This window comes from bacterium, from assembly GCA_030646995.1.
GTDB lineage: Bacteria > Patescibacteriota > Minisyncoccia > UBA6257 > WO2-44-18 > JAUSKF01.
In genome coordinates, this window is the sequence record JAUSKF010000006.1 from 57,672 (window position 1) to 168,866 (window position 111,195).

128 protein-coding genes, 6 tRNA genes and 1 rRNA gene (2 of these 135 running past the window's edge) are annotated in these 111,195 nt (G+C 46.6%); 114 read left to right on the plus strand and 21 right to left on the minus strand.

Features of this window, described 5'->3' with window-relative positions; genetic code table 11:
* The 27 genes from Q7S83_03600 to Q7S83_03730 form a co-directional block, all read left to right on the plus strand.
* On the plus strand, positions 1-525 hold the 3' portion of the coding sequence (locus Q7S83_03600; GenBank protein ID MDO8467194.1) for a glycosyltransferase family 2 protein. The gene continues 426 nt to the left of window position 1, outside the view; the window shows 525 of its 951 coding nt (coding positions 427-951); its start codon lies beyond the left edge, outside the window; the stop codon is at positions 523-525.
* Positions 525-2,303: a thiamine pyrophosphate-binding protein gene (locus Q7S83_03605; GenBank protein ID MDO8467195.1), complete on the plus strand. Its 1,779-nt coding sequence runs from the start codon at positions 525-527 to the stop codon at positions 2,301-2,303. The genes Q7S83_03600 and Q7S83_03605 overlap by 1 nt, the downstream gene beginning before the upstream one ends.
* Positions 2,303-3,469 (plus strand): pyridoxal phosphate-dependent aminotransferase, encoded by a 1,167-nt coding sequence (locus Q7S83_03610; protein ID MDO8467196.1) that lies wholly within the window; start codon positions 2,303-2,305, stop codon positions 3,467-3,469. Before Q7S83_03605 ends, Q7S83_03610 begins: the two co-directional genes overlap by 1 nt.
* A 1-nt stretch (position 3,470) precedes the next feature.
* Positions 3,471-4,775: a lipopolysaccharide biosynthesis protein RfbH gene (rfbH, locus tag Q7S83_03615; protein ID MDO8467197.1), complete on the plus strand. Its 1,305-nt coding sequence runs from the start codon at positions 3,471-3,473 to the stop codon at positions 4,773-4,775.
* Positions 4,775-6,124 carry a CDP-glycerol glycerophosphotransferase family protein gene (locus Q7S83_03620; GenBank protein ID MDO8467198.1) on the plus strand — a complete coding sequence of 450 codons (1,350 nt, stop codon included), beginning with the start codon at positions 4,775-4,777 and terminating at the stop codon, positions 6,122-6,124. Before rfbH ends, Q7S83_03620 begins: the two co-directional genes overlap by 1 nt.
* An 18-nt stretch (positions 6,125-6,142) precedes the next feature.
* Positions 6,143-6,619, plus strand: a complete 477-nt coding sequence (locus Q7S83_03625; protein MDO8467199.1) for a GNAT family N-acetyltransferase — start codon at positions 6,143-6,145, stop codon at positions 6,617-6,619.
* A 47-nt stretch (positions 6,620-6,666) separates the two neighbouring features.
* Complete coding sequence (locus tag Q7S83_03630; GenBank protein ID MDO8467200.1) at positions 6,667-6,891, plus strand: hypothetical protein; 225 nt, start codon at positions 6,667-6,669, stop codon at positions 6,889-6,891.
* Between the two features lie 4 nt (positions 6,892-6,895).
* Entirely contained in the window at positions 6,896-7,243 is a 348-nt protein-coding gene (gene acpS / locus Q7S83_03635; GenBank protein ID MDO8467201.1) for a holo-ACP synthase, read from the plus strand.
* A complete protein-coding gene (locus Q7S83_03640; GenBank protein ID MDO8467202.1) occupies positions 7,231-8,709 on the plus strand; it encodes an amino acid adenylation domain-containing protein in 1,479 nt (492 codons plus the stop codon). The genes acpS and Q7S83_03640 overlap by 13 nt, the downstream gene beginning before the upstream one ends.
* Positions 8,693-8,914 carry a phosphopantetheine-binding protein gene (locus Q7S83_03645; protein MDO8467203.1) on the plus strand — a complete coding sequence of 74 codons (222 nt, stop codon included), beginning with the start codon at positions 8,693-8,695 and terminating at the stop codon, positions 8,912-8,914. Before Q7S83_03640 ends, Q7S83_03645 begins: the two co-directional genes overlap by 17 nt.
* A 42-nt stretch (positions 8,915-8,956) precedes the next feature.
* Positions 8,957-9,964, plus strand: a complete 1,008-nt coding sequence (gmd, locus tag Q7S83_03650; protein MDO8467204.1) for a GDP-mannose 4,6-dehydratase — start codon at positions 8,957-8,959, stop codon at positions 9,962-9,964.
* Positions 9,940-11,142, plus strand: a complete 1,203-nt coding sequence (locus Q7S83_03655) for a DegT/DnrJ/EryC1/StrS family aminotransferase (GenBank protein MDO8467205.1) — start codon at positions 9,940-9,942, stop codon at positions 11,140-11,142. Before gmd ends, Q7S83_03655 begins: the two co-directional genes overlap by 25 nt.
* Positions 11,133-12,068, plus strand: a complete 936-nt coding sequence (locus Q7S83_03660; GenBank protein MDO8467206.1) for a GDP-L-fucose synthase — start codon at positions 11,133-11,135, stop codon at positions 12,066-12,068. Before Q7S83_03655 ends, Q7S83_03660 begins: the two co-directional genes overlap by 10 nt.
* Complete coding sequence (locus Q7S83_03665) at positions 12,068-14,581, plus strand: glycosyltransferase (GenBank protein ID MDO8467207.1); 2,514 nt, start codon at positions 12,068-12,070, stop codon at positions 14,579-14,581. Before Q7S83_03660 ends, Q7S83_03665 begins: the two co-directional genes overlap by 1 nt.
* A gap of 42 nt (positions 14,582-14,623) precedes the next feature.
* Complete coding sequence (locus Q7S83_03670) at positions 14,624-15,061, plus strand: NUDIX domain-containing protein (GenBank protein MDO8467208.1); 438 nt, start codon at positions 14,624-14,626, stop codon at positions 15,059-15,061.
* Positions 15,036-15,605: a hypothetical protein gene (locus tag Q7S83_03675; GenBank protein MDO8467209.1), complete on the plus strand. Its 570-nt coding sequence runs from the start codon at positions 15,036-15,038 to the stop codon at positions 15,603-15,605. The genes Q7S83_03670 and Q7S83_03675 overlap by 26 nt, the downstream gene beginning before the upstream one ends.
* Before the next feature lie 46 nt (positions 15,606-15,651).
* Positions 15,652-16,827 (plus strand): UDP-N-acetylglucosamine 2-epimerase, encoded by a 1,176-nt coding sequence (neuC, locus tag Q7S83_03680; protein MDO8467210.1) that lies wholly within the window; start codon positions 15,652-15,654, stop codon positions 16,825-16,827.
* Positions 16,814-17,545 (plus strand): acylneuraminate cytidylyltransferase family protein, encoded by a 732-nt coding sequence (locus Q7S83_03685; GenBank protein MDO8467211.1) that lies wholly within the window; start codon positions 16,814-16,816, stop codon positions 17,543-17,545. Before neuC ends, Q7S83_03685 begins: the two co-directional genes overlap by 14 nt.
* Positions 17,546-17,550: 5 nt before the next feature.
* Positions 17,551-18,486 carry an NAD(P)-dependent oxidoreductase gene (locus Q7S83_03690; GenBank protein MDO8467212.1) on the plus strand — a complete coding sequence of 312 codons (936 nt, stop codon included), beginning with the start codon at positions 17,551-17,553 and terminating at the stop codon, positions 18,484-18,486.
* Between the two features lie 14 nt (positions 18,487-18,500).
* On the plus strand, positions 18,501-19,388 hold the full coding sequence (locus Q7S83_03695; GenBank protein MDO8467213.1) for a DMT family transporter: 888 nt from the start codon (positions 18,501-18,503) through the stop codon (positions 19,386-19,388).
* Positions 19,388-20,515, plus strand: a complete 1,128-nt coding sequence (locus tag Q7S83_03700) for an N-acetylneuraminate synthase family protein (GenBank protein ID MDO8467214.1) — start codon at positions 19,388-19,390, stop codon at positions 20,513-20,515. The genes Q7S83_03695 and Q7S83_03700 overlap by 1 nt, the downstream gene beginning before the upstream one ends.
* Positions 20,516-20,647: 132 nt before the next feature.
* The gene (locus Q7S83_03705; GenBank protein MDO8467215.1) at positions 20,648-21,697 is read left to right on the plus strand and encodes a hypothetical protein; all 1,050 of its coding nucleotides are present in this window, start codon (positions 20,648-20,650) and stop codon (positions 21,695-21,697) included.
* Positions 21,698-21,755: 58 nt separating this feature from the next.
* Entirely contained in the window at positions 21,756-22,673 is a 918-nt protein-coding gene (locus Q7S83_03710) for a hypothetical protein (GenBank protein MDO8467216.1), read from the plus strand.
* Positions 22,673-24,859: an O-antigen ligase family protein gene (locus tag Q7S83_03715; GenBank protein ID MDO8467217.1), complete on the plus strand. Its 2,187-nt coding sequence runs from the start codon at positions 22,673-22,675 to the stop codon at positions 24,857-24,859. Before Q7S83_03710 ends, Q7S83_03715 begins: the two co-directional genes overlap by 1 nt.
* A gap of 88 nt (positions 24,860-24,947) precedes the next feature.
* Complete coding sequence (locus Q7S83_03720; GenBank protein MDO8467218.1) at positions 24,948-25,631, plus strand: hypothetical protein; 684 nt, start codon at positions 24,948-24,950, stop codon at positions 25,629-25,631.
* A gap of 26 nt (positions 25,632-25,657) precedes the next feature.
* A complete protein-coding gene (locus Q7S83_03725; GenBank protein MDO8467219.1) occupies positions 25,658-26,782 on the plus strand; it encodes a peptidoglycan-binding domain-containing protein in 1,125 nt (374 codons plus the stop codon).
* A gap of 59 nt (positions 26,783-26,841) precedes the next feature.
* Positions 26,842-27,543 carry a nucleotidyltransferase family protein gene (locus Q7S83_03730; protein ID MDO8467220.1) on the plus strand — a complete coding sequence of 234 codons (702 nt, stop codon included), beginning with the start codon at positions 26,842-26,844 and terminating at the stop codon, positions 27,541-27,543.
* A gap of 2 nt (positions 27,544-27,545) precedes the next feature.
* Here Q7S83_03730 and Q7S83_03735 read toward each other — a convergent pair whose 3' ends face one another.
* Positions 27,546-28,865 (minus strand): flippase, encoded by a 1,320-nt coding sequence (locus Q7S83_03735; GenBank protein ID MDO8467221.1) that lies wholly within the window; start codon positions 28,863-28,865, stop codon positions 27,546-27,548.
* Between the two features lie 54 nt (positions 28,866-28,919).
* Positions 28,920-30,254, minus strand: coding sequence for an exopolysaccharide biosynthesis polyprenyl glycosylphosphotransferase (locus Q7S83_03740; protein MDO8467222.1), 1,335 nt, complete (start codon positions 30,252-30,254; stop codon positions 28,920-28,922).
* A 21-nt stretch (positions 30,255-30,275) separates the two neighbouring features.
* Between Q7S83_03740 and Q7S83_03745 the strand changes: the two genes are divergently transcribed.
* From Q7S83_03745 to Q7S83_03790, 10 genes are all read left to right on the plus strand, one after another.
* The gene (locus Q7S83_03745; protein MDO8467223.1) at positions 30,276-30,971 is read left to right on the plus strand and encodes a DsbA family protein; all 696 of its coding nucleotides are present in this window, start codon (positions 30,276-30,278) and stop codon (positions 30,969-30,971) included.
* Between the two features lie 56 nt (positions 30,972-31,027).
* Complete coding sequence (locus tag Q7S83_03750) at positions 31,028-32,566, plus strand: HD domain-containing protein (protein ID MDO8467224.1); 1,539 nt, start codon at positions 31,028-31,030, stop codon at positions 32,564-32,566.
* 4 nt (positions 32,567-32,570) lie between these two features.
* Positions 32,571-32,641, plus strand: a tRNA-Pro gene (locus Q7S83_03755).
* A 304-nt stretch (positions 32,642-32,945) separates the two neighbouring features.
* Positions 32,946-34,112: an NAD(P)-dependent oxidoreductase gene (locus Q7S83_03760; GenBank protein MDO8467225.1), complete on the plus strand. Its 1,167-nt coding sequence runs from the start codon at positions 32,946-32,948 to the stop codon at positions 34,110-34,112.
* Between the two features lie 80 nt (positions 34,113-34,192).
* A complete protein-coding gene (locus Q7S83_03765) occupies positions 34,193-34,366 on the plus strand; it encodes an SPW repeat protein (GenBank protein ID MDO8467226.1) in 174 nt (57 codons plus the stop codon).
* Between the two features lie 2 nt (positions 34,367-34,368).
* Positions 34,369-34,596, plus strand: coding sequence for a glutaredoxin family protein (locus Q7S83_03770; GenBank protein ID MDO8467227.1), 228 nt, complete (start codon positions 34,369-34,371; stop codon positions 34,594-34,596).
* A 1-nt stretch (position 34,597) separates the two neighbouring features.
* Complete coding sequence (locus tag Q7S83_03775; protein MDO8467228.1) at positions 34,598-35,536, plus strand: FAD-dependent oxidoreductase; 939 nt, start codon at positions 34,598-34,600, stop codon at positions 35,534-35,536.
* Positions 35,537-35,645: 109 nt separating this feature from the next.
* A complete protein-coding gene (locus Q7S83_03780; GenBank protein ID MDO8467229.1) occupies positions 35,646-35,798 on the plus strand; it encodes a hypothetical protein in 153 nt (50 codons plus the stop codon).
* Between the two features lie 62 nt (positions 35,799-35,860).
* On the plus strand, positions 35,861-36,310 hold the full coding sequence (locus tag Q7S83_03785) for a plastocyanin/azurin family copper-binding protein (GenBank protein ID MDO8467230.1): 450 nt from the start codon (positions 35,861-35,863) through the stop codon (positions 36,308-36,310).
* 47 nt (positions 36,311-36,357) lie between these two features.
* Positions 36,358-37,278 carry a lamin tail domain-containing protein gene (locus Q7S83_03790; protein ID MDO8467231.1) on the plus strand — a complete coding sequence of 307 codons (921 nt, stop codon included), beginning with the start codon at positions 36,358-36,360 and terminating at the stop codon, positions 37,276-37,278.
* Here Q7S83_03790 and Q7S83_03795 read toward each other — a convergent pair.
* Complete coding sequence (locus Q7S83_03795) at positions 37,275-37,664, minus strand: hypothetical protein (protein MDO8467232.1); 390 nt, start codon at positions 37,662-37,664, stop codon at positions 37,275-37,277. The genes Q7S83_03790 and Q7S83_03795 overlap by 4 nt on opposite strands.
* 62 nt (positions 37,665-37,726) lie before the next feature.
* Here Q7S83_03795 and Q7S83_03800 point away from each other — a divergent pair, with 62 nt between their 5' ends.
* Positions 37,727-38,359 (plus strand): peptidylprolyl isomerase, encoded by a 633-nt coding sequence (locus Q7S83_03800; GenBank protein MDO8467233.1) that lies wholly within the window; start codon positions 37,727-37,729, stop codon positions 38,357-38,359.
* 43 nt (positions 38,360-38,402) lie between these two features.
* On the opposite strand, the gene Q7S83_03805 is transcribed toward Q7S83_03800, so the two are convergent.
* Together Q7S83_03805 and Q7S83_03810 are read right to left on the minus strand one after the other, a co-directional pair.
* Positions 38,403-39,011, minus strand: coding sequence for a hypothetical protein (locus tag Q7S83_03805; GenBank protein ID MDO8467234.1), 609 nt, complete (start codon positions 39,009-39,011; stop codon positions 38,403-38,405).
* Positions 39,008-39,634, minus strand: coding sequence for an HAD family hydrolase (locus tag Q7S83_03810; GenBank protein MDO8467235.1), 627 nt, complete (start codon positions 39,632-39,634; stop codon positions 39,008-39,010). The genes Q7S83_03805 and Q7S83_03810 overlap by 4 nt, the downstream gene beginning before the upstream one ends.
* A 56-nt stretch (positions 39,635-39,690) precedes the next feature.
* Between Q7S83_03810 and Q7S83_03815 the strand changes: the two genes are divergently transcribed.
* The 9 genes from Q7S83_03815 (at position 39,691) to Q7S83_03855 (ending at position 44,843) form a co-directional block, all read left to right on the plus strand.
* Complete coding sequence (locus tag Q7S83_03815) at positions 39,691-40,173, plus strand: TrmH family RNA methyltransferase (protein ID MDO8467236.1); 483 nt, start codon at positions 39,691-39,693, stop codon at positions 40,171-40,173.
* Complete coding sequence (locus Q7S83_03820) at positions 40,166-40,624, plus strand: DUF192 domain-containing protein (protein MDO8467237.1); 459 nt, start codon at positions 40,166-40,168, stop codon at positions 40,622-40,624. The genes Q7S83_03815 and Q7S83_03820 overlap by 8 nt, the downstream gene beginning before the upstream one ends.
* Before the next feature lie 29 nt (positions 40,625-40,653).
* Positions 40,654-41,040, plus strand: a complete 387-nt coding sequence (locus tag Q7S83_03825) for a DUF296 domain-containing protein (GenBank protein MDO8467238.1) — start codon at positions 40,654-40,656, stop codon at positions 41,038-41,040.
* A gap of 45 nt (positions 41,041-41,085) precedes the next feature.
* The gene (locus Q7S83_03830) at positions 41,086-42,150 is read left to right on the plus strand and encodes a type I glyceraldehyde-3-phosphate dehydrogenase (GenBank protein MDO8467239.1); all 1,065 of its coding nucleotides are present in this window, start codon (positions 41,086-41,088) and stop codon (positions 42,148-42,150) included.
* A gap of 2 nt (positions 42,151-42,152) precedes the next feature.
* Positions 42,153-42,590: an RpiB/LacA/LacB family sugar-phosphate isomerase gene (locus Q7S83_03835; protein ID MDO8467240.1), complete on the plus strand. Its 438-nt coding sequence runs from the start codon at positions 42,153-42,155 to the stop codon at positions 42,588-42,590.
* A 50-nt stretch (positions 42,591-42,640) separates the two neighbouring features.
* Positions 42,641-43,102: an NUDIX hydrolase gene (locus tag Q7S83_03840; GenBank protein MDO8467241.1), complete on the plus strand. Its 462-nt coding sequence runs from the start codon at positions 42,641-42,643 to the stop codon at positions 43,100-43,102.
* A 113-nt stretch (positions 43,103-43,215) separates the two neighbouring features.
* Positions 43,216-43,662, plus strand: a complete 447-nt coding sequence (locus Q7S83_03845; GenBank protein ID MDO8467242.1) for an RpiB/LacA/LacB family sugar-phosphate isomerase — start codon at positions 43,216-43,218, stop codon at positions 43,660-43,662.
* 139 nt (positions 43,663-43,801) lie between these two features.
* The gene (locus tag Q7S83_03850) at positions 43,802-44,428 is read left to right on the plus strand and encodes a hypothetical protein (GenBank protein ID MDO8467243.1); all 627 of its coding nucleotides are present in this window, start codon (positions 43,802-43,804) and stop codon (positions 44,426-44,428) included.
* 235 nt (positions 44,429-44,663) lie between these two features.
* Positions 44,664-44,843, plus strand: a complete 180-nt coding sequence (locus Q7S83_03855; protein ID MDO8467244.1) for a hypothetical protein — start codon at positions 44,664-44,666, stop codon at positions 44,841-44,843.
* A 5-nt stretch (positions 44,844-44,848) separates the two neighbouring features.
* Here Q7S83_03855 and Q7S83_03860 read toward each other — a convergent pair whose 3' ends face one another.
* The gene (locus Q7S83_03860) at positions 44,849-45,190 is read right to left on the minus strand and encodes a four helix bundle protein (protein ID MDO8467245.1); all 342 of its coding nucleotides are present in this window, start codon (positions 45,188-45,190) and stop codon (positions 44,849-44,851) included.
* Positions 45,191-45,341: 151 nt separating this feature from the next.
* Here Q7S83_03860 and Q7S83_03865 point away from each other — a divergent pair, with 151 nt between their 5' ends.
* From Q7S83_03865 to Q7S83_03915, 11 genes are all read left to right on the plus strand, one after another.
* A complete protein-coding gene (locus Q7S83_03865; protein MDO8467246.1) occupies positions 45,342-46,196 on the plus strand; it encodes a reverse transcriptase/maturase family protein in 855 nt (284 codons plus the stop codon).
* Positions 46,197-46,286: 90 nt separating this feature from the next.
* The gene (locus Q7S83_03870) at positions 46,287-46,940 is read left to right on the plus strand and encodes a hypothetical protein (protein ID MDO8467247.1); all 654 of its coding nucleotides are present in this window, start codon (positions 46,287-46,289) and stop codon (positions 46,938-46,940) included.
* Positions 46,941-46,971: 31 nt separating this feature from the next.
* Positions 46,972-47,835: a transketolase gene (locus tag Q7S83_03875; protein MDO8467248.1), complete on the plus strand. Its 864-nt coding sequence runs from the start codon at positions 46,972-46,974 to the stop codon at positions 47,833-47,835.
* 24 nt (positions 47,836-47,859) lie between these two features.
* Positions 47,860-48,126, plus strand: a complete 267-nt coding sequence (locus tag Q7S83_03880) for a hypothetical protein (GenBank protein ID MDO8467249.1) — start codon at positions 47,860-47,862, stop codon at positions 48,124-48,126.
* A gap of 1 nt (position 48,127) precedes the next feature.
* Entirely contained in the window at positions 48,128-48,373 is a 246-nt protein-coding gene (locus Q7S83_03885) for a GIY-YIG nuclease family protein (GenBank protein MDO8467250.1), read from the plus strand.
* Between the two features lie 54 nt (positions 48,374-48,427).
* Positions 48,428-49,429 (plus strand): transketolase C-terminal domain-containing protein, encoded by a 1,002-nt coding sequence (locus tag Q7S83_03890; protein ID MDO8467251.1) that lies wholly within the window; start codon positions 48,428-48,430, stop codon positions 49,427-49,429.
* Between the two features lie 59 nt (positions 49,430-49,488).
* Positions 49,489-50,508 (plus strand): carbohydrate kinase family protein, encoded by a 1,020-nt coding sequence (locus Q7S83_03895; protein ID MDO8467252.1) that lies wholly within the window; start codon positions 49,489-49,491, stop codon positions 50,506-50,508.
* Positions 50,508-51,377, plus strand: coding sequence for a class II fructose-bisphosphate aldolase (locus tag Q7S83_03900; GenBank protein ID MDO8467253.1), 870 nt, complete (start codon positions 50,508-50,510; stop codon positions 51,375-51,377). Before Q7S83_03895 ends, Q7S83_03900 begins: the two co-directional genes overlap by 1 nt.
* Positions 51,378-51,416: 39 nt before the next feature.
* On the plus strand, positions 51,417-52,124 hold the full coding sequence (locus Q7S83_03905; protein MDO8467254.1) for a 50S ribosomal protein L25: 708 nt from the start codon (positions 51,417-51,419) through the stop codon (positions 52,122-52,124).
* 102 nt (positions 52,125-52,226) lie between these two features.
* Positions 52,227-53,537, plus strand: a complete 1,311-nt coding sequence (locus Q7S83_03910) for a lytic murein transglycosylase (protein ID MDO8467255.1) — start codon at positions 52,227-52,229, stop codon at positions 53,535-53,537.
* Between the two features lie 95 nt (positions 53,538-53,632).
* Positions 53,633-53,812 (plus strand): hypothetical protein, encoded by a 180-nt coding sequence (locus Q7S83_03915; GenBank protein ID MDO8467256.1) that lies wholly within the window; start codon positions 53,633-53,635, stop codon positions 53,810-53,812.
* A 152-nt stretch (positions 53,813-53,964) separates the two neighbouring features.
* Here the strand turns inward: Q7S83_03915 and Q7S83_03920 are convergent, their stop codons facing one another.
* Positions 53,965-54,699: a PCRF domain-containing protein gene (locus Q7S83_03920; GenBank protein ID MDO8467257.1), complete on the minus strand. Its 735-nt coding sequence runs from the start codon at positions 54,697-54,699 to the stop codon at positions 53,965-53,967.
* Between the two features lie 117 nt (positions 54,700-54,816).
* Here Q7S83_03920 and Q7S83_03925 point away from each other — a divergent pair, with 117 nt between their 5' ends.
* Complete coding sequence (locus Q7S83_03925; protein MDO8467258.1) at positions 54,817-55,662, plus strand: cytochrome c; 846 nt, start codon at positions 54,817-54,819, stop codon at positions 55,660-55,662.
* Positions 55,659-57,026, plus strand: coding sequence for a cbb3-type cytochrome c oxidase subunit I (locus tag Q7S83_03930; protein MDO8467259.1), 1,368 nt, complete (start codon positions 55,659-55,661; stop codon positions 57,024-57,026). The genes Q7S83_03925 and Q7S83_03930 overlap by 4 nt, the downstream gene beginning before the upstream one ends.
* A 28-nt stretch (positions 57,027-57,054) precedes the next feature.
* Here Q7S83_03930 and rpmE read toward each other — a convergent pair whose 3' ends face one another.
* Positions 57,055-57,318, minus strand: coding sequence for a 50S ribosomal protein L31 (gene rpmE, locus Q7S83_03935; protein ID MDO8467260.1), 264 nt, complete (start codon positions 57,316-57,318; stop codon positions 57,055-57,057).
* Positions 57,319-57,406: 88 nt separating this feature from the next.
* On the opposite strand from rpmE, the gene Q7S83_03940 reads away from it, so the two are divergent.
* The 8 genes from Q7S83_03940 to Q7S83_03975 all read left to right on the plus strand — a co-directional run bounded on the left by Q7S83_03940 (position 57,407) and on the right by Q7S83_03975 (position 70,056).
* On the plus strand, positions 57,407-57,994 hold the full coding sequence (locus tag Q7S83_03940; GenBank protein ID MDO8467261.1) for a hypothetical protein: 588 nt from the start codon (positions 57,407-57,409) through the stop codon (positions 57,992-57,994).
* Positions 57,995-58,693: 699 nt separating this feature from the next.
* Positions 58,694-60,122 (plus strand): 16S ribosomal RNA (locus Q7S83_03945).
* A gap of 315 nt (positions 60,123-60,437) precedes the next feature.
* Entirely contained in the window at positions 60,438-60,866 is a 429-nt protein-coding gene (locus tag Q7S83_03950; GenBank protein ID MDO8467262.1) for an LAGLIDADG family homing endonuclease, read from the plus strand.
* A 608-nt stretch (positions 60,867-61,474) separates the two neighbouring features.
* Positions 61,475-61,987 carry an NUDIX hydrolase gene (locus Q7S83_03955; protein MDO8467263.1) on the plus strand — a complete coding sequence of 171 codons (513 nt, stop codon included), beginning with the start codon at positions 61,475-61,477 and terminating at the stop codon, positions 61,985-61,987.
* Between the two features lie 138 nt (positions 61,988-62,125).
* Positions 62,126-62,920: a type II secretion system protein gene (locus Q7S83_03960; protein ID MDO8467264.1), complete on the plus strand. Its 795-nt coding sequence runs from the start codon at positions 62,126-62,128 to the stop codon at positions 62,918-62,920.
* Positions 62,898-63,443 carry a hypothetical protein gene (locus Q7S83_03965; protein ID MDO8467265.1) on the plus strand — a complete coding sequence of 182 codons (546 nt, stop codon included), beginning with the start codon at positions 62,898-62,900 and terminating at the stop codon, positions 63,441-63,443. The genes Q7S83_03960 and Q7S83_03965 overlap by 23 nt, the downstream gene beginning before the upstream one ends.
* 81 nt (positions 63,444-63,524) lie before the next feature.
* On the plus strand, positions 63,525-65,240 hold the full coding sequence (locus Q7S83_03970) for a GspE/PulE family protein (protein ID MDO8467266.1): 1,716 nt from the start codon (positions 63,525-63,527) through the stop codon (positions 65,238-65,240).
* 325 nt (positions 65,241-65,565) lie between these two features.
* The gene (locus Q7S83_03975) at positions 65,566-70,056 is read left to right on the plus strand and encodes a hypothetical protein (GenBank protein MDO8467267.1); all 4,491 of its coding nucleotides are present in this window, start codon (positions 65,566-65,568) and stop codon (positions 70,054-70,056) included.
* Positions 70,057-70,102: 46 nt separating this feature from the next.
* On the opposite strand, the gene Q7S83_03980 is transcribed toward Q7S83_03975, so the two are convergent.
* The gene (locus tag Q7S83_03980; GenBank protein ID MDO8467268.1) at positions 70,103-70,549 is read right to left on the minus strand and encodes a Trp family transcriptional regulator; all 447 of its coding nucleotides are present in this window, start codon (positions 70,547-70,549) and stop codon (positions 70,103-70,105) included.
* Positions 70,550-70,735: 186 nt separating this feature from the next.
* Here Q7S83_03980 and Q7S83_03985 point away from each other — a divergent pair, with 186 nt between their 5' ends.
* From Q7S83_03985 to Q7S83_04020, 8 genes are all read left to right on the plus strand, one after another.
* Positions 70,736-71,944: a type II secretion system F family protein gene (locus Q7S83_03985; GenBank protein ID MDO8467269.1), complete on the plus strand. Its 1,209-nt coding sequence runs from the start codon at positions 70,736-70,738 to the stop codon at positions 71,942-71,944.
* Entirely contained in the window at positions 71,944-72,396 is a 453-nt protein-coding gene (locus tag Q7S83_03990) for a type II secretion system protein (GenBank protein ID MDO8467270.1), read from the plus strand. The genes Q7S83_03985 and Q7S83_03990 overlap by 1 nt, the downstream gene beginning before the upstream one ends.
* Positions 72,368-73,069 carry a prepilin-type N-terminal cleavage/methylation domain-containing protein gene (locus Q7S83_03995; protein MDO8467271.1) on the plus strand — a complete coding sequence of 234 codons (702 nt, stop codon included), beginning with the start codon at positions 72,368-72,370 and terminating at the stop codon, positions 73,067-73,069. The genes Q7S83_03990 and Q7S83_03995 overlap by 29 nt, the downstream gene beginning before the upstream one ends.
* Positions 73,070-73,086: 17 nt before the next feature.
* The gene (locus Q7S83_04000) at positions 73,087-74,154 is read left to right on the plus strand and encodes a hypothetical protein (protein MDO8467272.1); all 1,068 of its coding nucleotides are present in this window, start codon (positions 73,087-73,089) and stop codon (positions 74,152-74,154) included.
* 27 nt (positions 74,155-74,181) lie between these two features.
* Complete coding sequence (locus Q7S83_04005) at positions 74,182-74,631, plus strand: hypothetical protein (protein MDO8467273.1); 450 nt, start codon at positions 74,182-74,184, stop codon at positions 74,629-74,631.
* Positions 74,628-76,133 (plus strand): hypothetical protein, encoded by a 1,506-nt coding sequence (locus tag Q7S83_04010; GenBank protein MDO8467274.1) that lies wholly within the window; start codon positions 74,628-74,630, stop codon positions 76,131-76,133. The genes Q7S83_04005 and Q7S83_04010 overlap by 4 nt, the downstream gene beginning before the upstream one ends.
* A 40-nt stretch (positions 76,134-76,173) precedes the next feature.
* Positions 76,174-76,383: a type II toxin-antitoxin system HicB family antitoxin gene (locus tag Q7S83_04015; protein MDO8467275.1), complete on the plus strand. Its 210-nt coding sequence runs from the start codon at positions 76,174-76,176 to the stop codon at positions 76,381-76,383.
* 192 nt (positions 76,384-76,575) lie between these two features.
* Positions 76,576-76,914 carry a hypothetical protein gene (locus Q7S83_04020; protein ID MDO8467276.1) on the plus strand — a complete coding sequence of 113 codons (339 nt, stop codon included), beginning with the start codon at positions 76,576-76,578 and terminating at the stop codon, positions 76,912-76,914.
* A gap of 54 nt (positions 76,915-76,968) precedes the next feature.
* Here Q7S83_04020 and pth read toward each other — a convergent pair whose 3' ends face one another.
* On the minus strand, positions 76,969-77,457 hold the full coding sequence (pth, locus tag Q7S83_04025) for an aminoacyl-tRNA hydrolase (GenBank protein ID MDO8467277.1): 489 nt from the start codon (positions 77,455-77,457) through the stop codon (positions 76,969-76,971).
* A 58-nt stretch (positions 77,458-77,515) separates the two neighbouring features.
* Here pth and lepB point away from each other — a divergent pair, with 58 nt between their 5' ends.
* From lepB to ftsZ, 8 genes are read left to right on the plus strand one after another with little or no spacing between them, the layout of a single operon-like run.
* Complete coding sequence (gene lepB, locus Q7S83_04030; GenBank protein MDO8467278.1) at positions 77,516-78,028, plus strand: signal peptidase I; 513 nt, start codon at positions 77,516-77,518, stop codon at positions 78,026-78,028.
* A gap of 17 nt (positions 78,029-78,045) precedes the next feature.
* Complete coding sequence (gene hisS, locus Q7S83_04035; GenBank protein MDO8467279.1) at positions 78,046-79,335, plus strand: histidine--tRNA ligase; 1,290 nt, start codon at positions 78,046-78,048, stop codon at positions 79,333-79,335.
* Positions 79,335-79,697: a histidine triad nucleotide-binding protein gene (locus Q7S83_04040; protein MDO8467280.1), complete on the plus strand. Its 363-nt coding sequence runs from the start codon at positions 79,335-79,337 to the stop codon at positions 79,695-79,697. Before hisS ends, Q7S83_04040 begins: the two co-directional genes overlap by 1 nt.
* Positions 79,698-79,725: 28 nt before the next feature.
* Positions 79,726-79,944 (plus strand): 30S ribosomal protein S21, encoded by a 219-nt coding sequence (locus Q7S83_04045; GenBank protein ID MDO8467281.1) that lies wholly within the window; start codon positions 79,726-79,728, stop codon positions 79,942-79,944.
* Positions 79,935-80,387: a GatB/YqeY domain-containing protein gene (locus tag Q7S83_04050; GenBank protein MDO8467282.1), complete on the plus strand. Its 453-nt coding sequence runs from the start codon at positions 79,935-79,937 to the stop codon at positions 80,385-80,387. The genes Q7S83_04045 and Q7S83_04050 overlap by 10 nt, the downstream gene beginning before the upstream one ends.
* A gap of 11 nt (positions 80,388-80,398) precedes the next feature.
* Positions 80,399-80,776, plus strand: coding sequence for an rRNA maturation RNase YbeY (gene ybeY, locus Q7S83_04055; protein ID MDO8467283.1), 378 nt, complete (start codon positions 80,399-80,401; stop codon positions 80,774-80,776).
* 24 nt (positions 80,777-80,800) lie between these two features.
* The gene (gene ftsA, locus Q7S83_04060) at positions 80,801-82,057 is read left to right on the plus strand and encodes a cell division protein FtsA (protein ID MDO8467284.1); all 1,257 of its coding nucleotides are present in this window, start codon (positions 80,801-80,803) and stop codon (positions 82,055-82,057) included.
* Between the two features lie 4 nt (positions 82,058-82,061).
* Positions 82,062-83,219: a cell division protein FtsZ gene (gene ftsZ / locus Q7S83_04065; protein MDO8467285.1), complete on the plus strand. Its 1,158-nt coding sequence runs from the start codon at positions 82,062-82,064 to the stop codon at positions 83,217-83,219.
* Positions 83,220-83,462: 243 nt separating this feature from the next.
* Here the strand turns inward: ftsZ and Q7S83_04070 are convergent, their stop codons facing one another.
* On the minus strand, positions 83,463-84,149 hold the full coding sequence (locus Q7S83_04070; GenBank protein ID MDO8467286.1) for a hypothetical protein: 687 nt from the start codon (positions 84,147-84,149) through the stop codon (positions 83,463-83,465).
* Positions 84,150-84,635: 486 nt separating this feature from the next.
* On the opposite strand from Q7S83_04070, the gene Q7S83_04075 reads away from it, so the two are divergent.
* Positions 84,636-85,001: a hypothetical protein gene (locus Q7S83_04075; protein MDO8467287.1), complete on the plus strand. Its 366-nt coding sequence runs from the start codon at positions 84,636-84,638 to the stop codon at positions 84,999-85,001.
* Between the two features lie 6 nt (positions 85,002-85,007).
* Here the strand turns inward: Q7S83_04075 and Q7S83_04080 are convergent, their stop codons facing one another.
* The 3 genes from Q7S83_04080 to Q7S83_04090 form a co-directional block, all read right to left on the minus strand.
* Positions 85,008-86,162, minus strand: coding sequence for a hypothetical protein (locus Q7S83_04080; protein ID MDO8467288.1), 1,155 nt, complete (start codon positions 86,160-86,162; stop codon positions 85,008-85,010).
* Between the two features lie 142 nt (positions 86,163-86,304).
* Positions 86,305-86,378 (minus strand) — tRNA-Ala (locus tag Q7S83_04085).
* A gap of 8 nt (positions 86,379-86,386) precedes the next feature.
* Complete coding sequence (locus Q7S83_04090; GenBank protein MDO8467289.1) at positions 86,387-87,403, minus strand: hypothetical protein; 1,017 nt, start codon at positions 87,401-87,403, stop codon at positions 86,387-86,389.
* Between the two features lie 196 nt (positions 87,404-87,599).
* On the opposite strand from Q7S83_04090, the gene Q7S83_04095 reads away from it, so the two are divergent.
* Genes Q7S83_04095 through Q7S83_04105 form a run of 3 tightly spaced genes read left to right on the plus strand, consistent with a single transcriptional unit; the run spans position 87,600 to position 89,286 of the window.
* Positions 87,600-88,142, plus strand: a complete 543-nt coding sequence (locus tag Q7S83_04095; GenBank protein MDO8467290.1) for a sigma-70 family RNA polymerase sigma factor — start codon at positions 87,600-87,602, stop codon at positions 88,140-88,142.
* Positions 88,127-88,519 (plus strand): hypothetical protein, encoded by a 393-nt coding sequence (locus tag Q7S83_04100; protein MDO8467291.1) that lies wholly within the window; start codon positions 88,127-88,129, stop codon positions 88,517-88,519. The genes Q7S83_04095 and Q7S83_04100 overlap by 16 nt, the downstream gene beginning before the upstream one ends.
* Positions 88,520-88,542: 23 nt before the next feature.
* Positions 88,543-89,286, plus strand: a complete 744-nt coding sequence (locus Q7S83_04105) for a hypothetical protein (protein ID MDO8467292.1) — start codon at positions 88,543-88,545, stop codon at positions 89,284-89,286.
* Positions 89,287-89,506: 220 nt separating this feature from the next.
* Here Q7S83_04105 and Q7S83_04110 read toward each other — a convergent pair whose 3' ends face one another.
* The gene (locus Q7S83_04110; protein ID MDO8467293.1) at positions 89,507-89,782 is read right to left on the minus strand and encodes an HU family DNA-binding protein; all 276 of its coding nucleotides are present in this window, start codon (positions 89,780-89,782) and stop codon (positions 89,507-89,509) included.
* Positions 89,783-90,043: 261 nt separating this feature from the next.
* On the opposite strand from Q7S83_04110, the gene rny reads away from it, so the two are divergent.
* The 9 genes from rny to Q7S83_04155 all read left to right on the plus strand — a co-directional run bounded on the left by rny (position 90,044) and on the right by Q7S83_04155 (position 96,762).
* A complete protein-coding gene (rny, locus tag Q7S83_04115; protein ID MDO8467294.1) occupies positions 90,044-91,534 on the plus strand; it encodes a ribonuclease Y in 1,491 nt (496 codons plus the stop codon).
* Between the two features lie 305 nt (positions 91,535-91,839).
* Positions 91,840-92,088 (plus strand): hypothetical protein, encoded by a 249-nt coding sequence (locus Q7S83_04120; GenBank protein MDO8467295.1) that lies wholly within the window; start codon positions 91,840-91,842, stop codon positions 92,086-92,088.
* 122 nt (positions 92,089-92,210) lie between these two features.
* Positions 92,211-92,576 (plus strand): hypothetical protein, encoded by a 366-nt coding sequence (locus Q7S83_04125; protein ID MDO8467296.1) that lies wholly within the window; start codon positions 92,211-92,213, stop codon positions 92,574-92,576.
* Between the two features lie 100 nt (positions 92,577-92,676).
* Complete coding sequence (locus Q7S83_04130; GenBank protein MDO8467297.1) at positions 92,677-93,102, plus strand: hypothetical protein; 426 nt, start codon at positions 92,677-92,679, stop codon at positions 93,100-93,102.
* 356 nt (positions 93,103-93,458) lie between these two features.
* Positions 93,459-93,872, plus strand: coding sequence for a hypothetical protein (locus Q7S83_04135; protein MDO8467298.1), 414 nt, complete (start codon positions 93,459-93,461; stop codon positions 93,870-93,872).
* An 89-nt stretch (positions 93,873-93,961) separates the two neighbouring features.
* Positions 93,962-94,363, plus strand: a complete 402-nt coding sequence (locus tag Q7S83_04140; protein MDO8467299.1) for a hypothetical protein — start codon at positions 93,962-93,964, stop codon at positions 94,361-94,363.
* Between the two features lie 111 nt (positions 94,364-94,474).
* Positions 94,475-94,852 carry a hypothetical protein gene (locus tag Q7S83_04145; protein MDO8467300.1) on the plus strand — a complete coding sequence of 126 codons (378 nt, stop codon included), beginning with the start codon at positions 94,475-94,477 and terminating at the stop codon, positions 94,850-94,852.
* 611 nt (positions 94,853-95,463) lie between these two features.
* Complete coding sequence (gene murB, locus Q7S83_04150) at positions 95,464-96,396, plus strand: UDP-N-acetylmuramate dehydrogenase (protein ID MDO8467301.1); 933 nt, start codon at positions 95,464-95,466, stop codon at positions 96,394-96,396.
* A gap of 3 nt (positions 96,397-96,399) precedes the next feature.
* Positions 96,400-96,762 carry an HPF/RaiA family ribosome-associated protein gene (locus tag Q7S83_04155; GenBank protein MDO8467302.1) on the plus strand — a complete coding sequence of 121 codons (363 nt, stop codon included), beginning with the start codon at positions 96,400-96,402 and terminating at the stop codon, positions 96,760-96,762.
* Between the two features lie 316 nt (positions 96,763-97,078).
* Here Q7S83_04155 and Q7S83_04160 read toward each other — a convergent pair whose 3' ends face one another.
* Positions 97,079-97,324 (minus strand): hypothetical protein, encoded by a 246-nt coding sequence (locus tag Q7S83_04160; GenBank protein ID MDO8467303.1) that lies wholly within the window; start codon positions 97,322-97,324, stop codon positions 97,079-97,081.
* A gap of 165 nt (positions 97,325-97,489) precedes the next feature.
* On the opposite strand from Q7S83_04160, the gene secA reads away from it, so the two are divergent.
* Entirely contained in the window at positions 97,490-99,859 is a 2,370-nt protein-coding gene (gene secA, locus Q7S83_04165) for a preprotein translocase subunit SecA (protein ID MDO8467304.1), read from the plus strand.
* Positions 99,860-99,886: 27 nt separating this feature from the next.
* Here secA and Q7S83_04170 read toward each other — a convergent pair whose 3' ends face one another.
* Positions 99,887-100,108, minus strand: a complete 222-nt coding sequence (locus tag Q7S83_04170) for a hypothetical protein (protein MDO8467305.1) — start codon at positions 100,106-100,108, stop codon at positions 99,887-99,889.
* 56 nt (positions 100,109-100,164) lie between these two features.
* Between Q7S83_04170 and Q7S83_04175 the strand changes: the two genes are divergently transcribed.
* A complete protein-coding gene (locus tag Q7S83_04175) occupies positions 100,165-100,767 on the plus strand; it encodes a hypothetical protein (GenBank protein MDO8467306.1) in 603 nt (200 codons plus the stop codon).
* 324 nt (positions 100,768-101,091) lie between these two features.
* Here Q7S83_04175 and Q7S83_04180 read toward each other — a convergent pair whose 3' ends face one another.
* Both Q7S83_04180 and Q7S83_04185 read right to left on the minus strand, forming a co-directional pair.
* Positions 101,092-101,613 (minus strand): type II secretion system protein, encoded by a 522-nt coding sequence (locus Q7S83_04180; protein ID MDO8467307.1) that lies wholly within the window; start codon positions 101,611-101,613, stop codon positions 101,092-101,094.
* Positions 101,614-101,639: 26 nt separating this feature from the next.
* Positions 101,640-102,227, minus strand: a complete 588-nt coding sequence (locus Q7S83_04185) for a sugar transferase (protein MDO8467308.1) — start codon at positions 102,225-102,227, stop codon at positions 101,640-101,642.
* 20 nt (positions 102,228-102,247) lie between these two features.
* Between Q7S83_04185 and Q7S83_04190 the strand changes: the two genes are divergently transcribed.
* The 6 genes from Q7S83_04190 to Q7S83_04215 all read left to right on the plus strand — a co-directional run bounded on the left by Q7S83_04190 (position 102,248) and on the right by Q7S83_04215 (position 105,903).
* Positions 102,248-103,339 (plus strand): glycosyltransferase, encoded by a 1,092-nt coding sequence (locus tag Q7S83_04190; GenBank protein MDO8467309.1) that lies wholly within the window; start codon positions 102,248-102,250, stop codon positions 103,337-103,339.
* Between the two features lie 146 nt (positions 103,340-103,485).
* On the plus strand, positions 103,486-103,746 hold the full coding sequence (locus Q7S83_04195) for a hypothetical protein (GenBank protein MDO8467310.1): 261 nt from the start codon (positions 103,486-103,488) through the stop codon (positions 103,744-103,746).
* A gap of 12 nt (positions 103,747-103,758) precedes the next feature.
* Positions 103,759-104,190 (plus strand): hypothetical protein, encoded by a 432-nt coding sequence (locus Q7S83_04200; protein MDO8467311.1) that lies wholly within the window; start codon positions 103,759-103,761, stop codon positions 104,188-104,190.
* A gap of 56 nt (positions 104,191-104,246) precedes the next feature.
* The gene (rpsB, locus tag Q7S83_04205) at positions 104,247-105,032 is read left to right on the plus strand and encodes a 30S ribosomal protein S2 (protein MDO8467312.1); all 786 of its coding nucleotides are present in this window, start codon (positions 104,247-104,249) and stop codon (positions 105,030-105,032) included.
* 101 nt (positions 105,033-105,133) lie between these two features.
* Positions 105,134-105,577, plus strand: coding sequence for a translation elongation factor Ts (gene tsf, locus Q7S83_04210; protein ID MDO8467313.1), 444 nt, complete (start codon positions 105,134-105,136; stop codon positions 105,575-105,577).
* Positions 105,577-105,903: a hypothetical protein gene (locus Q7S83_04215; protein ID MDO8467314.1), complete on the plus strand. Its 327-nt coding sequence runs from the start codon at positions 105,577-105,579 to the stop codon at positions 105,901-105,903. Before tsf ends, Q7S83_04215 begins: the two co-directional genes overlap by 1 nt.
* A 38-nt stretch (positions 105,904-105,941) precedes the next feature.
* On the opposite strand, the gene Q7S83_04220 is transcribed toward Q7S83_04215, so the two are convergent.
* Both Q7S83_04220 and Q7S83_04225 read right to left on the minus strand, forming a co-directional pair.
* A tRNA-Thr gene (locus Q7S83_04220) sits at positions 105,942-106,012 on the minus strand.
* Between the two features lie 74 nt (positions 106,013-106,086).
* Positions 106,087-106,170: transfer RNA gene (locus Q7S83_04225), tRNA-Tyr, on the minus strand.
* Between the two features lie 83 nt (positions 106,171-106,253).
* Here Q7S83_04225 and Q7S83_04230 point away from each other — a divergent pair.
* From Q7S83_04230 to Q7S83_04270, 9 genes are all read left to right on the plus strand, one after another.
* The gene (locus Q7S83_04230; GenBank protein MDO8467315.1) at positions 106,254-107,717 is read left to right on the plus strand and encodes a S41 family peptidase; all 1,464 of its coding nucleotides are present in this window, start codon (positions 106,254-106,256) and stop codon (positions 107,715-107,717) included.
* A gap of 66 nt (positions 107,718-107,783) precedes the next feature.
* Positions 107,784-107,855 (plus strand) — tRNA-Thr (locus Q7S83_04235).
* Between the two features lie 181 nt (positions 107,856-108,036).
* Positions 108,037-108,207, plus strand: a complete 171-nt coding sequence (rpmG, locus tag Q7S83_04240; GenBank protein ID MDO8467316.1) for a 50S ribosomal protein L33 — start codon at positions 108,037-108,039, stop codon at positions 108,205-108,207.
* 89 nt (positions 108,208-108,296) lie between these two features.
* Complete coding sequence (locus tag Q7S83_04245) at positions 108,297-108,851, plus strand: hypothetical protein (GenBank protein ID MDO8467317.1); 555 nt, start codon at positions 108,297-108,299, stop codon at positions 108,849-108,851.
* A 95-nt stretch (positions 108,852-108,946) separates the two neighbouring features.
* Positions 108,947-109,017 (plus strand) — tRNA-Trp (locus tag Q7S83_04250).
* A gap of 176 nt (positions 109,018-109,193) precedes the next feature.
* Complete coding sequence (locus Q7S83_04255) at positions 109,194-109,586, plus strand: hypothetical protein (GenBank protein MDO8467318.1); 393 nt, start codon at positions 109,194-109,196, stop codon at positions 109,584-109,586.
* 1 nt (position 109,587) lies between these two features.
* On the plus strand, positions 109,588-110,088 hold the full coding sequence (locus tag Q7S83_04260) for a hypothetical protein (protein MDO8467319.1): 501 nt from the start codon (positions 109,588-109,590) through the stop codon (positions 110,086-110,088).
* A gap of 4 nt (positions 110,089-110,092) precedes the next feature.
* Positions 110,093-110,551: a hypothetical protein gene (locus Q7S83_04265; GenBank protein MDO8467320.1), complete on the plus strand. Its 459-nt coding sequence runs from the start codon at positions 110,093-110,095 to the stop codon at positions 110,549-110,551.
* Positions 110,552-110,641: 90 nt separating this feature from the next.
* Positions 110,642-111,195: the 5' portion of a hypothetical protein gene (locus Q7S83_04270; GenBank protein MDO8467321.1), read on the plus strand. It continues 172 nt past the right edge of the window; the window shows 554 of its 726 coding nt (coding positions 1-554); its start codon is at positions 110,642-110,644; its stop codon lies beyond the right edge, outside the window.

Below are 111,195 nucleotides of genomic sequence, written 5' to 3' on the forward strand. Positions count from 1 at the left end.
TTGTTCTATCGTGTCTTTAACAAAATGTCTTATATCCATATGCCGGTGGACGCGGGAGATTTCGGCTTGATGGACCGAAAGGTGGTGGACGTCTTCAATCAGCTGCCGGAGCGCGACCGGTTCGTGCGTGGATTACGGGCTTGGGTAGGCTTTAAGCAGACCGGAATACCGTACAAGCGAGCCGACCGCCAAGCAGGAGTGAGTACGCAAAAGATTTCGCGTTATTTTTACACCTTCCGCAAAGGAATCTTCTCCTTTTCTTATTACCCACTTTCCCTGATCACTTATCTGGCTGTTTTCGCTTTCTTTATTTTGGTGGCGGCAGGAATTATTTACCCGATTTGGTCCATTATTGATCCCGCGCCTTCCGGATTCCTGACAATCTTAATGATTGTTTTGTTTATCGGCAGTGTGCAAATGATTTCTCTGGCAATCTTGGGCGAATATCTTGGAAGAATTTTTGAAGAAGTGAAGGGTCGGCCGAAGTATGTAATTCGGGAGATTATTAACGATAAAAGAAAATAATGAAGTTATCCGACTATTTAATTGAATATCTACGCGACCAAGGGGTGAAGGATGTTTTTTTGGTAACCGGAGGAGCGGTGGCGCACATCGTGGACTCTTTTCGAAACATAAAGGGCATTGATTATGTGTGCACCCAACACGAACAGCCGGCGGCGATGGCGGCAGAGGCTTACGCGCGTGTTACCGGAAATATTGGAGTGGCGATGGCGACCAGTGGGCCGGGAGCGACTAATTTAATTACCGGAATGTGTTGCGCTTGGTTTGATTCTATCCCGACGGTTTATATCACGGGGCAGGTCAATCGCGGAGAGTCAAAAGGAAAGAGCGGAGCGCGGCAGGTCGGTTTCCAGGAAACCGACATTGTCAGCATGGTGAAGCCAATCACTAAGTACGCAGTATTAGTGGATGATCATTTGAAAATAAAATATTACTTAGACAAAGCTTTTTATATGGCCAAAGAAGGCCGGCCCGGACCGGTTCTGATTGATGTGCCGATGGATGTCCAGCGGCAGGAAATTGACCCAGCGAAACTCAGGGGTTTTAACGCGCCGAAAGAAAAAACTGTGGATGCGGTTTTAAAAAAGAAAATTAAATCCGCCTTGGCATTGGTTGCGAAATCCCAGCGCCCGGTAATCCTTGCGGGTGGGGGAATTAAGTTAGCTAAGGGCAATGCTGAGCTTTTGGAATTCATTAAGAAAACCGGCTTCCCGGTAGTTACCTCTTGGAGCGGATTTGACCTAGTGCCGCACAACCATAAAATGTTGGTAGGGCAATTCGGAGTTTATGGAAACCGAGGAGCTAACTTTGCCGTGCAAAATGCTGATTTGATAATTAGCGTGGGTTCTCGTTTGGATACAAGGCAAACCGGCGGCCGTCCGGCTACTTTTGCCAGAGAGGCAAAAAAAATTGTTGTGGACATTGATCAGTCTGAGCTGGATAAGCGCCGAGGTCTGACTCCTGATGTTGAGATTTGCGCCGACGCTAAGTTATTTTTGAAAGAGATGAATCAATCTCTTAAAGATATAAAAATTCCCAAGATTGATTCATGGCTGAAAAAGGCGGCTGAATGGAAAGTGAAATATCCTACAGTTCTCCCTGAATATGAAAAGCAAAAGGGCAGCGTTAATTCCTATGTTTTCGCTAAAACTCTTTCCGAAGAAGCCGCGGCGAATTCAATCGTCCTTCCCGATGACGGAGGCAACCTTACTTGGACAATGCAGTCTTGGCAGCTGAAAGAAGGCCAGATGCTTTTTTCGGCCTTCGGGAATTCTCCGATGGGTTATTCTTTCCCGGCGGCGATTGGCGCTTCTTATGCCGCCGACCACAAACGTCCGGTGATTTGTATCATCGGTGACGGCAGTTTCCAGATGAATATTCACGAACTGCAAACCGTTGCTCACTATAAGATTCCAATCAAGATATTTATTTTGAATAATCACTCTTACGGAATCATCAAGCAATTCCAGGATATGTATTTTGGTGGCCGACACGAGGCTTCTTCCTCGGACAAAGGCTATAGCTGTCCGGATTTTATTAAAGTTGCTCAAGCATACGGGCTAAAGACTGTTTCTATTAATAATCATCAGGAGTTACGGAAAAAGATTAAGGAGGTGCTGGCCTCTAAGGAGGCAGTTCTATGTGATGTGTTGTTGGATGAAGGGCAAAAGTTGATGCCGAAATTGGAATTCGGAAAATCGATTGAAGACTTGATGCCTTATTTGCCGCGCGAGGAGTTTAAGAAAAATATGATCGTGAAGCCGTTGGACGAACCAAGATAATGGAGCATCAATTTTCTAAAGACGCAAAAAATTTAGTTGGCAGCCCGATGTTCAAAATGATGGCGCGGGTGCAGGAGCTGGAAAAGTCCGGCAAGAAGATCATCCATTTTGAAATAGGCGATCCCGATTTTTCCACGCCTCAGCGTATTACCGATGCGGCAATCGATGCTTTGAAGGCCGGAGAAACTCACTATGTGAATTCTTCCGGTATGGCCCAGCTACGCGATGCTATCTGCGATTCCACCGAAAAAGATCTGGGTTGGAGGCCGGAGCGTGAGCAGGTCGTCGTTGCCCCAGCGATTTCTTTTATTTATTTTACCGTCCGGGCGTTGGTTAATCCCGGTGAAGAAGTGATTGTAGCAGAGCCGGGCTATTCTTCATATTTTTCTACTTTTGACTTCATCGGCGTAAAGGCCGTCACCGTTCCGGTATTTGAAAAGAATAATTTTCGGCTAGCGGCGGCCGATCTGGAAAAAGCGATTACTCCAAAAACTCGGTTGGTAATTCTCACTTCTCCTAGTAATCCGACCGGGGCGATGATGACCAAGGAGAATTTGACGGCCATCTACAAGCTGGCGGAGAAGCATAATTTTTATATCTTGAGCGACGAGGTTTATAAAAAAATGACTTACGACTTGCCCTTTAGCTCCATTTCGGCCAACGACCGTTGCCAGGAACGGGTGATTATTTTGGATGGATTTTCAAAGGCTTATGCAATGACTGGCTGGCGTCTGGGTTATTCTATTGCTCCGAAGCCAATCGCTGAAAAATTAGGATTAATGATTCAGACGGTCATTTCCAATGTGCCCCCATTTATTCAATTGGCAGGCGTTGAGGCCCTTTCCGGAGATCAGAGCAGTATAAAAGTGATGATGGATGAGTATCGAAAGAGAAAGGATGTGATGATTAAAGGATTTAATGAATTGCCTGGAGTTTCCTGCATAGATCCCGATGGAGCTTTTTATGCATTTCCGAATATTCAGAAAACCGGAATGACCAGCAAAGAATTTGCGGAATTTATTTTAGAAAAGGCCAACGTTGCGCTGTTGCCCGGCACTGATTTTGGGCCGCACGGCGAGGGATATTTACGTGTTACCTTTGCCACCTCTTTGTCTAATATTGAAGAAGGGCTTCGCCGGATGAAAGAAGCGCTGTCAAAAAAATAAAATGGATAAAGAAATAGCGGGTTTCATAAAAAAGTATTACCAGAAGAACTTCGCGGGGAAGAAATTCGTTCCCGGCGAAACACATATTCCCGCTTCGGGAAAATCTTTTGATTATCAGGAGATGGTTTTGATGACGGAAGCCGTTTTGGATGGTTGGTGGACCGAGGGACGGTTCGCGGCGGCTTTTGAGAAGCAGTTGGCCGAATTCGTAGGCGTCAAACATTGCGTTACCACCAATTCCGGATCTTCGGCCAATCTTCTGGCTATTTCCGCGCTGACTTCTTATCATCTGGGCGAACGACGCTTGAAACCGGGAGATGAAGTGATTACTTTGGCAGCCGGATTCCCAACCACTATTAATCCGATAATTCTTCATCAAGCCATCCCGGTTTTCGTGGATATTGATCTCGCGACTGCCAACGTGGATATTGGAAAATTAGAGAAAGCTTTCTCTAAAAAAACTAAAGCTGTGTTCCTTCCTCACCATCTCGGCAATCCATTTAACGTGGCAGCCGTTCAGAAGCTTTGCAAAAAACATAAAGCCTGGCTGATAGAGGATTGTTGCGATGCTCTGGGGGCGAAATTCGGTGGGAAGCGCGTCGGCAGCTTCGGCGACTTGTCCACCTTCAGTTTTTATGCCGCACACCACATAACCAGCGGAGAAGGAGGAGCGATAATGACCAATGATGAGCGGCTGGCCGCCATCGTGCGTTCATTCCGTGATTGGGGTCGGGAATATTGGTTCAAGACTGGCGAGGATATCCGACGCAACAAAGGCCTGGGAACGGTTAAGCACAGCAAGCTTCCGGCTGATTACGATGATAAATTTATCTTCTCCGAGATCGGCTACAACCTGCGCCTGACCGATATGCAGGCCGCGCTGGGTTTAGTTCAACTCGGAAAGATCGGAGAGTTCGCGAAACGTCGGGAAAGCAATTTCCAATATTTGTATAAGTTGATGAGCCCGTATAAAAAGTTCTTTATTTTGCCGGGCATGGAAAAATCCGCAGCGCCTTCTTGGTTTGGATTTTTAATGACCCTGAAGCCGGATTGCCCATTTACTCGTAAGGAATTCGTGGATTATTTGCACAAACACAACGTTGGTACCCGTATGTTCCTCGCCGGCAACGTTATCAAGCAGCCGTACTTCCAGATATATAAGGTAAAGTTTAAAGCTGGGAATCTTGCCAGCACGGATTACGTTTTGAGTAATTCCGTTTGGGTCGGAGTCCATCAGGCGATTGATAATGAGAGGAGGGAATATATGGGGAAAGTCTTGAAGTCGTTTTTGGCGAAGTATAAATAATGACAAAGACCATTTTTATTACGATCTTCCAAGGAGTGGAGGCGCGTAATATTCTCCGAACCGATATATATAAGGAATTGGTTGGTCGTCCGGATGTTCGGCTGGTTCTTTTTACCGACAGTGAAGAGAAAAGGAATTATTATCAAAAGGAATTTAACGGTCCGAACGTGATCTATGAGGTCGTTGGGGAATATCACGCTCGCGGCATTCAGAAATTTTTTGGTGCAGCCAAATTCAATCTAATTAATACTGCCACGGTTGATATTAAAAGAGATATCCTGTTTTTCAAAGAACATAGTTATCTGAAATTTTATCGGCGGTGGCTGATCAATCGGCTGTTCGCGCGCAATTTTGTTCGCCGGATAGTTCGCTGGTTGGACTGGCGGTTGGTTTCTGACCAGTTTTTTAAAAAGTATTTTGATCAATACGATCCGGATCTAGTCCTATCAGCACATCTTTTTGGTGGCACAGAGACCGCAGTGATTCGGGAGGCGCGCCGTCGTGGAGTTGTCAGCGTCGGATTGATCAATTCCTGGGATAAACTGACCGCCAGAGCAATGATCCGTTTGCTTCCGGATTGGATGATTGTTCATAACGATTCAGTGAAAAAAGATGCGATTATTTATGCCGATATGCCAGCTGGTCGCATCTTCGTTTCCGGCATACCCCACTTCGATCGGTATAAGACCGGGACCAGGGCTCCGCGCGATCGCTTTTTGCAAGAGATCGGCCTTGACCCCGATAAAAAAACCATTTTGTATCTTCCAGTCGGTCGCGCCGCCAGTGATGATGATGCCGATATGATGAAATTTTTTGCCGATCTGTTATCGGATAAACGTTTGAAATTTCCGACTCAGCTGATTTTTCGATTCCCGCCTAATGATGAGATTGTCGCGGAGGGAAAATTTCCAAATGGTGTAGTTATTCAAACACCGGGACGAAGATTCTCTTTGAAACGTGGATCGGATTGGGATATGAATGAGGACGATTTCCGGATCCTAGCCGACACAATTACTAGCAGTGATGTCGTGGTCGGGTATCCTTCAACGATGATGATAGATGCGGCGATTTTTGATAAGCCGGTGATTAACATTGCATATGAGCGGCGCCCGCATCCCCGAAATTTCATCCTCTGGGCTTACGAGGTGGATCACTATCGGTCCGTGCTCAATACCGGCGCCGTCCGGTTGGTTAAGAATGACGATGAATTAATTGATCAGCTGAATGCTTATTTTGCGGATCCTTCATCGGATCGTGAGGGGCGCCGTCGTTTAGTCGCGGAGCAATGCGGCGCACAGGACGGTAAGGCGGGAAAGCGGGTGGCGGATTTTTTGCTAAACCGTATTTAAAACGATACTATTAAACCAATGATCTCATTTGAAATATTAAGGAAATACAGTGACCGGGATCGAGCTGATATTAATCGGCTCCTTCCTCAAATTGCCGAAAAACCTCATTTGTTATCAAAGAAAGAATTCCAGAAAGTTTTGAACGAGAAGGACAATTGCAATCTGGTGGTGGCCAGAGACAGCATTAAGAAAAGGATCGCGGGGATGGCTGCCGTCACTTTTGCTCGAGTCCCTACTGGTCTTTTGGCGATGGTTGAGGACGTGGTAGTGGATTCCGATTATCGTGGAATGGGTATTGGAGCTAAGCTGACCGAAAAGTTGATCGCCTTAGCGAAGAAAAGGATGGCGAAGCACATCAGTCTTACGACTAATCCGGCGCGCGAAGCTGCCAACGCCATGTATAAGAAAATGGGGTTTTTTTTGAAGGAAACTAATTATTACCGCATCAACTTGCACCTACCAAAGCCCAACCTTAAGAGGGGTAAGAATCTATAGGGTGTATTGGATTTTTCCTGATTTTGTTGCATAGTCTTAGGGAAATTATGGAGTATATAAAGCTCAAGCGGCGCAAGGACAACCTGATTATCCTGCGTTATCCCGACGGCCACGAAGTGGTCAGCTTGGTAAGTGAAGTTCAGCATCCCGTGATTCGGGAAGCCTTGGAGTCTCGGAGCTTTCGTGGCGGGCTGGATTTGGTGGCCAGTTCCGCAATCGCCAAGCGAGAAGATGTCCTGCAGGCATTGGATCGCGAATCGTTAACCTCTTAAAAAAATGGAAAAAATTTTGGGTATCGGTGTGGATCTTGCAGAGGTCGGGAGGTTTCGGAAAATGCCGTTTAAGCGGCATTCCGATTTCTATAAAAAAATTTTTACCGCGTCGGAGATAAAGTATTGTTTATCGAAAGAAAATCCTTATCCGCACTTCGCCGCTCGCTTTGCCGCCAAAGAAGCGGTGCTTAAGTGTATTCAAGGTACTATTTATAAAATTTTGGATGTGGAGATTTTCAATGATAAAAATGGAGCTCCGAGTGTTAAAGTTAAAAAGCAGCGAGGAAGATTTTTGGTTTCGCTTTCGCACACCAAAGATCACGCTATTGCCACAGCAATATGGTTAAATTAATTCAAGAATATTTTTCCGCATCAGCCGAGAAATTTCCGGATAAGATTGCGGTTAACTGGAAAGATCAAAATATTACTTTTGCGGAATTAGAGAGCCGGAGTAATCAGCTGGCTTTCGCTCTCAAAGGATTAGGGGTGAAGCGAGGAGATCGCATAGCTTTTTGTCTTCAAAAATCTCCCAAAGCAATTCAAGTAATTCTCGGAATTTTGAAGGTAGATGCGGCCTATGTACCTTTGAATCCCAGAGCTCCGGAAGCAAGGATCGCGCAAATGATTAACGACGCGCAGCCATCGGTTGTGATTTGCGAACGGGCTACTAAGGCTTTGGTGAAAAGTGGCAAGGTTTTTGATTTGGACGAAAAGGCAGAAATGCTAGCAGATATGCCGGTCAGTGCGATGCATTGCAAAAATACCTCCGTTGATCTTGCCTACATCCTTTACACTTCCGGCTCTACTGGTATTCCTAAGGGCGTAATGATTACGCATGGCAATATTATCAACGCAACCGATTGGGCAGTAGAAGAATTTGGTATTAGCGAAAAAGATAGGATGTCTCAGCATCCGCCGTTGCACTTTGACCTCTCCACTTTTGATCTTTATTGCGCTTTTAAGGCAGGAGCGACTTTGTATTTGGTGCCGGAGGAGTTATCCTTATTCCCGGGCCAGCTTCTGAAATTTATTGAAGAGAGTAAATTAACTATTTGGAATTCTGTGCCATCAGTTTTAGTTTATCTTTGGAACTCGGGTTTAATTAAAGAGGATCGTTTATCACTGGTACGGAAATTTTTCTTCAATGGCGAAGGATTTCCGACCCGATTTTTGGCCGAGTGGATGAAAACTTTTCCGAAAAAAGAATTCGTGAATATGTATGGGCCGACCGAGACGACCGTTCAGTGTACTTTCTATCGGATACCAGAGGCGCCGACCGATCTGACCAAGTTGGTGCCTATCGGCAAGGCCTGTCGCAATGTGGAAGTTTTTCTTGTGGATGGAGAATTGTGTGTTGCCGGCGACGGCGTGGGGCTGGGGTATTGGAATAACCCCGAAAAGACAGCAGTCTCATTTGTGGATATTACGGGCAAGGGGCGAGTCTATAAAACCGGAGATTCGGGTCGGTTACTTCCGGATGGCAACTATGAATTTATCGGGCGGAAGGATTTTCAGGTAAAAATAATGGGCAATCGGATAGAATTGGGCGATGTGGAGGCGGCTTTGTTAGCTTTGCCATATATCGAAGACGCTGCAGCGGTTGCGATAGACGCGTCCGCAACAGGAGGGCAGGAGCTTATCGGTTTTGTGAAGTTGAAAGAAGCGAAGGAGGAATTGATGATCAAAATAGATTTGGCAAAACTTATTCCGCAATATATGGTTCCGGCAAAGATAGTAGTGCGTCCTCTTTTGCCCCGTACCAGCACCGGGAAGGTGGATCGTAATGCTTTAAAATCAGACTATGGAGATAAAAAATAAAGTTCGGGAATTTCTTAAAACAGAAACTCAAAAAGAAATTACCAACGATTCGGAGAATCTGATTACTTCCGGAGTGCTCGATTCTTTTTCGATGATTAAATTGATTACTTTTATTGAGAGCGAGCTAAAGATCAAGGTGGATATGGAAAAATTATCTGCGGAAAATTTTAATTCCATCGAGAAGATAGATGAATTTCTTCGGTAAATAGGCTTGCCAAAAGCAGTAAATTCTCGTATATTTTTTATTATGAAAAAGGCGCTTATTACTGGAATCGCCGGCCAAGACGGAAGCCATTTGGCAGAGCTTTTACTCGGAAAGGGATATGAGGTTCACGGAGTCATCCGACGTTCTTCCAGCTTCAATACCGCCCGCATCGCCCATCTTTTTAGCGATATTCATGAGCCCAACCAACGGCTCCATCTCCACTATGGAGATCTCTCTGATGCGGCGATGATTCGTAAAATTATTTATAAGATATCCCCGGATGAGATATATAATTTGGGCGCTCAATCGCATGTGCGGGTGTCGTTCGATATTCCGGAGTACACCGCTGACATTACCGGTTTGGGCGCGCTTCGGGTTTTGGATGCAATTAAGGATTTTCAGGAACACACAGGCAAGAAAGTAAAATATTATCAGGCATCTTCTTCGGAGATGTTTGGGGCTGCTGTTCCGCCGCAGAATGAAGAAACGCCGTTTTGGCCAAGAAGTCCGTATGGCGTGGCCAAGACCTTCGCCTATTATACAACTAAGAATTATCGGGAGGCCTACGGAATTTTCGCAGTGAACGGAATTTTATTTAATCATGAAGGTCCGCGCCGTGGAGAGACGTTTGTGACCCGGAAAATTTCCCGAGGAGTTGCCAGAATTAAAGCCGGATTGGATAAGAAAATTTATCTGGGATATTTAGATTCGCGGAGAGATTGGGGGTATGCTCCGGAATACGTAGAGGCCATGTGGATGATGCTTCAGCAGGACAAGCCGGAGGATTATGTTATCGGTACCGGAGAATCCCATTCAATTCGGGACTTTTTGGATGTTGCGTTCGCTCATGCCGGATTAGGAGATTGGAAGCCCTATGTGGAAATCGATCCTCGCTACCATCGTCCAGCGGAGGTAGAGAATCTGGTCGCCGATACTCGGAAGGCCAAAGAAAAACTCGGATGGGTCGCCAAGACTAAATTCCATGATTTAGTGAAGATAATGGTGGACGCTGACATTAAAGCGATATGCCCAGACAAATTAGAAAAATAGGGGTTGGCACGGTGAAGATATCGCCGCTTGCCAAAAAATACGTCAACGAAGCTTTGGATAATCACAGGCTTTCTTATGGGCCGTTTTTACGCAGATTTGAAAATGAATTCGCTAAGTTGCATGCGAGAAAATATGCGATCAGTTGCAATAGTGGCACCGGAGCCTTGCAGATCGCAATCGGGGCCTTGAAAGAAGTTCACAATTGGAAAGATGGAGACGAGGTGATCGTGCCGGCGCTGACTTTTATCGCCACTTCTAATGTGGTTATTCAAAATGGACTGAAGCCGATCTTCGTGGATATCGATCCAGTTACCTATAATATCGACCCTTCGAAAATAGAGGAGAAGATCACCAAGCGCACCCGGGCGATCATGCCGGTCCATCTTTTCGGTCTTTCTTCCGATATGGAAGCCGTGATGAAGATTGCAAAGAAATATAAATTGAAAGTAGTGGAGGATTCTTGTGAGTCCATGTTCGCTGATCATAAGGGAATGCCTGTGGGTTCTCGGGGAGATATTTCCTGCTTCTCTACTTATGCCGCCCATCTTGTGGTCACCGGCGTCGGCGGTTTGTCGCTGACCAACAATCCGAAGTACGCCGTGGTGATGAAAAGCATGATGAATCATGGCCGTGATTCTATTTATATGAATATTGACGACGATGATAAGCTGACTGACGATCGATCAATTTTTAAAATGGCCGACCGGCGTTTTTCTTTCGTTAGAATGGGTTACAGCCTTCGCCTAACAGAGCTGGAGGGCGCGCTTGGCGTTGCGGAGCTGGAAAATCGGCACAGTAATCTGAAAAATCGTTCGATTAACGCCGACTACTTACTCAAAGGACTCTCGAAATTTTCCAATTTGATCCAGCTTCCTTCCTGGCCGAAGCATTCCGAACACGCCTTTATGATGTTCCCGATAGTGGTGAAGGATAAGCAAATCAGCAGGGATAAGTTGATTACTTATCTAGAAAAGAACGGTGTTGAGACGCGCTACATGCTTCCTTTGTTGAATCAGCCCTATTACAAAAAGATCTTTGGTGATATCGAGAAAAATTATCCGGTGGCCCAATGGATCAATAATAATGGTTTTTATATCGGTTGCCATCAGAATCTTTCCCGCAAAGATCTGGATTACGTCATCGAAGTTTTCTCTGATTTTCTTAAAAAATGGATCTAAGTAAAAAAAATATACTTATTACCGGCGGAGCCGGTTTTTTGGGCCGTAGGGTTTTTGACAAGTTGGTTGAGCGCGGCGTGCCGGCTGAGAAGATTTCCGTTACTCGGTCAAAAGAGTACGATCTGCGTGATGCCGCGGCCTGCAAAGAGGTCGTTAAGGGGAGGGATATCGTTATTCATCTGGCGGCCATCGTCGGCGGTATCGGCTACAATCGTAAGCATCCCGGAGTGGCATTTTACGACAATGCGGCGATGGGGATGAATATTTTGGAGGCCTTTCGGTTGGCGGGTGGAGAAAAATTTGTGGGAGTTGGCAGTGTCTGCTCCTATCCGAAGTTTGCCCCGGTACCTTTTCAGGAAAAAGATCTATGGAACGGTTATCCGGAGGAAACCAATGCTTCTTATGGTCTCGCTAAGAAAATGATGTTAGTGCAATCGCAAGCCTATCGGCAAGAATATGGGACTAATGCCGTCCACCTTTTAATGGTGAATCTCTATGGCCCCGGTGACAATTTTGACCCGGAGAATTCTCATGTAGTCCCGGCTCTGATTCGAAAGGTGGCGGAGGCAAAAAAGGAGGGTCGCCCATTCATAGAAGCTTGGGGCACCGGCTCTGCCACCCGTGAGTTTCTATACGTTGATGATGCTGCCGAAGCGATTGTGCTGGCGGCAGAAAAATATGACAAAGGTGAGCCAGTAAATATCGGCTCCGGTCAGGAGATGAGCATTAAAGACCTGATGGTTACTATCTGTCGGTTGATGGATTATAATGGAGAAATCCGTTGGGATAGTTCTAGGCCCGATGGCCAACCTCGCCGCTGTTTGGATGTCGGTTTAGCTGAAAAAGAATTTGGTTTTCGGGCCAAGACTTCCATGGAAGAGGGGTTTCGTAAAACTATTAATTGGTTTTTGGAAAATCATAAATAATGAAATTAGCGCTCTGCTTTTTAACTTATAACGAAGCGGAATGTTTGAAGAAAATTTTACCTGGCCTCGATACTTCAATGTTCGATGAGGTTTTTGCTGTTGATGGCGGTTCTACCGATGGCACTTTGGATATCTACCAGCAGAAGAATATCCGGGTTATTCCGCAGAAGTCTCGGGGTCGTGGCGAGGCGTTTAAGTTGGCGGAAAAATCTACCGACGCGGATGCTGTCGTGTATTTTAGCCCGGACGGCAATGAAGACTCGGCCGATTTTCCTAAATTTAGAATTTTGTTGGAGCAAGGAGCGGACATCGTGATTGCCTCTAGGATGATGAGGGGGGCTATAAATGAAGAAGATATTTCCTGGTGGCGGCCGCGCAAGTGGGTAAACAATGCCTTTAATTTGGCTGCCAATATTTTATGGAATCGTTCGGGAAAATATATTACCGACTCTATCAACGGTTTCCGGGCTCTGCGTCGGGGAATTATTGAGAGGCTTGGTCAGGACGCCATCGGATACACTATTGAATATCAAAATACGATTCGGGCAATGAAAGCCGGTTTGAAGATCGTGGAATTTCCGACTCATGAAGGTCAGCGCCTTGCCGGTGGAACCCAGGCGCAGTCCTTGAAAGTTGGGCTGCAATTCGTCAAATGTCTTTTTCGGGAAATCGGATTAAGTTTTTCAAAAAATAGGTTCCTTTTGTTACTAGCTGCGAGCGCGGTTTTTGTTGGGTTGGTTTATGTTCTCCCGCCACTTCTAATCGAGAGAAAAATATTGAGTCAGGGGGATTCTTTTTTATTAGTCCAGCCGGAAACTTATCGGGATGAGTTTTTCAGCTATGTTCCGCGTGATCGGGAGGTTTTCGACGGGCACTTCCCGGCGGCGGGCCCCTACGCGAACGATAATCCGCAAACGCTGATGAATCAGTTCCCGCCATTGATATTCTCCGCCTTCATTTATTTGTTTGGCGGTAATGTAGAGTCCGGATATCTTGCTTTGCAATTTGTTTTTTCCGCCCTGGCTTTTTTGTTATTTTTTTCCCTAGGATCGGCAATGATGAAGTCGCGGTTGTGGGGAGTTCTGCTGGGTTTTATTGGAGTTTTCACCTATCTTGCCCAACAGATATTTTATTATGCTTATCGCAATCCGCTTGCTATCTACTTCAATAATTTCATTCCGTTCGTCCGGACGCCGATCTCGAAAATGCCGCTTGCGCGTATTGAAGACCCGCTGATCACCCTCCCTGTTTTTCTAGCCGTGCTTATCGCCTTCTATTCTTTTTGGAATAAACCCAGACGTTCTACTGCGATTATTACCGCCCTGCTTTCTGGATTGCTGGCCTACACCTATCTTCATCATTGGCTTATGATGATGGTCATCATCGGATCAGTTTTTATTCTGGTTCTGCTGACGCGTCGCCACGACAAGGCCTTGATCAAAAATTTCTTGATTTTATTCTCCGTCGCTGGGGTAGTAGTTTTGCCATATTTGATAAATAATTTTTCTTTCCTGGCCACCCATGGAAAAGACTTTGCTTTGCGTTTGGGATTGGAGCAGGGCCGAGGTCATATTTGGCAGATGATCTTTGAAACCCCGATCGTTTTCGACCATATCATCTACTCAATCCTTTTCGCCGTAGTTTATCTGGTTTATTTCCGCTGGCGCCCTGATAGAAAAAAAGGGCTTTTTATGGCCGGCCTTACCTTATCAATGTTCTTGGTTTGGCAGATACCGTTGATTTTGGGATCTTTTCCTCAGATCTCGCATTTTATAAAATCGGTAAGTTTAGTAGCTTTGTTGATCATCGTAAATCTCATTTATGACGTGCTGGTTGGATTGGGTAAACGGGGAAGATTGGCGGCCTTGGCGTTGGGTATTTCTTTAATCGCTGGCCTAGCAGGCAAAAAATTAGTGAATACTTTGATATTCATCAACCCGCCCGCAGGCATCGTGAAAGAGTATAGTTTTCCTAAAGAAATGTTGGATTCCTGGAGTTGGATAGATGCTAATTTGGGCAAAGAGCCGAAGATCGTTTCTTCATCTTTAGTGACCTCGCTTTATCTTGCCGGTAACACCAAGGCGCGCCCTTATCTTCCGACCGGATTTATTTCGGCTTTACCAACGACCGAATTGGAGAAAAGATTTATGTTGGTGAATAAATTATTTGGAGTTACTCCGGAGATGTTGAGTCGGAGGATAAAAGATTTTGACGATGATTTTAGTGACATCTGCGCCGGAGAAGAGTGCTTTAAGGCCTCGCATTTTAATTTTACAAAAAACCGATGGTACTTGGCTGAGCATGGTTGGTATATGACAGAGATGGCTTCTAGTCCGGAAAAGGCGATTGCGGGGTACCGGAAAATGAAGGCCTCTTGGAAAGACACTAACGCTGACTATGTTTATTATGGCCCCTGGGAAAAACAGTTTGGCGCTGCCCGTCTTTCGAGCGACCCCAATCTTAAGCAGGTCTTCAAAAATTCTTTGGTAGAGATATATCAGATCCAGAGATAGCTTCTTGATTCACTAGTGATTCTATGATTAAATCTTTGTATTATGGAAAAAGTTGGGTGCGAGGTCTGCGCTTTTCGTAATCCCAGGGCGACGGTCACGGCTTTGATTTTGAAAGATAAAAAAGTTCTTTTGGCGAAGCGCACACAGGAACCCTTCTTGGGCTGGTGGGATCTAATAGGCGGGTATATGAGTGAGCAAGAAGTTCCTGAGGACGCCCTGCGAAGAGAAATCAAGGAAGAGTTGTCTATAGATTGTGGTAAAATGGAACTTGTCGGATTTTTCCCCGGTTACGCGGAATGGAAGGGGGTAAGTAATCCGATTCTTTCTATCGTATATCGAACTGATTTATCTGATCAGAAAATTAATTTAAGCGATGAAATTCTGGAGCTGAAGTGGTTTTCTAGAGAGGACTTGCCGCCGGTTGCCTTCGACTCAAATAATAAAATTATAGAACATGCTAAAAATAGAGGACTTATTTAATGACTGGTCGCCCTTTGACGCCAAAAGCGTTGACGATCTTTGGGGGATAGTTAAGAATTTGCCGGAGCTCGTTGGGAAAGAGAATATTTTTGGTGAAGGGACCGAGGTGCAAAACGCCGCTTGGGTTAGGGGGCCGGCGCGCTTTGGGAAAAAGTGCCAAGTAAGACATGCTGCTTTTGTCGGATCTAATTTTTACGCAGATGATGAGGTGGTGGTTGGACATGCTTGTGAGGTTAGTAATGCCTACGTTGGCAAAGGAACTCACGTCGCGCACATGAATTTCGTTGCCCATTCCATTATTGGGCGTAATTGCAACTTGGGCGCCGGGGTGAAAATTGCCAATTCTAAAGTGCACTTACAGGGGGAGAAACAGGGGGCAATAATCGGGGATAATGTTTTTATCGGTATCGGAGCCTTGCTTTACCCTGGAACAGTAATCGGAAAGAATTGCTGGATTTATCCGGGAGCGATTTTAAGAGGTGTTTATGGTCCGAATCAGGTCATTAAAGTCCGTCAATCTCAGGAGATCGTTCCTTTAAAATAGCTTTGACTTACCACTTATAAAGTGGTAATTTACAAGCACAAAATTGATGGCTATTAAAGCTAAAAATAAACGTAAAATTTGCTTCCCGATTACCAGCCGAATTCACTACGCTCGTCAGAAACATCTTCTGAATCTTATAAACAAGAATCCCAAGTTGGAACTCCAGCTGGTGGTGGGCGGTTCGGTGCTACTGGATAAACACGGTGAGCGTTTTTTGCCTGCGATAGAGGCGGCGGGATTTGTGGTTAATGAAACCCTTTTTAATGTAGTTGAGGGCGGCGGGCATATCGCTATGGCGAAAACTGCCGGCCTGACGGCCTTGGAATTTGCCAACTCACTTTATAAATTAAACCCGGATATCGTTTTGATACGCGGCGACCGTTTTGAGCAGTTGGCCATTGCGATGGTGGCGGCTTATTTGAATAAAACGATCGCTCATATTGAAGGCGGCGATGTCAGCGGCACGATTGATGAAAGCGTTAGGCACGCGATCACTAAGCTCGCCCATATCCATTTTGTGACTAACGAATCGGCTCGCAAGCGCGTAATTCAGATGGGCGAGAATCCGAAATTGGTTTTCAATGTTGGCTCTCCGGATGTGGAGTTCGCTTCTTTGGTAGACAAAAATAATGACGGGAGAGCGGTAAACAAAAGCGGATTGGGCGCAAAGATTGATGTGAGCAAGCCATTTCTGATCGTGATGCAGCATCCGGTCACCACCGAGAAGAACAACCGTCGCAATGCCGAGGAAACCCTGAAAGCAATTGATCAGTTGAATATGCCGACGGTCTGGTTTTGGCCGAACAGCGACGCGGGCACCGGCGATGTCTCTAAGGCGATCCGAATTTATCGCGAGCAGGGGAAATTAAAGAATGAAAAGATCCGCTTCGTTACCGACCTTCTTCCGGAAGATTTTATTGCGCTATTACGCAAATCCGCGGCGCTGGTTGGTAATTCTTCGGCGGGAATTAAAGAGGCTTCTTATCTCGGCACGCCGGTGGTAAACATCGGCACTCGACAAGCTAATCGCTTGCGCGCGGAGAATGTGCTGGACGTCGGCTATCAGGCCGCCAGCATTAAGGCGGGCATCCAGAAGCAGTTAAAGAACGGCAACTATGGAAAGTCCGATCTTTATTTCAAATCTAATTCCAGCAAAAAGATCGTGGAGGTTTTGAGCAAGGTGAAATTAGCGCCGCAGAAAAAGTTCTATGACCAAGCCTAAGATTTTAGGAATTATTACCGCGAGGGGAGGTTCCAAGGGGATTCCCGGGAAAAATATTAAATCGTTACTTGGCAAGCCGTTGATCGCTTACACGATTGATGCCGCCAAAGAATCCGGTGTGATTGACCGGCTGATTTTATCTACTGATGATCCGGCAATCGCAGAGGTAGCAAAGCAATATGGTTGCGAAGTTCCTTTTATGCGTCCGGCGGACATCTCTGACGACAAATCCGCCCATTTGCCGGTGCTTCAGCACGCGGTAAAAGCCTTAAAAGAAAAAGATGGCTATGAGCCGGATTATGTATTGCTACTCCAGCCAACTTCTCCGGCACGGCAAGCCTTTCATATCAAAGAGGCCGCCGGCCTGATGGAAAAAAGCGGGGCGGATTCTGTTTTGAGCGTTGCCGAGATCCCGGAAAATTACCACTATAAAAAAGCGATGTTTGTTGATGAATCCAGAGCCTTGCGCTTAGTAAAAGATGTTGGGCCGATATATGAGCGTGTTTCTCGCCGCCAGGACTTGGAAAAAAACTATTGGAGCGTGGGCTCAATTTATCTTTTTAAGACCAGCCTTCTTTTCGATCCGGCAAAACCGAATTTTTATGGAGAGAAAACCATGCCGTACATAGTCGATGCTAAATACGTCGTGGATATTAATGTTCCCGCGGATTGGGAGGCGGCGGAGAAGGCATTAAAACGACTAACGACTAACGACTAACGAATATGAAGATCTTAATCACCGAACCGCAGGATTACTCTCCAAAGGCCCTCGCGGCCTATAAGACCATGGGCGAGGTAGTTTTGGGCGGCGAACCGAATGCGGACACGGAAGTGATTGTGATTCGGCTGAAAAATAAAATTGATAAAAGCTGGATGGATAAGATGCCGAAACTGAAAGTAATCGCTTCTCCGACTACCGGATTGAATCATATTGATGTAGCCGAAGCGGAGAAGCGGGGAATCAAATTGGTGACCCTGCGCGGGCATACGGAATTTTTGGATAAGATCACTTCCACGGCGGAAGAAACTCTGGCTTTAATTTTGGCATTGGCTCGGAAAATTCCGCAGGCTCACGAACACGTCAAAGCCGGGGGGTGGAACCGCGACCAGTTCAAGGGCCACCAACTGGCCGGGCAGATATTGGGCATTTTGGGCTTGGGCCGCTTAGGAAAGATGGTCGCCCGTTACGCAAATTCTCTGGGTATGAAAGTAATCGCCGCCGATCCGGCTGTTGATGCCAATGCTATGTCGCGGCATAGCGCCGAAAAAGTTTCCATGGAAGAGCTTTTTAAAAAATCAGACGTTTTGTCGGTGCATGTCTTGCTTACCGAGGCGACGCAGAGTTTGATCAAAGAAGACCATTTGAAACTAATGAAGCCCACGGCGCATTTTATAAACACTGCCCGGGCGGAGATAGTAGAAAAAGGAGCTTTGGAAAAAGCTTTGCGAGAAAACTGGATTGCCGGCGCGGCGGTGGATGTGATGTGGGATGAGGAGGGGAGCGGCGCGCATCTGGCCAAGAGCGAACTTTGGGACATAGCGAAAGGCGGTCAGCATAATTTGATAATCGTTCCACATATTGGTGGGGCCACTTACGACGCGATGCAAATAACAGAGGAGTTTATTGCGGATCTAGTAAAGAAAGAATTGCTGAAGTAAGTTAAACTTAAACCATGATCGTTTGGTTTTTATTTGCGCTTTCTAACGCTTTTAGCTATTCGGCGCACAATGCTTATAGTAAATATGTAATTTCTTATTCCAAGCTTTCTAAGTCGGCCGTTATCTTTCTTTCTTCCTTGGTTGCCTCGATCGCTTTATTTTCCGCTGCCTACATTAATGGCATTCCCCAGTTAGATCGAACCTTTTGGATAGCGGTTGTGGTTACCGGCCTTATTAATTCCATCACCGCTCCAATGTTGTTACGCGCCTATCAATTGGGAGAATTTTCTCGAGTTTTTTCGGTGTCTCTTTTGACCCCAGTATTCTTATTATTTACGGCCTTTATATTTCTTGGAGAGATACCTCGTCCATTGGGAATTTTTGGAGTTATGCTGACGGTGGTCGGTTTGTGGTTTGTAGAAAGAGATTCTCGCAAGGAAGTAAAAAAAGAGCTTGCCCCGGAGGCGGGAAAGATCGATCGTGGAGTTTTACTAGCGATCGGCGTGGCCTTGCTTTCTTCAGTCACTGTTAATTTCGATAAATTGGCCGCCCAGCACTCAAGTGTGTTCTTCGGTCCGGCGGTGGCACTCGCAATCATGGCTTTTACTAGCGGTAGTTATTTGATGTTGATTGGAAAATTCCGCCCCTCGCATTTAAAGGGCATTGGCATGCAAGAGATTAGAGGCGTGATTTCTTTAGGTTTGATCGGTGCTTTAAGCAACGTTCTTTTCAATGTGGCGCTATTGATTGGTTTGGCTGTTTACACCATCGCCATTAAAAGAATGGGAATATTATTCGGAATTTTGTGGGGTTGGCTGTTTTTTAAGGAAAAAGATATTGCAAAAAAGCTGATCGGGGCGATGATTGCAATCGGTGGCGTGGTCTTGATACTCTTTAGCTAATGAATAGCGAAAAGATTTGGGAGAAAATTCAAAAAGGGGTATTTATAATCGCTGAAGTCGGCAAGAATTTTATCCAGACAGAAGAAGACCAGCCAGTTGGGGTTTATCTGGAGAATGCCAAGAGGCTCGTTGATGAGGCGGTGGCCGCCGGGGCTGATGCCGTAAAGATACAGACTCATAGCGTGGAGGATGAGATCCTGAATATCAATTTTGTCTCCCCGCATTTTCCAAATTGGAAGAGCGGCGATCGTTATGGTTGGGTGACCAGGAATACCAAAGGCACTCCGGTCAAGGAATTTTTGCTGCCATTGATGCAATATGCCAAAGAAAAAGGGATATTTCTTTTTTCTACACCGATGAGCCGAGGAGCGGCCAAAATTTTACATGAACAAGTGAACACCCAGCTTTGGAAGATCGGCTCCGGCGACATTTTGGATTTCGTAATGTTGGATTATTTGCGCAATACCGATAAGCCAATAATGCTTTCCTCCGGTATGAGTACTCTGGAAGAGGTGGAAAAAGCCGTGAACTTTTTGCGGGAGAAAAATCCGAGAGTGGCGTTGTTGCACTGTGTTTCCAAGTATCCCTGCCCGCCGGAGGATCTTTCTTTGAGAACAATGGATCTTTATCGAAGAAAGTTTGATATGCCGATCGGTTTCTCGGATCACTCAATTGGAATTGAGCCTGACATATTGGCGGTTGCAATGGGCGCTACTATTTTGGAAAAACACTTTTCGGTTTCCCGTGATGTCTGGGGTCCGGATCACAAGGTTTCTATGACCCCCGCGGAATTGCGCGATTTGGTGAGGGGCGTACGTGAGCTGGAAAATAATCCTGCTAAGAAAAAAGAAATTTTGGAAAGTGACTATGGACGCCGTGGAATGGGTGCCGAGGAGAAGGTGCTACAGGACGGAGAGACGGTTTTCCGGCCTTTGTTTCGAAAGGCGTTGATGGCTAGTCAAGATATTCCCCCTGGAATTGAAATAACAAAAGAAATGCTTTATGCCATGCGTCCGCAGGCGATGGCCGGCGGTTTGCCGTCGGAGAAGTATAAAGAAGTGTTGGGTAAGAAAACTAAAATTGCATTAAAAAAGTTTGATCCGATAACTATCGAAGTTCTTATGTAGTTGTTTCTGCCAATTATAGCAAGGAATGGCAGAAATCCGTTGTTGCCATTTTAGCTTAATTTCGGTATCATCTTGCTAGATTAATCCCCTTATAATTCATATGAGGGATTTCCTTGAAAAAAGGAGTTTAGAATGAAAGCGTTGCTTGTCGCGCATGACGTAGCGCCATCGCAGATTTTGGAAATGTTGGCGACGAATATGGAGAAGTCGGGTAGACATCTATGCAGGCGCTGTTTGGCGTTCGGGGTGGCTCCGGATCATCCGTTGGGCCTGGAGGAATTCAAGGAAGTCGATTTTGTTTTGATCGGCATGTCTTCTTCCGCAGTTTTGGCAAAGCAAGAGATCTTTGCCGCTAAAAACGCCGCAGAAAGAGGGATCCCCTTAGGGTTCGTAAGTGATCTTTTCGGCTGCTATAAGCGGCCTTGGTTGGCAGAATATCGGAAGCATACAAAGTTCGTATTTTTGCCGGTTGCACAAGAAGTGCGGGGAGCAAAGTTCCTTTTCCCTAATGCCGAAGTGATCTTTTCAGGAAATCCTTGTTGGGAAAAATATTTTGAGCCGGCCAATCCGGTCGAGGACACAAGGGGAGCGTTGGGTTTCGGAATTGATGACAAGGTTATTATGTGTTCTGGGGGCAAGGGTTTGGTATTGAATATGCTTCTTTACGGTGGAGTTATAGAGGCGGCGCATTTGCTGGATAAAAGATCACAAGAGGGTTGGCGCGTGGTCATTAATCTTCATCCAGGCGATCGAAGTGACCCCGAACTTTATTCTGGATTTGTTACTCATAGTAAGGTTCCGGTGAGAATAGTTCGCGCTCCCGAATTCAGCGCGCACAATCTCATCGCCGCGTCCGACCTTTTGGTGGCGCCGGCATCTAATACGGGCATTGAAGCCGCTTGCATGCGGAAGCCAGTCATCAACTACTTCACAGAACTTTATTTCAACGAAATGGAGAGTTACGACGGAATGAGGATTTGGCCTCCCTGCCAGATGGGTATCAGCTCGCAGGTTTCGAGCAATCCGAGCTCTCTGGCGAATAAGATCTTTGCCTTACTGGTCCACGGAGGCTATAAGCAAGAGATGTTGATTCGGCAGATGAATGTTTTCCCGGTAGTTGCTAACCCAGGCGAAGCTATAAAGAAAATTTGTCAGGCAATTGATTCCCTGGAAGGTCAATAGGTCCCCGATTTTCGGGGGCTTTTATTTTTCGATATTTTGCGCTACAATAACTTTTGTTATGTATCATCCCAAACTTGGCGTAATTGGTGTCGGATGGGTAGGCGCCCAGCTCAAACGATATTTTGAAGAATTTAAGGGCTACAAAACCGGCGTGGATCTGGTGACTTATGATATAGACCCGGCCAAATGCGTGGGCAATATTAATGATGCCGAGGTTATTTTCGTCGTCGTTCCGACTCCTCGTAGCCCGAAAGACGGCTCTTGTGATACTTCCATTGTGGAAAATGCGGTGAGTAAAGTGCAGGGGAGCAAGATAATTGTGGTGAAATCCACCATTCCTCCGGGCACTACTGCTCGCCTGCAAAAGCAATATCCGAATCACAAGTTTTTATTTAACCCGGAATTTTTGAGCGAGAAGACCGCTTGGCACGATATGTTGAACCCCGATCGCCAGATCGTTGGCTTTACCGAGCAGAGTATGGAAGCGGCCGGCCTTGTCCTTTCCTTGTTACCGAAGGCTCCTTTTATGTCCCCGTGGGGGATCAGCACTTATAAACACACCCGCATCAGCGCCACTGAAGCTGAAATGATCAAATACGCCGGCAATGTCTACTTCGCGCAAAAAGTTAACTGGGCGAATGCTTTGGCCAAGGCTTCCGAGAAGCTCGGGGCGGATTATGAAAACGTGCGGCAGGGAATGTCGGCCGACCATCGTATTGGCGATTCACACTTGGATGTTATTCATGGTGGCTATCGTGGTTTCGGCGGCTATTGTTTCCCGAAAGACCTCTCCGCTTTTATGATGTTTGCCAAAGAAAATGGCTTGAATGATGTCCATGATCTTTTGTTGGCCGCTTGGAAATTCAACGGCGACCTTTTGGCGGCCCAAGGATTGAGTTATGATGATGTCAGCCGTCACATCAGCGATCTTGAGCTGATAGAGAAAAAGAAGAAATCCGGGAGTAATCGCGAATAATGAATTCTAAAACTTTAGCCAACTATTACATCTGGAGCATAAAAGCTCTGGTTTTTATAATTCCATTTCTCTCCCTTTGGATCTCCACCTCAATGTTCTTTCCTTATATCACGGGGCGGAATTTTGCCTTCCGTATTTTGGTAGAGCTGGCGCTTGTCCTCTGGTTGGCCTTGGTGGTTTTGAAAAAAGAATACCGGCCGAAGATGACGCCGATGACGATTGCGATTCTGGCGTTCGTAGCGATTATTGGTTTGGCCAATCTGCTGGGCGTGGATCCGTCGGGCAGTTTCTGGTCTCGCTTGGAAAGAATGGAGGGCTATATGATGATCCTGCATTTGGCCGCTTATTTCCTGGTGATGACCAATGTGTTTCGGACCAAAGATGAATGGCTTAATTTCTTTAAAGCGTTCGTGGGGGCAGGTATTTGGGTTGGGGTGTATGGAATGTTGCAGGTGTTGGGCATCAAGGAGGCCATTCAGGGAGGTGGTTTTCGTATTGATGGAACCATTGGCAACCCGACTTATTTGGCGGCTTATCTGACGCTGGTAATAGCTTTGGCGATTATCTTATTCGCGAATGCTACATCCAAATTTTGGAAGTATTTTTACGGTTCCACGATCGGTTTCTTTTTGATGGTAATGTTCTTTACGGTCAGCAGAGGAGCGGTCCTTTCTTTGGTTATGGCCACCCCCCTGTTCCTCGTCCTTTATCTGATATTCAAAAAACCGACATCAGCAGGGGAGTTCAGAACTAGAAAGCTCGTAATTGGATTGTTGGTCGCGGTGATTGTGGTGCCGGCTACTTTGTGGCTGATGCGTAATACAAGTCTGATTCAAAGTAATCGAGCCCTTGCCCGCCTTACTTCTATTTCTTTCAGTGAACACACAGTTCGTTCCCGCGTGATGATTTGGGGTATCGGCCTTCAGGCCTTTAAAGAGCGTCCAATTTTGGGTTGGGGGCAGGAGAATTTTATCCAGGCCTTTTCTAAATATTTCAATCCCGGATTGTATGACCAAGAGCCTTGGTTTGATCGTCCCCATAATATTATTTTTGAATGGCTGGTTAATGGCGGAGTCTTTGGGCTCGCCTCCTACCTCTCTCTTTATGGAGTTTTGTTCTATTACATATGGAAGCTTGGGCGGCGCAAGATTTTTACGATTACCGAATCTATTTTGGTCCTAGTGACTTTGGTGGCTTATTTTTTCCAGAACCTTTTCGTTTTCGAAAACTTCAATACCTATGTGCTTTTCTTTAGCATTGCCGCTTTCTTGAATCGCTCCTATGAGGAGTCTATGCCCAAGCATAGCGTGGAGGACTTGGGTGATCGCCGCTCGCAATCATACGCGGTTTTAATCGCCGGGTTGTTGATCGCATCGGCGGTGATCTATTTTGCGAATATCAAGCCGATCGCTCAAGCTCGCGGAATTATTACTGCCCTGAAAGCTACTGTTTCCTCCGGCAATCCCTTGGCCAATACCCTTGCTGCCTTCAAAGCGGCGATGGCCAAAAATACTTTTGCTAAAGGAGAGACTCTAGAGCAGTTGGCGCGCGTGGCCGGGTTGCTTTTGGGGCAGGGTAATTTTCCCACCGAAGCGAAGCTTCCCTTCCTCCGGTACGCCGTAGATGAGATAGAAAAATACTTAAAAGACAACCCGAAAAATATCCGGCTACATCTGATGGCGGCTAATTTGTATCAAGGGGGTCGCACCCTAGACCCTTCATATTTTGGGAAATCTCGCGAGCATCTGGAGATCGCTCGCCAATTAAGCCCAACCAAGCAGCAGATTCTTTTCCTGCAAGCCGATAATTACTTGCTCACCAATGAGGTTGAGAAAGCCCTGGACGTTTTGGAGGAAGCGGCTTCGTTGGAGCCTACTTATCGGGACGCGCAGGTAAATTATGCTACCGTGGGAATTTTCGCGAACCGAAATGATGTCGTGGTAAAGGTGGTGGAGGCGATGAATCAGAACCGGCTCAACAACCCCGATCTTAAATTACATCCGGCTTTGTTCCATAACTTTATTAGTGATTTGGCGAAATTGTTTGATGTGTATATGAGAGTAGGTCAGCCGCAAAACGCCAAAGCGCTGTATAGCTATTTGCTCAAGCTGGCACCGGACGCTAAATTGCAGGGACTTGAAGCGCCTTATCAGGAAATCGTTAACCGTCTTAAGGGGCAGCTGTAGTTATCCACAGGCGACACTTGCGTTGATTTCAAGCGCCTCTTATAATTAAAAAGTCGTTTTTCATAATAAAAAAATTAATAAAATAAAAATGGTTTTTTCTTTTAATAAAAAGCAGGTCTTGTCGGTTGTGGCGTCAGTGATGGTGTCGGTTTTTGCGGTTACGTTGATGGCGTCGGCCGTCAGCTATATTAGTGATACTAGCGTGGGTGTAGCTACGGCCACTCCCGGCGCGGCGATGGGTGTGAAAGGAGGCGGCATTTTTGAGGGTCTTGTGTCCGCTGATTATTACACATCTACCTCAACCGGAAGTTCTTGGTTGTTGGGCGCTTTGGGAATCGGCACCACTACCCCGGGAGCCGCGATAAGATTGGGCGTGAAGGGAAATTCTGATCTCGCGGGCACCGTGGTTGTAGCAGATGTTTTAGAAGCTTCCTACTTGATTGCTACCTCAACCACAGCTACCAGCACGGTTGGGTTCGGTTTGACTGTGGATACTACCAGCTTGGTTGTTGATGCCGGGAGTAATGGAGTTGGCGTTGCCACCTCCACTCTTGCGACGACTGCCGCCGCCCTCAATGTCACTTTGGGTGTCGGCGCTGGAACTGCCAGCAGCACCGTTTATGTAGGTGGTGGTCCCACTGTCGGCGCGGAAATTATTTTGCGGACGAATAATGGAATTGATTGCGTTTCCATCTCCGCTAGTAGCTTGGACGTAGATGCGGATAACTCTATTGCTTTGATTGGCCGATTAATTGAGTGCCCGACCGAATAAAGTTTTTTAAGAGCTTAATAAAACTAATGAAAAAAGTTCTCACAACTTTATCGGTGCTTGCCTTGTTGCCATCCCTTGTAGCTTTTGCGGCATACAATTCAGTCACGCTTAATAGCGGAAGTTCCATCGTAGTCTCCGTTGGGGGAAGCAATCTTACTTTGTCTGTAGCGAACGGCGCGGTGGAAACTCTAGAAGTGCTCACATCTTCCATGACTGCTACTTTAGTTTCTGGGTCTAGTCTGAATATTGCTTCAACAGATCGGAGAAATTTTACCTACACCGTAGGAAGCGCGATCGCCACCTTTACTTGTGGTAGCTCCTCTTCGGAATTGAGCATCAGCTCTGCAGGCACCCAGAATATTACAGTCACTCCTGGGACCACTACCTGCACAAGTCCTGATGCTGGTGGAGGAGCTGGCGGTGGTTCTTCACCATCTCCGTCTCCGAGCCCATCTCCGTCTCCGTCTCCCTCCCCAGCTCCCGTCCCGACACCAACTCCTGTGCCACCTCCGGCCGTAGTTCCTGCTCCAGTACCGGGAGCGGCCGTGGTTGCCAACGTTCCGGCTGCGACCGTTGCCAACCCCTCTCCCGTGGCGCAGTTGGTTTCCCCGGTGTTTAATAAGAATTTGAGTGTTGGTTCAAAAGGAGACGATGTAAAGCGATTGCAGGAACTTTTAGCCACCGATAAAGAAATTTATCCTGAAGGGCTGGTTACCGGCTATCTTGGTAATTTAACTAAGGCCGCTATCCGGAAATTCCAGCTCAAGTATGGAGTTATTCAGAAAGCGACCGACCCTGGAAATGGAAACCTGGGTCCGAAGACAAGGGCGAAGTTGAAGGAGATATTTGGTAGCGGCACAGTAGCTCCGGCCTCTGGCGCACAAGCGACTTTAGACGCCCTAACCAAGCAGTTGAAAGATTTACAGGCGCAAGCTGCTAAACCAGCCCCTGCCCCAGTGCCAGTCCCATCAACTTCTGCTCAGCAAGCCCAGTTGGATGCTCTAGTAAAGATGTTGCAGGAACTACAAGCTAAAGCTGCTAAACCAGCTCCGGCTCCAGTACCCGTCCCATCCACTTCCGCTCAGCAGGCCCAGTTAGAGGCTGCGTTGAAAGCTTTGAAAGAGTTACAAGCTAAGGTGGCGGCTCAATAAATCTAAACAAAATCCCCCTAGACTATGGGGGGATTTTGTTTTATTATTCAGGCAACGAAATGAAAGGCGTCATATTAGCAGGTGGCTCGGGGACGAGGCTTTATCCGGTGACCCTGGAGACGCCGAAGCCTTTATTGACCGTGAATCGAAAGCCTATTTTAAACCATTTGCTTGGTTTTTTTGCCAAACATGGAGTAGATGAAGCCACGATTCTTATCAATAAGAACCATACCGAAGATTTCCAGTGGTGGCAGAAGCGTTATGAAAATGAGTTGGGAGGAAAGATAGAGTTAGCGGTAGAGCATGAGCCACTCGGCACTTTTGGCGGCTTGAAGCTTATCTCTGAAAAATTAACCGAGCCGTTCATTCTTTCAAACGGAGATGAGTTAAAAGATTTTGATCTGTCCGCGTTGATAGCGGCTCATAAAGCCAATTCCGCAAAACCAATGGCGACTATCGCTTTGGTGAAAGTAGATAATGCGCAAAATTTCGGGGTCCCAGTAATGGAAGGCAATCTGATTATGCAGTTTTTAGAGAAGCCAAAAGATGTGCAATCTAGCTTCGTCAGCTCAGGAATATACATATTAGAGCCAGAAGTATTAAAGTATGCTGATTTTTCCAAGGGATTTTTGATGATTGAGAAAGACATCTTCCCTAAATTGGCGAAAGACGGAAAGTTAGCCGGGCATAGAGTAGAAAATTATCGATGGTTTCCCTGCGATACTTTAGAAAAATGGGAGAAAGCTATTAAGGAGTGGTAGGGTTATTTGAATCGGGACAGTAGACCGAAGTAGAACTTAAATTGAGGCAGTATGGAGAGTTTATGGATCGAGTTCATTTTGCGCCAGATGAGGAAGTTGGTGATTATTTGGGTAATCAGGGTTGCGGCGGCGGCGCCGGCGATGCCCCAGACGGGGATTAGGAGGAAATTGAAGACTACGTTGCCTACGGCGGAAGCCAACACGAACCAGACAAAGCTCTTTTGCGCATCAAAGGCGAAGATGGCGTTGCCGATGAGCGTGGAGGGATAAACTATCAAAATTGTGAAGATAAGGATTCGGAAAGTGTTTACAGCCGGAAGATATTCCGCGCCGAATAAAATATTAATTATTGGGTGAGCAAAGATGAGGCTTAGGGCTACTACTGGGACAGCCAACAGAATCACTCCCGCGAGCGCTTTTTCCAAGAGACCGATCACTATTGCCGGAGCGATTTTCGCCATCCTTGCCATCATTGGAAATATGCTGGAAGCGAGTAGGGTCGGTAATACATAGAGTAATAAGACCGGCTTTTGGGCGGCTGCGTAATGCCCGACTTCCACGGCCGAGCGGAGCCAACCGACCATAATGATGTCGGTGTTTAAATTGATTGCGCCCATTAAACCCATAAGGCCAAATGGCCAAGCGGTGGAGAGAATGTTTTTTACTAAGCGGCGGTCAAAATTGGTGAAGAAATTTCCGATGTGGCGGCGCAAGACAAACCAAATAGCCAGAAGCCCAAGGCCGCTCCCGACGGCGTAGGCATAAGAAAGCGCGCGACTGGTCGGCTCAAAGATTAGAAAAGCAATTCCCAAAACCACGATAGCGAGGTTAGTGAATACGCCAATCAGGGATTCAATTTCCATTTTTTCCATCGATCGGCTGATTGCCGAGCCAAGATCGCGCAGGGTGTCGAAGGCGAATACGAATATCAAAATCGGCATAATCGCGGCGGCTTCCGGAATGTTAGTTAAGTATGGAAAGGCGATGGCGACCCCTGCAATCAAGGCAATGAGTAATGTTAATTTTGTCCAGAAAGCGGTGGCGATATATTTATTCTTCAGCTCCGGATTGCGAGAAGCTTCTTTCGTGATGAGGGCGTTGATGCCGATGTCGGAGAAAATAGTCAGGAAGGCGGCGACCCCTAAAGCGTAAGAAAAAGCTCCCCAGCTGGCCGCGCCAAGCACCCTAGCGGCATAGATGACGATTGCGGCGCGGAATAAGCGTCCGGTTATTTGGCCGAAGAATAACCAAAAGGTATTTTTGGCGATAGTCTGGCCGACAGAGCTGTTGTGCAGCAGAAAATTCAATATAAATTTAATCATTTGAGCTTATTCGCAATATTACCTTTTTAATTCGCATTATTAGCGATTACTCCATTATTTCAAGTTGGTAAAAAGATATTTGACTGTGCGGAGGAGAATGATGAAATCTAGAGTGAGAGATCGGTTCTTCAGGTAGTACATATCATATTGGAGTTTTTCATATGCATCTTCCACTGAAGCCCCATATTTATAGTTGATTTGCGCCCAGCCGGTAATTCCGGGGCGCACCAAGAGACGCAATTCAAAATAAGGAACGTCCCTTTTCAAATGAGATACAAATTCCGGCCGGTCCGGCCGCGGGCCGACAAATGAAAGGTCGCCGCGGATTATATTCAGAAGTTGAGGAAGCTCATCAAGATGAGTAGCGCGCAGTATTCTTCCCAACAGGGTTGCGCGTTGGTCGCCCGGCTTCGCCCATTGAGGCCCATTTTTTTCCGCATCCGCTTTCATGGTGCGGAATTTGAATATCATAAATTCTCTTTCGTTGCGGCCGCTACGATTCTGGCGGAAAATAGCGGGACCCCTTGAAGTGATGTAAACAAATAGTCCGAGGAGTAATCCCAGAGGCAGGAGGGCGAGCGCCATCAATGAGGCCAGAAATATTTCTATCGGGCGTTTGATGAATTCATAAATTTTATGGCTTTTAGCCAGATTTTCTAGGAACCAAACTTCTTCCAGTTCTGCGAGGGGCAGTTTTTGGAAAACTTTTTCATATAATTCCGACAAATCCAGTACTTCAATTCCTAAAATAAGATTTTTATATATCAGACGGGCGGCTTTCGAGTTCTTTTTGATGTGCGCCGGCACAACTATCAGGTTAATTTTATTAGCGAGAATAATTTGGGCGAGATGTTCAAATTCTTTATCTTGTAGGCCTTCTTTCATCCAAAACTTTGTTTCATACCCCAGCTGAGGATTCTTGGCGATGTGGCCCACAACGTCTTCCACGGTTTTGTTGTAGCCGATCATCAATACGCGGTTCTCCGGAGCGCCAGTGCTCAAAAAAGTATTATATAAAGTGCGCCAGATATAGTTGGCTAGACCGAATATGATGATTGCAGTGAAAAGATTGGTTTTAGGGGTGATGCCAAAAGCCGGTATGAAGTAAAAGAGCAAAGTGGCGAGTACTCCGTTTACTACCAGCAGAGTGATGAACTTCTTGTAGAAATCTAGGTCGTTCTTCAGGCTTTTCAGGTCGTAAAGCCCTCCTATATAGAAAGTAGTCAGCCAAATACCGAAAATAAAGGTAAACGGCCAAAAGTGAACATCTACGGCTTCTCTAGATAAGCCGCTATATCTGATAAACAGGGTGATAGCGAGAGAGGCGTATAGGATGAGAACGTCTCCCAGAAGGAGAGTGACTTGCTTAAGCTTTACACCTAAGTCCATTGAGCTTATATTATATAAAGTATGGAGGATAGTCAAAAACCAGGAAAAGACCTTTTATTGCCAGGGAGCATCCTTGTGGCAGCCTTTTTAATAGCCGGAGCTTTAATTTACAGCGTAGGAGCGCGGAATTTGGCTCCACAACCGGCTAATCTGGTGGCTACTGTGTCAGATAAAGATTTAGCTGACGACGATGTAGTATTGGGCAGTGTAGATGCACCCGTCACTTTGGTGGAATTCGGGGATTATCAATGCCCATTTTGTGGCCGGTTTTTTAGCCAGGTGGAGCCGAAGATCCGAGAGGAGTATATCAAGACTGGAAAGGTAAAAATGATTTATCGCGACTTTGCTTTCTTGGGTCCGGAGTCGGTGGAGGCTTCGATGGCTTCTCAATGCGCCGCCGAGCAAAAGAAATTCTGGGAATATCACGACGGGCTATATGCCGCCGAGGTTTCAGACGGCCGAGAACACAACGGCAATCTTTCAGAGATTTTCTTCAAATCGTTGGCCTCGTCTTTGGGGTTAGACCGCACACGATTTGATTCCTGCCTGTCTTCTAAGAAATATTTCAAAGAAGTAGAAAAGGATTATGCCGATGGATTGGCCGCCGGCGTTACCGGTACCCCGACCACTTTTGTGAACGGCAAAGCGTTATCGGGGGCCGTTCCTTATGAGCAGATTAAAGTAGCTATTGATGAAGCATTAACCGCTACGCGGTAAATTCTAAGTTCTAATGTCTAATTTCTAAACAAATAGGAATTAGAAATTAAAAGACTATGAGTATCCCAAAAGAAGTAAAATCTATCGCTGATAAGCTAGGCGCGTCAGGCTATCAGGCTTATCTTGTGGGTGGCTGCTTGCGCGACCTTTTGCTTGAGAATCCGCCGGCTGGCGGACCAAAAGATTGGGATTTGACCACGGACGCCGCTCCGGAAAAGATCCAGAAGGTTTTCCCCGACAGCGTTTATGAAAATAAATTTGGGACCGTAGGAATAAAGACCCACTCGGAAGATGCGACGCTAGCTCTTGTGGAGGTCACTACTTTCCGGAAAGAAGGGAAATACACCGACAAGCGCCATCCCGACGAAATAACTTTTGCGAAAAACGTGGAAGAGGATTTGTCGCGTCGTGATTTTACGGTCAACGCCATGGCATTTTCGTTGACTAACGACAAACAACCAACAACTAACGACGGGCTAGTAGATCCTTTTGGAGGAAGGGAAGATTTGAAAAATAAAACTATTCGAGCAGTTGGCGATGCGGCGGAGCGGTTTGAAGAGGACGCTTTGCGGTTGATGAGGGCGGTGCGGTTTTCTGCTCAACTTGGTTTTGAAATTGAAGAAGTTACTGCTCAAGCCATTAAGGCAAAGGCGGGTCTTTTGGAGTTTATTGCGAAAGAACGGATTAGGGATGAGTTTTGTAAATTAGTCATGACCAAGCATGCCAGCAATGGAATCAGGAAGATGGCCGAGTTGGGCCTGTTGAAGCATGTATTGCCGGAGTTGTGTGAAGGAATTGGTATGGACCAAAATCTGCACCACAAATACACTATTTTTGAACATAACGTACGAGCGTTGGAATATGCCGCAGAGCAAAAATTTCCTCTGTATCTTAGGGTTGCGTCGTTATTGCACGACGTAGGAAAGCCACAGTCGCGCGGCTGGAAGGCCAGCCCTCAAGGCACCCGCCTCAATAAGGGCGCAAAAGGAGAGTGGACGTTTTACCAGCATCAATATTTTGGTGAAAAAATAGCAATTGAAGCCTTAGATCGTCTGAAGTTTGCAAAAAAAGATATCGAGCAGATTGCTTTGTTGGTGCGTGAGCACATGTTTTCTTTTGACGCAGAGATTGGAACTCAACGGGGCGCTCGTCGTTTTGTGAGCCGAGTCGGCGCAGAAAATGTTGATGACTTGATGAAGTTGCGGGAGGCGGATCGGATTGGTTCGGGTACGGAGGTTGCCGTGCCGCAGAGACTGCGTAAGTTTAAGGCGACTATTGAGATTGCAATGAAAGAGCCGATTAGCGCGAAGATGCTTAAGTTAGACGGCAAGGATCTAATGAAAGTGTTGGAAATTGAGCCGGGGCCAAAAGTCGGGGCTATTTTAGCAGTTTTATTGGAAAAGGTTTTGGATAATCCGGCGTTAAATACTAAAGAAGGTTTGATGAAAGAAGTGGGAAGCTTAGGAAAGCTTAGTGATAAAAAGTTAGCTGAAATGCGAGAGAAGGCGAGCAAGGAAGCAGATGAGACGCAGGAAAGGATTGACCAAGAGGTGATGAAACAGTATGGTGTTAAGAATATAAAGAAGGTGAAATAGTCCGCGGGGAGTAGTATATCGGCAGTACACACGCTTCGGGTGCGTGAAGGCCGGGTTCGATTCCCGGCTCCCCGACAAAATAAAAGCAGGCCTTTTGGCCTGTTTTTATTTTGTTGCCGGGAATCGAACCAAAGCCGCACCCCGTGCAGGAAGGCAGTCCCAAAAGTCTAACGCGTTAGACTTTTGGGCGTCGGAAACCGAAGGTGTCCGAGACGGGGGTCGGGGTACGGCTGGTGTTCGACCGAGCTTTCGGGCTATCCAGCCGAAAGTGCAGGCTTGTTCCCTACGGCTCCCCGACAAACACAAAACCGGCGCATCATTGCGCCGGTTTTGTTTAAGTGTTAATTTACTAGGCGTTCATTGATATAGGGGAGGTTAGATGAAAGCGACTGTTTTCAATAACGTTTCTTTGATGTCCAGCGGGCCATATATTCGGGATCTTAAAATTGTGAATTTAGATGAAAGCCCTGAAGTAATTTTCGTCCGGTCCAAAGACCTCAAGAAGATTGATCTGCCTAAGTCTCTGGTGGCGATCGGCCGGGCTGGTTCGGGTGTGGATAATATTCCGCTTGATTGGTGTAACCAAAACGGCGTGGCGGTTTTTAATGCTCCCGGAGCGAATTCTAACGCAGTTAAGGAGCTGGTCCTGCTGGCGTTGGTGCAGGCCGCGCGTCCGGCGTTTCAGGCATCGGCGGAGGTCGTCAAAAACGATACGGACCCTGAAGTGCTTAAGAAGGGCTATAAAGGATCCGAGTTGGCGGGGAAGGCAATCCTAGTAATTGGCCTCGGTCAGATAGGGAAGAGAGTAGCGGAGATGTGTTATCACCTCGGAATGGACGTCTATGGCCACGATCCTTATCTTAATGAGCCCACCAAGATTTTGGGAATGAATTTCGTTCCGTTGGATGCGATTTTGCCGGATATTAATTACGTGACTTTGCATTGCGCTTTGACTCCTGAAAATTACGAGATGGTGGGCAAGGGTTTCCTTGCGGATATTCAGCCCGGCGCGAAAATTTTGAATTTCGCCCGTGGAGAATTGGTGAATAATCTTGAAATGTTGAAAGCTTTGCAGGATGGAAGAGTTGCGAAGTATATTTCTGACTTTCCGCCCAACTCCTCCTTTAAGTCTCAGATGTTGGAGACCGGCAGTGCTATGTTTTTTCCGCATCTTGGCGCTTCCACTGAAGAAGCTGAGGAGAAGGCGGCGATGCTTGTTGCCCAGAAAGCCAATTCCTTTTTGGAAGATGGGCTTTGTACCGGTTCGGTGAACTTCCCGGATATGCCTATGGAAAAAGTGCAGAGAGGCCGTATTCGGCTATTGGTGAGTAATTTGGATCAGCCCGAAATGATTGCGCGGATTACTAAGGCCGTTAGCACGGCGGAGCTGAATATTGGCTCGATGGTTAATAAGAGTCGCAATGGAATTGCTCTCAACTATATTGATCTCGATCTCCAGAACGCTGATGGCAGGTTGCTGGCGGCATCAGAGATCATTAAGGAGATTGAAGGAGTTACTAGGATTCGTGTTATTACCCCGTTTTAACTTCACAAGCCCCATGCTTACTGCCTGCGGCAAGTAAGTACGGGGTTTTTTATTTCCAAAACGGTTGTATAATACAACATATGAAATGGCTAAGCTGGGCAACCATGGGTTTGGGTCTTTGGCTGGTAGTTTCCCCGTTCGTTTTGGGATATTGGGAAGTTTCTTCAGCGCTTTGGAGTCAGATAATAGCTGGTGTTCTACTTGGTTTGATTGCGCTATGGCAAATAGTCGAAACAGAAGACGATAATATTTAAATATGGTAATTATCTATTCCACTCCGACCTGCGTCTATTGCAAGATGGCAAAAGATTTCTTCAAGAAAAATAATATTGAATATCAAGAGCATGATGTGGCCGCTGATATGAAAGCTCGCGAAGAAATGGTTCAAAAATCGAATCAGCTCGGAGTGCCGGTAATTGATATCGACGGCAAAATACTCGTTGGGTTTGATGAGCAGGAATTGCGTTCCGCTCTGAAACTTTAATATGTACGACCTGGTTATTATCGGAGGAGGTCCGGGAGGCGTAGCCGCCGGAGTTTATGCCGCTCGAAAGAAAATCAAATGCGCGATAGTGGTGGGGGATTTTGGCGGAGCTTCAAAAGTTTCCGGGGATATTCAAAATTGGATTGGCACGAAATCTATTTCCGGCTATGAGTGGTCAAAGGAATTAGAGGAGCATCTGCGCGCCCAAGAAGGAATTGATATTATTCATCCTGATTTGGTGGATGGGGTAGAAAAAATCAGCGAAGGTTTTTTGGTTGCCACCAAAGGCGGAAAAGCCTTGGAAACTCGAACCGTGTTGGTCGCGACCGGCAGTACCCGTAAAAAAATGGGTATTCCAGGAGAGAAAGAATTTGATGGTAAAGGAGTAGTGTATTGTTCGACCTGCGATGCGCCAATCTTCAAAGATAAGATAGTGGCGGTGGTTGGCGGGGGCAACGCGGGCTTAGAGGCGGTGCTGGATGCTCTGCCCTATGCCTCTAAAATTTATTTATTGGATCACAACGAAGCCCTGAAAGGAGACGCGGTGACACGAGATAAGATTCAGGCCAATCCTAAAGTAGAAGTTATTTTACAGGCGGAATCTATGGAAATTTTTGGCGATAAATTCGTGACCGGATTGAAATACAAAGACGGAAGCGGCGAAACGGCAGAGATTAAATTGGACGGCGTTTTTGTGGAGATTGGTTCTCGCCCGAATGTTGATTTCGTAAAAGACCTAGTGCAGACAAATGAATTCGGGGAGATTGTCATCGATCACAGAACTCAGGCTACTTCCCTGCTTGGCATTTGGGCGGCGGGGGATGTGAGTGATGTGTTGTATAAGCAAAACAATATTTCTTCCGGAGACGCCATTAAGGCAGTTTTGAACATCACTGATTATCTAAATAAGGAAATCACGCATCGAGAATACACAAAATAACCCATGCCCAGTGCTACAAAAAACAAATTTATTCAACTCAGGACATCGTTGCTCCGGAAAATATCTATGCAAAAGGTCAATCAGTCATTTTTAAAGTTGTAGCACCGGGATGCCCCCCAAAACTAATTTAATTAAGGTTCAACTCCAATACGCCTCCCAAGAATTTGAGCGTTTTATTAACTTGATCGTTGATTATAAATGGTGGATTTTGGCGGGAGTTATTTTATTTATCGGGTTAATCTACTGGCTCTGGCGTAAATAGAAAAGTTGTTTTGGTACGTGTACCAGACTAATAGAAATTAAGTGGAATGGTATAATAAACTTATGAACAAAAAAACGATTATCATGTTGGCGTTAGCGGTTGTTGTCGTTGGGGGCGGGTATTTGGTGTTTTCTGGCGGCAAACCATTAGAACAGCTTTTACCCGGGTTGACGCCTCCGCCATCCGCCCCTTCTGGCGGAGGCGGACCCGCTCCAGCCCCTAGCCCGACCAGCTCTAAGCCGATTCCAGGCGTTCCAGTAACTTCCGGCGGAACGGTGACGGTGGATATTAAAGGATTTGCGTTCGTGTCTTCGACTACTCGGATCGGCCCAGGCACGAAGATTATTTGGAAGAATTATGATGATGTTGCGCATAGTGTCGTTGGCCCAACTTTCCAAAGTAAGCTTTTGCAGAAGGGAGAAAGTTATTCTTATACTTTCAACCAGCCGGGCGTTTATTCTTACTTCTGCGGATCGCATCCGAATATGAAGGGCGAGATCGTAGTTCGCTAGTTTTACATCTAAAAAAAGAATTGCTAAGCTTCTAGCAATTCTTTTTTATGGCAAAGCTTTTGTATTGGGGGGTGGCGGTAGTATTTTCCGGAGTGCTGATTTTTGTTTCCGTTCAGCAGGGGTTATTTAGCGGGGAAGGAAAGTCGGGATTAACAGCTAATTTTCAGTTGGTGTCGGAAATCCCGATTAATGACAAAAAACTAACGACTAACGACTTACAACCCACAACCCCAAAACCGGTAATTAAAAAAATTGTCGCCGTTGCCAAGGTGATTGCGCCAGTACCCGCTTCGGTTTCCGCTCCGACCCCTTTCCGTCCGCCATCCGCCCCTTCTGGCGGAGGCGGATTCGCCCCGGTGCCGCCCACGAAAGTGATCTTGCCGGCCCCGGCTCCGCAATCTGCCCCAGTTCCGGCTCCCGCGCCTACTCCCGAACCGGCTCCTCAACCAGCCCCGGCGCCACAGCCCGCACCAGAACCTCCGCCAGCTGGCGGATCCGCTCCCGCGCCCGAGCCAACCCCAGCTCCTGCTCCCGAGCCAACCCCGGCCCCTGCGCCAGAACCCGCTCCAGCTCCTGTCCCCTCACCAGTACCACCTCCAGCGATAATTTATGCGCCATTTATAAGCGAAATTCTTTTCGATGCCGTGGGGACCGATAATGGCAAGGAATTCATCAAGATTTTCAATTCAAACAATACCGATTTTAATTTAGAGAATTGGTCGCTCAAGAACGGCGATAGTTCTCTGGTGAAGATTGGTTCCAAGCCGGAAGACGCGCTTGTGGTAAGAGCGAATAGTTATTTAGTGATTGGATTTTCAGGGAATACTTCCGCCGACATCACTCGCTCCGCCGTTCTGCCGAACGGAATTGCCACAGTATTTTTACTGGATGCAGATGGCGCGATGATGAACCAAGTTTCTTATGACGGAGCTAATTTTGCTGAAGGAGAAAGCTGGACGCGACCTTAAGGGGTAGGGCAAGAATTATTTACCTTGACCGTGGATAAGACTTTTTCGGTGACAATCTCGGTGATTTTACTCACCAATGTCGGATTCGTGCTGATTTCAGAGATTTCCTTAATGATTTCTTTAGTGCGGGCGATTGTTTTTACCGCCTCTTCCGGTTGCGGGGAAGATTTTATAATTGCCGACTCGAGCGATGCGAAATTGCTTTCCAGTTCTGCTAAAAGTTTGTCGCGCTTATATTCGGGGGTTGCGTAAATATCTTCAGCGGCTTTTTTTATTTCGGCCGGGATAAATTTTTGCTCATCGATGTAGGCGAGGCCACGTTCCTTGATATTGTCCGGGGCGAAATAGAAGGCCACTCCGGCGACGCTACCGAGGATAAGCAGCATAAATAGCAGTTTTATTAATCCCACAGCTTGATTATAACAGTTTTCTTGCTAGAATTTCTTTTATGTCTTATAAAATTTTAGCCGGTATAGTTTTGGCGGCAGTTGTCGGGGTTGGCGTGGCTTTGGTAGTAGGAGATTATAAAAAGGATTCAGTGGTCGTCGAAGCAGAAAACAATACAAATAATATGGAAAATAAAAACCCTCAAACGGCAATATTAGAAACCAGCCTAGGAAATATAAAGGTACAGTTTTATTCGAGCGACGCCCCCAAGACCGTGGAGAATTTTACGAAATTAGCGGGTGAGAAATATTATGATGGCTTGGTTTTTCATCGGGTCATTCCCGGTTTTATGGTGCAGGGAGGTGATCCGAATTGCACTCCGTCCAGAAGCTCCGGTTCTTGTGGCTCCGGCGGCCCGGGTTACAAATTTGAAGATGAGCTAGATCCGAATACGGCGTCTGCAAAAGATGGCTATAAGAAGGGAGTCTTGGCGATGGCGAATGCCGGCCCCAACACGAACGGCAGTCAATTCTTTATTATGGTGGCCGATGTACCGCTTCCGCACTCCTATACGATTTTTGGGAAAGTTTTAGAAGGTCAGGATGTGGCGGACAAGATAAGCAAGGTAACAACGGGAGCGGGCGATAGACCGGTAGATCCGGTAGTAATTAAGAAGATAGAAATTAGAAATTAAGAAATTAGAAATTTAAAAAACCGCCCTTCGGAGCGGCTTTGGTTCATCCTTCTTTGGTTAGCAGGGGGGCAACTTGATTTGTAAAAAATTCCCGAACTTTATTTTTCAAGGCGACTTCGTCGCTCTCATTGTTTTCGATTTTCCAATCAGCGCGCGCGCCGATATACGGGACATTTATTTCGGTCGGAGTATTTTCTATTGCTTCGAATTCTTCTATGGTCATTTTCTGATCTTGTGGGTCGCGAGCCCGCTCCTTGCTTCTTCGGTATCGCACTTCTTTTTCGGCGGTTATGTACAAAAGAATATTCCAAGTTTTTCTTCGAAGGGCTTCTTCGTCCGCGTGCAACCGGATACTATCAATCACTTTGATTGTGGTCTTGTCAGTTTCTAGCCTCCGGTACAATCCGGCAACAACCGTTCCTTCACCGAATTTTTCTTCCAACTCCTTAACCAAGGCAATCTTATTTTGTCTGCTAGTGGGGGCGCCGCAGCGATCCAAGATTTCCGCCAGCATGACCGAAGTGCTGAATCTATTGATGGTGAAAACAAAATTATCTTTCAGATATTCAGCAGTAACGCCGCAAAGCAGTTCCCAAAACTTCTCTTTCCCGGCGCATTGTTCGCCGACCAGGCCGATGATTACCCGGTTCATTTCAGCCTCCTTCCAGTGATGATTTTCAAGACTTCTGACAGGGATTTAACCACAAAATCGGGTTTAGCGGCAAGCAAGACATCCGGGGTGTTGTACCCATTGGTAAAAGCGATTGATGTGATTTTGGCCCGGCGAGATGATTCAACGTCACCGGCCGTATCGCCGATGTAAAAAGCCTTCTCGGGGGGAGTTTTGAATCTAATCAACATTTCTTGGAAAGCTTCGAATTTATCTCCCGCCCCACCCCTGATTTCATCAAAATGGCCACGAAGCGCTAATTGATCAGCTCTTTCATCCATTAATTTGAGATTAAGCGCACTGACAATTGCGGTCTTCATCCTACGTCGCCTGCATTCTTTGATGAGTTGAAGCGCACTCCTGCGAAGCCGCGGCCTAGATTCGCGCCAGCAGTTAATGGCATGAAGTGAGAAGATGCACTGAATTTCCATTTCAGAAATTTTCCTCGGGAGTCCTTGTTCGTAGTACCACTCAATCGGGACCTGAGGGGTGTTTCGGAAAAGTTCCAATGGGGGAGGCCGCACTTTATGAGTTTTGAATACTGCCGCCATTGCGCTATAAACGATATCCAGATCACTCACTAGGGTGCCGTTGAAGTCGAACATCGCTAGTTTGTACAATCAGCCTCCTCAATATTTCAATGAACCCCTATAATATATAGATGGTCGCGATTTTACACAACATTCGGAGCTTGCATAACGTGGGTTCTATTTTCCGTACTGCTGATGCGGCGGGCGTGGAGAAGCTATATCTTTGCGGAATTACGCCGACGCCATTGGATAGGTTCGGGGTAGTCCGTCAGCAGGTGGGGAAAGTTTCTCTGGGCGCCGAGAAAAGCGTGCCGTGGGAAAAGGTTGCTTCCACGAGCCGGCTAATCAATAAGTTGAAAAATCCGCCAGCTGGCGGAGGATATAAAATTTTCGCGCTGGAGCAGAGTAAAAAATCCATCCCATACAACAAAATCGGTGTTATCCCGCGGGATAACAGGGTGGCTTTGCTGGTCGGGCATGAAGTTAAGGGAGTGCCCGCGGCGATTTTAAAAAAAGCTGATAAGATATTAGAGATACCGATGAGGGGGAAGAAAGAGTCTTTGAATGTCTCGGTCGCCTTCGGAATAGCAGTTTTCAAATTACTTCATGGCTAAAATATTATTCCTCGGAGCTTTGATTTTACTAGTCTTAGCCATCGCGGCATTTTTGTTTATACCCAAAAAGATGCATAGCGAATTTCCCCGAGGCAAATTGGATATCGGCGGCGTGATTCTGAATGTGGAAATTGCTGATACGGCCGGCGCGCGCTCTATTGGTCTGTCGGGCCACGCTCCTTTAGCGGATAACGAAGGTATGTATTTTATTTTTCCTATTCCCGCCATTTATCCGTTTTGGATGAAGGGAATGATTTTTCCAATTGACGTGGTTTGGCTTAGAGGAGAGAAGATAGTGGGCATAGCCGAAAATGCGGCTGTACCAGGATCCGGAAAATTAGAAATCTATTCCCCGCCGAGCTTAGTTGATAGGGTTTTAGAAATCAATGCGGGTATGGCGAAGAAGTTGGGGTTAGTCGAAGGCGGAATGGTACGCGTACCAGACTTATAGAAATTAAGTAGAATGGTAAAATTAGTTAAATGATTGCTGTATTTAAAAAAGGAGACAATTTCACCGAAAAGTTCGGAGAGTTTTTGAGGCGCAATCGGGTAAACAGCGGGTTTTTCCACGGGCTGGGGGGATTCTCTAAAGTAGAAATTGCGTTTTATGATTTACGCACCAAAAAGTTTAATAAAAAAAAGTTTATCGGACCATTCGAGGTTTTAAGTTTAGTGGGCAATATAGCGCAGGGAGATGATGATATTGTCGTACATGCGCACGTTGTTTTGGGAGATAAGAACTTTAAAACTTTTGGTGGGCATTTGTTGAACGGTGTCGTGGGTGGGACTTTGGAATTGAATATATCTGAATCTGGATTGATGGAAAGGAAGTTTGATGACGAGACGGGGCTTAATCTGCTAAGATAATAAGGCTTTAAATATTTAAATGTTTAAATAATAAAAATATCCTCAATGGCAAAGATCGCAATCAATGGTTTCGGCAGAATCGGCAGGTTATTTTTTCGTCAGGCATTCGGGAAAAAGGGTTTAGATATAGTCGCCATCAATGACTTGGGCGACATTGAGAACCTGGCCTATTTATTAAAATACGATTCGGTGTACCGAATTTATGATAAAGAAGTTTCTTTCGAGAGAGATCCAGCGGCTCCGCCTCCGCCAGCCGGCGGATTGGGCGGAGGCGGTCATTTGATCGTGGACGGCAAAAAAATTCAGGTAATTCAGGAAAAAGACCTTACCAAATTGCCGTGGGGTGATTTGAAGATTGATGTGGTCGTGGAATCTACCGGCGCTTTTGAATCTTTTGAAAAAGCGGCTCCGCACGTTACCGCGGCCGGCGCCAGGCGTGTGGTAATTTCTGCTCCGGCTAAAGACGACGAGGGAGTTGCCGGAGGAAAAACTATTTTATCCGGACTGAACGAAGAAGATTACGGAAAATGCGTTGTTTCCTCCAATGGTTCTTGTACCACTAACGGCACCGCCCCTGTGGTCGCGGTAATGCACGAAGCAATCGGCGTCCAGAAAGCATTTTTAAATACAACGCATGGCTATACGGCAACCCAAAATCTAGTTGACGGGCCAACCAGGGGAAAAGATTTTCGGCGTGGCCGGGCGGCGGCAATCAACATCGCCCCATCATTCACCGGAGCGGCCATTTCCGTAACTCGGGGCATTCCTGATCTGAAAGGAAAATTTGATGGCGTCGCCTTGCGGGTTCCGGTTGCCACCGGCTCCATGGCGGTCGTGACCTTTTTGGCAAAAAGAAAAACTTCGGTTGAAGAGGTGAATGAAGCTTTCAAAAAAGCCGCCGCCTCTAAGCGCTGGAAAGGAATTTTGGGAGTTAGCGAAGATCAGTTGGTTTCTTCCGACACGATTGGCATGTCCTATGCGTCCATGGTTGACCTGCAATATACGAAAGTCGTGGACGGCGACCTGGTGGTGGTATTCTCTTGGTACGACAATGAGTGGGGCTATGTGACGACTTTAGTCGATCACGTTCAGAAGGCGGCGGCTGTTTAGATATGAAAATTTATCTCGGGGGCGACCACGCAGGCCTACAATTAAAAGAAAAAGTTAAAGCAGTTTTGATTGAATGGGGTCACGAAGTAAAAGACTGCGGCCCTTTTGAATATAACAATGACGATGATTATCCGGATTTTGTGAAGCTGGTTGCGGAAGCGGTGGCGAAAGATCCTGATAATAGCCGCGGTATTTTATTTGGCGGCTCCGGTCAGGGAGAGGCGATGATGGCTAACCGTTATAAAAAAGTCCGGGCGACGGTTTTTTACGGTGGGCCGCAAGATATTGTTGAGCTTTCTCGAGAGCATAACAACGCCAACGTTCTTTCGATTGGTGCTCGCTTTCTTGAAGAAAAAGAAGCTTTGCGTGTGATTAAGATGTGGCTGGAGGCGCCCTTCCCGGCAGAAGAGAGGCATAAACGTAGGATTGATAAGTTTTAGATTTTCTGTTATAGTACCTTTCGGTTCATAAGAAGAAAAAAGGAGGCGGGATGACTGAGGGTCTGCCGGTCATGAAAAATCCGCAGGGTTCGAGGGCTTGCCCTTGTTCGGGCGTAATCGTCCGTCATCGTGGCAAGATTTTGATGCTCGACCGTTTGAAGGGAGTCCTTGGTTGGGCGTGTCCCGCCGGTCATCGTGATTCCGAAGAATTTCCTTTGGATTGCGCCAAGCGCGAGCTTTTCGAAGAGACCGATATTGATTTGGCTAAGGCCCGTAATCTGGGATTGGTACTTCATTCTGAGATTAGCAATAATGCCTGCGGTCGGGGAGCCAACTCGCACGTGTGGCACGTTTATTCATTGGAGGTGAACGACGATTATTTCAAATTGAAAGAGCCGACCAAACATAGCGATATGAATTGGTTTTCCCCCGAAGAAATTGCGAAGATGAATCTTGAGCCAGTGTGGCGGTTGATTTTAGAAGAGGTTGGAATTTTGAAGAAGGTAGCGTAATATTCCGTCCGGCGAAAGCCGGATTTTTTATTATGGTAAACCCCCACACCAAACAAGGAGTTATACTTTCCGCTTTCTTGCTCCTTGTTGTGGTGTGGGGGTAAAATTATTCAATGATGGTAATCCCCGGAGTAGAAGGCGCCGATGCTGAATCAGTTAAGGCGCAATACGAAAAAGTTAAAGTAGTTTTGATTGAATGGGGCCATGAAGTAGAGGACTGCGGTCCTTTTGAATATGACAACGATGATGATTATCCGGATTTCGTGATCCCAGTGGCAAAGGCGGTGGCGAAAGATAAAGAATCCCGCGGGATAGTATTCGGCGGATCCGGCCAAGGCGAAGCGATGGCGGCCAATCGTCAAAAAGGCATCCGGGCGGCGGTGTTTTATGGCGGTCCGGAGGATATTATTTTGCTTTCCCGTATCCACAATAATTCCAACATTTTATCCATCGGCGCCCGTTTTATAGATGAGAAAGAAGCTTTGCGCGTCATTAAAATGTGGCTGGAAACCGAATTCGGCAAAGAAGAACGCCATCAGCGAAGGATCGAAAAATTTTAGCTCTATTTCAAGCTTTTTTATGAGGGCTTGACTTTTTAGGTCCTACTATGCTATACTTTCGACAGTTCCAGTCAAGGCAAGCTCTAGGTCTTGGCACATCGCCGCGATAAGGAGCAAGCCACAGAAAAAGGAGGGTCGTATGTCCCAAAAGAGAAGTGAGTTTCTCGGGTCATTCGGCACCGCGTTCCAGGTTTTCAAGGCCCTGACGGACGAGGTGCTGGGTATGGGCGGCGGTGATGCTGACCTGCGTCGGATAGAGACCGACAAGGGTCTGCGTCAGAAGCTCGCCCAGCTGATCGTCGGCGTTCAGGAGAAGGCCGCGAACATCTTCAAGGTGATTGTGGACTACTCGCTGTCGCTCGCCGACATGATCAAGCAGGTAAAGTCCGACTGGACAAACTCGGACATCACTGAGAGGCACTTCCCGCGCCCGTCGATCCCACGGGGCATCTCCAAGAAGGCGGAGGTGGCCTTGGAGCTGATACATTTCAACCGGAGTATCAGCTCTGACGATGCCATCGCCGAGCTCAAAAGGCTTGGCTACCGCCCCGCCACTATCTGGGAGCTCCTCGTTTTCGGGATGACCTATCCTGAAAAGCAGAGAGAATTCCCGATCGTGGCTCTCGGCTCGGTCTGGCGGCGCTGGGGTGGCTGCCGGGGCGTTGCCTATCTCTGGAGCTCTGCCGTCGGGCGGTACCTCTTTCTGGGTTGGTTCGAGGGCGGCTGGGTTGACGGCTATCGTTTCCTGGCCGTCCGCGAGTCTTAACCGCCGGAGGCGGTCAAAGACCCTTGGACCTATGCTCCGCAAGAGAAATCTCTTGCGGGGCTATTTTTATAAACAAGAAAATATTTTATAATTCAGAAAGACGAAACAGCCCGTGGCTACGGTTGCGGGCGGTCTGTAAGAAAATAAATAGACTCGGTGCCCTGCGCTAGGGAATTACAGATTCCAAATGCGATACAATCCCGAGAGTATTCATCCCACACATAACAAGTTATGTGTGGGATTCAAAGGATGGTGGCTCAGGCGGCGCGGGGCACGAAACGGCTCGGTCTGGCAGCACTGGAATGGCAACCGGAACGTTGCCTATCTCTGGAGCAATGCCGACAAGCGGAACCTCAATCTGAATTGGTTCGAGAACGACTGGAATGACAACTATCGTTTCCTGGCCGTCCGCTAGAATATTTATTTTTTTAGCTGTTGTTTCCATCCCCCGATAATTTTGCCGATTTCGGCAAGGGGGATAGAAATGACAGAGTATTTTTTATTATCCAAGGCTTTTATTTCCCAGGCGATCCGCAGAGACAGCTTGAGCAAGTCCAATTTTTGGCTGACTATTCTGATTGAATTACTCCGGCTTTCTTTTGAAGAGTAAATACTGAAATAAACAGCATCAACGAAATCCAGGAACTTCTCATCTATTTTGACGCCCAAGCTATAGCGATGGAGTTTGGTGAGGTGCGGAAAATATCCGCTCCAAATTTTGTAGGCGTCAATGGATTTTTGTAAAACATCAATATGATCCAAATTCCGCCGGGGGGGGGGCGTTATAGGTAGAACCCAATTCCGTCATAGTTTTGAGGATATTATTTCTGTTGAAAATCTTTTGGTTACTTGGCGGGAGTTCTTGAAAGGGAAGAGGGGAAAGAAAGACGTCCAGGAATTCGAGTTTAACTTGATGGATAATATTCTATCGCTTCACGAGGAGTTAGCAAGTCAGCAATACCGGCACGGTGGCTATTATCAATTCCGGATCGCCGATCCGAAACCCCGCATAATTCACAAGGCCGAAGTCAGGGATCGCCTAGCTCATCGCGCCATTCATAGATTACTATATCCGTTTTTTGATAAGACCTTCTTTGCCGACTCCTTTTCCTGCCGTGTCAAAAAAGGCACACACCGCGCGCTTAATCGTTTTCGGGCGATGGCTTATCAAGTCAGCCAAAACCATACCAAAACCTGCTGGGTGTTAAAATGCGATATCAAAAAGTTCTTTGATAGTATCAATCACGAAATTTTCCTGAAAATACTGAAAAAATATATCCCCAACCAGAAAATTATTTGGCTTTTGGAAAATGTCATAAATAGTTTCTCAACTAGATCGGGATTCGGCTTGCCTTTAGGCAATCTCACCTCCCAACTTTTCGCCAATATCTATTTAAATGAATTTGACCAGTTCGTGAAACACAAACTTAAAGTTAAGCATTACGTTAGATATGCGGATGATTTTGTAATTTTGTCAGGGGATAAACAGCAACTTGAATACCTAATTCCCAGAATCCAGGGCTTTCTCAAAGAAAATATTGGCCTCGTTTTACACCCGGACAAGCTTTTCCTGAAAACCTTTGCTATGGGGATGGATTTTCTCGGCTGGGTGCACTTTCCGGATCATCGAGTTCTGCGATCGGTTACTAAGCGGAAAATGTTTCGGAGGTTAAAAGAAAATAACAACGAGCATTCCAGGCGGTCATATTTGGGGATGTTGAGGCATGGGAATACGGCTCTAATTAGCGGACAGGTCGTAAAGTTTTAAAAAAGGCATTCCTTATCCTGCTTACAAGTATCATACGACCGTACGATACTTGTAAGCAGGGCAGATGGATATATTTGCTAGAATTATCAAATGGTAGTAATTCCCGGTATTGAGGGCGCGGATGCTGAGTCCGTCAAAGAGCAATATGAAAAAGTTAAAGATCTTAATCCAGAAGGCTGGGTGCATTTGGATATCACTGATGGGAAGTTTTCTCCGGCAGTGAATTGGGGCTCCCCCGCGGAGCTGTCTTCCCTAGTCGCTAGTCGTAAGTCGCTAAGTACTAAGTTTGAACTGCACTTGATGGTGGAAGAAGTGGAAAAAGTTCTGGATGGCTGGCTGAAGACCGGTTTAGTGAAGCGCGTCATCGTTCACCTTGAGGCGATGACCGATCCGGTATTTGTGGCGGCAAAATGCAAAGAATATGGCGTTGAGCCAATGCTTTCAATCAAGCCGGAGACTGAAGTGGAGGGGTTGTTTGCCCACAAAGATGACTTCCGCTCTTTTCAGGTACTGGCGGTGGCTCCCGGTTGGGCGGGGCAGAAGTTTGGGGAGGAGGCTTTAAAGAAAATCGCATGGATAAGAGAAAAAATTCCGAATGCTATAATAGAAATAGACGGCGGAATTAATCCTGAAACCGCCCGTAAATGCTTTGAAGCGGGAGGGAGCGTGCTGGTTTCTACTTCTTATATCCAGAATAGCCCCGACCCCAAAGAAGCCTATAATTCGTTAGTCGTTAGTCGTTAGTCGTTAGTCGTTAGTCGTTAGTCGTTATCTTATGATTGAACCCTTACACGAAAAAAAACTTAAATTTCTCGAAGAAAAAGCGAATCAGATCCGCGAGGATTTAATTGAGACACTATTAGTGGCCGGCTCCGGCCATTCCGCGGGACCTTTGGGTATGGCAGATATTTTTACCGCTCTTTATTTCCATGTGATGAATTATGATCCAAAGAAGCCGGAATGGCCCGAGCGGGATCGATTAGTTTTATCTAACGGGCATATTTGCCCAATCCGATACGTGACTATGGCGCACGCGGGATTTTTCCCTTTAGAAGAATTAAAAACTTTGCGGAAAATAAATTCCCGATTGCAGGGTCATCCGCACCGAAGCGCGTTGCCGGGCGTGGAGACAACTTCGGGTCCGTTAGGCTCCGGATTGTCGCAGGCTGTTGGTATGGCTTTAGCGGCGCGTATGGATAAGAAGCGCCATCGTGTTTATTGCGTAACATCTGATGGCGAGCATGATACCGGCAACACTTGGGAGGCAATATTATTTGCCGGCAAGAATAGGTTGAGTAATCTGACGATGATTGTGGATAGAAATAACATTCAAATTGACGGCACTACGGAAAATATAATGCCATTGGAACCATTGAGAGATAAATACGAAGCTTTTAACTGGCAGGTTCTGGAAGTGGATGGCCACAATATCGAGCAGTTTGTGGATGCAGTCAGTGAGGCGAAGGCAATTTATGAGAAGCCAACGGTAATCATTGCCCATACGATTCCCGGCAAAGGCGTGAGTTTTATGGAGAATGATTATCTGTGGCACGGGAAGCCGCCGAACAAAGAAGAGGCGGCGAAGGCGCTAGCGGAACTAAGAACTCTCGGTGGAAAAATAAGGTCGGAACATGAATAAAAATAAAAATTAAAAAATAAAATTATGGATAATATACAAATGCCGGTTAGCAGTTCAAGTACGTGGCAGCACAAAATACACACCGTTGCTCAATGGAAAGCCAGAGGTCTTTCTTTGCTTTCCGGCTTGATGTTGATTTTGGCTTGGGTTTCGACTTTTCGGGGCACAGTCTTTGGATTAATCGCTCCTCATTGGTATTGGAGCGCTTTAATCTTGGGATTGTTGTCATTATGCGTGAAGATAGTTTGGGCGAAAGATTGCGATAATAAATGTTCCGATTCTAAAAATTAAAATGTTTCGCGTCTACATTCTTAAGTCTACAATCAACAATAGATATTATGTCGGCAGCACAGCTGACCTTTCTCGCAGATTAGAACAGCATAATCTGGGGACTGTTAAATCTACAAAAGGCTTTGTGCCGTGGACGCTGGCATATCAGGAAGAGCTGCCGACTCTTTCCGACGCGCGCAAAAGGGAATTACAAATCAAGTCTTGGAAAAAGCGCGCGGCCATAGAAAGGCTATTTAATAATTTTTAGAATCGTGAATCCTCGATTCCGATAAAATCGGAATCGGGACTAAACAATAAACATATGTTGAACTCCGAGGCAAAACTCAATCCTAAAGTTCTCGAGCAAGACGTCGAGATGAAAGCCATCCGCGAAGGATATGGTGACGGTTTGATTATTGCCGGAGAGAAAGACCCGAATGTGGTGGTTTTGTGTGCCGACCTCACAGAGTCTACTCGTTCGCAGAAATTCGCGGAGAAATGGCCGGAGCGGTTTGTGCAGATTGGAGTAGCGGAGCAGAATCTGGCGGCGGTGGCCGCCGGGTTGGGGGTCTCGGGAAAGATTCCTTTTATTTCTTCTTACGCGACTTTTTCTCCCGGAAGAAACTGGGAGCAGATTCGGACCACTATTTGCTACAACGATTCTAACGTGAAGATTGCCGGTCACCACGCTGGTTTGATGACCGGTCCGGATGGTGCGACTCATCAAGCGACGGAAGACATCGCGATAATGAGATCGTTGCCGAACATGCGGGTTTTTGTGCCCTGCGATTCAATTGAGGCGAAAAAAGCCACGGTTGCGGCGGCAAAAATTTGGGGCCCGACTTACATTCGGTTCGCTCGCGAGAAATCTCCGACCGTCACCACAGAAGGAACGCCTTTTGTGCCTGGGAAAGCGGAGGTGTTCTGGCATCCGCCAGCTGGCGGAAAAAAGCCGGAAGTTTTGATTGTGGCCTGCGGAGTTTTAATGAGAAATGCGTTAATGGCAGCAAAAGAGTTAGAGGCCGAGGGAGTTGGCTCGGTAGTGCTGAACGTGCACACCATTGAACCGATAGACGATAAAAAGATTGCCGAATGGGCCAAGAAGGCCGGAGCGGTGGTTTCGGTGGAGGAGCATCAGGTTCAGGGAGGACTGGGTGGGGCGGTGGCGGAAGTGCTGGCGAAAGCCGCTCCTGTGCCGATGGAATTTATCGGTATGCAGAATACATTCGGCGAATCCGGCGACCCGTGGGCGCTGGTGGAGAAATACGGAATGGGAGTGAAGGATATAAAGAAGGCGGCCAAGAAAGCTATCAGGAGAAAATAAAAAAGTTCCGCTAGGCGGGGCTTTTTTATTTCTCCGCGTTGATATGATAAAATTACTCTATGAAATTAAAATTGAATCACGATAGACCAAGCTATGATCTTGTCTGTATCGGCGACTGCACCATTGATGCTTTTATCCGGCTCCAGGAGGCATCAGTTCATTGCGATGTTAATAAAGAGAACTGCCAGCTTTGCATGCCCTTTGCCACCAAGATCCCCTATGAATCTTTGGAGGTCATCCCCGCTGTCGGGAATTCTTCCAACGTTGCCGTCGGAGCGGCCCGAATGGGATTTAAAACCGCCATCATCACGGCGGTGGGCGGGGATCGTTACGGCACCGATATCCTTGATGTGTACCGCAAGGAGGGGGTGAGCACGGAATTCGTGAAGATCAACAAAACTAAGCCGACCAATTATCACTTCGTTCTTAATTACGGACCCGAGCGGACGATTTTGATAAAGCACAATGACTATGAATATTTTGACCCGAGAGTGGTAGATAAAAAGACCAAGTGGATCTATTTTTCCTCAATGGCAGAGAACACGCTCCCTTTTCACGACAAGATTGCTCAATATTTAAAGAGACATCCGGAAATAAAACTCGGATTCAATCCCGGTACCTTCCAGCTCCGCTATGGCATCAACAGGATGAAGGATATCTATCACCGCACTCATGTGTTGTTTGTGAATCGTGAAGAAGCCGCTTTCGTTCTTGGCAAGAAAAAGCTGGATGTTGGGCCGCTTTTTGAGGGGCTGCACAAGCTCGGTCCGAAAATTGTGGTGATCACGGACGGACCGAAAGGCGCCTATGCCTCCGACGGCATCAATCGCTATTATATGCCCATCTATCCCGATCCCAAGCCACCAATTTCCCGAACCGGAGCGGGCGATGCGTTCTCAACCGGATTTCTCTGCGCGATAATGTATGGCCTGACCGTTTATGACGCTTTACGCTGGGCTCCGATAGAATCTATGAATGTGGTTCAGCATTTCGGAGCGCAGGCCGGACTTTTCAAGAAAGCTCAACTTTTGAAAGCTTTGAGGGAAGCGCCAAAGAACTATCGACCGAAGCTCATCTAATGCGAACTCTACGAGAAGTTTTAAGAGACGCGGAACGCCGAGGAGTGGCGGTGGGGCATTTTAATATTTCCGAGATTGGCGCGCTGAAAGCGATCGCGGAAGTGGCAAAAGAGTTGAAACTTCCGGTGATCGTGGGCACTTCGGAAGGAGAACGGGAATTTTTGGATATCCACGACGCGGTAGCCTTGGTGCGGGATCTGCGGGAAAAGCACGGTCAGGAAATTTATTTAAACGCAGACCATACGAAGTCTTTAGAAAAAATTAAAGAAGCGGTGAATGCCGGCTACGACGCAGTCTTGTTTGATGGCGGCGCGCTTCCATTGGAGAAAAATATTGAGATCACAAAAGCGGTAGTTAAATATGTGCGCGAATTTAATAAAGGAATTTTAGTGGAAGGAGAATTGGGAAATATCGGCAGTGGCTCGACTATCCGGAAAGAATTGCCGAAAGGCGCCGCTATTAAACCCGAAGACCTTACGCACCCGGAAGACGCAGTGCGGTTTGTAAAAGAAACAGGAGTAGATCTGTTGGCGCCGGCAGTCGGGAATATTCATGGAATGTTTGCTAACGCTCCCGAGCCGGCTTTGAATATTGATCGAATCCGAGAAATTAAAGACGCAACCGGCATCCCGCTGGTTTTGCATGGAGGCTCGGGCAATACTGATGCAGATTTTCTGGCGGCAATTGCGGTTGGTGTGCGGATTATTCACATCAGCACAGAGTTAAGATTGGCTTGGCGCAAGGGAATGGAGGCGACCTTGAAAGATAAACCAGATGAAGTAGCGCCTTATAAGCTTATGGAGGGCTCCATTGAAGAAATGAAGAAGGTTTTAACCCAGCGGCTGAAGCTTTTCAATCATATTAAATAGACTTGTAAATTGTTTGAGATTGGGATAATATATATCCCAATGGAATTAGTGGTGCAAAAAAGGGAGAAATTTGGAAAAGCGACCAAGGCTATGCGTAAGGCTGGTTTAGTGCCGGCCGAGCTTTATGGCCGTGGAATTGCCAACGTGCATTTGTCTATTCCGGCGAAAGAATTGCGAAAAGTTTTAAAGCAATCCGGTGAGAACACTATGGTTGACGTTATGATAGATGGCGAGAAGCGCCCCGTGATGATTCACGAGTTAGCTCTTGATCCGGTAAGCGATGAAATCACCAACGTTGATCTTTATCAGGTACGTTTGGACGAAAAAATCAAAGTTCGCGTGCCGGTGGAATTTGTTGGTGAATCCGATGCCGTTAAGAGCAAGAATGGTTTGTTGGTGAAGGCGATGCAAGAAATTGAAGTCGAGTCTTTGCCGACCGACATCCCTCGTTCGGTTTCCGTGGATATTTCTAAGATTGCCGACATCGGCCAGAGTGTCCACGTAAAAGATTTAGTACTACCGAAAGGTGTTGAGGTTGTAGCTGATGGTGAATCTGTGGTTGCCACCGTCACCGCTAAGATGACCGAAGAGCAGGAAGCTGCTCTGGCCGCTGAAGTTAAACCGGAAGATGTGAAAGTTGAGACCGAAGAAAAGAAAGAGGCTCGTGATGCTGAAAAGGCTGCCGCTGAACCCGCCACGGCGGGTAAAGCTCCTGCTGGTGGCGCTCCGACTGCTGAAAAGAAATAGTTGGAGTAATCGCGAATAATGCGAATTGGGGAGGTAATAATGCGAATGGAAACAGAACGACTCCGCAAGAAATTGCGGGGTTTTTCGTTATATACTATGAATATGCGATTTATAGCTGTTCTCCTATTTATCCCTACTTTTATACTTAATACCGGATACTCGATACTTAATACTATCCCGGTGGCCTTTGCTCAATCCGCCTCCGAGCGGGAAGCTTTAGAGCGTCAATTGATTGAATTGGAAAACCAGATTGCCCAGCATGAGGCGACTGTGAATGTGTATAAAAAACAAGGAAAGACTTTGCAGGGCGAGGTGAGTTCCTTGAACTCTAAGATTGCCAAGTTGAATCTGCAGATCAAGGCGATTACGTTGAATCTGTCCAAGCTGGACAAGGATATAACGGTTAACAAGGGTCAGATAACAGAGGCGGAGGATAAACTGGAAACTAACAAGGGCGCGCTCGCTAATCTGATTAGGCGGTTGAATGAAGAAGAAAATCTGGGTTTGATGGAGGTAGTTTTGAGAAATCCAAGACTTTCCGATTTTTTTGGAAATTTAAATAGTATTCTTGTGGTTAAAGACACTCTTTCTATAACTGTCGGAAAGGTCGCAAAGTTACGCGAAGATCTTTTGGATAAAAAAGAAGCTTTGGCGAATAAGCGTAGCGACGCGGCCGCCTTAAAGGCTTATCAGGATTCTCAAAAAGCTTCCATCGCCAAAACTAAGAAAGACAAGGATGCTCTTTTGAAAGAGACGAAAGGCCAAGAATCCAAATATCAGGAGATTTTAAAAGAAACTCGGAAAACTGCCGCCCAGATTCGCAGCCGCATCTTTGAATTTTTGGGTGGTGGAGAAATGAGTTTTGATGAAGCGTATCAATTTGCGAAGTTTGCCGAGCAGGCGACTGGAGTGCGCGCAGCTTTTATTCTGGCGATTTTGGATAGAGAGTCGGCGCTTGGTCAGAACGTGGGAAAGTGCGGATATAAAACCGCTATGCACCCCACGCGGGATACGCCACTTTTCTTGGCACTAACTGCCTCATTGAGTATCAACCCTGATACGATTACGGTTTCTTGCGCGAATAGTGACGGCGCGTATGGTGGAGCGATGGGGCCATCTCAATTCATTCCGTCCACTTGGAATATATATAAAGACCGCATTGCGGAAGTCACCGGTCACAATCCGGCCTCTCCGTGGAATAACGGCGACGCATTCGTGGGCACCGCTTTGTATATGAAGGACTCTCTGACTGGTTGCAGGGCGATCTATTCCAAACAGTTGGACCAAGAGCGTTGCGCGGCGGCTAAATATTATGCGGGAGGTAGATGGAGGAGTCATCTTTGGGGATATGGAGATAGGGTAGTTACTAAAGCCCAGCAGTTCCAAAGCGATATCGATATCTTAAATTCCTAAGTCGCTTTGCCCCGCCGTCGGCGTGGGCGCGATATCGACATCCTGAATTCGTAGTGATATAGTTTTTTCGGTTCTTTGTAGAAATGGAGGCAGTCATGAGTAAGTCGGACGTCAGGAGATTGAGCGGGTTGAAGATTTTTCGGTTCGTGTTTCCGACAATGTCGAATGGTTTGTATGATTTCAAGATTGAAAGCTTGGATTTTACCGCTAAGAACAAGAAGCAGGCCAAGAAGGACGCTATCGCTTATTTAAAGACCAGGATTTGCGAGCCCTGAAACGGCCTAACTCCTGAACAGGCTGTTCAGGTGGCGGAGATTACGGAAGTCGCAGACGATTTTGAGATTACTGTGATTGGGCGTTGGCCGAAGAAGAATTGGCCTAGAAAGAAAAATAGTTAGAAAAAGCCCCGCAATGCGGGGCTTTTTGTTTACTGTTGCGGGCGTTGCGCTTTTTGAATTTTGCTTAAAATTGCATCAAAATTTCCATTCAGCACCTCTTCTACGTTATGCACCTTGATCCCGAAGCGGTGGTCGGTGATGCGGTCGTCAGGGAAGTTGTAGGTGCGGATTTTTTCCGAGCGGTCGGCAGTGCCGACTTGGGCGCGGCGGGCGGAGGTTACGTCGCCAAACTCTTTTTCTTTTTGCATCGCGTAAAGCTTGGCGCGGAGCATTTCCATTGCCATTTCGCGGTTAGATTTCTGGTCGCGTTCTACGCGGCAGGAGATTACGATGCCGCTGGGTTTATGCAAAATGCGGACGGCGCTTTCAATTTTATTTACGTTTTGTCCGCCCGGGCCGCCTGCTCGGGAAAAGGTAATCTCTAAATCCTCGGATCGGATATTTACTTCTTTTGCCTCAACGACAGGAAGAATGGCGACGGTGGCGGTGGAGGTGTGCACGCGGCCGGACTTCTCAGTGTTCGGAACGCGCTGAACCCGATGAGTGCCGGATTCATTTTTGAAAGCTTCATAGCAACCGACTCCGTCAACTCTGCCGATGAAAGTTTTGTAGCCGCCTAGAGTGCCAGGGGAAGTGTCGGAAATGGAAAAAGCCCAGCCCTGTTTCAGGGAGTATTTTTGATACATTCGCACCAAGTCTCCGGCAAAGATGGAGGCCTCATCGCCTCCCGCCCCCGCCCGGACTTCTAAGATGATTTTGTTCATAGCCAATAGTGTAAAACAGGTTGATTTTTAAGTAAATATTAGGTACGATGTGGGCACATTAAGCTCTTTGCTTAATCGCCGACCACAGGCTTCGGTGGTGTTCTTTAAAAGGGGAAAATGACGATGAAGGACTTAATCGTCGGCTTGTTCAAAGCCTCCCTGAACAGGGTTGGCTTTGGGGTAGATGGCTGTTTTGCTCGGAACTGGCGGGCGCTCCTCTTCGGAGTTCTCGTCTGCGTGTATATCGGCCTGTCGGTGATTGCTTATACCGACCATGGCGGTTCGCAATCCATTACGCCGCTTACCAGCCGTGAGCGTTCCGGATTGGAGGTTTGGAGAAAGAATAATTGTCAGGTTTGTCACCAGATTTACGGCTTCGGCGGTTTTTTGGGGCCGGACCTGACCAATGTTGTTGATGACGGACGTAGCGATGATGATTTCGCTAAGATTCTAACCGTCGGCTATAAGAAAATGCCGGCGATGAATCTGTCGGACGAGGATTGTGTGTCCGTTCTCGCTTTTTTGAGAGCGGTGAATCGCACGGGTCGTTCGCAGCCGAGAGCAAACGTGGCGAGGCGACCGATTAATCCCAAGTTTCATTGGGAGACGCTGATGGAGATGGCTGAAGATCGGAATCTTTCTGACGAGGTGAAGCAAGGATGTGAGATCGTAACGACTGCGTCTTGCGGATCGTGTCATGTGCCGTTTATGCAGGGAGTGCATCGTTCGCCGGATCTTACGGCCGCGGCAGTTGATCGCTCGGTCAAGAATATCGGACCTGTCCTGAAAGACGGTCGCGGTGCAATGCCTTCCTTTCAGTTCTCGGATAAGGAGATTGCAAAGATCTCCGCCTTCTTGGAGTGGGTGGCCAAAAACCGTTCCGAGTTGGTGAAAAAGAATGACCAAATGCTTGATCGTGAAGGATTTTCCTGGCGGGATCTACAGTGGTGGGAGTACAAATGAACACCTTCCCACGTGATGGTAGGCCGGTGGCGGTGCTTGTGCTGATGGCTATCAGCGCCTGCGCGTTGGCGCTGTTTAGCGGCGTTGCGGCTGGGCTGACTTATACCGATTTGGAATCGGCAATCCGCTCAATCGGGCTGACTCTTCAGCACATTCGTCCTATCCACGAATCGTTCGCGTTCGCCTGGGTCTTCCTGGGAGGCGTAGCGGTTGTTCATGCCTGGCTAATTTCGACCGGCGGACCTTTAAATCCGGCGGAGCGGAAACGCTTCGCGGTAATGATCGGTCTTTGGGTCGTAGCCGGAGCGGGAATTCTCGTGACCTTGCTAGCCGGACGATTTACCGGAAGAGAATATGCCGGATATCATCCGGTATTCTCGGTGATAATCTTCGTCGGCTGGTTGTTGTTCGCCTGGAATTTCTTCGGACGTACCCGATTTTCCCTTCGCGGACAGCCGGTTTACGTTTGGATGTGGACAGCGGCGATCCCGTTGTTCGCGGTCACTTTCTTGGAAGCCCATGCTTATACCTTTGACTGGGTTTCTCGGCAGCCGATCCGCGACATCGCTATCCAATGGAAAGCGAATGGCGTGATGGTCGGTAGTTTTAACCTGCTAGCCTACGGTTCAATGATGTGGACCGGAGGAAAGATGCGCGGGGACGACCGCTATTCGCGTTCAGCGACGGCCTTCCTGCTGTTCTCGGTAGGTATTGTGAACACGTTCACAAACTACGGGCATCATACTTTTCATCTGCCACAGACTCCGTGGGTGCATTGGGTAAGCTTCCTGATCTCGATGGCGGAAGTGCTGTTGCTGGCGAAGGCCGCTGTCGACCTCTGGGGTTTGAGGCGTAAGTCAATTCCGCCGGATCTGGCATTGCCGGACCGATTTGCCCGGAGCGTTACGCTCTGGACTACGGCGATGTTGGTGATGGCAATCGGGATGTCCGTCCCACCGCTCAATTCATTGATCCACGGCACGACCGTCGTAACGGCTCATGCTATGGGTACGATGATTGGCATTGACTCAATGATCTTGTGGGGCGCGCTTTCGTGGCTAATCCGTCAATTTGCCGGACAGGTAGACGGCGTGGTTAATAGCCGATGGATGCGCCGCGCCGTGGCAATCCTTGATCTGTCGCTGGCGGGCTTCCTGACCGTTTTCATAATCCGGGGCATTGCTTCCGGATTGGAACGCCAGCTTGGTCCCTCGGCGCCGGACTGGAGCAGGTTCGTCTCGGTATTCCCGGTCCTGATGGTTGCCTTCGGGTCAGTGCTGGCGGTGACGGTGATTTGGATGGTCGTCCGTTGGATGATTGTATTGATCGGAGTTTTGCGCTCCGATGAGATATCAAGTAAATAGCAAAATCCCCTCGCAAGGAGGGGATTTTTTATTTCTTCGTTTTCCCTACTTTCTTCACGCGAGCCTTCTTTACAATCTTCGGAGCGGCCTCGGCTTTCGCGCGGCGGGCCTTAAACTTCTCAACTTTTCCGGCGGTATCAATCAAGTTTTGTTTACCGGTGTAGAAAGGATGGCAGTTGAAGCAGATTTCAACGTTAAGCTCCGGCTTGGTGGAGCCGGTGGTGAATTCTTTTCCGCAAACGCACTTAACTTTTGCTTTGTCGAAATATTGTGGGTGAATTTCTGTTTTCATATCGTTGAAAAGTATATTAAACCATCATTGCTTTTTTTACAAGTTCCGAGTACATTTGGAATCAGTTACTTCAAAAAGGAAACAAGCGATGCGTTCCCTGATCCCCCCGCTGATGCTGTGTTCCGTTTTCTTTGTCAGCGGTTGCACTACCACGAAGACCGAGACGAAGATGACCGGACTTTTTGATAACGATGCCGAAAAAATGATCGCCGCTTATGATCTGGTGGAGAAAGATAAAACGACGTTGGCGCAATTGACCGAAATCGGTTTCAATCCAAAGGCGCCCAACGTAAGCACTCTGGATGGACCGGAGGCGATGCGGGCGATTTTTGGTGAGCAGGCTTTCGATACAGCCCTGCGAGATCGAAAAAACATCCGTGAGTTGCTGGACGAGTTGTCGCACTACAGCATGATTGAGGTCCCATATTTCTATTTGGAAGAGAAAGAAGACCGATTCTATTTCTCCACCCAGGATACCTTTCGAGATGGCAAGGAGGCGCGGCTTCGCTTCGTGCTTTATGATGGAGTTGTGATTTACGGTGACAAAAAGCACGTGATCATCAAGGGGCACGAGTCCGAGTCCGCTTTTGCCGAAGGTCTGTTCAAGCTGGTTGAGAAATTTGGCGGAGCGGCCGGCAAGATTAACGACCTGCTGAAGAAGGTGCTTGGAAAGTAGCAACAAAAGCTCCGGTTCAAACCGGAGCTTTTTAATTTTCGATTCCTAATATGTAATTTCTAAACAAATCGTGGGGGTTGACGCGCATCGGGCCGTTGTATATAATCTTTTCTACGTGGTTAGAGCATCCGCCCCGTTTGATATTTCGAAATTTCGATATATTGATATCGGAACCTCGACCGGGGCGGGTGTTTTATTCAGTAGGCTCGCGGAATTATCCGCAAGCGCTTCCGGAAAAACATGGCGACTTTGATAAGTGAATAGTTTCTTAAAAAAACTAGCATCTATTTTTTAAGAAGCGGCATCCTGAAAAGGAGATAGCTCCCGGTCGCGATGCTAGATATTTTCTTTCTAGCTCGAGGCGCGACGACGAAGGCGTGGTCTGTTCTACGCCAAGGAGGAGCAACAAAGAGATAAAAGAAAATATCAGCATCCATTCGGTTGTTGCTAAAATTTCATATCGCTTTGTCATTCCTCCTAGCAATAGAATCTATTGCTGCGTCGTCATTTCTCGCGAATATAAAATTTTCGCTAACAACGCGACGGTGATTATCTCCTTTTTAGGATGCAAACCAAGAATCATATTTCGACGAGTCATTTCGGCTCGGTCGGAAATCTACCAAAAGAGTCAAAAATTTTGTAGTTGTCCCAATTTATTCTTGTTTCGAGCAATGAGATAAAACTTATTGTTTGAAACTTATTAATGAGGATTTGATCCTGGTCCAGGATGAACGCTGGCGGCGTGGATAAGGCATGCAAGTCGAACGGAATATTTTTTGAAGAAGTTGAGATTATATCAATGCAACGGATGAAAATATTTAGTGGCGAACGGGTTAGTAACACCTTAGTACATACCTCAAAGTCGGGGATAGCCATTCGAAAGAGTGAGTAATACCCGATGGTCTCGCAAGAGTAAAGTCGCAAGACGCTTTGAGATTGGCTTAGGTCTGATCAGCTAGTTGGTGAGGTAATGGCTCACCAAGGCTATGACCAGTAGGGGGATTGAGAGATTGTTCCCCAACGAGGAAACTGAGACACGGTTCCTACTCCTACGGGAGGCAGCAGTCGAGAATATTCGACAATGGACGAAAGTCTGATCGAGCGACGCCGCGTGGAGGATGAAGGTCTTCGGATTGTAAACTCCTTTTCTACAGCAAAAAGTTATTGATTACTGTAGGAATAAGACGCTGCAAACTTCGTGCCAGCAGCCGCGGTAATACGAAGGCGTCAAGCGTTATCCGGATTTATTGGGTGTAAAGAGTGCGTAGGGGGTTTTGTGCGTCTGTTGTTAAATGTCACCGCTCAACGGTGTCGCTGCAATGGAAACGGCAGAACTAGAGGGGGCTAGAGGCTAATAGAACACATGGTGTAGGGGTGAAATCCGTTGATATCATGTGGAATACCAAAGGCGAAGGCATTTAGCTGGGGCCTTCCTGACCCTTAAGCACGAAAGCGTGGGGAGCAAAAAGGATTAGATACCCTTGTAGTCCACGCCCTAAACGATGCAGATTAGCTATTTCGAGTATCGACCCTCGGAGTGGCGTAGCTAACGCGTTAAATCTGCCACCTGGGAAGTACGGCCGCAAGGCTAAAACTCAAAGGAATAGACGGGGACTCGCACAAGCGGTGGAACATGAGGTTCAATTCGACGGTAAACGAAAAACCTTACCAGGGTTTGAAATGCACTTGAAGACCAGCAGAAACGTTGGTCGTCTCTCAAGGACAAGTGCACAGGTGCTGCATGGTTGTCGTCAGCTCGTGCTTTGAAGTGTTCCCTTAAGTGGGTTAACGAGCGCAACCCCTATCCTGTGTTTTATATGTCACAGGAGACCGCCGTGTTTAACACGGAGGAAGGCAGGGATGACGTCAAATCCGCATGGCCCTCTGATACCCTGGGCTACACTCGTGTTACAATGGCCGGTACAATGGGCTGCCAAACCGCAAGGTGGAGCAAATCCCATCAAAACCGGCCCCAGTTCAGATTGGAGGCTGCAACTCGCCTCCATGAAGCCGGAATCGCTAGTAATCGTGGGTCAGCTATACCACGGTGAATACGTTCTCGAGTCCTGTACTCACAAGAATCGCGCACAGCAGGTTATGAAGCTAAGTCGTTCAAATCGACTCCTCCGAACGAGATCGGAGCGTAGCTGAAGGATAGTCGCCAATCGCGAGAGAGGCGGCAGAAGGATCCGAAAGCAAAGAGCAGTCCCGTTAAATCCGCCAGTTGGCGGACAGCCGCCGAGCCATGGTTGGGTGGTGAGCATGGCGAAGGCAAGTGCAAGCTGTAATGGGAATGTTCGGAAAAGTCTTATAACTTACCTGTGGAGATCTGATATTGTCCTTGACGCAGCGTCAGGGTATAATGAAATTAACGCAATATCAGAAGTCAGCTGGGTCGTAGTATTCCGACGTATAACGTCGGAGGAAGGACCCACTCAATGAAATGCTTACGAAAGATTACATAGTTGGTTTAGTAGATGGCGAAGGGAGCTTTACGGCTTACATTCGCGATCAAAGCAAGCCAACTAAGGTCAAAAGGAGAGTTAAGGTAGAGCCAAGGTTTTATCTGAAGCTAATCGAGAAAGATAAACCAGTACTAGATGAGTTAAAGAAATTCTTTAATTGTGGGAATGTCTATTTTCAAAAAGACAATCGCGCAAATCATCAGCATTGCTATCGCTTCGAAGTAGCCAACAGGAAAGACCTTACTGAAATAATTATTCCGTTTTTCAAGGAAAATCAATTGAAGTTCCCTTCCAAAAGAAAGGATTTCAAGATTTTCTGCGATTTAATGAGGAGGATTAATAAAGGCGAACACTTAACTTCGGAAGGCTTGAGTAATCTTTATAGGATTAAGCAGCAAATGCATTGAGCTCGCGTAGTGCGGGAAATCCGCTCGCTACGTGGGAACATCAATTCTTTATTTCAAAGAAAATAATCGCCCGTCAAGTCAAGGAAGCCGGTAATACCCAAACCCCGACGTTCGTCGGAGCAAGGTAGGATCGGTAACAGGGGCTAAGTCGTAACAAGGCACGCGTAGCGGAAGCTGTGCGTGGATCAATTAAACTAAAATTCTCAAAACCTTCTTTAATAGAAGTGAGAATAAGTTGTCGATTTTTAAGCAATTAATTACAGGTTTTTATCGAGGAGCCTTTAAGTCTCGATCACTTTGGGATAACTACAAAATTTTGGACGTTCTTGGTTAACAAAACCCCGCCACGTCGGCGGGGTTTTGTTGTCTAGGGCGGCCAAACCCCTTTCTCTTCCTCAACCCGCTTCGTTTGCTCCTGCGGCAAACTCCACTTAACGCTCGCGCTAATCGGGTTTTTGTTAAAGATATATTATACAAAAACCTCCTAGCCGATTAGGCTCGCTCGGGTTTCGGGGAAGAGAAAGAAGTTTGACCTGCGCACGACTTATTTGACGAATTGGAGATATTTTGTTATTATCTTTCCAGCAACTTTTCACAAGGAGGTAGTCGTGGAACAGACGAAAGTCGGGTCGGTTTCGCCGGAACTGCTGGATGGGGAATACCTGAACGACGCCGGGACAGACATGCTGTTGGCCTTGCTGACGAAGCTGCGGCCCGGGAGATGGGGGAGGGCCTTCATTCCCCTGCGAAGCTTGATGGTGACGGTGGCTTGTGAGCTCGTGATTGTGGAAAGACGTCAGGTTCTACTCACTTATCGCGAAGACAAGCACTTCAAGGGCTGGCACACCCCCGGGACCTACATTGAACCCGGCGAGGATTTGCAGACGACTGCTCAGCGCTGCGCGACTCGCGAACTTGGAGAAAAAGTTCGGGTGCGATTCAAGGGCATCATTGGAGCCGTGAACCATCCGAAGAGCGCGCGCTTCCACGATCTTAGCGTGTTGGCTCTGTGTGAGATTGTTGAGGGAAGTCCGACGACGGGCGCGTGGTTTAGCGAATGCCCCAAAGACCTCATTCCGGATCACCTTGAGTATTGGCCGATGATTGAAAAAGTTCTCTAGAAATTCCATCCCCGCACTATGCTATAGCATAGTGCGGGGATTTTTGTTTGTTCCCGTATTTAACAGAGCGAATCGGCATTTCTTTGTAAGGAACCACAAGGGGAGGCTAGCCCAAAATAATGAGTGCAGGGCAGATTTTTGGTTAAAAAATTGAATGGCCGGAAAATCCCGAAGGGAGGAACGGGAGCCGTTCAATTTATCCCAAAAATCAACCGGAGTGAATATATTTTTTCTAGCCGTACCGGGTTCCTGAAAGAAATGCCGATGAGCCTTGTGGATAATCGGGAGTGGCTTTTTAATCGGCGAAATAAGATAATGAGCTATATGATAAAAACATCTAAAAAAGGTTTCACGCTTATCGAATTACTAATCGTTATTGGTATTTTGGCAATTTTAGCAACGGCCGTTATTTTAATATTGAATCCTGTTGAATTATTTAAACAAGCCCGTGATTCCCAGCGTATTTCTGATATGGCTACAATGAAAAGCGCTTTGGCCTTCTACCTTTCCACTGTTTCCGGAGCCAATTTAGGAGCTGCCGGCACTTGTTATGCTTACGCGCCTGCTGGTGGAGTTGCTTTGCCTGCTGATTGCGGCCTGCGCCACACCGCTTCCGCTGAAGTCTATGATGCAGATTTGTCGGTAGATGGTACTGGCTGGATGCCGATAGACCTTGGTCAGATTCCCGGAGGAGCGCCACTTTCCGCTTTGCCTCGCGACCCTCAAGCTTCAGCTGGTAAATTCTATTCTTATGTCGGCAACACTGCCGGTGGAACTTTTGAAATGAACGCAGACATGGAAAGCGGACGTTATTCTTGTGGAGGAAAAGATGACGTGGAAAGCACTGATGGAGGAGATAAGCCGATTGCCGGTGGCGCTTGCGATGCATCATCAGTTTACGAGGTAGGCAATGATCCTGGACTCAATCTTTAATTTAGTAATCGTTTCACTACTCCTTGGGGCGCAATGGTTAATGCGCCCTTTGGCGTTTTTCAGAATAACGAGGATTATTTTTTGGGTTTTACTTTTCGGAGCTTTATTTTTGTCTTTCTATTTAACCCATGAGCAATATAAGATTTGGCTCGCGCATCCGCTTTCTCAATTTTTACTTCCACCCCATCAGAGCGCTAATTATTTTATCTCCTATGCATCGGTGAATTTCTTTTTGCCCATCGTCGCGAACTTATTATTGGCTACTATGGCGATGCTGGCATTGTTTCTAATTAACAAAAATTCCAAAGGCAGATTTTTTGAATCAGTAGAGTCGTATTTGGCAGGAGTTGCCGTTTTGTTATCCGGAGCGGCCTGGCCGATTTTGCTCCTTGCGCTAGTCGGCATCGCTTTTTTGGGGTCAGTCATTAATCTTTTGCGTAAGCGTGGTGCGTTTTCCCTAGAATATTTTTGGCTCCCCGCTGCCGCATCGGCTATACTTATACTAAAGATAATAAGTTTATAAAGTTATAATGTTTATAAAGTAGAGACGCTTCCGTTTTTAACTTTAAAACCTTACAAACTTTACAACTTTTAACTATTTAGCATGGTCCAAATCCCCGACGATAAATTAAAAGAGATATTGGTAAAAGACGGCGTAGTAAGCGCCGCTGATTTTGATTCGGTAGCCAAAGATTCTAAGAGAATGGGGCAATCGGTGGCGCAGATTTTGGTTTCGAGAAATTTCATTAAGCCAGGATACTACAACGGATTGTTGGCTAAATATTTTGGCGTGGAGCCGGCGAATCTTTCTAGTCAGACAATTGATGAGGCGGCGTTGCGCTTATTAACCGAAGACCTCGCTCGCCAGAAAAAAGCAGTTATTTTTAAGCGCGACGAAGACGGGGCTTTGAATGTGGCGATGAGTGATCCGACTGACCTCGCTACGATTGAATTTCTCGCAAGCCGACTAGGCGCGCGCATCAAGCCATATTTGGCCACCGATGAAGATTTGAAAAAGGGTTTTGCTGTTTATGGCAGAAAATCGGCGGATGACTTCCGGAAGATTATTGAGGAAAATGTGCAGGCAACTTTGCGCGCCGAAATAGGTGGAAAGGTGGAGAAAGATGCGGCGCAAGAAGTGCCAGTGGTGGCTATCGTGGATAACTTGGTTTCTTATGCAATCGCCACGCGAGCTTCCGATATTCACATAGAAATCTTGGAAGACGCAGTGTTGGTGCGCTATAGGATTGACGGCATTTTGCATGAAATTAGTAAAATTCCGAAAGAAGTTCATTCATCAATTTTAGCGAGGCTGAAATTGCTGGCTGGTCTACGCCTCGACGAACATTCCAAGCCGCAAGACGGACGCTTCCGCTATCAAGCGGGTGGGGATTTGATTGATATCCGCGTTTCAGTGATACCGACTTTTTACGGAGAAAAAGTGGAGATGCGCTTGCTTTCATCCACTACCCGCGCGCTTTCTTTTGAGGAGCTTGGAATGTTGCCGGACACGATTAAAACTATTCAGGAAAATACTTCTAAGACTTACGGCATTGTGTTGGTTACCGGTCCGACCGGTTCTGGAAAAAGTACCACGATTTATTCAATGTTGAGTGTTTTAAACAAACCAGAAGTGAATATTTCTACCATTGAAGATCCGGTTGAGTACGATATGAAATATATTAACCAGACGCAGGTGAATGAGGCAGCAGGCATTACTTTTGCGAATGGTTTGCGGGCGCTCCTTCGCCAAGACCCGAATATCATAATGGTGGGTGAGGTGCGCGACGGTGAGACGGCGGAAATCGCCGTGCAGGCGGCCTTAACCGGTCACTTGGTGCTTTCAACTTTACACACCAACGATGCCGCTTCCGCTATTCCACGCTTGTTTGATTTGAAAGTAGAGCCATTTTTGGCGGCGGCGGTTTTAAATGCGATTCTTGCTCAGCGTTTGGTGCGGCAGATTTGCCCTGACTGCATTCAGTCTTATCCGGTCACTCCAGAAATTGTGAAGATTATTCAGGGCCAGTTTAAGTCATTGGGTATTGAAGGGGAGTATAAGCCGCCGAGGGCAATGTTTAAGGGAAAGGGTTGCGCTACTTGTGGGAACATTGGCTACAAGGGGCGAATCGCTATTTTTGAAGCTTTCAGCGTGGATGAATCTTTGCGTAATCAAATCGTGGATTCTAAATTCACTTTGGACCTATTAAGGAAAGAGCTCCGGAAAAAAGGATATGTGACGATGTTTGAAGATGGGTTGCGGAAAGTTGCCAAGGGTATGACCACGATTGAGGAGGTGTTGCGCGTTATTAGAGAATAGGACGGTCCGGCTCTTTTTCTCGGACACAGAATAACCGGCCTCCTGCGGGCCGGCTTTCTTCTCCCTCGGCAGTTGTTCGTTCGTGGACTATATAACGAACGAGCCAAGCCCAACCGCCTCCGGCATGTTCCTTGAAAGAGAGTCGCCTCGCTTTGCCACTTTCCCGCGGGAAAGTGGATTACTGTGGATAAGACCTCAATACCCCCCCCTCGTATTTAAGATATAATTTCTTTAAGGCTATTTATAGCTAAAAACTCCATGAGATTTTTCCGTTTTCCATCGGGGGGGGGGGCGCCTAACTGTTCTTATATTTCTCAGTCTTTTTTTGGTTTCTCCAAGTCATTTATTTGCCAGAGAAACTATTGTTGCGGTTCCGGTAATTAACCCGTCTGTCATTGCGAGCGAGGCAAAGCAATCTAACACCATCATCGCCAGGTCAGTTGAGGTTTATCCCACCGCCAATCTTTTTGATAGTTTTCTTAGCGTTTTTCAAAATATTAGGGAATCGATACAGAATTTTGCTGTATCACTAATTAACCTAGCCAATCCCAAAGTTCCGGTAAGTACCACTCCTCCACCCATACGAATTGTTGCTGTTCCCGTGTCTGCGACGCCCCCGGCTCCATCTGTCATTGCGATCCGCCAGCCGGCGGAGAAGCAATCTAACATTGATGTGGTAAAATCCGTCTCCGCCCCCACGCCGCAGATAATATATATCCAACAACCTGCTCCGACCGGTACCGTAGGAGTCTCTTCCCAGTCCCAGTTAGATTCTTTGACTGCTGACCTGCTCGCCTTCAAAAAATCTCAGCAGGCCACGACCGAAAATCTGCAATACAATATGGGTCTAATGAGCCGCATCAGCTCTCTCGGCCCAGTCGGCAGCAATCCTCTTACAATTTCCAATCCAACATTCGCCGGATCTATTACGGGCATTGAAGACGGCGATATTCCCGACGACATCACCGCTTCCAATTACCTTTTGCGCGCCGGAGGTGAGCTCAGCGGCAACCTCACTATCGCGGGTAATCTCACAGTTGCCGGCGCGCAAATTTTGGGGGGAGGTGGTGGTTCCAATCCTTTTAGCCTTGGCGGCTCCTCCGCGCAGGGGACTTTAATTTTGGGAAATGGCACCACTGCTTCTTCTACGATTTCCGGCGAATACGGCAGGTTAGGTTTTGGTTCCACTTCTCCTTATGCCCAATTCTCCATTGAGGCCGTCCAGGGCGTAGTCGGTTCTTCCACCCCCGTCTTCGTTATCGGAGACACAGGCTCTTCTTCTCTGCTCGTTGTCTCCGGAATCAATGGAGACGTCGGCATTGGCACCAATACTCCCGGAGCCAAATTGGATGTGGGAGGCTTTGCGAATATCAAGGGGAATCTGAATATCTCCGCTACCTCCACTGCCGGTTCCTTTGTCGCCACTTCCACTTTGAGTGTCGGAACTTCAACTCCCGGAACGAATACCCAGCTGACGGTCCAGGGCAACTCCTATTTTACGGACGGATTATCTGTTGGCATCGCCGCCACAACTACCTCTGGATCCATCGCCAGCATTTTGCAATCGGCTGGAACTTTCTACGGCTCCGGAGTCGGCACTTCCTCATTTGAAGGAGGTATCAATGTGAAAGCCAACGGGGGAATTACTTCGGCTTCGGGATTAATCGTATCGGCGGGAAAAGTTGGTATTGGAACGACGAATCCGTCGACGGTTTTAGATGTTCTGACGCCTGGTGGCTACCGATTGCTTTTCACGGACGACGCCAGCGCTTTCCAGATAACGGGTGTGAACTCGGGTATTACTGATAACGTTCCCTTGAGGATACAGGGTACTGATTTACGTTTTTATACAAATAGTGGTGGAGCGCAGGAACGACTTCGCATAACAACAGCTGGCAATGTTGGTCTTGCCCGAACCAGCCCAGATACTCTTCTTGATCTCGGGCGGGCGGGCGACGTGACCACTCGAGATTTAAATATTATTGGCTCTGACTTGAATATCGGCAACGGCATCCTCGCTACCTCCACTCTTTCGGGAGAATATGGAAAACTCGGTCTCGCTTCCACTACTCCCTGGGGTCAGTTCTCCATTGAAGTCTCCGGAGTTCCCGGCTCCACCACTCCCGTATTCGTTATCGGCGACTCCGGCACCTCTTCCCCAATCTTCATCGCCAACGTCAATGGAAGAATCGGTATCGCCACCAACACCGTGGATCAATATGGAGTTCTGGGTATCGGATTATCTGTGGCAACCTCCACATACATTGAAGGAGGATTGGGAGTGGGCGTTGCTACTTCTTCTGCCGGCGGTTTGTTCGTCAAAGGATCTGCAGATATTTATGGCGGACTAATTGTACGTGGCGGTAAAGTGGGCATTGGTACGACAAATCCGGGGTCAATATTAGAACTTAATTCTAATGAGCCAGTATTGCGAATGACAACCGGTGCGCCCGGAGGACAGTGGGATCTTATTGGCGGCAATGGGGTCGGTGTAGCCGTTGGTGATTTTGTTATTTTCAATGCTGGATACGGCAACACACCGTTTAGGATCATAAACGACGCAGGAAACTTGAATAATAATGCGTTTATAATAAAAGGTGGCAATATCGGTATCGCTACTACCGTTCCAGGAACAAAATTGGACGTCCACGGCTTCGCCAATGTCGCCGGTAATTTAACTGTTTCTGCTACGACTACCACCGGATCCCTGATTGCCACCTCTACTTTAAGCGTAGGCACTTCCACGCCCGACTCCTTAGTTCAGTTCGCAGTTGGTGGAAATTCATATTTATCCGGCGGTCTTTCCGTCGGTCGCTCCGCGACGACTACCAACGGCGCCTTGATGGCGGGAGCTATTGATGGCACCACTTTGAATCTCTCCGGCCGATTGGATTCAATCTTTACCGGCACCTCCACATTTGCGGGAGGGGTTTCTGTCGCCGGATTGGCTTCATCAAATGGATTGAATGTAACAGCAGGAGATTCAGTTATCGGTCCGCTAAAAGTTGGGACGGCGGCGATTACGTCGACGGTGAGATTTTTTGGCGCTGACGGATCGACAGCCGCCCCCACATACGGATTTTCGTCCCGTACCGATGCTGGTATGTATAACGTTGGTAACGGGGAAATTGGGTTGGTCGGACAAGGCTCTCTGGAGGTTCGCATTTCATCGGGGTCGGTTCAGATTGGGTCGGGAACCTTTTTGAATTTCGGGGGCACCACCGGATGGAAATATATCGCCGCTGCAAATATTCGGCAGGGAAACTCCTCCTCCGCCACCCCCATCGACCAGATATTCACCCTCGGCGAAGCGAGCAGGCCGGGGACGGATACTAACATTAGTGGTGCGACTGGAACGATTCAGAGCGGTCTAGGCACTGGGATTGGAACTGAATCATCGCTTATTTTTCAGACTCCAACATTGGCCGCTTCGGGTAGCGGAGTACAAACGTATGCAACGAGATTGACTGTCGGTTCGGCAACTTCAACCTTCACGGGAGCCTTAACTGTGGGTGGTAGCGTCGGCATCGGCACCACGACCCCACGGGCAATGTTAGGTATCGCGGCGGGTAGCTCCACTCCCGGCCTTATGATTCAGACCGAGGGCAATACCGGGCAGGGAGCAATAGCAATCGTTGTCGATGCAAATGCTAACTGTAAAGACGGAGAATCAAACGGGGCCTGCGCTCTGAACGACTTGGCTGAGTTGTATCCAGTGTCCGAACCTCTGGAGAAGGGAGATATCGTGATGTTTGATGGTGGAGCGCCCGTTCATATAAAGAAAGCGACTAGTCGGAATAGTTTAGCTGGCGCAATCTCTACTTCTCCGGCCATCGTCTTTGAAGGCTCGATGATCAAAACAATGGGTGGAGTTTACGAGTGGAAAGGGAATACCGCTCCCCTCGCTCTTTCCGGTCGTGTGCCGGTGAAGGTTTCTCTAGAAAATGGCCCAATTCATATTGGCGATCCGATAACCGTGTCTTCTACTACTCCGGGCGTTGGCGTTAAAACCATCACCTCCGGCAAGATTATCGGTTATGCCCTTGATGATTTGCTAACCGCCACTACTGCTCCAAATTCTTTTGATAAAATCCTCGTTTTCGCCAATCTCTCGCATTGGCAAAATCCGGATGAAATCTTAGAACCGTCTTCAACGTTTATTCAGAAAATTATTGAGGCAATAACTGACTGGCTAAAGACTGCCGTTGTTACCATTAAAGAATTAGTCGTTGATAAGCTGACGAGCAAAGAAGTTAATACCGATAAACTTTGTGTCGGCGCCACCTGCATTACCGAGAATCAACTGCAGGCATTGCTAAACCAAAATTTACCCGTCGCGGCGGGTGTGAACGGCGGAAATAGTCCTCCTCCCGCGCCATCGCCAACTCCCGCTCCTGAATCGGCCCCCGACACCGATGCGCCGGTGATTACTTTGAACGGATTGAATCCGACCGAGATTGAAATAGGAGCGGTATATTCGGATATGGGCGCCAATGTTACCGACAACGTAAACAGCAATCTTGGTTATAAGGTCAGCTTGGATGGTGGCCCGGAAACCTACCCCCAAGAGATGGAATTGGATACTTCCATGGCTGGCGAACATATCCTAATTTTTATTGCGATTGACCAAGCGGGGAATCGCGGAACCGCCTCAAGAGTAGTGAGGGTTGTGAATCCGAACGCTCCTAGCCCAGAACCGGAACCTAGCCCTTTTCCGGAACCCAGCCCCACCCCCGAACCTTCTCCAGCTCCCGAGCCATCCCCAACTCCTAGTCCCGCTCCCGAACCCATTCCTGCGCCCGAACCCGAACTTTAGTTTATATTTACCCCACTTTCACGCGTGAAAGTGGGTGGGGTTTATTTTAATCCCTATCCCCCATTACCCCGATTCCTTTTTGCAGGAAAGGTTTAAACACGATTGCTAGCGCAGCCACCGCGTCTAAAAGATTAATATTTTTCTTCTCCGCATTGATCGCCAAGGAGGAATACCTTCTTTTCCCCTGCCCAAATCTGGCGCTCTGATAATGCCCAGTTTTACGAAAAGCGACTTTCTTGATCGCGCTAACGGTGGATGACGATATCCATAAAATCTCCCCGATCTCTTTATAAGACTTGCCCTGACTGACCAAAACCAATACCGCCAATCTTCGCAATAGCATTTTTTTCTCTTGCGAGCACAATAAACTTTCGAGAAGGTTTTTTGCATTTTGTTTTGATCCCATTTTCAGGATACTATCTAGCAACTCCTCCCACAAAACTTCTTGCCACTCCTCCGCTGCCTTGCCCCTTAGATGTTCTGGTTTATTCATTTTTTTTATTAACTGTAATTATACACCCCTACTTTCACGCGTGAAAGTAGGGGTGATGAGGACGAAAGGCCTGCCTACCGGTTTACCCGCCTATGGAGGGCAGGCAGGGATTTTATTAATTCAATTAGGCTGATTTGTTACGCGTACCAGACTTATAGAAATTAAGTGGAATGGTATAATTAAAGGATGAAGTTTTCCTATAAAGCCGCTGATGCGGCCGGAAAGGTAGTAGAAGGCTCTATAGACGCCGAGAATACCGGGGATGTGTTGGCGTCTTTAGCTGCTAAGGGATTACGGCCTATTTCTGTTAGCGCTGAAAAAACCGTTGAGCGGAAATCTCAAAGTATTTTTGGCCAGTCAATTAATGTTACCGATAAAATTTTCTTAACCAGATATTTGGCATTGATGTTGCGGGTAGGGACTGATCTTTTTAAAGCTATCAATATTTTGATTGCTAATTTTGATAAAGCGATTGTAAAGTCCCTTCTTTTGGAAATTCGCACTAACTTGGAAAAAGGCCAGCCGTTCTATCAGACCTTCGCTGCTTACCCGAAATATTTTTCTCCGGTATTCGTAAATTTAGTAAAAGCCGGTGAAGCTTCGGGAAATTTGCAAACAGTTTTTGAAGATTTAAGCGTAAATTTAGAAAAAGAGCACGAGTTGCAGAGTAAAATCCGCTCCGCTCTTATCTATCCGGTTATTTTGTTTGTTCTGTCATTATTCGTGTTGTTGTTCCTCGTGAGTTTCGCTTTGCCTCGTATCGCTTCAGTATTTCAAGGAGGAGGGTTCGATCCGCCGTTGTTTTCTAAAATAGTATTCACTGTCGGATTGGCGATTGGCAACAACATTGCGATTATTTTAGCTGTGCTGGCAGTAGTAATATTTGGCGGCTGGATATTTATCGCCAAGACGTTGGCCGGAAGGCGATTTGTGTCGGCTTTGCTGAACGTGTTGCCGGTGGTTAAGACGGTGGTTTATAAAATTGCTCTGCAGAGGTTCGCGGCCACCTTGAGTTCTCTGATGGGAGCTGGATTGCCTATCTTGGAATCTTTGAACATTACCGCCGATGCGGTGGTGCATCCGGGGATTCAAGATGCCTTGCGTCGAGTCGCTAAAGATGGAGTAACAAAAGGTTTGAGTTTGGGAGAGGCTTTCAGCCGAGAACCGATCTTCCCGCCGGTGGTAGTGAATTTGGTGGCGATCTCGGAAAAAGCCGGGCATCTCGACCAGGTCTTGAAAACTTTAGCGGATTTTTATGATTCCGAGATTAGCGCGGCGGTGAAGAATCTAGTGGCCTTCATCGAGCCGTTATTGTTGGTCTTAATTGGTGGCGTTATCGGTTTAATCGCGCTTTCGATTCTCGTTCCGATTTATCAGCTCGTTACGCAATTCTAATGAAAAAAAATCCCGGATTTACACTAATCGAGATCTTAGTGGTTCTCGGCATCAGCATCATTTTGGCGATGGGCGGGTTGTTCAGCTTATCCAATTTGAGAAAGCATCAATCTTTGCGTTTGGCCTCCGAGGGGATGGTGGCTTTCTTGCGGGATGCCCAGCAGCGTTCCGTTAGTCAAGACGGCGGCTTGGGTTGGGGAGTCCATTTTGATAATTCCGCTAGCGAGCGAGATTCTTATTGGAGATTTAGCGGGGTGGATCCGTTAATAGCTTCCGAAAAAGTGGCGATAGCTCCCGGTGTAGAGCTGGAGACGTCGAGTGATAATGTTTTCTTTTCTAAGGTTAGTGGATTGCCCGACTCGGCTACGGTTGTTAAAGTTAAGTTATCTAATGACCCTGCGACATTCCGCACAATTACCATAAATGCTCAAGGCACAATTGAACAAAAATAAGACTGAATCAGGTCAATCTCTAATTGAGATCCTTATCGGGATTGCCATCGGCGCTATTTTGATAGGCGGAGCGGCGGCTACCATCACTTTGACTTTGCGTTCTAACGTACAGAACAAAAATATTCAAACAGCCTCTTCTTTGAGTCAGGCAATACTTGATAAGGTTACTGTTTACGCTGATGCCGATTGGCACAACATTGATGGGGTGGTTAATTGCGGAACCACTGGCGTGGGTATTTTGCCGTCGCCCGCGTCTTATCATCTGGCTTCCGAAGATTACCTTCCAGGCTTGGAATGTAAGGCCGGCGCGAAGTCCGAGCCCGTGGATGCCGAGGGGATCACTTTCTCAACTTCTTTTAAGATTGAGCCGGCGCATCGCAATCAAGCCACCGATGCCATTGAGCCAGCCTCCTCTTCGACCTATGAAGATCCTTCTACTAAAAAAATTGTTTCCATTACGACTTGGTTAGAAAATGGTCAGGAAGCCGACGTGACTGTGAATAAATATATTACCCGCAGCCGGAATTTGATTTTTAAGCAGACAGACTGGCAAGGAGGGAAGCCACCGCAAGAAACCTTTCCGGACGGCGGCATTACTGTGAATACTAAATTCTCGGCTTCGGCAGGGGTAAAATTTTCTGAAGCTGGAGTTTTGAAAAAATCAGGATTTTGATGGAGTAATCACGAATAATGCTAATCACTACAAATAATATTGCGAATAAGAATCTACTCAAAACGACCGGTTTTATTTTGTCGTTCGTCGTTGGTTGTTTGTCGTTGGTCGGCATTGCGTTCGCCGCCGACGTTCCGGGAGTGGTTAATAATATCGCAACCGCTGATATTGATAGGCATGCTTGGAATGACGTTGTCGGCTGGATAGATTTTGGTTCGGACGCCACCGCCGGTACTGGTGAAGTTGAGGTTACCGACACCCAGCTGAAGGGTTACGCCAATATTTTGCAGGCCGGATTTTTGGCGCTTGATTGCGCCACTTCTCCCAATGGCGATATTTGCGCAACCAGCGGGTTTAAAGTTTTAAATGACGGAAGCGGAAATTTATCCGGTTGGGGTTGGAATGACAATATTGGCTGGGTTAGTTTTTCCGGCACGGCTACCGATGGCTCCCCGTACGGAGTGACGATCAGCGGTTCCTCCGGAGATTTTAGCGGTTGGGCTTGGAACGACGTGGTCGGCTGGATAAGTTTTAATTGTGTGAATTTAGGGCCGGGTTCCTGTAATACCGCGCCGCCTCCGGATGCTAAATACAAAGTGAACACTTCTTGGAGTTCCGGTCCGGATATTGATCCTCCTACTGGTGGTCCGACGGGAATTACTCCCGGAGGCGGCGGGGGAGGCGGTGGTAGCGGCGGCAGTACCTTCGATGAGAATACCTGGTTAATCTCTAGCGTTTTTGACACTCAAGTCCAGGGCGGGGCGGCCTTAAATACGGTGATGTGGCTTGGCGAAAAACCGGGCGACACGGCGGTTGGAATTCAGATTGCCTCGTCTAATTGTCCCAATGGCGCTACTAATTATCCGGCCTGTACGACCGGCGATTGGACTTATGTTGGTCCAGCCGCCCCGGGCATTCCCAAAGGCAATGATAAAAGTGCCTATGAAGCCGTCGATGGAAAGCAATTCCGTTTGAATCCCGCCGATCACAACAATAAGCGCTACTTCCGCTACAAGGTTTATCTTTTTTGGAGAGCTGGCGACACTCCGGAAGTTCAGGATGTGATAATTAACTATTCGCCTTAAAGCGAATAGCAATATTTAAATATTGAAATGTTTAAACATTTAAATATCGGAACATTGGGAAAGCGTCGAGGTGTCTCGACGCTTCCCACAATGCTCCTTTTGGGTGGCATTATTATCGAGATTGCCATCGCTAGTGCTTTCCTAACTTATTATTTTAACGTCACTAATTTCGCCGCCCGTCTTTCCGCAGAGGCGCTTGCCGCTGCCCGAGCAGGAGCGGACGACGCCCTTATCCAACTGGTTCGAAATCGTAATTTCGCTCCAACTCCCAATCCTTATGAAGTCAGCGTTGCCGGAGGACGCACGGCTTTGGTAACTATTTGTGGCGAGGCTTGTTATGGAGTGGCGGGAAAAACCCAAGTGGTTTCCATTGCTACTGCCCTGAATAAGAAGAGCAAGGTGGAGGCTATTTTAACCGTTACCACAGATGGAAAGGTCACCGTGGATTCGCTGAAGGAAGTTCCTCTACAACTATGAAATTAATGCGCTATTTAAATCCGGCGCCGATGATAGGTGGACTGGAAGTTTCCGACCTCGCTTTGAGGTTTTTGCGTTTTGAAGATGACAAACTCAAACAGGCTTCGGTGCAGTTGCCGCCGGGGGTAATCATGGATGGGAAGATTTTAGAGCGGGATAAATTAGTTGCCGCGTTGGGTGTCTTGCATTCTCAAATTGAAAAACCAAAAAAAATAATTCATTCAGTGGTGGTGATGCCGGCTTCGAACGTTTACACACAGTCTTTTTCTATGCCAATGGTGGCGGAAAAGAATGTTCGTGAAACTGCATTATTAAATATGCAGATGGTTTCTCCGATTGATTCTAAATCGGCTTATTCCGATTATCAGGTTATCGGCGAGACTAAGCCCGGCCAAGTGGAGGCTTTGGGGGCCTTTGTTTCTGCGAAAGAAGTAGACGATATGGTGTCGGCTTTGAAAGAGGCCAATTTTGATGTAATTGCAGTGGAATTTATCGGAATGTCGCTGATGCGTTTGGTAAAAAATTATTCCGCCGGAATGAAGCCCGACGCCCCATATCTGATTGCGCACCTTTCGGGTGATGGGCCGGATATTATGATTGTGAAGAACGGGCATCTTTATTTCAATTATTTTCATTCATGGGCAGCCATTCAGACGGAGATTGGCGGCCGCAAAATGGAAGCGAAGGATGTGCAGGATTTCTTGGCGACGCATATCCGCCAAGTTTTGAATTTTTATACTAGCCGTTGGGGTGGGGCGATTAAGGATATTGTTTTAGTGCAAAACCCAATTGCGAAAGAAATAAAAGACACGATTCAGCAGAGTTTCGGAATCGACGCGCATTTATTGACTATCGGAAAATATAATCAGCTTTCCACCCTTTGGTATGCGGCTCTAGGCGCGGCATTGAGAGGATTGACGCCCCGCTCGAAAGATAATGACTTAACACTTACCGCGACCGGAGTAGACGTGGGATACTATCGGGAGTCAGTGTTGAATTTTCTTAAATCTTGGCGGGGAGTTATCCTGATGGCTCTGGGATTCGTGGCGGTAGTATTTCTAGTGGGAGATTTATTCCTAATCCAAACTTCCACATCCGTTGCCGAAAGCCTTAAATCAGGAACCTTGGTGCCCCTTGCTGATATTCAGGCTTTGCAGAAGGATGTGCAGAAATTTAATACTAATGTTGCCTATGCGTTAAAAGCGCAGGAGTTAGGAGATTTTTGGTCTCCTTTGTTTGATAAAATTTTAGCTAATATCCGCGCGCTTTCCGGGCAAACTATCCGTATTGAACGGCTCTACATCGATCAGAGCCTTTCCGGTTTGCTGATTGCCAAAGCCAGCAACGATTCGGCAGTTATTAATTTCAAGAACGCGATGGCCAAAGAAACAAACTTCGCCGACGTTGTATTGCCGCTTTCCAACATCAAAGTTAACTCCGACGGCACGGTTTCATTTACGTTGCAGTTCAAAGTTGTCTCACTTAAGTTCGACAGCCAATAAGGGTATAGCCAGTAGGGTAAATACCTGGCATAATAAGACTATGAGCTATAGATATACCAGCGTAATCAACAAAGAGGGGAAATTGTTCGTTGCGACCGCTATTGAGCTGGGAGTGGTTAGTCAGGGAAAAAACGTTGAGGATGCTCAAAAGAACTTAAAGGAGGCAGTGGAGCTTTATTTAGAAGATATGCCGAAATCCAAAAGATATCTTCATAAAGAAGCGCCTTTGGTGACTACCGCGGAAGCGTAAGTATTACTCGATTTTCATTCAAAAAAATAAACCCACCACACTATCTCATGAGATAGTACCTGCCTTGCCTTATTTTACTTGGCGTGATATTATGTATCCGGTTCGTTGATTAAGCATCCACGAAAAATCGCTTTGCGATCTCGTGGTAAACCGCGGTCCCGACGGGTTCGGGTAACTTAAGGGGAAAATAAAATGACTGCCACGGCTGATGTGATGTACAGGGGAATAGTTTTCAACGAGGTAAAAGCCATCCAAATGTTCGATACGGGAGTCCTTAATTATTACGACGGACCGGAAAGATTTCTCGCTTATTTTTTTAATGAAAAGTTTTGGATTGTAAAGGAGGTTTATCGGTGTAAATTTCTTGGTATTTTTGGGACATCGCCTATTGAGAGCCGTGCCGTAGATTCTGTGATGAGCTCCGCATCTTTGTGTGCGCAGTGGTTTCTGGATAAATTTAGCCGTAGTATCGCTGCTAAGCTCGATTGCAGCCTTCTTTGGGTCAAATGTCTCGCTGAACAAGAAGGTTAAACAATTTAAAAACCGCCAATCCGGCGGTTTTTCATTCATAATGAGTTAGTCGAACTATTTCAGCTTTTCAATAACTTCCTCAAAAACTTTTTTCAGCGTTGCCATATCGGCGGCGCTGATTTTTTTAAGTACAAAGTCGCCGGCTTTTAGGCGTCCGCCAGCTGGCGGAGCTTCATTGGCTGGGCGGATGCCGATGCGCAATCTCCAAAAATCGTTGGTTTTTAAATGTTGTTGAATGCTTTCAATTCCGTGATGACCGGCCGAGCCACGGGCGAAGTCTAGCTTATATTTTCCAATTTCCAGGTCGCTGTCATCTTGCGCGATTAGAATTTCTTCCGGTTTGGCGCCGATTTTTTTTGCCGCCTTCTCCACGTATTTCCCGGAGTTGTTCATGTATTCCGTGGACTTTGTTATTAGTCGTTGGTCGTTAGTCGTTAAGTAATCTACAAAAAGATGGCCGACATTGTGGTAGGTCTTTTCATATTCTTTGTCGGGATTGCCGAGTCCTATAACTAATTTGATTTTGCTGGCGTTGAAATCCATAGTGTCCGTATGTTGTCTATTTTATCACAATCCACGATAATTAAAGGCAATTATCCCTATGAAGAAGTTCCTTGTATCAATTTGGGAGATAGTCGAAGTGGTCTTCGTTTCCCTTGTAACGGTATTTATTATCCGTACCTTCATTGCCCAACCATTTTTGGTGAGTGGCGCCAGCATGGAGCCGAATTTTCAGAACGGCAATTATCTGATTATTGATGAAGTCACTTATCGTTTTCGAGAGCCCGAGCGAGGGGAGGTGGTAGTTTTCCGTTATCCGAAAGATCCGTCCACCTACTTTATAAAACGAGTTATCGGTTTGCCGGGGGATCGGGTGCTGGTGCGCGGCTCGGAGGTTTGGGTTTATGATGACGGCAAAGAAATTTTTCATGAAACCGGCACCGTTGGTGGAGTAGACAGAACTTTAGGAGCCGATGAGTATTTTGTTTTGGGCGATAATAGGTATAATAGTTTTGATTCCCGAAACTGGGGCCCAATCTCCAAGAAGCATATTATTGGGGTCGCCCGCGTCAGAGTTTTCCCAATTACTGAATTTGAATTCGTAACTCATTAAATTTAAAAAATATTAGAATGCCTAATCCAGCAAAAAAAGTTCGCCCCAATGTCATCACCGGCCCGAAAGGAATGCACGACATTTTGCCGAGTGATCAGCCGTTGTGGGATAAGATTCGTAAAGCAGTCAAAGAAGTTTCCGATTATTATAATTTTTGGAGGATTGATACGCCTCTTTTAGAGAAGGCGGAGTTATTTAGCCGGCCATTGGGAGAGACTTCTGATGTCGTGGAGAAGCAGATGTTTTCAGTGAATACTAAAGGGGGAGATAATTTGGTATTGCGTCCGGAGGGCACCGCGCCGATTGCTCGGGCTTATATAGAGCATGGCTTGAGCCATCTTGGCCAACCCCTGAAGCTTTACTATGAAGGTCCGATGTTTCGCTATGAACAGCCGCAGGCCGGTCGTTTCCGCCAATTTCATCAGGCAGGTTTTGAGATTTTGAGCAATGAAAATGATACGGTTTATGACATTCAGGTAATCTTGGCCTGCTACCGAACTTTGGAGGCCTTAAAACTTAAGGAGGTAAGTATCCAGATTAATAGCACCGGCTGCCAGCGTTGCCGCCCGGGATTCCGGAAGAAATTGATTGAGTATTATAAAAACAAAGAAAAATCTTTGTGCGGCGACTGCAAACGTCGGCTGAAGGTTAACCCGTTGCGTCTTTTGGATTGCAAGAATGAGCCTTGCGTGGAGTTGAAGAAAGATTCGCCGAATATTCTCGACGGGCTTTGTTTTGATTGCAAAAGGCACTTCAAAAAATTATTGGAATTTTTAGAAGAAACCAAATTACCGTATAGCCTGAATCAATATTTAGTACGTGGCTTCGATTATTACAGTAAGACTGTATTTGAAATGTTTGCATCCGGTTTCGATTTTGCAATCGCGGCAGGCGGACGCTACGATTATTTGATTGATTCTCTGGGTGGCCGGCAATCTCCGGGAGTGGGCGGAGCAATCGGGTTGGATCGGGTGGTGGAGGTAATCAAAGCGAAAAATATTAATTTACTCGGTAAGTTGAAACCTAAAGTATTCCTGATTCATATGGGCGATATGGCAAAAATTAAGGCTATTGGTTTGGTTGAGGAATTGCGGGAAGCGGGCGTTGATGTGCATGAATCACTCGGCAAGGAATCCTTAAAAGCGCAATTGAAGGCGGCGGACAAGCTTCATTCCGAATGGGCGCTGATTTTGGGTCAGCAGGAAGTTTTTGAGCAATCGATAATTATTCGCGATATGAAATCCGGCGCGCAGGAAACTGTGCCGTTGAAAAAAGTGGTAGAGGTGGTCAAGAAGAAGCTGCGCTAATGGATTGCGTGTTTTGTAAGATAGTAAAAAAAGAGATTCCGGCGGATTTTCTTTATGAAGATGACCAATTAGTGGCTTTTAAGGATATTCGCCCGTCCGCGCCCGTGCATAATTTAGTTGTTCCAAAAGAGCACATTGCTTCAATTGCGCATTTAGAAGGTAACCATAAAGAAATATTGGCGGCTCTCATATATAGAGCTAAGGACTTGGCAGTTCAGGCGGGTTTAAAGGGCTATAAATTGGTTTTTAACGTAGGACGCGATGGTGGGCAGGTAATTGATCATCTGCACCTTCATTTACTCGGTGGATGGGGGAGAAAAGAGGATATAGGCGCGATGCCGCATCCCAGTCTAGACAAGTAGGGCTGGATTAAGTTATTATCTAAAAACTATGGAAGTACGAAGAAAAGAGGGGGAGAATCCGAATTCGCTAATTTTTCGGTTCTTGAAGAGGATGCAACAGACCGGCATTTTGCGTGAATCAAAAAAGCGCCGCTTTCGCGCCCGACCGATTAATCGCTTAAAGCGGAAGTTGTCTGCTTTGCATCGTGAAGAGAAAAAAGTGGAATACGAAAAGGCCAAGAAGCTTGGTCAACAGGAATGGCGTTAAAAGAAACTCTTAGCGGAGAAATGAAAACAGCGATGAAGGCCGGCGATCCAGATCGCGTCGGCCTTTTTCGTATGATAATTTCCGCAATTAACAATAAAGAAATTGAAAGGAAGGGCCAGGGGAAAGAGGGTCCGATGTCCGACGAAGAAATCACCCAGCTTTTGATGTCAGAGAGTAAGAAGCGCCGGGAGTCCGCAGAAGTATATACACAAGGCAACCGCGCAGATCTCGCTGATAAGGAAAAGAAAGAAGTAGAAATCATCAGTCATTTTTTGCCGAAGCAGATGTCTCCGGAGGAAACCGAAAAAGCAGTATTGGAAATTTTGAATAAGTCCGGAGCAAAAGAGATTGGCTTAGCGATGAAAGAAGTAATGAAAGAATTGCGCGGCAAAGCCGACGGAGCGTTGATTGGTGAAATTGTAAAGAAAAAACTTTCCAGCTAAGTGTTGCCGGTATGAAATTAGTGGTTGTCAGTGGCCATAAGAGCTTCGATAAATTTAAACCGACGATCCGTAGGGTCGCCGGTTTTTTGGCAAAGCAGTTAAAGCAGGAAAAAACTTATTTGGAAGTTTATTTAGTTGGAAAAGAATTTATGTATAAGAATGTGCTTGCCTTTCCGGCTCCAAAGAATTTCCCACGACCGGACATCAAGTTAAAATCTCTCGGCGAGGTTTATCTTAACCCGCAATATATCAAAGAAAATGGGGAAGACCTTGTGTTTATGCTTATCCATGGATTTCTGCACCTTTTGGGCTATGACCACAAAAAAGAAAATGATAGAATAAGTATGGAATCTAAAGAAAAAGAATTGCTAAAATTGTTAGGTAAATAAGTCATTAAGGTTATCGGGCTTTTAATGACTTGGCTTCTTATTAAGCCGATAATCCCAATGACTAATTACATAGTTGGACTGGACGTAGGCACTCATAGTATTAAAGCGGCAATTGCCGAAGTAAAAAAGAACGGTAAATTATCTCTGGTTCGGGTGTTAAAGATGCCTTCGGCCGGAATGAAGCGGGGCGTTGTTGATGATCTGCCGGAAGCGACTCGGGCAATCGGCCAAGTGCTCGCTGAAATAAAGCAGGTTTCAAAGAACGCGATAAAAAATATTTATCTCGGCGTCGGCAGCCCGGATTTCAAAGTTCATCCCGGTCAGGGTATTGTGGCGGTTTCGCGCGCCGACTCGGAAATTTCTAAATATGATCTTGACAGCGCCGTTGAAGCCTCTCAAGCAATCAAGCTTCCCTTGAACCGGATGATTGTGCACGCCATCACTAAAGAACACATCGTTGATGAAGTTGCCGATGTCCGTGATCCGCTGGGTATGGTGGGGAATCGCCTGGAGGTGCGAAGTCTGATTATTCATGCCTTTTCTCCGGCGATAAAAAACTTAATGAAGTGCGTTGAGAGCGCAGGCGGGGGAATTGCAGCTTTGATTTTTTCTCCATTGGCGGCTAGCCAGGCGATTCTTACGCGCAATCAAAAAGATCTCGGGGTGGCGGTGATAGATATAGGGTTCGGCAAGACCGGAATGGCGGTCTATGAAGAAAATAAACTTTTGCACACCGTAGTTTTCCCGGTCGGTTCCGGAAATGTTACCAACGATTTAGCTATTGGCCTCAAAACCTCCATCGCTTCCGCGGAGAATATAAAACTTACCCTGGGTTCAGCTTTGGCCAAAGAAGCGCCGGCGCGGGAGTTGGTAGATCTGAAAAAATTCGATTCGACTGCTAAAGGAAATGTTTCCCGCCGGTATATTTCAGAGATTATTGAAGCCAGATTGGTTGAGGTATTGGAATTTGCGAATAATGAGTTAAAATACATCAGTAAGTTAGCGAAGCTTCCCGGGGGAGTAATCCTGACCGGCGGTGGAGCGAAGATTCCGGGTATGGTAGATTTGGCTAAACAGGAGTTGCGGATGAGCGCTCAAATCGGAGTACCGAGTATTGTGGAAATTGATTCCGCCGATTCCGAGCTGGTGTCTCAGGCCGAAGATCCTGAAATGTCCTGCGCTTTCGGATTGCTGATGTGGGGAGGAGAGAAGCTTGCTCAATCGGAGTCTTATGACGGCGTCGGTTTTATAAAAAAGATATTCCGTTCGTTCTTGCCATAAAGTGATGTCTAATAACAGTAAAAAATCTTTGGGAGATTACGCTGCGAAGATCAAAGTGATCGGCGTGGGTGGCGGTGGCGGCAACGCTGTTTCTCGTATGCAAGATGATTTTCAGATAAAATCGGTAGATTTTTTGGCAATCAACACTGATGCTCAAGATTTAGATTATTGCCGGGCGAAACACAAAATTTATATCGGGAAGAATTTAACTCGGGGGCTGGGCACCGGAATGAATCCGGAGCTTGGTCGGCAGGCGGCAGAAGAGACGCGTTCGGAAATTGTGGAGGCCCTCAAGGGCGCTGATTTAGTGTTTGTGACGGCCGGTTTGGGGGGCGGCACGGGTTCTGGAGCTTCTCCGGTAATCGCGGAAATAGCGCGGGAGCAGGGAGCGTTGACTGTTGGGGTAGTCACTAAACCTTTCGCTTTTGAGGGAGCTCAACGGAGCCGGATTGCTCAAGAGGCCTTATTGAAACTGAAAGAAAAGGTGGACACTTTAATCGTGGTACCCAACGACCGTATTTTTAGTGTTATTAAAAAGGACACTCCGATTATGAAGGCGTTCGAGTTTATTGATGATGTTTTGCGTTATAGCGTGCAGGGTATCGCCGAATTGATCGCTATGCCAGGCATCGTCAACGTGGACTTTGCTGATGTGAAAGCGATCATGAAAGATGCCGGCTCTGCATTGGTGGGAATCGGTATTTCTTCCGGTCAGGAAAGAGCAATGGCTGCAGTGGATGCAGCAGTTAATTCTCCTTTGTTGGAGACTTCGATTGATGGAGCTAAGGGTATTTTATTTGCGGTTTCGGGAGGTAAAGATTTACGTTTGAATGAAATCCACGACATCGCCAAAGTAATTGGTGAATCAGTAGATCCGGGGGCGAAAATTATTTTCGGTGCTTATCATGATCGCAAACTTCGGAAGGGCGCGATTAAAGTTATTTTGTTGGCTACGGGTTTTAACGGCCAAGCTTTGAAGAATAGCGAGTCTTCTATCTCGACCTTATTCGGCGGTGATTCTTCCCCGATAATCAAGCCGGTAATGATGGAGGAAAAGCTCATGCGTATTAATAGCGAGAAGGTGGTGGAGAAGGAATCCAAAGAGAAGAAGAAAGACGAAGATATTTGGGACATCCCGACTTTTTTGCGGAAGAAGAAATAGTGGAGTAATCGCGAATAATGCGAATTGGGGAGGTAATATTGCGAATAATACACCTAAAGTGTAATCAAAAACCCCTGACATTAACCGGGTGAGTAGATCGAGTAGTGGGTTATCTTATTGGTATCAATGTAAGGTTACACAAAAACTTTACACTAATTTCCAATCTGATCCACATTGCAAACTTCTTGCTACTCGATTCACTCCCCGGCATGCAGGGGTTTTTGATTTACTTGCAGGAATTAATTAAGAGTGATGTTCTATCTCGCTCTCAAGCTTTCCGAGCCATTTGGTAGCCATTTCTTTGCCACCAAGACCGAAAGCTAAACCGCCAGCCAAGGACAACATCGCGATCAAACCCGTAATTAGGGTGTTGATTATGCTTACAGCGACGCCAAGTTGCACCAAGGAAGTCAAAAGACCAAAAATCACTACAATCCACCAGGTGAGCGCGCCCAATCCTTTCGCTCCATGGAGGTTGGCGCTCATAACTGACGCGCGAACCAATCCTTTGAGGAAGTTAGCCAGCATTAAGGCCGCTAACAAGATGAGCATAGCCACCAATACCTGCGGAACATAATTTAATACGTCCCTTAAAAATGCGGAAAGCGTGAAGAATCCGAGGATATCCGAAGCAGCCAACAAGAAAGCCAAAACGAAGAACCAATAGACTATTTTCCCGACGAAGTGTCCGGAATCAAGTTTCATGTGTGCCCGTTCCGCGATTCCTTCGACGCCAAGCTTTCTAAGCAAGACATCAAGGCGGACATAGAAGACCAACCTCTCAACTATCTTCTCCAATACGGCAGCTACGATAAGACCGACAATAAAGACGATTAAAGCGCCGATTAAAGAAGGTAAGAAGTTGGCAACTGTGATCCAAAGCTCTTGGATGGAAGCCCTCAAGACGTTCAGCCAATTTTCAACAATCATTTTTGTTAATTAAATAAAACTTAGGCTTACTCGACCTTTTACTATTGAATTATAGCATTTTGAGCCAAAACCAGCCTTGGCTCTGTGCATAACTGCTCCGGGAAGCTACTTTTCGGAAACGGCGTAAATTGCTTCCAGCGAGCAATTTCGCCTCTCCCTCGCTACGCCGCTTCGAAGAGACCTAGCCGGCGCAGCTCCGGCATGTTCCTTGAAGTAGCTTCCCTGCGCTTTGTTTGTGAATAAAAACCCCCGCTTCAAAAATAGCCAAAATTCCTGTTGGTGGTGTTATTTTAGCATTTGCGCGAACCTTTTTTGAACGAAACTCCTGATGCGCCCCGCCACTATTTTTCTGGGGCAAAGGAGGCGGGGCGACGGACTCGCCCGCGTGGAGGAGGGGTCTGGGGAGGAATCCGCGCGGACTTTGGCTTTCTTTTTTGGTGAAATTCAGACGAGCCTAACGCATAGAATTTTAGTATAATAGTTCTTATGGATAAAGATTCCGAAGATATTCTGAAAAAAGCTATCAAGCAGGCAATCGCAAATTCTACAAAAAGGACGAATGTTTGGCCACCACCCCAACCATCTTTTTTGACCAACTATTTAGTAAAATCAATAGGTACATTTATAGATCTTTCAATAAAAGAAACGGGTGGGAAAATAGTAGTATTTTTCCAATTACAGAATTATAAAAAACCGCCTCAATTGGACACTGAAAAAATATTTAAGCAAGGAGTATTTTGGACAGCATTTTTTGATGTAGAAAATTACAGAGATACCCCAGCTAATATTAGTAATTTTGAACAGCTTGCGCTCTCAGACCAAGTAATTTTTTTGAAGAAATATTTAAAATAAAAATTATCAAATATTTCTATTTTTAATCACCCGCACGAGAACAGCTCTCTTCTTGTTTATAAAAATGTACTGTAGAGATTTTTTAAGTATCTTGAGATTAACAGCGTGTATATCTTTTACGCCATACCATTTTACTTTTTCCGAGTGTTTTCTAAAATGAGGAGTAAACAAAAATTTTATACTTCCATATACATCAGGTGCATAATTATAAGATGGCAAATAACTTTTTAATATATGCCTTTGTACGAACATGGGAACCTTTAACAAAGTTGTAAGTTTTTCATAACCAACGATTCTACGCTCCATTCGTTCTTTGTTGGAATCAAATTTTTCTTGAGTTAAATTATTAGGTGCTTCTTTTTGAACATACAAAACATAAAGATGTCCTTTTAAACCAAGATTCACCAGATAGCGTAATTCTTCGTCTAGCCGTGCATCATGCCCTGAATCAAGCATAATATTGTAGTCCATACTCCTAGCTTCATTTTTTAGATCAAAACCGCACTTATCACAATTAAATTTTTCAGATCTTATAGTGTTTCTTTTTTTACATTGCGAACAAACTACCAAAACAGCCGCGGAACCATCGCCATCCATCATTCCTGCTAAAAAAGCGGCGTTCTGTTCTTCATTCAATTCAGAAAATATTTTCGGCGGTAATCTTTTCTGAAAAATTTTAAAAAATGAAGTGATCTCCGGATTATCGTCAAAAAATAATCCGTATTCCAAAAGGTGTTCTACAAAATTTTTAGGAATAGGACAAAATATTTTAAAATGAACCTCGCTTTCTCTGGTTCCCTCAAAACGATTCTGCAATAAATCAATGTCGATGACTTGTTCAAATGTTTTGTTTCCTTTTACGATAAAGATTTTAAATCCTTCCTCCGAAATGGGAAGTAATTTGTTTTTACACAAATGTAAAAACATCAATATCAAATCATCCTTATTTCCACATACAATGTAAAGCGATTCATCTTTCAGGTATCCTTTCAGATTGGCGGCAAAACTTTTAAAATATTTTCCGTACCCAACGGACATATCAGTAAACAAAGAACCCCACAGTTGAAACTGTATAGGTAGCCAATCTGATGGATTTTTCAACCAATCATCAGGTTTTATCTTGTCATATTTAGCAAGTATTTGTTTCTGTTCTTCGCTCATGATTTTAAAAGTTTATCGACAGAAACGCCAAGTGCTTTTACGAGGCGTTCAAGCTGATTAAGAGTAATGTTCTTTTCCCCCATTCTCTATAGCACTCATATATCCTCTGTCCATTTTTAAAAATCTGCAAATGGCGCTTTCTTGGTGGACCCGAGGGGAATCGAACCCCTGCCTCGGCAATGCGAATGCCGCGTAATGCCACTTTACTACGGGCCCCTCTCTGGCTATCTAGTGTAGTAGAATATCTCCAAAATTATCAAGGCGAACCAACCGACTTGAAGCACGAAGAAAAGAATTATTTGGATTAATTCCATCAGGTGAGTTCTGGAAATGCTGAAGTTCTCGGAGACGATTGAATAGATGTCTTCTAGGGAATCCAGCTTCTCTTTTACCACCCTTCTCCATTCCTCGAGTTTATATTTCTTTGAAGCGAGGCCATATAAACGGGCAGAGTACCAATCCCCAATCAGTTTGATGTCCCGATCGATGGTTTCAAATTCGGCGATAGCTTTTGAGCGCGCTTGGATCACTTCTTGAAAGGCGCTTTCTATATCCTTTCTTTTAAACGAGATGATTTTAGTATCGGGATTTTGAGTGAATTTGTTGATGCGAGCCAATTTATTGTCTAAGTCATAATCTAGGGCGCGGTAGCGGAGCAGTTGCAAATTTGCTGTCTGTAATAGGTCCACGATGTCATCTATTTCTCCCTTGGTATCGAACACGAAGGATCCGTCCCAGTCCACGATTACCATATCGTTCTGGCTGTATTTAATTTGGGAGGCGAGGGTGTAGGCGATTTCGTTTTCATCCAACGGCTCTCTTTCGGACTTCAAAAATGCGGCAATTTGCTCGCTTTTGTTCAGGAATTGCTCCGGATCACCGTCATATCCGGACACCAATGCAATTGAATATTCTTCACTCAATCCAATGTTGCCGCCTTTTTTCTGGGAGATTTTTTGGCAGGCATTAATCAATTCTTCGCGTAGCTTGAAAGCTTTTTCCGAGAAAACATCATCGACTTCGATTGAAGCCTCAACGACGAAATTTTCCGGAGGATAAGAACGCACAAAAAACTTTACTTCCTTTCCTCCAACCATGGCTTTTTCCTCTGACATGGCGAATTGGTGGGGGATGGCGGATTCGTAGTATTGAGGGGCGCTCTGGAGTGGTTTTTGTTCCAGAACTGCACCTTTTTTGAGGCGGGGGGACTCGGAGATTACAAATGAGATAATCTTATGCATCAAGGTGTTCTAAGGGGTCTATCTTCCTAGTATGCCACAGATTGGCCAAAAAATCCTGAAATTTACATAGCATAGCCAAAAGAACTCGGATGGGTTATATATGTTAGTATTAGATACGGGCATTTGAGCCTATTTGAGCCTATTTCAATACTGAAGAGGGTCAAAGGGTAACCCAAGCGCCCCCTATTCGTTATATATGCTAGAGGGAGAAATCAATTTAATAAAAGCGGCCAAAGACGGCGATCATGCCAGTTTTGGTAAGCTCTACGACCACTACATAACCCCTATTTACCGGTTTGTGATGGTTAAGACTAACCATAAGCCTGATGCCGAAGATTTGACCCACGAGGTCTTCCTTAGCGCTTGGCAGAACCTGAAAAACTATAAGTTTCAGGGCTTTCCGTTCTCCAGCTGGTTGTACCAGATTGCCAGGAATAAGGTAATCGACCACTACCGCACCAAGAAGATGCACTATGGCATTGATGATGTGGATGAAAATATTTTCGAGGTGGTGGGAGCCTTAGAAAGTGGTTTGGATCGGTCTATCGCGCTTGAGTCGGTAAAAGAAGCAGTTGCTTCTTTGAGTCCCGATCAGCAAGACGTGATCGTGATGAAATTTATTGAAGATTTATCCAACGAAGAAATCGCCGCCGCTTTAAAGAAAAGCGATGGCGCCGTCCGGTTACTTCAGCATCGAGCTGTAAATAATCTGAAAGCAAAGCTATGGAAGACCAATTAATCAAAATTTTAAAATCGCTTAAATCTATTACCCCAGATGAAGGGTTTATTTCCCGTTCTAAAAATCTGGTCACCGCCGCTTCCCAGCATAGCGCCGGCTGGTTTATTTTCCGGGGCAGTGTTTTGCAAAGTATTAAAATGGGCGCTGCCTTAACTTTGGCGAGCGGCTTGCTCTTTATCGTTTTGGGAGGCATCTCTTTCTTCAATATCCGCAATCTTTCTCCAGTAATGCTTTCTAGCGTCAATAAAGAAAATATCGAAGCAGAAGCGGAAAATCTGGATTTTCAAATTCAGCTCGGGCAGGTGAAATATGATGTCGATTCGGAAAAAGCTATTGGAGCGCAGATAGATGCAGTATTAAAGAATCTAAGTCTATGATTTTTGATAATAGTAAGTTAAGGATGGCCCGCCTAGACTCGGCGAGGCTGGCGACCATTATGGTCGCCGTGAGTTTTCTTGGGGGCGTTAGCCCGGTTTTGGCTACGGGAATTATTCCGACTGCCTCTGCTCAGTCTGAAGCCGTCAAAACTGCCCTAGAGACTTTGGATAATCAAGAAGTTGAGCTTTCCCCACGGGATCAATTAAGGGGAGTTTTGGGTGTACTAATGGCTCAAATAGATGATTTAAAGGCGGGCTTATTGTCGATTAAGGGCTTGAACGAAGCGCAGTTGGAAAAAAGAGGAGAGCATCTGGATTTTCTTAAAGATGCCGCCGGCTTTATTCTGGCTTTGCAGATTGACGCTGAATCGGCTGATGTAAAATTTGTTGCCGAAGAATTGCAGGAATGGCGGGAGGAAGTCTTTAATCCCGGTGTTAAAAATATAGTGGATTTTTCTTTGGTGTTCCAAGTTCAGACGGTTCTGCGGATTGCCGAGGCTCGCTATATGAAGATTCATTCTGATGTGGGTCGTTTGGAAGATTTGAAGATTTTAAAAAACAATCGCGCTCGTTCTCTATTGAGCGAATCCAGGCTTTTGTTGACTAGCGCCGCTAATCTACGTAGCCAGGCGAGCGAGCTGTTGCTTAGCGGAGAAGAGGAGGACGGGCAGATTCGCCAGCTCTTAAATGGCTCCATCACTAGAATCAGGTTGGCTTATAAGAAATTCTTAGAAATAAGCCAGCTAGTGAAAGATTCTTTGAAATAAAAACTGCCCCCTCACGAGGCAGTTTTTATTTTTACTACAACTTATTTAAACGATAGTTTTGGTCTGGGGCGATTGGTTTGAGGAACATCTCGGAGGTATGCGAGCTTGGTTCGGTCGTTTTCCATTTAAACCGACCGAGCGCATACCGAGAGAGAAGCGCTGCTTGCCGTTGGAGCAAGCGGACGCTGTGTCCGAAAACTAATTGCCCCAGTTATCAAAACTATCTGACCGCGTCCTTCAATCCCTGTCCTGCTTTGAACTTTGGCTTGGTCATCGCCGGAATCTGAAGCTTCTCTCCAGTTTTCGGGTTGACGCCCATCCGAGCTTTCGCTTTGACGACTCTGAAAGTGCCAAATCCGGTTACGCCGACTTCTTCTCCGCGGCTCAAGGTTTTAGTGATGGTATCAAATACTGCGTTCACCGCTTCCTGCGCAGCTTTTTTCGTTTCCAATCCGGCTGCTTTCATTACGGCCTCTATTAATCCTTCTCTTTTCATAATATTTTTTTATTTTTGAACGACCTTGCTTCCTTGGATTCATTATACAGAATGGCCGTTGAAAAACCAAAGACCCCACTTGCGCGGGGTCTTTAGCCACAAATTGATCCGGGTACTTCTCGATCCGGCTTGCGCTGGACTGAGCAATACTCACAATCACTCTGTTTTCTATTATAATCTATTTGACACCAGGAGTCAAGTTCTGTATTATGTGGATAAGTCGTATGCAGTCAATTTATATTAACGAAATTTCAATTAAACATGGAACAAACACTCCTGTTCGGGGGCGCTTTACTGTTGGTGGGCACAGCTTTGGGGTATCTCGTTCGTCAATTACTCTCCGCCAAACACGCTAGCTCCGTCGAGCAAAAATCTAAGCAGATAATTCTTGAGGCGCAAGAAAAAGCCGTCGGTCTTTTGGACGAAGCAAAAAAAGAAGAGCGTGAGAGAAAAATTCAGGTAGATAAATTGGAAGAGCGAGCACGTCACAAAGAGGAGACATTGGATCAACAATCCAAGGATTTGGTTAATCAGGAAATTCAGCTAAAGGCAGAATTGGGCAAGGTAGAGCAATCCAAAAAAGACATCGCGGAGGTACAAAACAAAGCCGTTGCGCAATTGGAAAAGATCGCCGGTTTGTCGGCCGCCGAAGCCAAAACTCGCTTATTGGCCGAAGTTGAAGACCAGCATCGTCATGAATTAGTGAGAAAGTTGCAGGAATTGGAAAAAGATAAGCGAGAGCAGATTGAAAAGAAGAGTTTGGAGATTATCACCGGAGCAATGCAGAGATATGCCCGCTCTCACGTGGCTGATTTGACCACTACCGTTTTCACTATTCCTAATGAAGAGATGAAAGGTAAAATCATCGGCCGTGAAGGAAGAAATATCCGCACCTTAGAGCGTTTAACGGGCGCGGAATTGATTATGGATGAATCGCCGGAGAATATTATTATTTCTTCGTTCGACCCATTGCGTCGCGAAACCGCCAGAATGGCTTTGGAGAAGTTGATTAAAGACGGCCGTATTCAGCCGGCGAAAATCGAAGAGAAGGTTGAGGAGGCGAAGAATGAATTGGAGAAGCGGATGCAGGAGATTGGGGAGCAGGCTGCTTTGGAGCTTGGCATTATCGATTTTCCGAAAGAGATTTTGCAATTGATTGGCCGCCTACATTTCCGCACCAGTTACGGGCAGAATGTTTTGGTTCATTCCGTTGAAATGGCGCACATCTCCGGCATTATGGCCGCTGAATTGGGAGCCAATGTGGAAATCGCTAAGCGTGGCGCTTTACTCCACGACATCGGCAAGGCTATCAGCCATGAAGTTGAAGGCACGCACGTTAATTTGGGCCGCAAGATTTTGCAGAAATATAATATTGACCCGAAAGTTATTTTGGCGATGGAGGCTCATCACGAGGAATATCCGTTTGCCACCACTGAAGCCTTTATCGTGGCTTGCGCTGATATTTTGTCGGCTGCTCGCCCAGGTGCCCGCCGCGATACGGTAGAAAATTACTTGAAGCGCTTGGAGAACTTGGAAAAGATCGCCACTAGCTTTGCGGGTGTGAAGCAGGCCTATGCCTTGTCTGCTGGCCGTGAAATCCGCATTTTCGTAGTGCCGGAAAAGATTGATGATTTCGGCGCTTACCAGCTGGCCAAAGATGTGGCTACGAAAGTGCAGGCAGAGTTGAAGTATCCGGGTGAGATTAAGGTGAATGTGATTCGGGAAACCCGCGCGGTTGAATTTGCGAAGTAAGGGTTCACCAGCTGCTTTTCTCGCAACCCGCTCTGGTTAGATAAAGCCAATTCACTCCGGTTGATTTTTTAGATAAATCGAACAGCTCCCGTTCCTCCCTTCGGGATTTTCCGGCCATTCGATTTATTCGCTAAAAAATCCGCCCTTCGTTCATTGTTTTATGGCTAACCTGCGCTTATGGTTGCTACGAAAAGAGCTGGCTCTCTTTGTTCTTAAGGTAGGCGAGTTCTCGCCTTGGGGATTTTTCATTTTACAAAAGATCAAAAATTGATTATTATCTTTTGGTTCATTGAAGGAGTGGCGCTATGGGTTCGTTTAAGGATTTGCCTGAATTGCGCGCAGAAAAAGCAGTTCTCCGCGCTCTGAAAAGCGGGCGGCCACAAAAATTCCAGCCGTTACTTATGGGGCTTTATCGCAAATTTGCTCCAGTCTATTACCCCAAACTCGCACCTACAATCGTTGACGCTCTCTGGCGGTTACAGACTATGGGGCGCATCAAGTTTACCCCCGGCAGGAAATACCAGCTCGTGAAGTTCAGAAAGCAGCCGCGCTAAGCGCGGTTTTTTATTGACAAGGCAGGAAAAATTAGTTATTATCTTTCCGGTTCGTTGAAAGGCTAAATCAATCCATCGTGGATTGATCGCCCGATCAACGAGGTTGATCTAGGGAGGTAGCCGTGAAGAAGGTTGCTCTGCTGGCTCTCGTCGCCGTGCTGTCCGTGGGGTGCGCCGCTTCGCGTTTATATAGCCAGTGGGGTATGGAAAGAAAGGGCATCGGCTATGTTCAAGAAGTACGAAAAGAAAAGGAAAATGGCGTCATTGTTTACTCGGTGGTTATTCATTATAAGGGCAGGCCTAGTGAGCCGTTCCGCACTTATGAACCCGCGTTTTCCTCTCTAACTTTGGGCGATGAGGTGCGCCTGGAGCTTAGTCATTATGTGACTATAGGCAGTGAGGTGGTCACCGCGGAATACCTGGCATCTAATTACAAGCTGGACAAAAAGTTTCTACGGCGCACTTCTTTTTGCATCACTTTTAAGTAAGCATCTCGCAAGTTGACGAAGCGGGGGAATTCGACTATTATCTGTCTTGGTTCGCCCCTTACATAAATTATGTGAGGGATTCATTAAAAAGGAGGTAGCCGTGAAGAAGTTTGCTCTGTTGTCTCTCGTTGCCGTGCTGGCGTTCGGGCTCGCGGGGTGCGCTACTTCTCAAGAGGGCTGGAGTAAGGGTCTTAAGGATGACCGCCATGCGACCGTTTGCGGCAAGGAACTTGCTCTAGTTTCGTCGCCGGATGACCCTAACGGGACCCGATCGGAGTACCGCATCCAGCTTACTTGGCATGAGGTAGAGCGCGGGGCACATCCGGTGCTTTGGGCGATTGTCAGCGAAAAGACCTACGAGGTGACTAATATTTCTGATAAGGTTGTCCTTGCGTCCTGCGATTTCGGTCAATCAAACGGTCACGTGACTGTGAAGTTTATGTGGATGGATGAACGGACGTGCGAGATCAATGAGGCGAAGTATGAATATGATCTTCCGTGGGATTGGCCCGGCCGGAAAAAGTGAACTATACAGCCCTCGCTCCGCGGGGGCTTTTTATTTGACTTGATACGAAAGATGAATTATTGTTCCTTTGGCTTCTTTGAAGGAGTAGCCTCCTTCCTTCCTGTAATCCCTCGCTGCGTTGGCGAGTTAAAACTCCAGGATACAAGGAGGGAGGAGGCAGTCGTAGACTCTACGGCAACGACGAATGACGACGTTGCCTGGAGTTTTAACCCCAACCCGGTCGGGATGCTGAAATTTTAGCTCACAGCATTGTTGCTCGGCTTGGAGATAGATTTCTATTCTCCAAGCCTCGCGTCTCGCTGTGAACAAAAATTTCTAGCATCGCGGCTGAGGTTTACAAGAAGGAAGGAGGCCGTATGCATAAGATTGCTCAGCTGATGTTGGTTGCAGCGCTGGCGTTCGGGCTTGCGGGGTGCGCCGGCAGTTTCAGGAAGCCGTGGAACTTTCCTGATCCCGATAAGGCAACCATTGTCGATGTTTGGAGCAGTGATGAGACTGGCGAAGATCAGAGTGGCGAATCTTATGTTGTGGTGTTTGAGCAAAGGGAGCGATTTGTGGAATTGAGCGTAGATAAGGCCACCTTTGATTCTGTTCACGAGGGCGACACGGTGGAGATCGAACTGATCTCCATTACCTCCACCGAAGATAATAGGTACATCCTTGAAGTTGAATATCTCTGGCATGTGGGTGGTCAGAAATATCCGGTTATTTTCCGATGGGACGCCAAAGATCGTCCCGTCCGCCCTAAAACGGACCCGTCCCGCACATAGGTTATGTGTGGGATTTTTTATTGGACAAAGCCATAGTATTTCGCTAATATCTATTCAGTTTTTAAGAGGAGGCAGACATGAAGAGTCCGATGCTGTTATCGATTATTCTGTTCGCCGGTTGTCGTATGCAGACAACGCATGAGGATCCGACACAGACGATGCGCGAAGAGCCGATTGATCCGGCCAATCCGCCACCGAAGATTTCGGTGACGGTTAAGCTGGTGGAGTATCCGACTAAGGATGTTTCAGTGAAGCTGACTAAGGTGGTGTTTGTGTGGCGCGGAGCCGCCAGCAATCCCATCTATATTTTCGGAGATCAGCGGGAGAGCGTACGCGTCGGTCAGGTGATTGAAAACTGCATTATCTGGGATCTTTACTATAGAGGAGACAGATCTGACTATATTTATCAGCTGGATTATAGGCCATTCGACTTTCCCCGCCTGCTGTATTTTTCGAAGAACTTGATAGTCCCCGGAGATCCCAAAAAATGAAGTCACCCCGCATTGCCCGGTGCCAAATATATTTGGCACCGGGTTGCGGGGATTTTTTTGACTAGAAAGTAAAAATCATTTACCATCTAGTTGACTCATTAGGAGGCTATTGTGAAGAGATTCGCGATTGTAGCGCTGGTGGTCGCACTATTTTTAGGGCTCATCGGATGCGCGGAGAAGCTCGTCTATGATCCGGAAAATGACCCGGATCCGATGCCGCAACGCATTTCCGTCTCGGTTGAATCGGTTAAATTGATGAGCTCGGGAGAGTTTGTTCACACCAAAGTTGTGTTTGTGTGGCGCGGGATTTCCAGCGCTCCCGTCTATTTGCATGGAGACCAAACGAATGTTGTTTCCATAGGTATGGAGTTTAGCGATATAGAATTGGCTGATTGGGCGAATGGCAATCCGGATTATCGGTTGCGCTATAAACCGACTAACCGTAGTTATATGTTGCGTTTTTCTAAAGATACGAAAGAACAAGAATGAGTCGCGATAATAGCAATATCCGCCTTCGGGCGGACGCGTCCCGTACATAAGTTATGTGCGGGATTTTTTATATAAAAAAACCGGGCGGTAAAGCCCGATTTTCGTTCCGCTCCCTAATGAGCTGTATGTGGTGACCTCCAATACAATTTGTGTCCGGCGGTCTTTGAAAACTATAATCTCTGGCGCGGCATCCAAATTTTTGTTTCAGAGCGATGCTTTGAGGCCGCAGGTGTAGACTCTACTCCCAGGGCGAAAAGCGCAGCTATGAGATAAAAATTTTGATGCCCCGTTGGGTTGCGCCAATAATGCAATTCTGCTTTGTTGCGCGATTTTGCAATAGAGTCTATTGCTATCAATCGCGCGCCGCGCATAATCGCATTATCAATAAGCCGCCTTGTGGACTGCATGTGGTGACCTCCAATACAATTTGTGTTGAGTGAGTGCGCGTCCATGCAGTCCACGAGAAGGCCTATAAAGAAAAGTGGCGCAACGCGCCGAGAGCTATAGTTTTCAAAGACCGCTGGTGCCGTCCATACAGCTCATCAGAGAGCCGACTAAATCATTATATAGCGGTTTGGCTGAATGGCAAAAATCGTTTAGATTGAAGCTAGATGCAATTCCAGGAAAACGTCAGCTTAAAAGAATACAGCAACTACAAGATAGGCGGGCCGGCCCGTTATTTTTTTGCGCCCAAAACAGTTGATGAATTAACCGAGGCGGTGAAAAAAGCCAGGGTGGAAAAGTTGAAGATATTTATTCTCGGTGGCGGCACCAACTTAATAATCAATGACGCCGGGTTTGAGGGCCTAGTAATAAAGCCGGAGATTGGGGGACTACGGCGCGAAGGGAATTTAATTTTGGCCGGAGCGGGAGTGTTGATGGCCGACCTGCTGAATTTCGCGATAGAAAATTCTCTTTCTGGTTTTGAGTGGGCGGGAGGCCTTCCCGGCACGGTCGGCGGAGCGGTGCGGGGCAATGCCGGAGCCTTCGGCGGGGAGACGAAAGATAATATTAAAGAAGTGGTCAGTTTGGATATCCGTGATGCTGAGCCGAATCTGACGAAAAGAAATCGGGAGGCCTGTCAATTTGGTTATCGGAATAGCGTTTTCAAAATCAACGACGGCCATGAGATTGTTTTGGAGGCGGAATTTGAATTGACGCCCGGAGATTCGGCAGAAATAAAAAAACTGATTGATGAAAAAATAAAATACCGCCAAGACCGTCAGCCTTTGGAATATCCTAATATCGGGAGTATTTTTAAAAACGTAGACGTGCATAAGGCTTCGGCGGAGGTAGTGGAGGCCTGCAAGGCGGTGATCAAAACCGATCCTTTCCCCGTAATTCCGACGGCCCATTTGATCAACGAGGCCGGATTAAAGAATCAGCAGATTGGTCAGGCGATGGTTTCTCCAAAGCATCCGAATTTTATTATTAATTTAGGCGGGGCGACCGCTGAGGACGTGAAGGCGTTGATAAAAGTTGTGAAGTCTACTGTGAAGGAAAAGTTTGGCGTTGATTTAGAGGAGGAAGTAATTTATGTTTAAGCTATGAAATTAAACCTTAAATTCACCGGATTGGATTCGACTTTAGCTATCAAGACTTATATTGAGGATGCCATGGTGACTTTGGGAAAGTTCTTAAGCAGAACTGATGGAGATTCGGTGTTAGCGGATGTGGAGCTAGCCCGCAATACTAACCATCATCAAAAAGGAGACGTGTATCACGCCGAGTGTAATTTAGTAGTAGATGGCAAGACATTGCGAGTCGCTTGTGAGGGCTCTGATCCGAGAGTTTGCATTGATGATGTGGTGGATAGAATGAAATCGGAAATCAAAAAGATGGGCGCGCTTGGGCGGCCACAAGATTCCGGAAGTCAGGAAAAATTAAGAAAATTGCGAGGTAAAGATTAGCCAAACAAAGGCTAAAAGAATAAAAGCCCCAGCCCCCACTTTGCTATAAGGCTCTAGCAGCGTTGTGAGGTATAAATTCTTTATTTCGAGGAGACGAATTTTGAGGCATAGACTCTATGCCCATGATTCGACGACATAGAAATAAAGAATTTTAACCACAACCCTCTGGGATGCGGGATTTTATTATTTATTACTTCGTTTCTCGGACTGGAAGTAGAGTCTACATCTGCGCCCTCAAAGCCTCGTACTAAATAAAAAATCTCCGCATCGCTGCGGAGTTTTATAGCAAAGTGGGGGCTTCGCGCGGGTTTTTCTTTTATTCTCTGTCGTCAGCTTTCACTTTATTCACCTCCTTAAGTTCCAAGAGCTTACCAACCAAATCGTGATGATTTTTCAGTCGACGTCCGTCGGGCTGGCTGGTATCAGAAACTGTAATATAGTTCTTGAGAAATTCAGGATCGCGAGCCTTTTGTCCGAAAATTCTTTCGAGCTGGTCCCAGATGCGATTGATCAGCTCAACCGTCGGCTTACCGAGCTTTGGGGTTTCCATGGTTGCATTCATCTCCCACCTCCTAGGGTTACCTTCGAATCACTAATATCACGTTGCTCTTTTTTGTTCCTATTGTCAACTGCTCGGCCTCATTGCTTTGGGAAAACGGGATGAGAAATAAAAACGCCCCACCGATTAGACGTGGCGGAATAAGCCAAAAAGCGCTATAATAAGCCAATGTTTCAGTGGATAAATAAGCTGTTCAAATCCGATAAAGCGCTTCGTTTGAAGGTGGCGGAGGTTAACGCTTTGGAGGCGGAAATAAAAGAATTTTCCAGCGAGCGATTGCTTGAGGAGAGTAATTCTTTGAAGCGCTTGATCCAGCAGAAGGAAAGCCTGCCCGCCTCTGGCGGGATGACTTTAGACGAGGCCCTGCCTCGGGCTTTTGCGTTGGTGCGGGAAACCGCCAAGCGGACTTTGAATCAGCGGCATTTTGATGTGCAGTTGATGGGCGGAATGGTTTTACATCAGGGAAAGATTGCCGAGATGCGCACGGGCGAAGGTAAAACTCTTTCGGCTACCGCTCCGGTTTATTTAAACGCTCTTTCCGGAAAAGGAGTGCATGTGATTACCGTCAATGAATATCTGGCGAAGCGTGACGCAGTCTGGATGGGTCAGATTTATCACGCGCTCGGTCTGAAAATCGCCTGCCTGATTCATGAAGGAGCGAAAATGTATGACCCGGAATTCCGCGGCAAGAACCAAGAATCGGCTTTGCTGGATAAAGAGCGCGATACTACCGGAAGTTTTTTGGTGCAGGAAGATTATTTGCGTCCTGTGAGCCGCCGGGAGGCTTATCTCGCAGACATCACCTACGGAACCAATCATGAATTCGGTTTTGATTATCTGCGTGATAATTTGGTTTATTCCACTGATCAGCAGGTACAGCGAGAGAGAAATTACGCAATCATCGACGAAGTCGATAGCGTTTTAATTGATGAAGCCCGCACGCCTTTAATTATTTCCGCCCCCGATACTGCTTCCAGCGATTACTACAAAACCTTTGCCCGCTTAGTGCAGGGATTAGAAGATGGCGTGGATTACATTAAAGATGAAAAAATCCGCACGATTGAAATTACTGATGAAGGAATTAACAAAGTAGAGAAAGCGGCGAATGTGCAGAATATTTATTCTCCGGAAAATTTGCGGCTTACACATTATCTCAATGAAAGTTTGAAGGCGAGGGCTTTATTCAAGCGGGATAAGGATTATGTGGTGAAGGACGGCGAAATTATTCTAGTGGATCAATTCACTGGCCGGTTGATGCTGGGTCGCCGCTATTCCGGCGGATTACATCAGGCGATAGAAGCGAAAGAAGGCGTGCAAGTTCAGCAGGAGTCCCGGACTTACGCTTCCATTTCTATCCAAAATTATTTCCGTTTGTATAAAAAACTCGCCGGCATGACCGGTACGGCGCAGACCTCTGCGGAAGAATTCGATAAGGTTTATAAACTTGAGGCAAACAGCATTCAGCCGAACCGGCCGATGGTGCGCAAAGATGATCCGGATTTGATTTACAAAACAGCCGCCGGAAAATATTTGGCGATTGCCGCTGACGTAAAAGAGCGGCAGAAAAAAGGCCAGCCGGTGTTGATTGGCACGGTTTCGATTGTGAAAAATGAGGAGCTTTCCAAGGCTTTGCGGGATGCCGGAATTCAGCATGAAATGTTGAACGCAAAAAACCATGAGCGGGAAGGCGCCATTATCGCGCAGGCTGGAAGGGCCGGAGCGGTAACAGTGGCCACGAATATGGCCGGCCGCGGTGTGGATATTATCTTAGGTGGAAATCCTCCGGATATTACCGAATCGCAAAAAGTAAAAGACGCGGGAGGTTTGCACGTAATCGGCACCGAGCGGCACGAGTCCCGTCGTATTGATAATCAGTTGCGTGGTCGTTCGGGCCGCCAAGGAGATCCGGGTTCTTCGCAATTCTTTTTGTCGCTGGAAGACGATTTGATGAGAATTTTCGGCGGAGAAAGAATTCGCTCAATGATGGAGTGGTTGAAAGTGCCGGAAGACATGCCAATCAGCGCGAAGTTGGTGACTCGTTCGGTTTCGCAGGCTCAATCAAAAGTGGAGGGTTTCAATTTTGACGCCCGCAAACATTTATTGGATTACGACGACGTAATGAATAAGCAGCGTTTGGCGATTTATAAAAAGAGGCAGGATTTATTGTTGGAGAAAAGCCACCCGCAAATTTTGGGAATGTTCGATATGCTCTGGATGAGTCATTTGGAGAATATGGAAGCGCTTGCTGAATCTGTGCGCCTACGCGCTTATGGCCAGCACGATCCGCTTGTTGAATACCGCCGTGAAGGTCATCTATTGTTCCAGCAGTTGCTGGCGGAATTTGATCAGTGGATGGTGGAGAACGCGGAAAAGTTGAAAGAGCATGCCGGCCACGACCATTCGCAAATTCCTCAGCCAAATATTCCAAAAGCGGATTCTACTTCCGGCAGCGAAGTTGGCAGAAATGATCCGTGTCCATGCGGATCAAAGAAGGAAGATGGATCGCCGAAAAAGTATAAACACTGTCACGGTAAATAAAAACCGCCCGAATGGGGCGGTTTGCGTTTAGTCTTTGACGTACTCACGATGCCATCCGCATTTGGTGCAGGTGGCAGAAACTTCAGTTTCCATTCTGTCGAAACGAGGTCCGGATTCTTCGTGGGTAATCAACTGTTCGATTCTTTCCCCTTCGGTGAGGCGGCGATATATCGCCAATTTTGTTTCTTTCGTATTCCACGAATGCTTGCACAGTAGCGACCGGAACCACCGAATAATCCAGCGCATCATCGCCTCCTTGGTTTGTGTTCTGCGGAGATAATATCACCTTTGCTATACTAAAACAAATGCCTGAACTCGGACTCTGGTACTACACTTTAAGCGCTATTCCGCAGACCTTAGCGGCGATGATTGCTCTGGTCTCTACTTTTGTTGTTTATAAATTAAGCCGCGTGAGCGACCGCGTGGAAAAAGAGCGGGGATTAGTGAAGTCCTTTTTGTTTCATTTACATCCGGAAAAGGAAATTCATCACATTGAGGGAATGCGAGGAGATGAATTATTGGAGGCGTTACAAGAGGGAATCGCTAAGCTTGATCCTGAAGAAAAAGACCTCGGCTTTGAAGAATTTAAGAAGCTGGAAGCGTTGCTGAAGGAGTTTATCGAGGCGTGGCATCGAAGAACGGGGACTTCCGGGCAAACGATTTATAACTTTTTACAGCAAAAAGAAAATATCTTCCGCAATCTGGTGCACACCCGCAAAACGGCAATTAATTTGTTGATTACCTGTCTATTCCTTACTGCCGTTCCTACCTGCGTCTCCTTGTTGGCATTACCGAACGTAGATTATTTCGCCGCCAATATGCTGCCGATTGCTTTTGCCCTTTCGGGACTCGCTTCTATTAGTATTATTTTTACTACTTACAGTGTTTGGAAGATAGCGAAACTTTAAATTGCTTCGCCTAAAGGTTAATGTAATCCCTCGCTACGGCTGGGGATTGCTGTTGCAAACAAAATTTTTTGCTTCTTTGAATTGAAAATTTTGAGCAACAGGTAAAAAACCGCCCTATGTGGGCGGTTGGGTTGCAGGCTGAATGCACGGGCCGTTGGGGTGGCAGGCTTCGCAGAGGCATCTTTCACAGATTATGCAGGGCATTTGCGTACCCCAGCACCAATCAATTTCCCGATATTTCTTGCGCTGTTCGTCGGTGATCTTGTTCTTTGGTTCCACAAAAAATCCTCCTAAAAGTTCTAACGAAAGCTTACTATAAAATTCTTATTTAGCGATAGGGCTGGCAGAAGACTTGAGAGTGCGGGTGACTTCGTTTTGCGGGTTGGTGTTGGAGTTGGAAACGGTCATTTCGATCTCGATCGTATGGATCGGTACCAGAGAGGGGATGTCTTCGGCGGAGGGATTAGTGACCGTATACTTAGTGAATTTCAGATTACCTACTTTAACTTTTCCAGTGGTGATTGGTGTGCCGTTCACTAGAATTTCCGTGCCAACTCGCTCAATTTTTTGCGATCCGGAGGCGGTGACGAGCGTCAGTAAGGAGGTCGGCGTAAAAGAGGGCGGCACGCCGACGATCGGTTCGGAGGAAAGATTGGATTCTCGGATCAGGCTTTGGATGCGGTTCATCGCGAAATTCATCTGCTCGGAAACTTCCACTAAGCCGCTTTGCTGTCCCTCAACCCGCAAAATAATCACCAAAATTCCGGTGAACATTCCGGCGACCATCGCGAAGATGGCTACGTACAATAGCAACTCTATTAATGTAAAACCGCCCGCCTTTCTCATTGTATTTTTATAATAACATAGGCGAATTAAACGGCGGTCGGATCGAAGAACATTATTGCCGCGGTCTTGGCGAGGATTTTTGCGTCCATCGCGAGCGATTTGTTTTTTAGATAATGCGCGTCGAGTTCTAATTCTTTTAAAAACGGCAGGCCGGAGGCGCCGCTTACTTGAGATAGTCCCGTGAGCCCGGCTTTGGCGAGCATCAGGTGTTTGTACTCATTGGGGTAGTGCACCACTTCTTCCGGTTCGTGTGGTCTTGGGCCAACCAACGCCATATCGCCCTTCAGTACATTGATTAGCTGGGGGATTTCATCAATGCGGAATTTGCGGAGCAGGCGGCCGACTTTAGTTACGCGCGGGTCTTTGGTCATTTTGAAGAACGGGCCGTCGGTTCGTTCATTGAGCACCTTCAACACCCTTTTCATTTCGTGCGCCCCTTCATACATAGAACGGAACTTGAATACCCGGATTTTTTTACCGTTGCTGACCCGGTTCAAGCGGATGACGGCCGGTCCTTTTGATTCAACTCTAATCGCGGCCGAGATGATCGGGTAAAGCGGCGCAGTTATCAACAATCCCAGCGCCGAGCCGAGTAGGTCTATTAGCCGGTTCATATTATAATTTTAGCATTCTCATGAAAGTTGCGCTCGTGCACGATTATCTAAATCAGTACGGCGGGGGAGAGCGGGTGTTGGAGTGCTTAATGGAAATGTTCCCGGAAGCTCCGGTGTACACCCTGCTTCACGACGTGGAAAAAACCGGTGGCCGCTTTGAAAGCCGCGTGGTTAAGACCAGTTTTTTGGATTTTAAATTTGCCCGCCGCAATCACCGCTGGTTTATTCCGTTTATGCCGTTGGCGGCCCGCTCGCTGAATTTGGGAGATAAATATGACCTGATAATTTCCGATACCGCAGGCTTCGCGAAAGGAATCCGCTATAATCGCCTCACCACCAAGCATATTTCCTATATTCACACTCCGCTCCGCTACGCATGGGAGCAGGAGGAATACCTCGGTAACTTAATGACTAACTCCCAATTACTAATTTCTAAGCCAATCCTTAATTATCTGAAGAATTGGGATTATAAATATGGAAAGCGGCCGGATGTGTTATTGGCGAATTCTAAATTCATCGGGAAAAAAGTGAAGGAGTATTATGGCCGCCCCGCGAAAGTAGTTTATCCGCCGGTAGATATGGATGTTTTTTATTATGACGAAGGCGAAAAACCGAAAATTCGGAACCCGTATTATCTCGCTATCGGCAGGGTGTTGCACTACAAGCGTTTTGATTTGGTGGTGGAGGCGTTTAAGAAATTGGGATTACCGCTGAAAATAGCCGGTGGCGGGCCGGAGCTGGAGAATATAAAAAAACTGGCGGCGGGCGTGGGCAATATTGAATTCCTAAGTTTTTTGAACGACGAAAATGATTTGCGGAAACTTTACGCGGGAGCAAAAGCGTTGATCTTCCCGCAGGTGGAAGACTTTGGTTTGGTGGCGGCAGAGGCGCAGGCTTGCGGCACGCCGGTGATTGCTTATGCCGAAGGGGGAGCGTTAGAGATAGTGGAGAATGGAAAGACCGGAATTCTTTTTCCCCAGCAAAGCGTGGAGAGTTTGGTTGGGGCGGTGGAGTTGTTTGAGAGGAAACGTTTTAGCCGAAAAGCCATTGCTACCTCTGCGCAACGTTTCTCAAAAGAGCATTTTAGGAGGGAGATTGTGAGTCTGATTTAGACTGATTTTTGCCCGGAAATAGGCCTGCCTGACCGGTAGGCAGGCTCAAAATAGTTCTATTGACATTTTCCTAATAGTATGCTAAACTGTACTTAGTCAGGAGTAGTTAAACCAATTGAAAAATCAAAATAGAGGAGGATGGTCGGATGATTACACCCGAACGGATCCATGCAAGAGAAAGGGAAACGCGCCGGATGTCCATTGCCCCCAATCCGGGATGTATCGGATGGGGCGAGCTTCGGTCTTGGCCCGACGTTTCTCCGGAGGTCAGGTACCACGTCGGTATCTGCGCTTTTTGCAAGAACCTCGTCTCCCCCATGGTGGAGGAGATCCAGGCGAAGAAGCGGCCGAGTCTGCTTGGCAGGCTTGCCGGGTTTTTCCGGAAGATCTTCAGCTCCAATAACTAGGAGGAGAATGCGATGGAAGAAATGAGTCACAAGAATTACAAAACAGTTCCGATGTTGGCCGTGTACGATCCATTAAGAACGACAGACCATCGTCTGGAGGCGGCGCCTAAGATCGACGTGACGACCTGCCTTTCTCAATCCGAAATTCGGGACTGGGAAGAGGTGGGTGCCGGCGTCAAGTTGGACGCAGAAAGATCGTGGCACATTCAGATCTGTCCGATCTGCCGCGAGGTGGTTCTTTGTCTGGACAAGCTCGGTGTACCGCCCGACGTGATGGCGGATGCTTACTGTCGGGAGAAGACGAGGCAGATCCCGCAGCAGCTGGAGGCGCTTATTGTGCGGCCGGAAATTCCGGAGTTACCGGTGGTCATGAAGAAGAGGCCTCGGCAGCCGGCGAAAACCGGCCTCTGGGACTCGATAACGAAGTTTTTCAGGAGGTCCTAACGGACCTCCTTTTTTATTGACTTTTTTCACCAATTTTATATATACTTCTACCTATCATGTCCGAGTTAGATAATAACAGTACGGCTTTAGCGGGAGAGGATTCAGTTCCGCAGGAGCAAACGATGGACCAGACCTTAATGGAAGAAATGGTTAAGGCGGGTGTTTTGTATGGAAGAAAGAAATCCAAAACTCATCCTCGGATGAGGCCTTTTATTTTCGGAACCCGCAATGGCATTGAGATTTTGGAATTGGCTAAGACTATGGAATCAATTGATAAGGCCGGAGATTTTTTGAAAGAAACCGCCAAGAAAGACGGATTGGTTTTAGTGGTTGGCACTAAACCCGCCTCTCAAGATTTGATGCAGGAATTTGCTAAGAAATTTTCCTATCCTTATGTAGTGAAGCGCTGGTTGGGAGGCACGTTAACTAATTTCAAAACAATTCTTACCCGCATTCAGTACTATATGAATTTGAAGGTTAATAAAGCGACCGGCAAATTGGAGAAATATACCAAAAAGGAGCGGGTGGAATTTGATAAGCAGATTGAAAAAATGGAGGGCTTCTTTTTGGGATTAGAGAGATTGTCCCGCCAGCCGGATGCCGTGATAGTGGTGAACGTGAACGATCACATGACCGCCGTGCGTGAGGCCAAGCGTATGAATATTCCGGTGGTGGCAATTTTGAGCACCGACACTAGCCCGGAGATAGTGGAGTACCCGATTCCGGCCAACGATAATTCCCGCAACAGCATTGCTTGGATTTTGGCTAAGTTGGAGGCGAAGGTGCAGGAAGGCTTGAAGGAGCGCCCGGCCGCCGTAGGCACAGTGACTCCCGCTAAGTAGTTTTCGGTCTGTTTGTTGTTTGGTATAGTTAGTAAGCTTGGAGGATTTAAGTTTGATATTTAAACGTTTAAATATTTAAATAATAAAAATATTCTACAACTATGGCAGCTGCTGACGTACAAAAATTAAGAGAATCTACCGGAGCAGGAATGATGGACTGCAAGCGGGCTTTGGATGATGCCGGTGGTGATTTTGATAAAGCCGCTTTGCTTATCAACGAGCGTGGTTTGACTAAAGCCATGAAGAAAGCCGATAGGGCTACGGGCGCCGCTTTATTGGAAAGCTATATTCACAACGGCCGAGTTGGTGTGCTTTTAGAATTACGTTGTGAGACAGACTTCGTGGTGCGCTCCGAGCCTTTTAAGGAGTTGGCGCATAATTTGGTGATGCATATTGCCGCGATGAATCCGGAAAATGTGGAAGCTTTGTTGCAGCAGCCTTATGTAAAAGACCCGAATCTTATTATTGATTCTTTGGTTAAGGGCGCGATTGCTAAGATTGGTGAGAATATTCAAGTTTCCAAATTTTGCCGGTACGAAATCTAATGTGGATTCGCTCCGTTCTTCAAATAATAGTTTTCTCCAGTTTGGGCTTGGTGATTTATATGATTGCTAGAGCGATTCCGAGAGTTCCTGAAGAAGTCTCCACGCATAGGCGTTCCAGTTGGGTAGACCGATTGATGTCGAAGATTCCGATGTCGGCAATTGACGACCGGCTCAATTCTTTTATTGCTAAATTTTTGCGGAAATTTCGCGTGATAATGATGAAAATTGATAATTTCATCAATGACCGATTGGGTAAGTTGAGTAAAAAAACGAAAGAACCGACAGAGGAAAGCCCTAGCCAGGATCAAAATAAGACCGTTTTGTAGTCATCAAAAAATCCCCTAAATGGGGGATTTTTTGATTGAGCCGGTGAGGTGAATCGAACACCTGTTTTCGCTTTACAAAAGCGTTGCTCTGCCATTGAGCTACACCGGCGAGTCCGTCTGCCGACGGACGAGCCCCGCCAACGGCGGGGCAAATTTTTTCCGCCGAGTGGCGGATAAAATTTGTGGGCAGGGAGGGATTCGAACCCCCGTAGCCATAAAGGCGTCTGGTTTACAGCCAGATGCAATTGACCGCTCTGCCACCTGCCCGCACCCCCAAGGATAGTACATTGCCTAAGTAACAGGCAAGTGATACCATTTTGGTAGATTTTTAACATTTTCAGGAGGTTCGCATGAAGCGCTTCCATCTCCCGTTGGTTCGTTCGTTGATTGCCTGCGTTTTTACCTGTTTGCTTCTGGTTTCTTGTTCTTCCTGCACGAGTCGTACCCCGACGGAGGATAACTCCAGAATTGATGTCGATTGGTTTATCGTCTGGGCTGATCTTCACAAAGATCTTACTCCGGAAAGCAGATTGGCGAGCGACATTGTTTATGAATTGGACGCTTACTACTATGCTCCGCACAATTTGGATTATTCCGACTTGTTTAACGCGGCTTTGGCTGGCGTCGCCGAAGAGATGAAGGCCAAGAATCTTTCCTGGCAGTACACGAAGATTCGAGATAGCGCGGCTCGCTATGAAGCCCGTTATGAATATGCCAAGCAGTTCGTGGTCGCGGAGAAATTGGCGGAACAGAATAAGGTCCCGACGTATGATCTCGCTTTTGCTTCTGCGGCTAAGATGCTGAATTCAATCGGCCGCTCGCACACCTATTTCGTTTATCCGGATTGGCATCCGAAAGGACGGGCCAACGTCGCCATTGATGAGTCGTTTGTGGGTATCGGTGTTATTTTGAGCAAGATTGATGAAGACTTTATCTATATCGCCGGTGTCCTTAAGGGAGGGCCGGCGGAATTGGCCGGATTGAAACCGTTTGACAAGATTGTTTCCGTCGACGGCAAAGTACCAACTGGAGATCTTGGCGCGCTGTCATCAATGATTCGCGGCCCGGAAGGCACTGTGGTTGTTATTGAAGTTTTGCGTGAGATGGATGTAGCGATGAAGTTCACGATTACTCGCGGCGCCGTCCGGCATTCTTTCGCGGAAGCGAAGGTATATCAGGAGGGCAATTACCGGTTGTGCTATTTGGAGGTTCGGGGTTTTGTACGTAGACCGTCCATGAAGGATGAGCCATACAAATACGTTCCCGATACGGATGTTTTTGCCAATCGGATTAACTTCTTGGCGCATGACCCCGGTATTTTTAGCGCTTGGCATGACGGGATGATAATTGATTTGCGCGGTAATCCGGGAGGCTCGCTGGACGCTCTGGTTTGGTTCCTTTCCTGCTTCTTGCCGGAAAGAACCGAGCTTTTTACTCTCGATAGCAGAGAAGGAAAGGAAGTCCGATTTTCACTGTGGGATCCCAGGACTAAGGTGCCGGTGGTCATTCTGATTGATAAAGACAGTGGTTCCGCCGCGGAAATCTTCGCTGGCGTGATGCAGGAGACGGGAAGAGCCAAGATAGTCGGCTCTAAGAGTTCCGGAGCAGTCGAGGTCACCAGCGAACGCAGTTGTTTTATGGGCTCATCCATCCACATCAGTGAACAACAGCTTTATCTGCCCAGCGGAAAATGCTTGGAAGGCGTTGGAGTGATTCCTGATTATGAGGTGAAGACGACTAAGGATGATGTACTACATGGCAGAGATGCTTGTATCGAAAAAGCGAAGGAGATTTTGACTGGAACTAAGAAGTAAGACGAAATCGCGACCCCTGCTTTACGCGGGGGCCTTTTTTATCTATAATTCACAATATTCAATTGTGCTGGTGTAGTTCAGTGGCAGAACGCTTTCTTGGTAAGAAAGAGGTCGCGAGTTCGATTCTCGCCACCAGCTCAGACTTCGCAGAGAATCGAATAGCAGCACCCCGTGTTGGAAGGCTCTCGGAAACCAGAAGGTGTCCGAGACGGGGGTCGGGGTGCTGCGGAGGTGTTCGAGCCGAGTACCCGAGGCCTTGTTCTCGCCACCAGCTCAGAGTTGATTTTATTAGGCTTATCGGCTATTATTTATTACCAATATGGCAACGTCCAAGTTTTCCCAAAATTTAATCAAATTGAAATGTGGCACCTGTGCCCGGGTGAATTATTATACCCGCAAAAACAAAAAGCTCGTGGAGCGTAAAATTGAGCTGAAAAAGTTCTGCAATTGGTGCCGCAAGCACACTCCTCATAAGGAAGCGAAGAGATAGTTCGGGCGCATTGCTTTTGAGACATAGAACAAACAGCCTTCCACGGGCTGTTTTGTTATACTAATAGAAGTTATTTGAGAGGAGCCAAGATGAAGAAGATTCTCATCGCCCTGTTTTGTCTGTCCAGTTACGTTGCTTCCAAAGCCGAAGATCCCAAACCCGAAGAAGTGAAGAAGCCGCAAATCTGTTGGGAATGCATCGAGCTTTATGATGATTCGGATTTTAAGAAAAAGATGCCGGAGGATTCCAAGATCATGAAGAGTTATCGTAAAAAACTTCCTAAATATCAGAAGCGGGTTAAGGAAGAATTGAAGAAGGTATTCGAAGCGGAGGGTATGGAGCTTGTGGAATGCCCCACTCATAAAGTGGACGGCAGCGCCTTGAAGCAGGTCACGGCCGAGGACAAGCCTTTGCATATGAAGATTTCCTTGGCGTATAACGGACTCATCTGGATCACCGTTTACACGAAGATTGAAATTTACCGCGGCGACCAGAAAGTGATTACTTTCAAGAAAGAAAAGACCGCCTTCATTCTGGATGTTGATGGAAAAGAAGAGCGTCAGAGGGCAGTCACTGAATTCGCGAAAGAAATTACGAAAACGCTGGTAGAAAAGGTCAGGGAATTGAAGCCTGAAGAAAAATAGCCCCGTGGGACGTGGCGAGCAAAACTCGCTTTACGTCCCTTACGGGGTTTTTATTTGATTTTTGTGGAAAAATCGGTATGATATAGCTTATTGGAGGGGGCGTCGTCCAACGGCAGGACTTCGGTCTCCAAAACCGACTATTACGGTTCGAATCCGTACGCCCCCGCAGACTACATTTTTTATCGAGAGACCGAGATTTGAATTCAAAACCTGTTCGAATCCTAGAGCCATTCTAGTTCGATGACCGAGACGGTTCGAATCGTAGTGCCCCCGCAGACTACATTTCTTATCGAGAGACCGAGAGGCCTAGGTTTACTTGTTAGTTAAATAAAATAAAAAACTATGAACTGGATTAAAGAAAATAAAATTGCGAGCGGGATAATTCTTGTTTTGATTGTAGTTCTGGCAGTTGTCTATTTTGATAAGCAATCAGGAGAGATCGCAGGCAAAAACGAATTTCAGAAAAGACAAGAATGCTCTCAATATACTAGTTTGGTAGAAACAAAAATAAAGGAAAGCGGACGAGTTTTTGAGAAAGATAGTTATTCCGTTAAAGAAATATTGTATAGCCCAAAGCTGAACACCTGCCTTTATGCTTGGGTGTTGCTTACTACATTTGATCCAAAAGAAATATATTCAATTGACGATATTTTCGGAGGGGGCATATTTACAGCGGGAATATCAGAAAATGCCGAGGAGCTTTTTTATCAGGAAATAGCAAAACTAAAACAATAATATGGAAAAGAAAAACACCATTATCGCTATATTGGTTATCGCACTCGGTATAGCGATCTATTTTGCTTCACAAAACACACCTAAACAGGAAAGCTCCATCATCGAAGCAATTCCTCCTAGCCAAGAGTTAAGAGCGGCGTATGAGGAATCCTCACAACACTCTGCAATGGCAGATATTGTGGAGCTTTCCTGTTTCCCAACAAGTCGTTTTGATTGTAGCGGTGGAAGTTGCACGCCCGCAGCTCCAGCTACTTACTATTTCGTAGATTACGGCACAGAAAGCGGAACATATTTTAGGTGCGATGCAAAAGGATGTGATCCTTATCCAGTCAAAGTAAACCCGGCGGGAGAATTTACGCAATTTGTCCTATCACAAGGTCAAGCGATGTTGTTTAAGGTTGCCACGGGAGACATTTTAGGCAATAAAGGCAAGTTTGTTGATGTGGCAACACTTGGCACGGGAACAATAATATCTTCTGGGAAGTGCGAGTTCACAAAATAAAAATATGGAAAAATTTATTAAAGAAAATTGGTTCAAAGTAGCGATAGCTTGTGCGGCGATACTGCTGGGAATTTCTACGTTCTACTCTTTTATTATTTTGCCGTTACGCAACACACAAATCGCACAGCAACAAAAGTGCGCCGATGCAGCGGAAAAGTTTTTTAAAGACGAAGAAGGCACTAACTCTAATATTGCAGACTATACTAGCCATTGGAATTTAAAATTAAATAAGTGCTTTTCAGAGATTCAAGCCCGGGTTTTTTCAAATGGGAACTTTTTAACAGAAAAATCTCTTTATGATGTTTTTGAGAGAAAGCAATATGGTTCGTTCTCCTCTATGACTCCGGAGGTCAGGGGTCCAGTTGTTTGCATAACATTATCGGACGGAAGTCCGGGTAGTCGCTCTACTTGCGGATCAGAAGAAGAGTACGATGAATTCGTTGAATCATACATGGATAATTAAGACCTCCAGTTGCCGCAGTGTGGACAAAAAGATGAGAATCCAGAAGAGTAAACCATTAACCCCATGAAGCACTCGCTGAGGATATTTCTTTTGATGATTCCTATTTTTATTGGCGGCGTTCTAGCTATTAATATTCTCATTGTACTATCGAACAAATCTATTTATTTATATGCATGGGAACGCCCAGAGGATTTTTCTTTTCTTAAGAATAGCTCAAATACTTCGGTCGTATTTTATGCCGGAGATGTAGTCATTAAAAATAAGAGGGCTCTGATTAATTTCAGAAGGAATCCACTTTCAATACCTGATGACATACAATCCTTCCCACTCATAAGAATTGATAGCTTTGATAGCCCGAATAACTTTGAGTCTAATCTTTCTCTGATGTCCGATTTCATCGTTAAAATTTGCAAATCCTATCGCGAATGTCATATAGATTTTGAAGCGAGAACAAGCGAATATTCCCCATACTCTGAACTACTAAAAATCGTGGATAGCGAGCTACCAAATACTAAGATATTAATTACGGCCTTGGCTTCGTGGTGTTCAGATCAAAGCTGGTTCGACGATGCTAATTTTGAGGCGGCCATACCCATGTTTTATCGCATGGGCAAAGATTCTTTGGCAATCAAAAAGGGAAGCGT

Bases quoted from the DNA above. Each gene is read 5' to 3' on its own strand.
- Q7S83_03735 (MDO8467221.1), bottom strand. From the start codon at position 28,865: ATGATTAAATTTATATTGAATTTTCTGCTGCACAACAGCTCTGTCGGC.
- Q7S83_03900 (MDO8467253.1), top strand. From the start codon at position 50,508: ATGCGAACTCTACGAGAAGTTTTAAGAGACGCGGAACGCCGAGGAGTG.
- Q7S83_03965 (MDO8467265.1), top strand. From the start codon at position 62,898: ATGATCCTGGACTCAATCTTTAATTTAGTAATCGTTTCACTACTCCTT.
- Q7S83_04040 (MDO8467280.1), top strand. From the start codon at position 79,335: ATGGATTGCGTGTTTTGTAAGATAGTAAAAAAAGAGATTCCGGCGGAT.
- murB (MDO8467301.1), top strand. From the start codon at position 95,464: ATGCAATTCCAGGAAAACGTCAGCTTAAAAGAATACAGCAACTACAAG.
- Q7S83_04180 (MDO8467307.1), bottom strand. From the start codon at position 101,613: ATGAGAAAGGCGGGCGGTTTTACATTAATAGAGTTGCTATTGTACGTA.
- Q7S83_03760 (MDO8467225.1), top strand. From the start codon at position 32,946: ATGAAAGCGACTGTTTTCAATAACGTTTCTTTGATGTCCAGCGGGCCA.
- Q7S83_04075 (MDO8467287.1), top strand. From the start codon at position 84,636: ATGGATAAAGATTCCGAAGATATTCTGAAAAAAGCTATCAAGCAGGCA.
- Q7S83_03805 (MDO8467234.1), bottom strand. From the start codon at position 39,011: ATGAACCGGGTAATCATCGGCCTGGTCGGCGAACAATGCGCCGGGAAA.
- Q7S83_03780 (MDO8467229.1), top strand. From the start codon at position 35,646: ATGCCCCCCAAAACTAATTTAATTAAGGTTCAACTCCAATACGCCTCC.
- Q7S83_04195 (MDO8467310.1), top strand. From the start codon at position 103,486: ATGATTACACCCGAACGGATCCATGCAAGAGAAAGGGAAACGCGCCGG.
- Q7S83_03940 (MDO8467261.1), top strand. From the start codon at position 57,407: ATGCGTTCCCTGATCCCCCCGCTGATGCTGTGTTCCGTTTTCTTTGTC.
- Q7S83_04080 (MDO8467288.1), bottom strand. From the start codon at position 86,162: ATGAGCGAAGAACAGAAACAAATACTTGCTAAATATGACAAGATAAAA.
- Q7S83_03835 (MDO8467240.1), top strand. From the start codon at position 42,153: ATGAAAATTTATCTCGGGGGCGACCACGCAGGCCTACAATTAAAAGAA.
- Q7S83_03795 (MDO8467232.1), bottom strand. From the start codon at position 37,664: ATGCTGCTTATCCTCGGTAGCGTCGCCGGAGTGGCCTTCTATTTCGCC.
- Q7S83_03980 (MDO8467268.1), bottom strand. From the start codon at position 70,549: ATGAATAAACCAGAACATCTAAGGGGCAAGGCAGCGGAGGAGTGGCAA.
- Q7S83_04090 (MDO8467289.1), bottom strand. From the start codon at position 87,403: ATGCATAAGATTATCTCATTTGTAATCTCCGAGTCCCCCCGCCTCAAA.
- hisS (MDO8467279.1), top strand. From the start codon at position 78,046: ATGCCTAATCCAGCAAAAAAAGTTCGCCCCAATGTCATCACCGGCCCG.
- Q7S83_03705 (MDO8467215.1), top strand. From the start codon at position 20,648: ATGAAAGCGTTGCTTGTCGCGCATGACGTAGCGCCATCGCAGATTTTG.
- pth (MDO8467277.1), bottom strand. From the start codon at position 77,457: ATGGATTTCAACGCCAGCAAAATCAAATTAGTTATAGGACTCGGCAAT.
- Q7S83_03675 (MDO8467209.1), top strand. From the start codon at position 15,036: ATGCTAAAAATAGAGGACTTATTTAATGACTGGTCGCCCTTTGACGCC.
- Q7S83_03790 (MDO8467231.1), top strand. From the start codon at position 36,358: ATGGCAAAGCTTTTGTATTGGGGGGTGGCGGTAGTATTTTCCGGAGTG.
- Q7S83_04095 (MDO8467290.1), top strand. From the start codon at position 87,600: ATGCTAGAGGGAGAAATCAATTTAATAAAAGCGGCCAAAGACGGCGAT.
- Q7S83_03990 (MDO8467270.1), top strand. From the start codon at position 71,944: ATGAAAAAAAATCCCGGATTTACACTAATCGAGATCTTAGTGGTTCTC.
- Q7S83_04005 (MDO8467273.1), top strand. From the start codon at position 74,182: ATGTTTAAACATTTAAATATCGGAACATTGGGAAAGCGTCGAGGTGTC.
- rpmG (MDO8467316.1), top strand. From the start codon at position 108,037: ATGGCAACGTCCAAGTTTTCCCAAAATTTAATCAAATTGAAATGTGGC.
- Q7S83_03620 (MDO8467198.1), top strand. From the start codon at position 4,775: ATGACAAAGACCATTTTTATTACGATCTTCCAAGGAGTGGAGGCGCGT.
- Q7S83_03840 (MDO8467241.1), top strand. From the start codon at position 42,641: ATGACTGAGGGTCTGCCGGTCATGAAAAATCCGCAGGGTTCGAGGGCT.
- Q7S83_03785 (MDO8467230.1), top strand. From the start codon at position 35,861: ATGAACAAAAAAACGATTATCATGTTGGCGTTAGCGGTTGTTGTCGTT.
- rpmE (MDO8467260.1), bottom strand. From the start codon at position 57,318: ATGAAAACAGAAATTCACCCACAATATTTCGACAAAGCAAAAGTTAAG.
- Q7S83_03665 (MDO8467207.1), top strand. From the start codon at position 12,068: ATGAAATTAGCGCTCTGCTTTTTAACTTATAACGAAGCGGAATGTTTG.
- Q7S83_03910 (MDO8467255.1), top strand. From the start codon at position 52,227: ATGCGATTTATAGCTGTTCTCCTATTTATCCCTACTTTTATACTTAAT.
- Q7S83_03745 (MDO8467223.1), top strand. From the start codon at position 30,276: ATGGAGGATAGTCAAAAACCAGGAAAAGACCTTTTATTGCCAGGGAGC.
- Q7S83_03655 (MDO8467205.1), top strand. From the start codon at position 9,940: ATGCCCAGACAAATTAGAAAAATAGGGGTTGGCACGGTGAAGATATCG.
- Q7S83_04110 (MDO8467293.1), bottom strand. From the start codon at position 89,782: ATGAAAAGAGAAGGATTAATAGAGGCCGTAATGAAAGCAGCCGGATTG.
- Q7S83_03725 (MDO8467219.1), top strand. From the start codon at position 25,658: ATGAAAAAAGTTCTCACAACTTTATCGGTGCTTGCCTTGTTGCCATCC.
- Q7S83_03605 (MDO8467195.1), top strand. From the start codon at position 525: ATGAAGTTATCCGACTATTTAATTGAATATCTACGCGACCAAGGGGTG.
- Q7S83_03845 (MDO8467242.1), top strand. From the start codon at position 43,216: ATGATGGTAATCCCCGGAGTAGAAGGCGCCGATGCTGAATCAGTTAAG.
- Q7S83_03885 (MDO8467250.1), top strand. From the start codon at position 48,128: ATGTTTCGCGTCTACATTCTTAAGTCTACAATCAACAATAGATATTAT.
- Q7S83_03770 (MDO8467227.1), top strand. From the start codon at position 34,369: ATGGTAATTATCTATTCCACTCCGACCTGCGTCTATTGCAAGATGGCA.
- Q7S83_04010 (MDO8467274.1), top strand. From the start codon at position 74,628: ATGAAATTAATGCGCTATTTAAATCCGGCGCCGATGATAGGTGGACTG.
- Q7S83_03720 (MDO8467218.1), top strand. From the start codon at position 24,948: ATGGTTTTTTCTTTTAATAAAAAGCAGGTCTTGTCGGTTGTGGCGTCA.
- Q7S83_03640 (MDO8467202.1), top strand. From the start codon at position 7,231: ATGGTTAAATTAATTCAAGAATATTTTTCCGCATCAGCCGAGAAATTT.
- Q7S83_04050 (MDO8467282.1), top strand. From the start codon at position 79,935: ATGGCGTTAAAAGAAACTCTTAGCGGAGAAATGAAAACAGCGATGAAG.
- ybeY (MDO8467283.1), top strand. From the start codon at position 80,399: ATGAAATTAGTGGTTGTCAGTGGCCATAAGAGCTTCGATAAATTTAAA.
- Q7S83_04000 (MDO8467272.1), top strand. From the start codon at position 73,087: ATGCTAATCACTACAAATAATATTGCGAATAAGAATCTACTCAAAACG.
- Q7S83_03995 (MDO8467271.1), top strand. From the start codon at position 72,368: ATGCTCAAGGCACAATTGAACAAAAATAAGACTGAATCAGGTCAATCT.
- Q7S83_03690 (MDO8467212.1), top strand. From the start codon at position 17,551: ATGAAGATCTTAATCACCGAACCGCAGGATTACTCTCCAAAGGCCCTC.
- Q7S83_03750 (MDO8467224.1), top strand. From the start codon at position 31,028: ATGAGTATCCCAAAAGAAGTAAAATCTATCGCTGATAAGCTAGGCGCG.
- Q7S83_03815 (MDO8467236.1), top strand. From the start codon at position 39,691: ATGGTCGCGATTTTACACAACATTCGGAGCTTGCATAACGTGGGTTCT.
- Q7S83_03660 (MDO8467206.1), top strand. From the start codon at position 11,133: ATGGATCTAAGTAAAAAAAATATACTTATTACCGGCGGAGCCGGTTTT.
- Q7S83_03730 (MDO8467220.1), top strand. From the start codon at position 26,842: ATGAAAGGCGTCATATTAGCAGGTGGCTCGGGGACGAGGCTTTATCCG.
- Q7S83_03610 (MDO8467196.1), top strand. From the start codon at position 2,303: ATGGAGCATCAATTTTCTAAAGACGCAAAAAATTTAGTTGGCAGCCCG.
- Q7S83_03820 (MDO8467237.1), top strand. From the start codon at position 40,166: ATGGCTAAAATATTATTCCTCGGAGCTTTGATTTTACTAGTCTTAGCC.
- Q7S83_04255 (MDO8467318.1), top strand. From the start codon at position 109,194: ATGAACTGGATTAAAGAAAATAAAATTGCGAGCGGGATAATTCTTGTT.
- Q7S83_04200 (MDO8467311.1), top strand. From the start codon at position 103,759: ATGGAAGAAATGAGTCACAAGAATTACAAAACAGTTCCGATGTTGGCC.
- ftsA (MDO8467284.1), top strand. From the start codon at position 80,801: ATGACTTGGCTTCTTATTAAGCCGATAATCCCAATGACTAATTACATA.
- Q7S83_03890 (MDO8467251.1), top strand. From the start codon at position 48,428: ATGTTGAACTCCGAGGCAAAACTCAATCCTAAAGTTCTCGAGCAAGAC.
- Q7S83_03950 (MDO8467262.1), top strand. From the start codon at position 60,438: ATGCTTACGAAAGATTACATAGTTGGTTTAGTAGATGGCGAAGGGAGC.
- Q7S83_03715 (MDO8467217.1), top strand. From the start codon at position 22,673: ATGAATTCTAAAACTTTAGCCAACTATTACATCTGGAGCATAAAAGCT.
- Q7S83_03695 (MDO8467213.1), top strand. From the start codon at position 18,501: ATGATCGTTTGGTTTTTATTTGCGCTTTCTAACGCTTTTAGCTATTCG.
- Q7S83_03740 (MDO8467222.1), bottom strand. From the start codon at position 30,254: ATGGACTTAGGTGTAAAGCTTAAGCAAGTCACTCTCCTTCTGGGAGAC.
- Q7S83_03875 (MDO8467248.1), top strand. From the start codon at position 46,972: ATGATTGAACCCTTACACGAAAAAAAACTTAAATTTCTCGAAGAAAAA.
- Q7S83_03645 (MDO8467203.1), top strand. From the start codon at position 8,693: ATGGAGATAAAAAATAAAGTTCGGGAATTTCTTAAAACAGAAACTCAA.
- lepB (MDO8467278.1), top strand. From the start codon at position 77,516: ATGAAGAAGTTCCTTGTATCAATTTGGGAGATAGTCGAAGTGGTCTTC.
- Q7S83_03670 (MDO8467208.1), top strand. From the start codon at position 14,624: ATGGAAAAAGTTGGGTGCGAGGTCTGCGCTTTTCGTAATCCCAGGGCG.
- rpsB (MDO8467312.1), top strand. From the start codon at position 104,247: ATGTCCGAGTTAGATAATAACAGTACGGCTTTAGCGGGAGAGGATTCA.
- Q7S83_04155 (MDO8467302.1), top strand. From the start codon at position 96,400: ATGAAATTAAACCTTAAATTCACCGGATTGGATTCGACTTTAGCTATC.
- ftsZ (MDO8467285.1), top strand. From the start codon at position 82,062: ATGTCTAATAACAGTAAAAAATCTTTGGGAGATTACGCTGCGAAGATC.
- Q7S83_03765 (MDO8467226.1), top strand. From the start codon at position 34,193: ATGAAATGGCTAAGCTGGGCAACCATGGGTTTGGGTCTTTGGCTGGTA.
- Q7S83_04265 (MDO8467320.1), top strand. From the start codon at position 110,093: ATGGAAAAATTTATTAAAGAAAATTGGTTCAAAGTAGCGATAGCTTGT.
- secA (MDO8467304.1), top strand. From the start codon at position 97,490: ATGTTTCAGTGGATAAATAAGCTGTTCAAATCCGATAAAGCGCTTCGT.
- gmd (MDO8467204.1), top strand. From the start codon at position 8,957: ATGAAAAAGGCGCTTATTACTGGAATCGCCGGCCAAGACGGAAGCCAT.
- Q7S83_03710 (MDO8467216.1), top strand. From the start codon at position 21,756: ATGTATCATCCCAAACTTGGCGTAATTGGTGTCGGATGGGTAGGCGCC.
- Q7S83_03870 (MDO8467247.1), top strand. From the start codon at position 46,287: ATGGTAGTAATTCCCGGTATTGAGGGCGCGGATGCTGAGTCCGTCAAA.
- Q7S83_04070 (MDO8467286.1), bottom strand. From the start codon at position 84,149: ATGATTGTTGAAAATTGGCTGAACGTCTTGAGGGCTTCCATCCAAGAG.
- Q7S83_04135 (MDO8467298.1), top strand. From the start codon at position 93,459: ATGCATAAGATTGCTCAGCTGATGTTGGTTGCAGCGCTGGCGTTCGGG.
- Q7S83_04245 (MDO8467317.1), top strand. From the start codon at position 108,297: ATGAAGAAGATTCTCATCGCCCTGTTTTGTCTGTCCAGTTACGTTGCT.
- Q7S83_03925 (MDO8467258.1), top strand. From the start codon at position 54,817: ATGACGATGAAGGACTTAATCGTCGGCTTGTTCAAAGCCTCCCTGAAC.
- Q7S83_04190 (MDO8467309.1), top strand. From the start codon at position 102,248: ATGAAAGTTGCGCTCGTGCACGATTATCTAAATCAGTACGGCGGGGGA.
- Q7S83_04260 (MDO8467319.1), top strand. From the start codon at position 109,588: ATGGAAAAGAAAAACACCATTATCGCTATATTGGTTATCGCACTCGGT.
- Q7S83_04120 (MDO8467295.1), top strand. From the start codon at position 91,840: ATGGGTTCGTTTAAGGATTTGCCTGAATTGCGCGCAGAAAAAGCAGTT.
- Q7S83_03700 (MDO8467214.1), top strand. From the start codon at position 19,388: ATGAATAGCGAAAAGATTTGGGAGAAAATTCAAAAAGGGGTATTTATA.
- Q7S83_03880 (MDO8467249.1), top strand. From the start codon at position 47,860: ATGGATAATATACAAATGCCGGTTAGCAGTTCAAGTACGTGGCAGCAC.
- rfbH (MDO8467197.1), top strand. From the start codon at position 3,471: ATGGATAAAGAAATAGCGGGTTTCATAAAAAAGTATTACCAGAAGAAC.
- Q7S83_04020 (MDO8467276.1), top strand. From the start codon at position 76,576: ATGACTGCCACGGCTGATGTGATGTACAGGGGAATAGTTTTCAACGAG.
- Q7S83_03850 (MDO8467243.1), top strand. From the start codon at position 43,802: ATGTCCCAAAAGAGAAGTGAGTTTCTCGGGTCATTCGGCACCGCGTTC.
- tsf (MDO8467313.1), top strand. From the start codon at position 105,134: ATGGCAGCTGCTGACGTACAAAAATTAAGAGAATCTACCGGAGCAGGA.
- Q7S83_03915 (MDO8467256.1), top strand. From the start codon at position 53,633: ATGAGTAAGTCGGACGTCAGGAGATTGAGCGGGTTGAAGATTTTTCGG.
- Q7S83_03685 (MDO8467211.1), top strand. From the start codon at position 16,814: ATGACCAAGCCTAAGATTTTAGGAATTATTACCGCGAGGGGAGGTTCC.
- Q7S83_03830 (MDO8467239.1), top strand. From the start codon at position 41,086: ATGGCAAAGATCGCAATCAATGGTTTCGGCAGAATCGGCAGGTTATTT.
- neuC (MDO8467210.1), top strand. From the start codon at position 15,652: ATGGCTATTAAAGCTAAAAATAAACGTAAAATTTGCTTCCCGATTACC.
- Q7S83_03905 (MDO8467254.1), top strand. From the start codon at position 51,417: ATGGAATTAGTGGTGCAAAAAAGGGAGAAATTTGGAAAAGCGACCAAG.
- Q7S83_03810 (MDO8467235.1), bottom strand. From the start codon at position 39,634: ATGTTCGACTTCAACGGCACCCTAGTGAGTGATCTGGATATCGTTTAT.
- Q7S83_03930 (MDO8467259.1), top strand. From the start codon at position 55,659: ATGAACACCTTCCCACGTGATGGTAGGCCGGTGGCGGTGCTTGTGCTG.
- Q7S83_04160 (MDO8467303.1), bottom strand. From the start codon at position 97,324: ATGAATGCAACCATGGAAACCCCAAAGCTCGGTAAGCCGACGGTTGAG.
- Q7S83_03630 (MDO8467200.1), top strand. From the start codon at position 6,667: ATGGAGTATATAAAGCTCAAGCGGCGCAAGGACAACCTGATTATCCTG.
- Q7S83_04100 (MDO8467291.1), top strand. From the start codon at position 88,127: ATGGAAGACCAATTAATCAAAATTTTAAAATCGCTTAAATCTATTACC.
- Q7S83_03825 (MDO8467238.1), top strand. From the start codon at position 40,654: ATGATTGCTGTATTTAAAAAAGGAGACAATTTCACCGAAAAGTTCGGA.
- Q7S83_04045 (MDO8467281.1), top strand. From the start codon at position 79,726: ATGGAAGTACGAAGAAAAGAGGGGGAGAATCCGAATTCGCTAATTTTT.
- Q7S83_03865 (MDO8467246.1), top strand. From the start codon at position 45,342: ATGGATAATATTCTATCGCTTCACGAGGAGTTAGCAAGTCAGCAATAC.
- Q7S83_04105 (MDO8467292.1), top strand. From the start codon at position 88,543: ATGGCCCGCCTAGACTCGGCGAGGCTGGCGACCATTATGGTCGCCGTG.
- Q7S83_04185 (MDO8467308.1), bottom strand. From the start codon at position 102,227: ATGAACCGGCTAATAGACCTACTCGGCTCGGCGCTGGGATTGTTGATA.
- Q7S83_04140 (MDO8467299.1), top strand. From the start codon at position 93,962: ATGCTGTTATCGATTATTCTGTTCGCCGGTTGTCGTATGCAGACAACG.
- Q7S83_03800 (MDO8467233.1), top strand. From the start codon at position 37,727: ATGTCTTATAAAATTTTAGCCGGTATAGTTTTGGCGGCAGTTGTCGGG.
- Q7S83_03625 (MDO8467199.1), top strand. From the start codon at position 6,143: ATGATCTCATTTGAAATATTAAGGAAATACAGTGACCGGGATCGAGCT.
- acpS (MDO8467201.1), top strand. From the start codon at position 6,896: ATGGAAAAAATTTTGGGTATCGGTGTGGATCTTGCAGAGGTCGGGAGG.
- rny (MDO8467294.1), top strand. From the start codon at position 90,044: ATGGAACAAACACTCCTGTTCGGGGGCGCTTTACTGTTGGTGGGCACA.
- Q7S83_03985 (MDO8467269.1), top strand. From the start codon at position 70,736: ATGAAGTTTTCCTATAAAGCCGCTGATGCGGCCGGAAAGGTAGTAGAA.
- Q7S83_03895 (MDO8467252.1), top strand. From the start codon at position 49,489: ATGAAATTAAAATTGAATCACGATAGACCAAGCTATGATCTTGTCTGT.
- Q7S83_03920 (MDO8467257.1), bottom strand. From the start codon at position 54,699: ATGAACAAAATCATCTTAGAAGTCCGGGCGGGGGCGGGAGGCGATGAG.
- Q7S83_04015 (MDO8467275.1), top strand. From the start codon at position 76,174: ATGAGCTATAGATATACCAGCGTAATCAACAAAGAGGGGAAATTGTTC.
- Q7S83_03775 (MDO8467228.1), top strand. From the start codon at position 34,598: ATGTACGACCTGGTTATTATCGGAGGAGGTCCGGGAGGCGTAGCCGCC.
- Q7S83_04230 (MDO8467315.1), top strand. From the start codon at position 106,254: ATGAAGCGCTTCCATCTCCCGTTGGTTCGTTCGTTGATTGCCTGCGTT.
- Q7S83_04175 (MDO8467306.1), top strand. From the start codon at position 100,165: ATGCCTGAACTCGGACTCTGGTACTACACTTTAAGCGCTATTCCGCAG.
- Q7S83_03970 (MDO8467266.1), top strand. From the start codon at position 63,525: ATGGTCCAAATCCCCGACGATAAATTAAAAGAGATATTGGTAAAAGAC.
- Q7S83_04215 (MDO8467314.1), top strand. From the start codon at position 105,577: ATGTGGATTCGCTCCGTTCTTCAAATAATAGTTTTCTCCAGTTTGGGC.
- Q7S83_04170 (MDO8467305.1), bottom strand. From the start codon at position 100,108: ATGATGCGCTGGATTATTCGGTGGTTCCGGTCGCTACTGTGCAAGCAT.